This is a genomic window from Actinoplanes sp. CA-030573 (assembly GCF_050951115.1).
In the GTDB taxonomy this organism is placed as follows: domain Bacteria; phylum Actinomycetota; class Actinomycetes; order Mycobacteriales; family Micromonosporaceae; genus Actinoplanes.
In genome coordinates this window covers 6,038,892-6,150,907 of the sequence record NZ_CP192038.1, presented here as the reverse complement: position 1 = coordinate 6,150,907, position 112,016 = coordinate 6,038,892, and the positions used below count along the sequence as shown (strand labels likewise).

The window sequence follows — 112,016 nt, the reverse complement described above, 5'->3', positions numbered from 1 at the left end:
CGGCCCGATCGGCCTGACGCTGATCCAGCTGGCCCGCCTGGCCGGCGCGACGAGGGTGCTGGCCGCCGACCCGCTGCCGCACCGGATGGAGGCCGCGCTGAAGCTGGGCGCCGCCCCGCTGAAGGGCGAGGCCGACCTGGTCTTCGAGGTCTCCGGCAGCGCGGACGCGGTGGAGGCCGCCCTGACGGCCGCAAAGCCCGGCGCCCGAGTGCTCCTGGTCGGCATCCCCGACGGCGACCAGACCACCTTCCGCGCGTCGATCGCCCGCCGCAAGGGCCTGACGCTGGTGATGTCCCGCCGGATGGGCGAGGTCTATCCCCGAGCGATCGACCTGGTGGCTAATCGCCTGGTCGACTTGTCATCGCTGGTGTCGGCCGCCTACCCGCTGACCGACATCACCGCGGCGATGGCAACGGCCGCGGCGCGCGAAGGACTCAAGGTTGTGGTTCACCCTCAGGGGTGACCTGCCGAGCGCCGCCTGGTTGCACCCCTGCACCTGCAGGCCCGCCGCGCCGGGTCCGCGGCCCTTCCGCTTCCGCCGTGCTGGCCGCTCTGCCGTGCTAGCCGTTCTGCCGTGCTGGCCGCTCTGCCGCTTTGGCCACTCTGCCGCGTTGGCCGCTCTGCCGCGTCGGCCACTCTGCCGCGTTGGCCGCTCTGCTGCGCCGGCCGCTCTGCTGCGCCGACACAGCGCACCGCCGCGCCGCCGTCTTGGTTCCCCACCCCGGCACTGGGTGGGGTCGAGTTAAGCAGTCGGCTCTGACACTTTCCGCCGGCTGTCCACAACGGCGCCCACCGTCTCGTCGCTGACCGGTCGTCGGCTCACCGGTCGTCGGCTCACCGGTCGTCGGCCACCGCCCGCGGATCCAAGCCCGCCAGCCCACCGCCCGCGGATCCAAGCCCGCCAGCTCACCGCCCGCCACCCGCGGATCCAAGCGCGCCGGCTCACCGTCCGGGGACCCGAGCTCGCGGACTCGAGCTCGCGGACCCCACCCCCGGACCTGAGCCCGCGGACCCGAGCCCCGCCGACCCCAGCCCGCTGTGCACACGCGCCAGCCCAACCCCAAACCCCAACCCCTCCAACCTAGCCTCCTAGGATGCCCAGCCCGCACGACCCCGATCACGGTCACCCAGCGTCACCACGCAACAGTCACGCTACGCAGTAGTAGCAAAGCTCTAGTGCAACAACCCATCGAAGTCTTAACATCTATGAAATCTTTTCGCGTTCGCGTGTTCCCGAAGGGAAACGTCCATGCGCCGACGCCGTCCAAGCATCAATGCCCTGGTGGTGGCCGTCCTCGCCGCCGCCGCCACGCTCTCGCCGACCCTCTCGAGCCCCGCCCACGCGGCCTACGCCGCCAACGACTACTGCCTGGGCGAGTGCTCCGACATCCTGCCGCCCGGTCAGAACGGGGACGCCGATCTCGTGCAGATCCTCGCCTCGCAGGCCTTCGGCACGAAGCCACCGCACTCCGACGATCAGCTGTCCAAGTACGCCAACCTCGCGTACAACTACACCGGCCTGACCGGCGACCAGATCAACACCTTCTTCAACGACAGCTCGTACGGTGTGGCCGCCGCCGACGTGGAGAGCACCAAGTCACCGCGCAGCGACGTCACGATCGTGCGGGACAAGAAGTTCGGCATCCCGCACGTCACCGGCACCACACGGGCCGGCCTCATGTACGGCGCCGGGTATGCGGGCGCCCAGGACCGGCTCTTCCTGATGGACCTGATGCGGCACGTGGCGCGCGGCAACCTCACCAGCTTCGCGGGCGGCGCGGCCGGCAACCGCGACCTCGAGCAGAGCGTCTGGCGCAACTCGCCGTACACCGAGGCCGACCTCCAGGCCCAGATCAACGCGCTGCAGGCGGGCAGCACGCGCGGCGCCCAGCTGTACAGCGACGTGCAGAGCTACATCGCCGGCATCAACAAGTACATCGCCGACTGCATGGCGGCCCGGGACTGCCCGGGCGAGTACGTGCTGACCGGCCACCTCGACGCCATCACCAACGCGGGCGGGCCGGTCCCGTTCACCATGACCGACCTGATCGCGATCGCCGGCGTCATCGGCGGCCTGTTCGGCGGGGGCGGCGGCACCGAGATGCAGTCGGCGCTGGTCCGCATCGCGGCGCGGGCCAAGTACGGCAACGCCGCGGGGGACGCCGTCTGGCAGCAGTTCCGCGAGCAGAACGATCCCGAGACGGTGCTGACACTGCACAACGGGCAATCCTTCCCGTACGGGCAGGGAGACCCGAATGCGGCGGGCGTCGCCATGCCGGACGCCGGGACCGCCACGCCGGAGCCGATCGTCTTCGACAAGACCGGGTCGGCGACGTCGGCGGCGACATCGGGCTCCAGCGCGCTGGCCGACTCGCTGAGCACGCTCACGATCGACAGCGCCAAGCGTGGCATGTCGAACGCCGCGATCGTCAGCGCCGCCCACTCGGCCACGGGGCATCCGGTCGCCGTCTTCGGGCCGCAGACCGGCTACTTCGCCCCGCAACTGCTCATGGCCCAGGAGCTGCAGGGCCCGGGGATCAGCAGCCGGGGCATCGCGTTCTCCGGGCTCAACCTCTACACCCTCATCGGCCGCGGCCCCGACTACGCGTGGAGCGCCACCTCGTCGATCCAGGACATCACCGACACGTACGCGGTGAAGCTCTGCAACGCCGACGGCAGCACGCCGAGCCTGGCCGCCACGAGCTACCTCTACCACGGGACCTGCACGCCGATGGAGGCGCTGACCCGGACCAACTCGTGGAAGCCGACCACCGCCGACTCCACCGCGGCCGGCTCCTACCGGCTGACCGTCCAGCGCACCAGGTACGGCCTGGTCACGTGGCGCGGCCTGGTCGGGGGCGCGCCGACCGCGTTCACCAGCCTGCGCTCGACCTACCGGCACGAGGCCGACTCGGCGATCGGCTTCCAGATGTTCAACGAGCCCGACCAGATGGGCACGCCGGCCGCCTTCATGAACTCGGCCTCGAACATCTCGTTCGCGTTCAACTGGTTCTACGTCAACTCGGCCGACTCGGCGATGTTCACCTCGGGCGCCGAGCCGCTGCGGGCCTCCGGCGCCGATCCCAACCTTCCCACCAAGGCCGAGCAGGCGTACGAGTGGCAGGGCTGGAACCCGTCGACGAACGTGGCCACGTACGTCCCCGCCGGCGCCCACCCGCAGGCGGTCAACCAGGACTACTTCGTCAGCTGGAACAACAAGCAGGCGGCCGGCTTCGGCGCCGCCGACGGCAACTTCAGCTTCGGCTCGGTGCACCGCGGCGACCTGCTCGACAAGCCCCTGAAGGCGGGGATCGCGGCCGGCGCCAGGTACGACCGGGCGTCCCTGGTCAAGGTCGTCGAGTCGGCGGCCACCACCGACCTGCGCGGCACCGACGTGCTGCCGGTGCTGCTGCGGGTCATCGACACCGCGACGGTCACCGACCCGGACCAGGCCACGGCGCTGGCCAAGCTGCGTACCTGGCTGGCCGCCGGCGCGCACCGGCAGGAGACGGCGGCGGGCAGCAAGGCGTACGCGAACGCCGATGCCATTCGGATCTTCGATGCCTGGTGGCCGAAGCTCGTGGAGGCCGCGTTCCGATCCGGGCTGGGCGACGGGCTGTTCCAGGCGCTGGTCGACGCCCTGCAGATCAACGAGTCGCCGTCGGGCGGGCAGACCGGCCCGACGTCCTCGCTGCCGACGAGTGCGAACGAGAACCAGGCGCACAAGGGCTCCTCGTTCCAGTACGGCTGGTGGGGTTACGTCGACAAGGACCTGCGCGCCACGCTCGGCGACAGCGTCCCCGGCTGGTCCACCAGGTACTGCGGCGGCGGCGTGCTGAGCACGTGCCGGAGCGCGCTGCTGACCAGCCTGTCCGCGGCGCTCGCCGAGCCGGCCACCACCACCTACCCCGGCGACGACCACTGCGCCGCCGGCGACCAGTGGTGCGCCGACGCCATCCTGCAGTCCCCGCTGGGCGGCATCGAGCACGACCTGATCGCCTGGCAGAACCGGCCCACTTACCAGCAAGTGGTCTCGTTCCCGGCCCGGCGTGGCGACGACATCAGCAATCTGGCCGCCGCCAGGACGGTCACCGCGTCGAGCGCGCAGCTGGGCTACCCGGCCCGGAACGCGGTGGACGGCAGCTTATCCAGCCGCTGGGCCAGCTCCTGGAACGACAACCAGTGGCTGCAAATCGACCTCGGTGCGGCCCGGCCGGTCGCCCGGGCGGTCGTGCGCTGGGAGGACGCCTACGCCACCGCGTACAAGCTGGAGACCTCGGCCGACGGCGGCAGCTGGACCCAGGTGGCCGCCGTGACCGGCGGGAACGGCGGTCTGGACACGCTCACCTTCCCGGTCACGACCGCGCGCTGCCTGCGCCTCACCGGCCAGACCCGGGCCACCTCCTACGGATTCTCGATCTACGAGCTGGAGGTGTACGCGCATTAGCTGTCCCAGGCGGCGGCCACCTCGGATGCCAACCGGCGTCCCTGGGCGGTCGCCGCCTCGATCGCCGGCTCCCACCGGGTCGTGTCGAACACGTTGGGGCCCAGCGCGGCCAGCGTCGCGTCGTCCGGCGCGACCAGGGCGACCTTGGCCCGGCGGCGCAGGGCCTCGATCTCGGCGGCGGGCGCGCCGTGCATGCGGACCGGGGCCAGCGGGGCCAGCACCACCACGCGGGCGCAGCCGGCGGCCAGGTCGGCGTTCGTGCCGGAGCGGACGCCGCCGTCGACGAACCGGCCCCCGCCGACGGTGACCGGCGGGAAGATGCAGGGAACGGCGCAGCTGGCGGCCACCGCGCGGTCGAGCGGGACGCCGGCGGCGCGGTCCCACACCACCGGGTCGCCAGTCGCCGCGTCGACCGCGTTGATCAGCAGCGGACGGTCCGGCCAGGCGTGCACCGGCAGGCGGCGGGCCAGCGAGGTCACGTACGAGTGCTCGTCGATGACGTTCGCCGCCAGCGCGAGCGCGCCGACCTCGGCCCGGATCGACGCCGGGTCGCGGGTCTCGTCGGTGAGGATCGCGAAGGCCTGCGAGCCGCGTTCCCAGTCCGGGCGGATCGGCGGGTCGCCGGCGCCGAGCCGGGCCTCCAGGCGCTGGGCGTCGACCGGGTCGACCCCGGCCGCGAGCAGGGTGCCGGTGACCGAGCCGGCCGAGGTGCCGACGATCAGGTCGGCGCCGGTGAGATCGACGCCCGCCTCGCGGAGCCCGGTGATGACCCCGAGTTGCCAGGCGATGCCGGTGATGCCCCCGGCGCCGAGGACGAGTGCGCTCTCCATCCGTCATTGCTAGCACGCCTCGGTGCCGGCCACCCGCCGGCGGCGGGTGGCGCGCGGCGCTAGTCGACCCCGCGGATCCGGGTGACCAGGACCGAGCCGAGGACGGTGACCGCGGCCGCTGCCAGGTAGAGCACCGGGTAGCCGCCGAGGTAGGAGACCAGCGGGAACGCGATGGCCGGGCCGAGGACCTGCGGCGCCGAGTTGGCGATGTTGATGACGCCGAGGTCGCGGGCGCGGTCCTCGGCGCCGGGAAGGACCTGGGTGATCAGCGCCTGGTCGACCGAGAGGTAGACGCCGAAGCCGAGGCCGAGGATAACGGCGGCGACGATCGCGCCGGTCCAGGTCGGCCAGAAGGCGAGGATCGCGGCGGCCACGGCCATCACGTAACCGGAGACGATCACCGAGGGCTTCCGCCTGCCGGTGCGGTCGGAGACGACGCCGCCGACCACGACGGTCAGCACGGTGGCGACCGTGTAGATGACGATCAGCACCGCCAGGCCGTCCTCGGCGTCGGCGTGGTGCACCTGGTCGCGCAGGAAGTAGAGCAGGTAGAGGGTGGCCATCGCGTTGCCGAGCTGCACCAGGAAGCGGGTGGCGAACGCCCAGGCGAAGTCGCGGTCGCGGAACGCCTCGAACCGGAAGGCCGAGAAGCGGGGCGCGACCGCGATCGGCGGGTCCGGGGTGGCGAGTACGAACGGAACGACCGTCAGCACCACGACCAGGGCGATCGCCGGGTAGCCGCCGCCGACGGCCGTCACCAGGAGCACGCCGGCGACCACGCCGACGGACTGGGTGAGGCCGACCCAGCCCGAGACCAGGCCGCGCTGGCCGACCGGGGTCTGGTCGGGCACGACCGCGGTGAGGCCGGCCTGCAGCGTGTTGAGGCCGGCCTGGGCCAGGCACCAGCCGGCGCCGACCCACACGAGGGTGTGCTGACCGTGCAGGAAGACCAGGGCGGCGCCGCCGACGAGGGCGCCGGCCACCACCCAGGTGTGCCGGCGGCCGGTACGCGCGGTGGTGACGTCGGAGAGGGCGCCGGCGAGGGGGCCGGCGACGACCGCGACCAGGGCGCCGATGGCGGTGATGACGCCGAGGGCGGTCTCCTTGCCGTCGCCGGCGATGTCCTCGATCTGGTTGGGCAGCAGCACCTGGAGCGGCCCGAAGTAGCCCATCCAGAGACCCAGGTTGGCCAGCGAGAGCAGGGCGATCCAGCGACCGCCGACGCGGGTGGTGACGGTCCCGGTGGTCATCCCCGCTCCCGCAGGGCGGCCTGCAGCCACCGGTAGGAGTCTCTCGGCGTACGGGCGAGGGTGTCGAAGTCGGTTCGCACCAGGCCGAAACGCTGGCGGTAGCCCTCGGCCCACTCGAAGTTGTCGAGCAGGGACCAGACGAAGTAGCCGCGCACGTCGACGCCGTCGGCGATGGCGCGCCTGACCGCGCCGAGGTGGCCGTCGAGGTAGTCGATGCGGAACTGGTCGTCGAGGCGGTCCTCGACCGAGCAGCCGTTCTCGGTGATGTAGACCGACGGCAGGTTCGGGTAGCGGTCCTTGAGGCCGACGAGCAGGTCGTGCAGCCCGGACGGGACCACCGGCCAGCCGAAGGCCGTGGTCGGGACGCCCTCGATCGGCCGGGTCTCGAACGGCAGGTCGCCCTCGGCCGCCGCCACCCGGGTCGGGTTGTAGTAGTTGACGCCGAGCGCGCCGCCGTCGGTGCGGATCGTCGCCATGTCCCCGTCGCGGACCACCTCCGCCAGCCCCGGCGCCAGGAACTCCGGATACTCGCCGAGGAAGAGCGGATCGTTGAACAACCGGTTGTGGAAGCCGTCGTAGACCATGGCCGCGACCCGGTCGGCCTCGTCGTCGGAGGCCGCCTGCACGGGCGTGCAGTTGTTGGTGATCATGACTTCCGGAGCGCCGCCGAGGGCCTGCACGGCGAGCCCGTGCCCCAGCAGCTGGTGGTGCGCGACCGGCAGGGCCCCGAGCATCAGCTCCCGCCCGGGCGCGTGCGTGCCGAACGCGTACCCCTGGGCCATGTGCACGATCGGCTCGTTCAGCGTGATCCACCGCGACACCCGGTCGCCGAGCCGATCGGCGACGTGCCCGGCGTACTCCCCGAAGCGCAGCGCGGTCTCCCGGCTCAGCCACCCACCCTGGTCCTCGAGGGCTTGCGGCAGGTCCCAGTGAAAGAGCGTCGGCGTGGGCGCGATGCCGCGCGCCAGCAGCGCGTCGACCAGCCGGTCGTAGAAACCGAGTCCGTCGGGGTGGGGCGCGCCGGTGCCGTCCGGCTGGATGCGCGGCCAGGCGATGCTGAACCGGTACGCGTCGACGCCGAGCGCGGCCATGAGCTCCACATCCTCGCCGAAGCGGTGGTAGTGGTCGCAGGCCACGTCGCCGGTGTCCCCGCCGAGCGTCTTGCCCGGCGTGTGCGCGAACGTGTCCCAGATGGACGCTCCGCGGCCGCCCTCGTGCACGGCCCCTTCGATCTGGTAGGACGCCGTGGAGACCCCCACGACGAACCCGTCGGGAAACCCGGACAGCACACCCACACGTACCTCCCGAGAAGGTGAATGCTGCTCAGGTTAGTGACCGGGACCACACCGCGGAAGGGCCCGGCCGGACCGGTCAGGCGCGACGGGCGGCCAGGACCATCCGGTGGCTGCCGGCGGTCAGCGGCCCGCCGTCCTCGCCGTGGCCGCGCACGTCGGTGAGGCCGGCGGTCTCGAACCAGTCGCGCAGCTCGGGGAAGGCGAACAGGCGCTTCACGAAGGTCAGCGTGCGGGCGCGGCCGTCGCGCAGGACGGTGCGGGTCACCGACAAGCGCATGGTCAGCGGGTCGAGGTCGTGCACGTCGACCAGCATGTCGCCGTTGGGGCGGCGGGCGGTCACCCGGGACGGGGTCAGCGCCGGGAGGTACGACGTCAGGTTGTCGAGGTCCATGGCCAGGCGGCCGCCGGGGCGCAGCACGCGGGCCATCTCGGCCAGGACGGCGCGGTTGACCGGGTCGTCGAAGTAGCCGAACGCCGTCGACCAGTTGACCACGCGGTCGAAGCGGGCGGTCCACGACGACGGCAGCTCGCGCATGTCGCCGAGAACGAAATCGACATCGGAGGAGGCGCGGGCCCGATCGAGGAAGACCGCCGACGAGTCCAGGCCGGTGACCTGGCAGCCCCGGGCGGCCAGGGCGTTGGCCAGGACGCCGTGACCGCAGCCGACGTCGAGAACGGTCATCCCGGGCTCCAGCGCGAGCAGGCGCCACACCAGGCCGGCGATCTCGGTGCCGTCCGCGTACGCCGTGCCGACCAGCGGGCCGTGCGTGGGCGCGGAGTCCGAAGCGGTGAAGAAGTACAGGTAGTCGTCGTCGTACATGGCGCCGGCGTCGAACAGATCGGTGGTCATCGGTTCAGTATCGATCGTCGGGGTCACAGGAGCCCGCGCTGGCGGGCCCGCACGACGGCCTCCCGGCGGCGGGCCGCGCCCAGCTTGCGGTAGATGGCGCGCATGTGGGCCTTGACCGTGTTCACCGAGATGCCGAGGCTGCCGGCGATCTCGCCGGCGGTCAGCACGGTCGGCAGGAAGCGCAGCACGTCGTGCTCCCGTTCGCTGAGCGCCTCGGCCAGGGCCGGCGGCTCGGCCGGGTGGGGCGCCTCCTCGACGACCTCGTGCAGCCAGCGCTGCCGGCCGGTGAGGACCTCGATGCGCGACGCGTCGAAGTGGCGGAACGGCCGGCGGATCCCGTTGCGGCGGGCCAGCTGACCGGCCCGGGACATCGCGTCGACCGAGCGGCTCACGTGGCCTCGCGCCTCGGCGACCAGGGCGAGCCCGATCCACGCCGTCACCGCCGCGATCATGTGCGGGCTGTTGCGGGCCTGACCGAGCAGCTCCTCGGCCTTGTCCAGCGAGCCGAGCGCGAGGTAGGCGCGGCCCAGGCAGACCTGCTCGGCGGGACGCAGCCGGCCGGTGGGCGGGTAGAGGCTGATCACCCGGTCCGGCTGGTGGAGGGCGAGCGCGACCTCGGCCGCGGTCAGCCGCAGCCAGCGGTCGAGGCGCGGGACGGCCAGCCTCGGCCCGCCCTCGTCGCGGGTCGTCTCCAGCAGCGCGCGGGCGGCGGCCGGGTCGTCGGCGGCGAGCAGCAGCTGCACCCGGACCAGCGAGGTCAGCACCGCGCTGACCGCCTCCGGCGGGTGCAGGCCGGTGTGCAGGGCCCGGCGCAGAGCCGACTGGGCCTCGGCGATCCGGTTGCGCTCGATCTCGATCAGGGCGACCACCAGGTGCGCCATCGCGGCCTGCGGCGCCGACTCCATGCCCACCGAGCGGGCGAGCTCCTCGGCGCCGCCCGCGTGGTCGGCGGCCTCACCGAGCGAGCCCTGCAGGTAGGCGACCAGCCCGAGGTGGCCGAGCGCGTTCACCTCGACCAGCTCCGCCCCGGCCGAGCGCGCCGCCGTCATGCCCGACCACAGGAACTGGTCGGCCTGGTCGAGCCGGCCCGTCCAGAGCAGGCCCACGCCCTTGTTGGTCAGCGCGAACGCCCGCAGCTGCGGCAGCGCGGGCACCTCCTCGATCGCGGCCGGGCGCAGCCGGTCGAGCAGCTCGGTGGTCGCCCGCACCAGGCCGGGCATGTCGCCGGCGACCCGGATCACCGTGCCCGCCTCCACCACGCCGAGCGCGGCGTCGAGCGCGAGGCGTTGGGACGGGCCGCGGGCGGCGGCCATCCGGCGGGCCTGCTCCACGCGGGCCGGGATCGCCGGGAGGTTCCCGTCGGCGTACATCAGCACGGCGGCGCACAGACTCAGCTCGGCGGTCGCGGCGAACTGCTCGGCGGGAATCCCGCGCATCGCGGCGAACAGGTCATCGCGGCGGCCGGAGACCAGCATCGCGATCGCCTGCTCGGCGACGAGCCTTCCCAGGTACGCCCAATCTCCCGCGAGCGTGGCGTGCCGCAGCGCCTCGGGCATCGACCGTTCCCGCGCGAACCACCGGGCGATCAAGCCGTGCAGCGCCGCGGTGGCCTCGGGCTCCTCGACCTCGAACTGCCGGCGCAGCGCGTCCCGGAGCTGGCCGTGGTAGCGGTACCAGCGCGGGTCGCCGGCCGGGCGGGTGACGAAGCCGGTGACCCGCTCGAGGTGGTCCAGGATCTGCCGGCCGTGCGTCTCGCCGGTCAGCGCGGCGGCCAGGTCGGCGCAGATCAGGTCGGGAAAGCAGGTGCGGAGCAGGAAGCGGCGTACGGGCGGGGGCTGCGCCGCCACCACCTCGCGCAACAGATAGTCGCGCGTCGCCTCGCCGGGATGTCTCGCCTCGGCCGCGAGGCGCAGTCCGAGCGGCCAGCCCTCGGCGCTCGCGGCGGTGAACCCGGCCGCCGACGCCTCGTCCGGGTCGAAGGCCAGCTCGGGCGGGCCGATCTCGGTGAGCTCGCCGGCCGCGCGCAGGCGGTGCAGCGGCAGGCGCGGCTCGGTGCGGCTGATCAGCACGACATGCAGCCAGTCGAGCCGGCGGTCGATGAGCTGAGCCAGTACGTCGGCGGCCGGCGCGCCGTCGAGCACCTGGAAGTCGTCGAGCACCAGCCAGACCGGCTCGGCCGCGTCCTCGGCGCAGTCGTCGACAACCACGACGCCGGCCGGCTCCAGGGCCGCGCCGACCGCCCGGACCACCGTCCGGGCGTCGCGGTGCTCGGGGCGCAGGTCGAGCCAGGCGACGTTGGTGCGGCGGGCTTCGGCCCAGGAACGGATCAGGGTGGTCTTGCCCCAGCCGGGGCCGGCCTGCACGAGCGTCACGCGCAGGCGCGCGCCGTCGTCGAGGAGCGTGAACAGGCGTGGTCGAGGGACGATTCCGGTCATTGCACCATCCCGTCCGCCAGTTCGGGACACCCCAATGGTCAGCGATCATAAACTGGCGTTGATAACGGGAGGGACTTTCGCGATCGGCGTGTCGGGTTGTCCAGTTCCGCTTGACGGCGTCCGGCGTACCGCATATAGACCCGCCGGCAGCGATCGACGCTGCCGGCGGACCCCCGATGAGTGATCAGTTGTTCTTGAGCGGGAACCCGGGAATGGCCTTGGTCTTGCCGCCGGTCGGGTTGATCGCGAACCATTTGCCGTTCACGCCCTGGCCGTTGATGTCGCCCGGCTTGGCGTCGGCGATGAAGTAGTAGACGGGCCAGCCGTTGATGGTCACCTGGCAGGTGTGGTCGGCGCGCTCGACGTACCCGATGATCTTGGGGTCGATGCCGTCCGGGAAGATCTTGCCGGGCGACTTGATCAGCAGCGGCGGCCAGGCCGTGGCGCACGAGCCGTTGCAGTTCGAGCGCGGCGGCTTGTTGGTGTCGTTGTCGAAGCGGTACAGGGTACGGCCGGCGCCGTCGGTGACGAACGTGCCGATCTGGTCGTTGTCGACCGCGTTGAGCTCGACCGTGTGGCTGCCCTTGGTCTTGTCGGCGTTGGGCTTGGTGTCCTTGTCGGACGGGCCGCTGAAGATCTTCACCCACTTCTGCGTCTTCGCGACCGTGGGCTTGGGGTTCGGGGCGTTTCCGCCGGAACCCTGACCGGTCGCGGACGCGGTGGGGGACGGTTCCGCGGCCGCGCCGGTCAGGTCGCCGGGGCCTTCGGCCGGCGGAGGAGCGTCGACCGTCTTCGTCTGCGCGATCGGCAGCGTCAGCCGGTCGAACGAGGGCGCCTGCTGGTCGCCACAGGCCACCAGGCCGGTCAGGCCGAGGCCGGCCACCGTGATCACGAGGATCGTCCTGTGGTTGCGCATCGCTTTCTCCTTCGCCACCCCGGCGGGAATCCGGGCATGCCCCCCACACGACGCCCGTCGATGGACGGTTCACCCCGGCGTGCCAAGTTCCCAAGATCTTTGATCCGGCCGGGCTACCTGCTCGTATCTCAGGTAGCCGCGGCGCAGTACGTTCATCGATGTCGCCTTCGGCGAGTCCGCCGCACCACGGACGGGTGGCGGACCCGTACCGAAACGGCACCGTTGCAGGTGCCGCGGGAAAGAGAGACGCGATGCCGTCACCGAGGACCAGACCGCGCCGGGAGGTGGCCGATGAAGCACTGGTCAGATCGCTGTTCAACGAACACGGCCGGGCCATGCTCGCGTACGCCACGCAGCTGACCAGGGACCGCGCGGCCGCCGAGGACGTCGTCCAGGAGGCGCTCGTGCGCGCCTGGCGGCACCCGGACAGCCTGGACAGCTCGAAGGGCTCGGTGCGCGGATGGCTGCTCACGGTCGTCCGCAACATCGTGCTCGACCAGATCCGCGCGCGGAACCGCCGGCCGCCCGAGGTGCGGGAGAGCCCGCCCGACGCGGCGGTCGAGGGCGATCACGCCGAGCGGGTGGTGAACTCGATGGTGGTGGTCGACGCGCTGAGCCGGCTCTCCGACGAGCACCGGCAGGTGCTCGAGCAGGTCTACCTCAAGGGCAACACGGTCACCGAGGCGGCCGAGGCGCTCGGCATTCCACCGGGAACGGTGAAGTCCCGGTCCTACTATGCGTTGCGGGCCCTACGCGAGGCCGGCAGAGAACGGTTGGCATCATGAGTACGCCGGAGAACCCGACACCGACCAACGACCACGTCGACATGGCCGGTTACCTGATGGAGATGCTCACGCCCGAGGAGAAGCAGCGGGCGGACGAGCACCTGGCGGGCTGTGCCGCGTGCCGCGACGAGATCGAGTCCCTGCAGGAGTGGTCGTCGGCCCTGCGCGAGATCCCCGACGAGATGCTGCTCGACGGCCCGCCGGAGGACGCCGACCTGCTGCTGCAGCGCACCATCCGGCAGGTGCGGCAGGAAGCCTCGGGCGGCCGCATGCGCCGCCTCGGCATGCTGGCGACGGCGGCGGCCGCGGTGATCGTGGTGGCCATCGGCGGCGGCGTGATCCTCGGCCGCAGCACGGCGCCGGAGGGCTCGACACCGCAGGCGCAGGGATCGTCCGCGGCCACCAGCGTGCCGCCCGGCACCCAGTTCGTGGCGGCCGCCGACCCGAACACGGGCGCGCACATCAACGCGACCATCACCCCGGCGGTCGGCTGGGTCCGGCTGAGCGCGACGGTGGGCGGCATCAAGGCCGGCGAGAGGTGCCGCATCGAGGTGGTCGGCAAGAACGGCGAGGCGGTGCTGGCCGGCAGCTGGCTGGTCTCCCCGGCCGGCGAGGCCAACGGGACGACCCTGAACGGAAGCGCCCTGATCGAGCCGTCCGAGGTGGCCGCGATCCGCGTGGTCAGCACCGAGGGCGAGCAGTACGTGAGCGTGAACGTCTGAGATCGGGTCAGAGCGACGCCGGATGGGCGGACTCGATGGAGTCCGCCTTCAGGTAGCGCAACAGGTCGCCCTGGTCAGTGGCACTCAGGTCGGCGAACGCTTCGTACGCGGCCCGCCGCGCCGAAGGCGTCTCGGCGGCCAGGAGTCCGATGATGGCCGCCCAGGCCAGCGAGACGAGGTGGAAGAGCCGATCGTCCCGGACGAAGTCGATCCGGGAGACGTGCGCCAACGCCGCCACGGCGCTCTCGTCCCCGGATGCCCGGGCGGCCAGTTCGAAAACGGCCTTGGCCCGGAAGACATCCCGTCCCTCGATCATCGTGCGCAACTCAGCCACGGTCATGTCGCGGACAGGCGGCTCGGGTGGCAATGGCGGAGGCGGCGGAATCGTCATGGTGCCCTGCCTGCGCAGCGGATCCGCATCACCGTGGTACAGGTGCGTGTCTCGGGTGAGGTTCGGGCCCTTCGGCGCGGGCGCTTTCCGAGTCGGAGCCGTTCACGGTCGCGGTGACCAGATGATCGACGTCGGCCGCGTCGACGGTCAGGCGGGCGACACGGTCGGAAAGCTCATGGGCCGCCGCCGCGCGCTCCGAGATCGAGCTCGACCACGAGCGGATCCAGTCCTCGGCGGCATCGGTCACCGCCACGACGATAGTCGATGCCGGTCAGACGTAGTCGCCCAGGACGTTGGCCAGGACGTCGGTCGCGTCCTGGATGCTCACCTCGGTCATCTGGAGCGGGCCGCCCGTCTCGGTCAGGTAGGCGGTGTCGGCGCGGCCGGTGAAGATCGGGGCGAAGCCCAGGTCGCGGATCAGCTTGGAGGCGGTCAGCCGGGCGTCGACCAGGTCGGTGCAGACGAACTCGGCCAGCAGCGGGTCGTGCCCGCGGCGGCGGGACAGCACGCTCGCCGGCAGCGTGTTGAACGCCTTCACCCAGTGCGCCTCCGGTGCCCAGCCCATCAAGGTCTCCAGGCCGCTGCGCCCGTCCGGCGTCGCCTCGGTGGGGTTGGTCGCGTCGATCACGACCTTGCCGTCCAGCGCGCCGGCGGTCAGGTCGATGGCCTGCCGGGCCGAGCTCCAGCTGGGGGCGAAAAGGACCGCGTCCGCGTACGCCGCCGTCTCCGCCACCGGCATCGCCGTGACGTGATCTCCCAGCCGGTCGACCAGGTTGCCCAGCCGCTCCGGATGCCGCGACGTGACCGCCACGTCGTGACCGCTCTCCGCGCACCACTCGGCCAGTGTCGCGCCGAGCTGTCCTGCCCCGATGACACCGATGTGCATGCCCTCAGGGTGCCATTTCCCGGGGCCTCAACACCCCAGCTTCCGGATTCCCGCGCTCGCTGCGACCACTCCCGGCACTGCCCACGAGGGCAACACGCCGGTACGCAGGGAGGGCGTCCAGCCGGCGCCGGCCGTCAGATCGGGGTCGTGGGCGGCGTTGTAGGCGGCCACCAGATCGACCGGCGTGGCCCGGTTGCCGACCTGGACGAGCGACCCGATCGCGGTGATCCGCGTGCCCTTCCAGTAGTGGATGACGTCGCCGGCCGGCACGTCCGCGCTGAGCTTGAAGTAATTGTTCTCGGCGTAGATGCTCGACTCGACGCCGACACCCAGCGAGTACTGGTAGCTGTCCTCGTCGGTGGCCACGTAGAGGTTGTTGTAGACGTCGACCTGCCCGTACCGCACCCGCGGCGCCCGCTGGATCACGTTGCCGAAGCGGTTGTGGTGCACTGTCACGCGCAGCTTGCCGACGTCGACGCCGGCGGTGTCGGTCGAGCCGATCAGCATCGTCTTGTCGTGGTCGTAGTAGTCGTTGTACGAGACCGTGACGTAGTCGGAGCCCTTGATGATGTCCGAGGCCCCGTCGTGCACCTGGTAGGGCCGGCCGAAGTAGAGCGGCTGGTCTCGGTCGTGGTTGTTGCCGTCGCTGAGCGTGTTGTGGTCGATCCACACGTTGGTCGCGCCGGAGAGCGAGATCAGGTCGTAGAGCGAGTTCCAGTTGCCGGCCGAGCCGTCGGTCGGGTCCCAGGCCGGGAAGCAGTCGGCCGCGTCGGTGACCTCGAGGTTCCGCACGATCACATTGCTGACGCCGGTCAGCGCCAGGCTGCCGTGCGTGATCCGGCCGCCGTTGATGCCGATGATCGTGGTGTTGCTGCCGACGTTGACCTTGATCTGGTCGCCCTGCCTCTTGGCCGAGCGCACGCGGGCGTCCTCGAGCGGCCCGCTGGGCTTGGTGGCGGTGCCCCAGACGGCCGGGTCGTAGGCGGCCAGGAACGCGTCGAGGGAGTAGCCCGGGTCCGCGTAGTCGGCGCAGGTCAGCGGGGTGCCGTCGGCGTCCCGGTTCAGGTCGATCGCGCCGCTCACGTAGACGATCTTCGGGGTGGCGTTCTGGCCGTTGGTGGCCGCGTCCCCGCCGAGCGCGGCGATCAGACCGGCCCGGTCGTGCACGACGGCGATGTGGGCGTCGTCGGCGGCCGAGCCGCCGGTGGTGCCGCTGCCGGCGGCGGCCCAGCCGTCGTTCGGAGGGAGCGTGGCGCGGCCGAGCTGGAGGGCTGTGGAGGTGATGCCCTTGGCTCGCTGGGTTGCGGTCACCCCGGCGGGCGCTGCGAGTGCGTGCGCCGGGGGAGCGGCGCCGGCCGCGGCGGCCGGCGGCGGGCCGGCGGTGAGAGCCGGAGGCGGGCCGGCCGCTGCGGCCGGCGGCCGGCCGGCCATGACGGCTGGCGGTGAGCCGGCCGTGAGAGCCGGCGGCGGGCCGGCCAACCCCGTCGCGGCGACAGCGAGGAGGGCGGCGGCGGTGGCTGCTGCAGGCATGGCAACTCCCTCGAACGGCCCGATGGGTGGCCGTCACACGGCGCGAGGAGCGCAGGAAAGCGCTTGCCTGGCTACGGTCACACGGGGGTCGACGGCAGTCAATGGCGAGAACGAAGCAGAAAATTTGCAGTCGCCGACGGGGGCGGGAGGGGCGGCGGGCGGTCGCGCGGGGGTCGGCCCGGCTGGTGGCAGTCCCTCGTCGGGAGCTTGCCAGCGCAGCGACGTGGGCGGGTCTTCTGCGGTGACCTGACCCGGGGCGGCGCGGCCGGTCACTCGGCGGTGGAGCGCGGCCCTCGAACGAGCGTGCCTACCTACCGGACTGCGGGCGCCAGCCGTCGGAGCCTCGCAGGAACGCGGCCATCGTCTGCCCGGCCGCCTCGGTGTCGGTCAGCTGGGGGCGGCCGGGTGAGGCAATCGCGCCCGGGCCGCGGTTGTGGTACTCGGCCAGCCGCGCCTCCCGCCACGGCCACGTGCCGAAGTCGCTCCACGCGGCCGGCCCGATGTGCGCGCCGATCCAGGAGTCGCGGATCATCGTCTGCCCGATCGCGTCCGGGTCGTTGCCCGGGTGCCACGGCCGCCCCAGGAACACCGTGCCGGCCGGGGCGTCCGAGGTGAGCATGCAGCGGTGCAGCAGATAGCCGTACGGGATGGTGATGTCCTGGCTCGGCGCGGTCACGTACCCGTTGGGGCTGCTGTTGCGGTTGAGCGAATGGATCCGGCACCGGTCGAAGACCGCCGTGCCGCGCCCGAAGATGAAGTCGACGTCGCCCTCGATGTAGCACTCGCGGAAGTAGGCCCGGTTCGCCACCCCGGCCGCGCTGCTGTTGACGTAGAGCGTGTCCTGGTTGCCGAGGAAGCGCACCCGGTCGAACTCCATCCGGTCCGCCCGGGTCAGCACCGCTACCGCCTGCCTCGAGGTGATCTCGGGATGGGCGGCCTCGTCGAACAGGTTGGCGAAGGTGAGATTGCGCGCCTTGAACCCGGCGCCGTCGACGGTGACCGACGCGCTGCCGGACGTGCCCCAGGGTGTCCCGTCCGGCTTGAGCGTCCCGTTCGCCCGGTCGTCCGCGATGATCACGGCCTCGGGCCCGGCGCCCGTCCCGATCAGCGTGACGAACGGCTTGCTCGACGGGATGATCACCTGTCCGAGGTACGCGCCCGGCCGCACCGCGATAAACCGGGGCTCGGTGTTGCCGGCCGGTACCGCGTCGACGGCGGCCTGGACGGTCGTGAAGTCACCGCTGCCGTCGGCGGCCACGACGGCGAACGGTGGCTCGTGCCGGGCGGGGGAGCGGCGCCCGGCGCGGGCCGGATAGGCGGCCTCGGCCGGGGTGACGACGGCCGCGGTCAGGGCCGTGCCGGCCAGGCCGCCGCCGGTTAGCTCGAGGAATCTACGTCTGCGCATCGAGGGAACCTCCTGAGGAAAGGCCTTTCCTGCGGAAGTTAGAACCATCGATGCGCCTCGTCAATACTGAATGCCGCCATCGCGCACAACGCCGGTCGAGGTGCGGGCCGGCCAAGGCGAGCGGGCCGGCCGCAACGGCGGCGTCCTATGTGTCGCCTCGGGGCGGCCGCGCAACGTACCGGCCTCAGAGAGCCCAAGTACTCTCGCGCGCCACCAGCTCCGCCGGAATCGTCTCCACCCGCGGCCCCTCGCCGGCCGCGCCCAGCGCGAGCCGCATTGCCCGCTCGCCCATCTCGGTCAGCGGCAGCCGCACCGACGTCAGCGACGGCGTCACGTCCCGCGCGATCGGCATGTCGTCGAAGCCGATCACCGCCACCCGCCGATCGCCCGTCGCCCGCAGCGCGGCCAGCGCGCCGACCGCCATCGAGTCGTTCAGCGCGACGATCCCGGTGACGTCCGGGAAGGCGGCCAGCACCCGTTCGGCCGCCGCGAACCCGCCATCGCGGGTGAAGTCGGAATGGACGATGCGGTCCTTCGGCAACTTGTGCCGAAATTTCCGGACGGCCCGTCGCACGCCCGCCAGCCGGTCGAACGTGGTCGTCAAAGCGGGCGGCCCGGCGATCACCGCGATCGAGGAGTGGCCGAGCGAGTAGAGGTGCGACGCGGCCAGGAACCCGCCCTCCTCGTTGTCCGGCACGATCGCGTCGCCGGTGTGCTCGTGCCGGCCGATCACCGCGATCCGCCCGCCGGTCGCCTCGAACGCGCGCAGCCGGTCGTCGATCCGCCCCGCCGTCGCCGCGTCCAGGTAGCCCGAGCCCGCGATCACGATCGCCGCCACCTGGTGGGCGTGCAGCAGGTCGATGTACTCCAGCTCGCGGTCGGGCTGCCGGTAGCTGTTGCAGATGATCGCCAGCCGCCCGTCGGCCTCGGCCACCCGCTGCAGGCCGCGGGTGATCTCGGCGAAGTAGGGGTCGGAGACATCGTGCACGATCACGCCGACGGCGCTGCGGTGGGAGCGGGCCAGCATCTGGGCGTGCGCGTTCGGCACGTACTTCAGCTCGGCCACCGCCGCCAGCACGCGCTCACGGAGGGTGTCGGCGACCGGCTTCGGGCTGCCGTTGATGATGCGGGACGCGGTCGCGGTGGACACGCCCGCGTGCCGTGCGACGTCCGCCAAGGTGGCCATGACCCGGGAGGATACCTGCGCCGGTCTTGCCCGTACGGCAGCGCGCCCGTTACCGTCTAGGAAAGCGCTTACCCAGGCGCGCAGGCCGACAACGGAGGACCAGCGGCATGGCCCGGACGACCATCGGAATCGTGCTCAACGGCGTCACCGGACGGATGGGGCTGCGGCAACATCTGCTCCGCTCGGTGCTCGCCATCCGCGAGGACGGCGGCCTGCCGCTGCGGGACGGGTCGGTGCTCTGGCCCGAGCCGGTGCTGGTCGGCCGCAGCGAGGCCAAGCTGCGCGACATCGCCGGGCGCCACGGCCTGACCGACTGGACGACCGACCTGCCGGCCGCCCTGGCCCGCCCCGACGTGCAGGTCTACTTCGACGCGCAGGTCACCTCGGCCCGGGTCAAGGCCCTGCAGATGGCGATCGAGGCCGGCAAGCACGTCTACACCGAGAAGCCGGTCGCCGAGACCCTCGAGCAGGCGGTCGAGCTGGCCCGCCTGGCCGACGCGGCCGGCGTCAAGCACGGCGTGGTGCAGGACAAGCTGTACCTGCCCGGTCTGCGCAAGCTGGCCCGGCTGGTCGAGGGCGGTTTCTTCGGCCGGGTGCTGAGCGTACGAGGCGAGTTCGGCTACTGGGTCTTCGAGGGCGACTGGCAGGCGGCGCAGCGCCCGTCCTGGAACTACCGGGCGGCCGACGGCGGCGGCATCGTGCTCGACATGTTCCCGCACTGGCACTACGTGCTCGAGCAGCTCTTCGGCCCGGTTCGCGCGGTCACGGCCCGGGCGGTCACCCACATCGACCGGCGGTGGGACTCCGACGGCGCGGCCTACGACGCGACCGCCGACGACGCGGCCTACGGGATCTTCGAGGTGGACGGCGGCATCGTCGCCCAGATCAACTCCTCGTGGGCGGTCCGGGTCAACCGCGACGAGCTGGTCGAGTTCCAGGTCGACGGCACGCACGGCAGCGCGGTCGCGGGCCTGCACCACTGCCGCATCCAGCCGCGCGCCGCGACGCCGAAGCCGGCCTGGGATCCGGACGTCCCGACCGCGCAGCGGTTCCGCGAGCAGTGGCAGGAGGTTCCCGACAACGACGTCTTCCCCAACGGCTTCCGGGCGCAGTGGGAGGAGTTCCTGCGGTACGTCGCCGAGGACGCTCCCTACGCCGGCGACCTCTGGGCCGGGGCCCGCGGCGTGCAGGTGGCCGAGCTGGGCCTGCGGTCCTCGCGCGAGGGCCGCCGCATCGAGATCCCGGACCTGGCCGGATGAGCGCGCTGCTGGTCCTCGTCGCCGCGCGCGTCGCCCTGCTCGGCGCCGCCGCCCACGTCCTGGAGCCCTCCCGATGATCACCTTCAGCGGCCGCGGCCGTGAGTTCACCGCACCCCGAACCCCCTTCCACACCCGCATCGCGTACGCCGCGGCGCCCGTCACCGCCGATCAGCATGCCGAGAACATCCCGGGCGCCCCCGCCACCCTGGACTGGGACGCCACCCTGCGCTTCCGCCACCACCTCTGGTCGTACGGCTTCGGGGTGGCGGAGGCGATGGACACCGCCCAGCGCGGCGCCGGTCTCGACTACCCGGCGACCCGCGAGCTGATCCGGCGCAGCGCCGCCGAGGCGCGGGCGGCCGGGGGAGCGATCGTGGCCGGCGTCGGCACCGACCAGCTCCCGGCCGGCCCGGCGACGATCGACGACATCCGGAAGGCGTACGCGGAACAGCTCGCCGATGTGCAGGAAGCCGGCGCCCAGCCGGTCCTCATGTGTTCCCGGCACCTCGCCGCCGCCGCCACCGGCCCCGACGACTACCGCCGCGTCTACGGCGAGCTGCTGGCCGAGGCCGATGGCAAGGTCCTGCTGCACTGGCTGGGGGAGGCGTTCGACCCCGCGCTGGCCGGCTACTGGGGTGGCGACGAGGTCGTGCTGTCGCTGATCGAGGAGCACGCCGGCAAGGTCGAGGGCATCAAGCTGTCCCTGCTGGACGCCGACCGCGAGATCGCCATGCGCCGGAGCCTCCCGGCCGGGGTCCGCATGTACACCGGCGACGACTTCCACTATCCCGCCCTGATCCGCGGGGATTCGTCCGGCCATTCCGAGGCGCTGCTGGGCGTGCTGGCCGTGATCGCCCCGCCGGCGGCGGCCGCGTTCCGGGCGCTCGATGTCTCCGACACGGCGCTCTATGACCGCATCATGGACGCCACGCTCCCGCTCGCCCGCCACCTCTTCGCCAGCCCGACCTATCACTACAAGACCGGCATCGTCTTTCTCCACTGGCTCGCCGGCCACCAGGATCACCTGACCATGGTCGGCGGCGCGCAGGCCGGCCGTTCCCCGAGTCACCTGCTCGAGCTCATGCGCCTGGCCGACCAGGCCGGAATCCTCCCCGACGCCGACCTGGCCTCCGCCCGGGCCCGGGCCTGGCTCACCACGGTAGGACTCGACCGATGACGCTCAGCCGTTTCTCGCTCAATCAGGCCACCACCAAGCGCTGGCCCCTCGACGAGCTGATCGCCGGGTGCACCGCCGCCGGCGTCGCCGCGGTCGGCCTGTGGCGGGAGGAGGTCGCCGGCTACGGCCTCGACAAGGCGGCCGCCCTGCTCCGGGACGCCGGGATCACGGTGTCCTCATTGTGCCGCGGCGGCTTCTTCCACGAGCAGGACTGGTACGACGACAACCGCCGCGCGATCGACGAGGCGGCGGCGCTCGGCACCGACACGCTGGTCCTGGTCAGCGGCGGCCTTCCCGGCCGGTCCCGCGATCTCGACGGCGCCCGCCGCCACGTCGGTGACGCGATCGGCGCGCTGGTGCCCGACGCGCGCGCCGCCGGCGTACGGCTCGCCATCGAGCCCCTGCACCCGATGTTCTGCTCCGACCGCTGCGTGGTGGCCACCCTCGGCCAGGCCCTCGCGCTGGCCGAGCCCTACCCGCCGGACGTGGTCGGCGTGTGCGTCGACACCTATCACCTGTGGTGGGACGACCGGGTCTGGGACGACATCCGTGAGGCCGGCCGCCAGGGCCGGATCGCCGCGTTCCAGCTCGCGGACTGGATCACCCCGCTGCCCGAGGGCGTCCTGCTCGGCCGCGGCCTGCCCGGCACCGGCTGCATCGACATGCGCCGCTTCGCCGCCGCCGTCCGCGAGGCCGGCTACCACGGCTGGACCGAGGTCGAGGTCTTCCACGAGGACGTCTGGTCCCGCCCCGGCGCCGAGGTCCTGGCCGAGGCCTACGCCGGCTACCGGGCGGCCACCGCATGACCGGCACGCTGCGCGTCGCCGGCACCGTCGTGGCCACCTACGAGCTTCCCGACCTGGACATCCGGCTCGCCCCGCGCCCCTATCTCCACCCCGTGCGCACACTCTCCGGGGTGCCGGTCACCGACGCGCTGTGTCACGACCACCCCTGGCACATGGGCGCCTCGGTGACCATCGCCGACGTCAACGAGCTCAACTTCTGGGGCGGCCGGACCTACGTGCGGGACGGCGGCTACGTCTGGCTCGACGACCACGGCCGGATCGTCCCGGTCACCCACAGCGAGCTCCCCGACGGCTTCACGTCCGACCTGGAGTGGCGGTCCGCCTCCGGCGAGGTCATCCTGCGCGAGCACCGCACGGTCCGGGCCACCACCGCGCCGCGGGGCTGGGAGCTCTTCTTCCGGTACGCCCTGAGCACCCCCACCGAGGCCGAGGTGACCCTGGGCAGCCCCACCACCCACGGCCGTCCCGGCCAGGCCGGCTACGGCGGCTTCTTCTGGCGTGCCACCGCCGGCCCCGCCACCCCCGGCCCCGCCACCCCCGGCCCCGCCACTCCCGGCCCCGCCACCGCCTTCTCCGCGACGTCGGACAGCCCGCACGGCAGCGCCGACCCGTGGCTGGCGGTCGTGGTCGCCGACCGCTACACCCTGGTCTTCCGGGGCCTGGCCGACGCCGACCGCTGGTTCGTGCGCACCGAGGAGTACGTGGGTGTCTGCGCCGCCCTGGCCTTCACCGACCCGCTCGCGATAAAGCCCGGAACGCCGCTGACCCGAACGATCCGAGTCCTGGTCGCCGACGGCGCCCTGACCCGCCCCGAGATAGCGGAAGCCCTCGCCTGAGCCGTCCGCCGCCGCGCCGCTCTTCAGAAGGCGGAATCCCCGGCCGCCTGTTCGAGCACCGCCAGCAGCAACACCGCCACCAGCGCCGCCGCCAGCCCGAACAGCGCCGCCTGCCCGCCCAGCGACGCCGACGACCGCGCGTTCCGCGCCCCGGCCACCACCCACAGCCCCGCCACCACCAGGCACCCCGGCAGGAAGACGCCACCCCACACCAGGCTGCCCTCGACCGCCGTCCGCAGCCCGTCGCCGACCCCGCTGCCGGCCGCCGCGAAGGCCACGATCCCGCCCGCCAGCCCGGCCAAGATCCAGGCCGCGGCGACGGCGAAGGCGCGCATCCGGCTCACCACGGCGGGCAGACTACTCCTTCGATCCATGCCCGTCGATCACCGAATCCGCTCCCTCGCGGCCGAAGCGGACGTCAGGTCACCGGCAGCCGCTGGGTGAACGGCGCCGCCGCCCACGGGACGCCCATCTCCGAGGGCAGCGCCATCGTCTCGACCACCTTGCGCAGCAGGTCGTTGACGCCGGGGATGGTCCGCTTCGGGCCCTCGACCAGCACCGCCGCGTCGTCGAGCAGGTGCGGCGCCGGCACGCCGGGCAGGGTCAGCGCCTCGAGCACGGCGGTGAAGTCGGCCGTCGCCTGCAGCGGCACGAGCAGCGGCGTGCCTGCGGTCCGGTGCTCGACCAGGTTCGTCAGCAGGTCGGCGCGCCCCGCGACCGTCCGCATCTCGTCGTCACCGGGCAGCAGCACGCGGTCGGTCGGATACTCCAGCACGGCCCGCCCCGCGGTCCCGCGCGCCGCGATCTCACCCGCGACGAAGTCCTCGCCGGCCAGCGTCACCGCGACGACCAGGTGCAGCCCACTGTCGAACGTGATCCGCGCGAACGCCGTGTCCTCCACCTCGATCGGCCGCACCCGGTAACGCTCCGCCACGAGCTGCCGCGGACGGCCGGCGCCCGCAGCCCGTGCGCCGGCCAGGGCTTGCATGACGGCGTGGGCGAGCGGATTGATCAGCGCGCCGTCGATCACCGGCCGTCCCGCCACGCTGCGCCGTCCGGCCCACGGCGACCGTGCGTAATAGACGTCGTCCCGCTGCCAGGACGCCGTCGCGGTGATCCCGCCGAGTGCGCCGAGCGTGGGCAGCGCGTCCCGGAACTGCCGCCAGGCCGCGGACCCGAGCGCCTGGAAGCCGACCTGGCAGACGCGCCCGGCCGCGGTCAGCGATGCGGTGAGCGTGTGGTGCGCGGCGAGCGAGGCCACCGGCGGCTTCTCCAGCAGCAGGTCACACCCGGCGGCGATGGCGTCGAGCGCGATCGGCAGGTGGGTGTGCGGCGGCGTGCAGATCACCACCACGTCGGGGCCGGTCCGGGCGAGCAACTCACGGTGATCGGAGAAGACCGGGACCCCGGCCGGTACGGGTGGGTCCGTCTCGAGAGGCCGGACATCCGCGAGACCGGCCAGCCGTACGCCCCCGGCCGCCTCGATCTCGGCGATCCGCCGCCGATGCCACCGCCCATGTCCGTTCGCCCCGATGAGCGCCACCGTCGTGGTCGTCATGCCGTCACGCCGCCGAGGCCAGGGTGGCCGCGACGCCATGCCGGTCGAAGTCGGTCAGCCAGTCCACCAGCAGCTGCCGCACCACCTCGTCGCCGGCCAGCTCCGGCGCGAAGACCGAGTCCAGGCCGAGCAGCGCGTCCACCAAGCCCGGCGGCGTGTCCGGCGCCTTCTCGAGCCGCGCCCGGATGACGCCGGCCAGCGGATCGTCGAGGGGGAGCGGACTTCCGTCGTCGGCCACTCCGCGCACGAAACGCATCCAGGCCGCCACCACCAGCGCGCCCCAGCGTGGCGTGGCCCCCGCCGCCCGCCGGTCGCGGACCGCGTGCAGCACCCGCTGCGGCAGCTTCTGCGAGCCGTCCATGGCGACCTGCACGGTCCGGTGTCCCATCGCCGGGTTGTCGAACCGGCGCAGCACTTCTTCGCCGTACTCGACCGTGTCCACCCCGTCCGGTGCCGTGAAGCTGGGCGCGATGTCCTCGGCGATGAACCGCCGCATGGTGGCGGCCATCCCCGGCAGCGTCAGCGCGTCGGCGATCGTCTTCCGCCCGGCCAGCGCCCCGAGGTACGCGACGGCCGAGTGCACCCCGTTGAGCGACCGCAGCTTGAGCCGCTCCCACGGCCGCGGGTCGCCGGTGAGCACGGCCCCCGCCCGTTCCCAGGCCGGCCGCCCGGCGGGGAAGTCGTCCTCGATGATCCACGCCCGGTAGGGCTCGCCCCACAGCGCCGCCTCGTCCCGCACGCCCAGCTCGCCGCGGGCCACCGCCAGCGTCTCGGCGGTGCTGGCCGGGACGATCCGGTCGACCATCGTCCCCGGGCAGGTCACGTTCTCCCGCACCCAGCCGGAGAGCGCCGTCGCCTCCGCCAGGTGGTCGACCAGACCCCGCAGCAGATGCCCGTTGGCCGGCAGGTTGTCGCAGCTGACCAGGGCGATCGGCCCGCCGTCGGCCTGCCGTCGGGCCGCGAGCCCACGGATCAGCAGGCCCGGCACCGTGCGCGGCGGGCGGTCGGTCTCCAGGTCGCCACGCAGGTCGTCGTCGAGCAGCAGCCGCCCGGTGGCCGGGTCGAGGCGGTAGGCCTTCTCGGTCACGGTCAGCGTGACCATCCGGATCGCCGGGTCGGCGATCAGCGCCACCACCGCGCCCGGGTCGCTCGCCGCGTGCCGCAGCCCGGCCAGCGATCCGATGACCCGGGCCGACCGTCCCCCGGCGGCGAGCGTCGTGACGCTGTAGAGGTTGTCCTGCGCCCGCAGTGCCTCGAGCACGGTGACCGAGCGGGGCGCGACCCCGACGATGCCCCAGTCGCCGCCGGCGGCCGCCATCGCGTCCTCGGTGAAGACCGCCTGGTGCGCGCGGAAGAACGCGCCCAATCCGAGGTGGACGATGCCGGCCCCGGCCTCGCCCGGGGTGATCCGGGGACGGGACGCGGCGGGAACCCGGCTCAGGGTGGACAGTCGCAGACGGTCGCTCATCGCCAGGCCCGCCCTTCGGGGAACCGGAACTCGGCGATCGACTCCGGCCGGATGTCGGAGCTGTAGCCGGGCCGCTCGGGCACCAGGTAACGGCCGTCGCGCGTACGCACCGGATCCTGGAAATGCTCGTGCAGGTGATCGACGTACTCGACCATCCGCCCGTCCAGCGACGTGCCCACCCGCAGATAGTCGAAGATCGCGAGGTGCTGCACCAGCTCGCAGAGGCCGACGCCGCCGGCGTGCGGGCAGACCGGCACCCCGAACTTCGCCGCCAGCAGCAGCTCGGCCAGCACCTCGGGCACGCCCGCAACCCGGCAGGCGTCGATCTGCATGACCCGGATCGCGTCCGCCTGCAGCAGCTGCTTGAAGATCACCCGGTTGGCGGCGACCTCGCCGGTGGCGACCCGGACCGGCGCCACCGCCCGCTGGATCCGGGCATGCCCGAGCACGTCGTCCGGATGGGTGGGCTCCTCGATCCAGTACGGGCCGGTCTCGGCCAGCCGGGCCATGTTCGCGATCGCCTCGTCGACGCCCCACACCTGGTTGGCGTCCATCATCAGCAGCGCGTCCGGCCCGATCTCCGCCCGGATGATCCGCGCCCGCCGGACGTCGTCCTCGATCGGGCCGCCGACCTTCATCTTCATGGCCCGCCACCCCTGTCCGTACGCCTCCCGGGTCAGCGCTCGCACCTTGTCGTCCGGATAACCCAGCCAACCCACACTCGTCGTGTACGACGGGAAGCCCTCCCGCCGCAGCTGGGCGAGCCGGTCCTCGAGCCCCACGCGGCCCTTGTCGAGGATGGCCGCCGCCTCCTCGGGGGTGAGCGCGTCGTCGATGTGCCGGAAGTCGACGCAGGCCACCAGCTCGGCGGTGGGCATCTCGGCGAGCAGCTGCCACATCGGCTTGCCCTCGGCCTTGGCCCGCAGGTCCCACACGGCGTTGACGATCGCGCCGGTGGCCATGTGCAGCGCGCCCTTCTCGGGCCCGAGCCACCGCAGCTGCACGTCGGCGGTCAGCGACCGGAGGAAGGCCAGCGGCTCGGCGAACAGGCCGCCGAGCGTACGCCCCTCGACGTGGTGGGCGAGCGCGCGCACCGCCGCGCAGGTGATCTCGTTGCCCCGCCCGTTGGTGAAGGTGAAGCCGGCCCCGGTGACGCCGGCGTCGGTGGCGAGCTCGACATAGGTGGCCGAGTAGTCGCCCCGGTTGATCGCGTCCGACCCGTCGCCGGCCGCGGCTGTCGGGAAGCGGACGTCGTGGACGGTGAGCCCGGTGATCGTGGTCATGCTGCCTTCCCGTTCGCGCTCCCGTTCAGGCGGAAGATCCGCTTCGGCAGGTGGTAGGAGAGGTCGGCCATCGTCTCGGCCGCCTCGTCGAGCGGAAGCCGGTCCTGCACCACGAGCGAGGCCAGGTACGCGGCGTCGGAGCGGCGGGAGATGTCGTGCCGCACCGGGATCGAGCAGAAGGCGCGGGTGTCGTCGACGAACCCGGCCGTGTTGTAGAAGCCGGCCGAGTCGGTCACGGCCTCGCGGAACCGGCGCATCGCGTCCGGCGTGTCCAGGAACCACCACGGCGCGCCGATGAAGAGCGCCGGGTAACCGCCCGCGAGCGGGGCCAGCTCGCGGCTGAACGTGTACTCGTCGAGGGTGTAGACGACCAACCTCAACCGCGGATCCATCCCGTACGCGTCGAGCAGCGGCCGAAGGGCGTTGACGTAGTCGGTGGCCTGCGGGATGTCGCCGCCGACGTCCTTGCCGTGGGCCGCGTGGAGCCGGCGGTTGTGGTCGCGGACGGCGCCCGGGTGCAGCTGCATGACCAGGCCGTCGTCGAGCGACATGCGCGCGAACTCGAGCAGCATGTGGGCCCGGAACGTCTCGGCGTCCGCGGCCGACGCCTCCCCGCGCAGCCCCCGCTCGTAGATCCCCCGGGCCTCGGCCTCGGACAGGACCGTGGTGCGGGCCGTCGGGTGCCCGTGGTCGGAGGACGTGGCGCCGGCCGCGATGAACGCCTGCCGCCGGCCGCGCAGGGCCGCCAGGTAGCCCGCGTACGTCCCGGTGTCCTCGCCGGCCAGCTCGCCGAGCCGGCCGATGTCGTCGCGCCAGTCCTCGCGGTCGAGGTCGACGACGTTGTCCGGCCGGAAGGTCGTGATCACCCGGCCGCCCGGCCCGCCCCAGCCGTCCGCCGCCAGCTTGGCGTGCTGCCCGAGGTCGTCGGTCGGCGACTCGGTGGTGGCCAGCACCTCGATGCCGAACCGCTCGAACAGCGCCCGCGGCCGGAATCCGGGCTCGGCCAGCCGGGCGGCGATCGCGTCGTACACGTCGTCGGCAGTGTCCCGGCTCAGCGGTGTCTCGACCCCGAAGACGGTCGCGAAGGTGCGCTCCAGCCAGAGCCGCGACGGGGTGCCGCGGAACAGGTGCCAGTTCGCGGCGAGCAGCCGCCAGATGACCCGCCCGTCGGTCTCGACCGGCCCGCCGTCGCGTCGCGGCACCCCCAGCCGGTCCGGCGGGACTCCCTGGCTGAGCAGCATGCGCGTGACGTAGTGGTCGGGCACGACGAGCAGCCGCGCCGGATCTCCAAAGGGCTCGTCGTCGGCGAGCAGGCGCGGGTCGACGTGACCGTGCGGGCAGAGCAGCGGCAGGTCACGCGCGGTGGCGTAGAGCTCGCGCGCGACCTGCGCGTGGCGCGGGTCGATGGCGAACGTCGGGTCGGACACGGTCACCTCTTCGCTAGGTCGAGCAGGTCGGAGACCCGGACCCGCTCGCTCGTCTGCAGGGAACGGTTGGCGGCGAGGCCGGTGAGCAGCGCGAGGGCGCCGTCGCGCGCGGTCGCCGAGCGGTGCATCGGGTCGGTCCGCGCCCCGAACAGCACAGCGGTCATCCGGCTGTCGGCGCCGCCGTGCCCCTCCCGGCGGTGCGGTTGCAGCTTGACCTGGTAGGGCGGCGCCCAGTACGGCCGGATGGTCAGCGTGACGCCGCCGAGCTCGGGCGCCTCGCTCACCCCGTGGACGGCCGCGCCCTTGAGCTCGCCGGCCGCACCGGGGCTGACGTGGTCGTTCTCGACGACCTCCAGCTCGAGCCGCCCCTTGCTGCCGTTGACCATGAGCCGGTAGCCCTCCCATGGCGCATACGCGGTGAGGTGGTACGTCATGGTCGCCCCGGTGTCGTACCGCACCACCACGGCCAGGTCGTCCTCGATCGTCACGCCGGGGGCGAACACGTTCTGGTCGCGGTGGTAGCCGTCCTCGGCCTCGGCGTCGAGGTACAACTCGCGCAGCCGCGGGTTGGCGGCCAGGTCGAGGGCGAACGGGTCGTCCTGTGCCGCCGGGCTGCCGTGCGCGCGGTCGTAGTCGCGGGCGTACCCGTGCCGCCGGCCCGCCTGGCCGTAGAAGAAGAGCCGCCCCGACGCGTACACCTCGGCCGGCGCGGCGCCGAGCCACCAGTTCACCAGGTCGAAGTGGTGGCCGGACTTGTGCACCAGCAGGCCGCCGGAGTTGGCCTTGTCACGGTGCCAGCGGCGGAAGTAGTCGGCGCCGTGCCGCACGTCGAGCAGCCACTCGAAGTGCACCGACCCGATCTCCCCGATCTCGCCCGCGGCCAGCAGCGTGCGGACCATCTCGTGCACCGGGTTGAACCGGTAGTTGAACGCGACCGACACCCGGTGGCCGGTGCGGTCCTGCGCGTCGAGGATGCGGCGGCAGCTCTCGGCGTCGACGGTCATCGGCTTCTCGGTGATCACGTCGCACCCGGCCTCGAGGGCGGTGACGATGTGCCCGGCGTGGGTGCGGTCCATGCTCGTCACGATCAGCTCGTCGACGCGCTCGCGGGCGAGCATGGCGGCCAGGTCGGCGGCCGCGTACGTCGGCACCGGCTCGTGCCCGGCGGCCTTGAGCCAGCGGTTGTGCGCGTCCATCCGCGACTGGTTCACATCGGCGAGCGCGACCAGCTCGGCGGTTGCGGCGTGGTCCCCGGTGACGGCGCGGACGAACATCTCGGCGCGGGCCCCGGCACCGACGAGCGCGTACCGGCGGCGGCCTTCTCGTGGCATGTGTCCTCCAAGCCGTAGGCGGCCGGTGGCTGCAAAGGTTTGCAGCGAAGTTAGGCCGATCGATGAGCCGAGTCAATGACTCGGTCGATTATTGTCCGGTTTTGTCCGGAGGAAAGCGCGTACCTCTCGTCGTTCTGCAATCTTTATGCAACACAAGCACATTGACACCCGTGCAACCGCTTGCATTAATTGTGGGCACCAGTGACCGCCGCCACAGCGCCGACGAGGAGGTCAGAGCGTGTCCGTCACCATTCGCGATGTCGCTCGGGCGTCCGGCGTGCACATCTCCACGGTGTCGCGCACGTTCTCGGCGCCGCACCTGGTCAATCCGAACACCCGCAGCCGGGTGCTGGCCTGCGCCGAGGAGCTGGGCTACCGGCCCAACCGCGCGGCCCGCGCCCTGATCACCGGCCGCACCTACAACATCGGCCTGATCGTGGCCGACATCGCGAACCCGTTCTTCCCCCCGCTCATCAAGGCCGCCGAGAGCCAGGCCCGTAAGCACGACCACCACATCTTCGTGGCCGACACGAACGAGGACCCGGCCGTCGAGGAAGAGGTGGTGCGGGCGCTGGCCAAGCAGGTGGACGGCGTCCTGCTCTGCAGCCCGCGCATGAACAACGCGCTGATCGAGCAGCTCAGCCGCGAGGTCGCCCTGGTCGTCGTCAACCGCCAGATCACCGGCATCCCCGCCGTCGTGATGGACGTCGCTCAGGGCGCCCGGCTCGCCGTCGAGCACCTCGTCGCCCGCGGTCACCGCAAGCTCGCCCTGCTCACCGGCCCGCGCGGTTCCTGGACCAGCCGGGAGATCCGGCGTTCCGCGACCTCCACGGCCCGGGCCGGGCACGCCGAGCTCACCGTCATCGGACCCAACCCGCCGACCGAGGTCGGCGGTCTCGGCGTCGCCGAGGACGTGCTGCAGGCCGGCGCCACCGCGGTGCTCGCCTACAACGACCTGATGGCGATCGGCCTCATCGAGGGGCTGCTGTCCGCGGGGGCACGGGTGCCCGAGGACGTCAGCGTCGTCGGAATAGACGACATCATGCTCAGCCGGCTCACCCGTCCGAAGCTGACCACGGTGGCGACACCCACCGCCGCCGCGGGTCGGGCGGCCGTCGACATGCTGCTCGCGCATGGCGACGACCGTCGTTCCGCCGCACATCTCCATCTGCCGACCGAACTGGTCATTCGCGACTCGACGGGGCCGGGCCCGGGTCCGCACAGCCCTGCGGACCCGGGCAACGTGACCGTCCCCGGAGGGGTCGCCTCCCTAAAAGGAGCCAACCGTCATGGAATCCCTCTCGAGGAGCGCCACGCCTGATCAACGTACCCCGGCGTTCCGCCGGACGCGCCGCCGGCTGCTCGCCGCCGCTCTCGCCGTGCCCCTGGTCCTGGGGGCGGCGGCGTGCGGCGATGACGGCGACTCCGGCGGCGGGTCGGGCGACAAGGTCGAGCTCTCCATCTTCTGGTGGGGTGCGGACGCCCGGGCCGAGCTGACCGACAAGGCGCTCGCGCTATACACCCAGAAACACCCGAACGTCACGTTCAAGAAGACCTGGCAGGCCAACCAGGGCTACTACGACAAGCTCGCCACGCTCACCGCCGGCGGCAACGCGCCGGACATCTTCCAGATCGACGACAACGCGATCTCCGAGTACGCGCAGCGGGGCGTGACGCTCGACCTCACGCCGTACGCCTCGAACGGCAAGCTCGACGTCAGCAAGTTCTCCAAGGGCCTCAAGGAGTACGGCGAGGTCGACGGCAAGCTGGTCGGCGTCGCCATGGGCGAGAACACCCAGGGCCTGGTGTACGACAAGACCCTGCTCGACAAGAACAAGCTGCCCGCGCCCACCACCGGCATGAGCTGGCCGGACTTCATCAAGTGGGCGGCCAACGTCTCCAAGGTCGCCAAGATCCCGGGCACCCAGGACGCGAGCGCCGTCTACCAGGCACTCTGGGTCTACCTACGGCAGAACGGCAAGGATCTCTACAAGGGCAACCAGATCGCCTTCGACGAGACCGACCTCACGAACTGGTTCCAGATGTGGAAGGACGCGGGCGCCCAGGGAGCCACCCCGACGCCGGACGTCATCCACGAGGGCAACGACTCGAGCGTGAGCAAGCAGCTGGTCGTCACCGGCAAGGCCGACACGTCGTGGGTCTGGACCAACCAGATGCCGGAGCTGAAGAAGAACACCAAGAGCGACCTCGGCCTGATGGCGTACCCGGGCGACCCGAGCGCCCAGTGGGCCCGCGCCTCGCTCTACTTCTCGCTCTTCCGCGGCAGCCCGCACAAGGACGCCGCGATCGACGTGGTGAACTTCCTGGCCAACGACCCCGAGGCCGGCATGATCCTCGGCACCGACCGCGGCCTGCCGCCGAACCTCGACGTCCGCAAGCAGGTCGAGGCCTCGGTCACCGACCCGAACATGAAGCAGACCATCGCGGTGCAGAGCGAGCTCGCCACCAAGTTCGGGCCGACCTCGCCGACCGTCCCGCCGAAGGGCCACAGCAAGGTCAAGACCGAGCTGGTCCGGATCGCCGAGGGTGTCACCTACGGACGGGCGACGCCGGCGCAGGGAGCCAAGGACTTCGTCACCGCCGCCAAGGCGGCCATCGGGCAGAGCTAGGACCGACCCCGTGACCATGGCTCAGATGCCGGTCCGTCCGACCGAGCCCGTGCCCCCGGCTCCCGCCGCTCAGCGGCGGGGCCGGGTGGCCCGCCGGCGCCGTCGCCAGGACCTGGCCGGCTACCTCTTCCTCTCACCGTGGCTGCTCGGCCTGGTGGGTATCACCGCGATCCCGATGCTGCTCTCGCTGTACCTCAGCTTCACCGACTACAGCCCACTGATCCCGGTGACCGAGTCGCAGTGGATCGGGCTCGACAACTACCGGAAGATGTTCACCGCCGACCCGTCCTACTGGCACGCGGTGCGGGTCACGGTCACCTTCGCCCTGGTGGCCGTGCCGCTCAAGCTCGCGGCCGCACTCGGCGTCGCGATGCTGCTGAACAAGGCCATGCGCGGCATCGCGCTGTTCCGCGGCCTCTTCTACCTGCCGTCGCTGCTCGGCGGCAGCGTGGCGCTGGCCATCGTCTGGCGTGGCATGTTCTCCGGCGACGGCGCCTTCAACGCGTTCCTGTCGTTCTTCGGCATCGAGGGCAAGGCCTGGGTCAACGACCCCACCTGGGCGCTGCCCACCCTGATGCTGCTGGCCATCTGGCAGTTCGGCGCCCCCATGGTCATCTTCCTGGCCGGGCTCAAGCAGGTGCCGGTCGAGCTCTACGAGGCGTCCTCGGTGGACGGCGCCGGGGCTTGGCGCAAGTTCTTCCACATCACGCTGCCGCTGCTGTCCCCGGTCATCTTCTTCAACCTGGTGCTGGAGACGATCCACGGCTTCCAGGGCTTCACGTCGGCGTTCGTGCTCAGCAACGGCACCGGCGGCCCGGTCGACTCGACCCTGATGTACACCCTGCACCTCTACAAGGCCGGCTTCGTCGACCTGAACATGGGCTACGCGTCCGCGATGGCGTGGGTGTTCCTGCTGGTGGTCGGCGCGATCACCGTGATCCTGTTCAACACGGGCCGGTTCTGGGTGCACTACTCCGACTCCGAGGAGCGGTGATGCGCTCGAGACTGCTCCGCCTGCTGGCCCTGCTCGTCATCCTGGCGATCGTGCTGTACCCGCTCTTCTGGATGATCGGCACGTCCTTCAAGTCGCCCGAGGAGATCGCCAGCAACATCGGCCTGATCCCGAACGACTTCACGCCGGGCAACTTCCAGGAAGGCTGGAACAAGTTCGACGTGGCCTTCGGCCGCTTCTTCCTCAACAGCGCCATGGTGGCCACGCTGACCGTGGCCGGCAACACGATCTCCTGCCTGCTGGCGGCGTACGCGCTGGGCCGGCTCCGGTTCCGGCTGCGCGGCTTCTGGTTCGCCCTCATGATCGGCACCCTGCTGCTGCCCGGGCACGTGCTGATCATTCCTCAGTACATCCTCTTCCGGACGCTGGGCCTGGTCGGCGGCGACTTCCCGTACCTGCCGCTGCTCGTGCCGCACTTCCTGGCGACCGAGGCGTTCTTCGTGTTCCTGATGGTCCAGTTCATGCGCGGCATCCCGCGCGAGCTGGACGAGGCCGCCGTGATCGACGGCGCCTCGGCGTTCGGCGTCTTCCGCCACGTCGTGCTGCCGCTGAGCCGACCGGCCCTGGTCACCACGGCGATCTTCTCGTTCATCTGGACGTGGAACGACTTCTTCCGGCAGCTGGTGTACCTCTCCCAGCTCAAGGACTACACCGCCCCGGTGGCGCTGACCCTGTTCATCGACTCGACCAGCGAGAGCTCGGTCGGCCCGATGTTCGCCATGTCGCTTCTCTCGCTGATTCCGGTGTTCCTCTTCTTCGTGGCCTTCCAGAGGCTGCTGGTCGAGGGCATCAACACCAGCGGCCTGAAGGGCTGAGCGCATGCCCCACGACTGGCGCGAATCCCTGCGGCTGGCCGCCGACCTCGCCCTGCTCGGCATCGTCGTGACGCTGCTGTCGCTTCCGCTACTGACGGCGGGGGCGGCGGTGGCGACCGGCAGCCACGCCATCCGTCACCTCATCGCCCACGGCCGGTGGCCCTCGCTCGCCGACTGCTGGGCGGTGTTCCGCCGGCGGCTGGTGCCCGGCCTGATCGCCGGCCCGGCCGTGGCCCTCGGGTCCGCGCTTCTGCTCATCGACATCGCGGCCCTGCGCCGGGGCGCCGTCCCGGGCGGCGGCCCGGTGCTGACGCTCGTGCTCGCCATCGGCGCGCTGGCGGCCGGCTACGTCGCCCTGGTGGCCGTGGAAGCCGGAACCCTCCCGCCCGGCACGCGCCGGCCGGGCGCCGCTCGGTCGGCCTTCGCCCTGGCCTGGGCGCGGCCGGTCGTCCCGCTGGCCGCCGCCGGCGTGCTGGCGGTGGTGGCCGTCCTGGCGCTGCTGGTCCACCCCGCCCTGGTGCCGGTCCTCGCCGGCTACGCCCTCTTCGCGCTGCACGTGGTGACCCCGAAGGTGGCCGGCCCCCGGCTCACCCGGGCGGCGTAGCCGACCAAAGCTCGGCCAGCAGCGCGTTCACCAGGTCGGGCCGCTCACGCTGCGGCTCGTGCCCGGCGCCCGGCACCGTCACCAGCCGGCCGCCGATGCGGTCGGCCACCCGCGCGCAGACGGCCCGCATCACGTCGGCCATGCCCGGCCGGTACCCGGGCGGCACCGATTCCCACCCACCGACGATCACCAGCTTGGGGAAGCCGGCGTCGCGCAACGGCTCGGTCGCCAGGTCGGCGAGCCAGCACGGACGCTCGCGGAGCGCCGTGCCCGCGGCCCGGAGCAGCCACGACCCCGGCTCCGGCCGCGGCCCGTCCCCGAAAGCGGCTCGCACGTACTCCTCGGGCGTCCCACGCCGTGCGCCCGCCATGTACCGGCGCCCGTCCTCGATTGCCCGTGCCACCACCGGGTCGTCCGCCGCCACGCCATGGGCGCACGGCTCGATCAGCGTCAACGACCGCACCAGGCCGGGATGAGCCGCCGCGGCCAGCATCGCGACGGTCCCGCCGTACGAGTGGCCGACGAGGTGCGCCCCGCCGCCCAGCAACGCGCCGACGTCCTCGGCATCGACCGCGTAGTCGCTGGTGATCGCGTCGTCGCGGTCCTCGTGGTCGCCGTGGCCTTCGCGGGGACCGCCGGGACGGAGGTCGGGGCTCGCGCCGAAGCCCCGCCGGTCCGGCAGCAGGATGCGCCGCTCCCGGGCGAGCGGCCGCTGATGCTCGAAGGCGAGGGCGGCCCAAGCGAACGTCCCGTGGACGAGGATCGCCGGCTCCGCCGAAGCCGGCCCGTCCCACACCGAGACGTGGATCGGCGGTCGCATGACCGGACCCTACCGAAACACCACTGTGGAGTTGTCAAGGAACGCCCGGACGCCCCCGGTCAGACGCCGGCCGCCCGGGCCGCGGCCAGCAGGTTGTCGGCGGCCTGCCGCAGGCCCTCGATCTGGTCGAGCTCGGTGTCCTCGTGCTCGATGTTCACCGCCATGTCGGGGTCGACCGCGTGCAGCGCCCGCAGGAACGGCGCCCAGAACTCCTCGATGCCGTGCCCGCGGCCGACGGCCACGAACTGCCACGAGGGCCGCGACGGCCATTGGTTGAGTGTGTTGCGGCCGCCCAGGTTGAGCGGGTTGCGATCGGCGGGCGTACGGGTGAACCGGTCGTCCAGCACCCCGAACAGCCGCACGTTCGCCTCGTTGATCCGGGTGTCCTTGGCCGCGGCGTGGAAGACGAGGTCGCCCAGGTGCTCGACCGCCGCCACCGGGTCGATGCCCTGCCAGAAGAGGTGGCTCGGGTCCATCTCGGCGCCCACGTGGGTGGCGTTCGTCTGCTCCACCAGCCGCTGCAGGGTCGGCGGGTTGAAGACGAGATTGTGCGGGTGCATCTCGATGCAGATCTTGACGTCGGCGTCGGCAGCCCGGGCCTGGATGTCGCGCCAGAACGGGACGGCGACCTCGTTCCACTGGTGATCGAGCACGTCGAGCCATTGGCTGTCCCACGGGTTGACCACCCAGTTGGCGGTCGAGGCGCCGGGGTGGCCGCCGGGCAGGCCGGACATGGTGACCACCCGCTTGACGCCCAGCAGCGCGGCGACCTCGATCGTGCGGCGCAGGTCGGCGGCGTGGCGGGGACCGACCAGCGGATCGGGGTTGAGCGGGTTGCCGTTGACGTTGAGCCCGGTGAGCGTGATGCCGGCCTGGGCGAACCGGCCCAGATAGTCCTCGCGGGCGGCGCTGCTGGCCAGGATGTCGTCGATCGGGATGTGCGGCGCACCGATGAAGCCACCGGTGTTGATCTCGGCGCTGGTCAGGCCCAGCTCTCCGAGGATCTTGAGGGTCTCGTCGAGGGAACGGTCATGGAGGCAGGCGGTGTACGCGCCGAGTTTCATCGGTGGTCTCCTCAGAGCTGGACGGGCTTGTCGGTGGCGGACACGACCGCGTCGAGCACGCGCAGGTTGTGCAGGCCGTGAGCCATGTCGGGGCACGGCGGCAGGGTGGCCGCCCCGGCGATCTGGTCGAGGAACGCGCGGGCCTGGTAGATGAAGAAGTCGTTCTGCCCGTGGCCGACGGTGGGGAAGTCCATCGGAAGGCCGCCGGCGACGTACGGGTGCCAGGGGCCGATGAAGACCGTCCGCACCCCGTTGACCTCGGTCGCCGGGCCCCCGTCGGCGATGGTGAACTCGGCCGGCCGGGTCAGGTCGAACGAGGCCGTGCCGTTCTCACAGAACAGGTCGATGCGCAACGTGTTCGCATGGCCGAAGGCGACCCGGGACAGCGAGAAGGTGCCGACCGCGCCGGACTCGTAGGCGGTGGTGAAGGTGCAGACGTCCTCGTTCTCCACCGGGACGCGCTCGTCGCTGACCCGCACGCCGCCGGCGTGACCGACCGCGACGCCGAGCGGGCGCGGCCGGTCCTTCACCAGCGTGGTCATGGTGGTGCCCTGGACGGCGGTGGTCGGGCCGCAGAAGAACTCGGCGAGGTCGACCATGTGGCTGCCGATGTCGGCCAGCACGCCGCTGCCCGCGCCGCCGAGATAGCGCCAGCTCATCGGGCGCTGCGGGTCGTAGCCGTAGTCGCACCAGTAGTTGCCGACGAAGTGTCGCACCGGGCCGAGTGAGCCCTCGACCTGCTGCTTGATCGCATTGATCGCGGGGGAGCGGCGGAAGGTGAAGCCCACCGCGTCGACCAGCTCGGGCGCGGCGGCGGCCGCCTCCACCATGGCCTGGGCGTCGGCGATCCCGGGCGCCAGCGGCTTCTCGCAGAGCACGTGCTTGCCGGCGGCCAGCGCGGCCTCGGTGATCTCGCGGTGCAGGCTGTTGGCGACGGCCACGCTGACCGCGTCGACGTCGGGGGCGTCGACGACCGCGCGCCAGTCGGTCTCGGCCCGGGCGAAGCCGTACCGCGCCGCGGTGTCGGCGGCGAACGGCTCGTGCACGTCGGCGATGGCGACGAGGCGGGGCGCGGGCAGGTCGAGGCCGAAGACGGTGGCGGCGCTGCGATAGGCGTTCGCATGGGCGCGGCCGACCATGCCGGCTCCGATCACCGCTACGCCGATCGAGGGCGGGCGAGGGGACATGGAGGGACCTCCTGAAGGCGCGATCTTTAAAGCGCTTTAAATCCCCTGTACTATCTGAGTCGATCTCGATGCGTGTCAAGTGCTGCACGGGGAGTGAATTAGTGGATCAGCGACCGCGTCTCGCCGACGTCGCCGCCCGCGCCGGTGTCTCGACCGCATCGGTGTCGCTCGTTCTCCGCGGCGCGCCCGGGCCGAGCGCCGACACGCGCGACCGGGTGATGGCCGCCGCCGCCGAGCTGTCCTACCGCGCCGATCGCACGGCCAGCCTGCTCGCGCGCCGCCGCCGGCATCTGCTGGGCGTGCTGCTCGACGTGCGCAACCCGTTCCACGCCGAGCTGGTGGAGGAGCTGCACTGCGAGGCCGACAAGGCGGGCTACGAGGTGGTCCTCTCCACGCTCACCCGCGACCGTGACGAGGACCGGGCGATCGAGACGCTGCTCGACTTCCGCTGCGAGGCCCTGATCCTGCTCGGTCCCGACGCGTCCGACGACGCGCTCGATCGGCTGGCCGGGCAGGTGCCCTGCGTGGTGGTCGGCCGCACGGTGGCCGAGGCCGACGTCGACGTGGTGCGCTCGGCCGACGACGTGGGCGTCGACGCGGCCCTGTTTCATCTGATCTCTTTCGGACACTCGCGCATCACCTTCGTGGACGGCGGTCGCGGCGCGGTGGCCGCGACCCGCCGCCGCGGCTATCGCCGGGCGATGCGGAGAGCGGGCCTGGTCGCGGAGGTTGTGCCCGGCGATCACACCGAGGAGGGCGGCGTACGCGCGGGGCGCCGCATCGCCGCCGAGCACGTGCTCCCGACGGCGGTCGTCGCCTCCAACGACCGTCTCGCGGTCGGCGTGATGGACGCCTTCGTCCGGGCCGGCATCGACGTCCCCGGCCAGGTCTCGGTGGTCGGCTACGACGACAGCACGCTGGCCCGTCTCGCGCACATCGACCTGACCTCGGTCAACCAGAACGCGCCCGCCCAGGCCCGCGAGGCCGTGCAGGCCGCCGTCTCCCGCCTCGACGCCGGCCGCGTCCAGCGCCTGGAGATGGTCCAGGTCCCGCACCTGGTCGTGCGCGGCAGCACGGCCGCACCGCCCGCCGGCTGAGGCCCCTGCCGATGCAGGAAACAGTGCGGCGCCGGGCAAAACGGGACGGCGGCGGGGCCGCGGAGGCGGTGTCGTGGCGGAAGGGCGGCGGCTAGCAGCGCAGCAGGCCGGCGCGCGCCTTGGCCTGCAGGACGTGCCGGGCCGCGTCGGTGACGCGGGCGCGGAAGGCGGCGTCGTGGGCGGCCCGCTCGATCAGGGCGTCGGCCATCGGGGCCGCGTCGGTCGGGCGGATCGTGAGCACCATGTCGCCGCCGGCCGCGACGAAGCGGACCGCCCGCTGGCCCACCGGCACCGGGTCGAGCGCCACCGCCGCGCCCAGGTCGTCGGACATCACCAGCCCGCGGAAGCCCAGCCGTTCGCGCAGCAGCCCGGTGACGATCGGCCGCGAGAACGCCGCGATTGCCGAGCCGTCCAGCTTCGGGTAGCGGGCCGACGAGATCATCACGGCCGCCGAGCCGGCCGCTATACCGGCCTGGAACGGGCCCAGGTACGGATCATTTACGGTCGCCGTGGCGTCGACCGCCTTGGTCGACAGGTCGGTGTTGAACCGGACCCGCCCCAGACCCGGGAAGTGCTTGAGCACGCTCAGCACGCCGGCGCCCTGGCCGGCCGGGACGACCGTGCGGATGTCGGCGGCCACCCGCGCCGGGTCCGACCCGAACTGCCGGTGCCAGTAGCCGATGGGCGGGTTGTCCTCGCCGATCGACGCCGGCACGGTGTCGGCGACCGGCGCCAGGTTCACCGTCACGCCGATGCCGGCCAGGCGCCGGGCGCTGTCCCGGGTCGTGTCGCGCAGCGCCGCCTGCGATCCGGCGCCCAGCTTCTCGGCCGAGGGCAGCAGGGGGAAATCCGCGCCCTTGAGCGTCTGGACGTTGCCACCCTCCTGGTCGAGGGAGATCAGCAGCGGTAGCGCGGACCGCTTCTGCAGCCCGGCGATGTCGCCGCGCAGCTGCCCGGCGCTGTGCGTGCTCCGCCCGTGCAGGAAGACACCGCCCAGGTGGTAGCGGCGCACGGTGTCGCCGAGCCCGCTCGGCGCGTTCACCGAGATGCCCACCATCAGCAGCTGGCCGGCCTGCTCGGCCGGCGACAGCTTCCCGAGCGTACGCGTGACGCAGTCGGCGCTGACCGACGGCGACGGAGACGGTGGCGGCGGGACCGCCATCGACGGCACCGAGGGCGGCGGTACCGACGGCGACGGCAGGGAGGGCGAGGCCGGGACGGCGGCCGACGGTGAGGCGGCCACGGTGGACGGCGGCGTGGAGCCGCAACCCGCCAGGGCCAGCGCCGCGGCAAGGCCGATCATGACTCGGGTGCGCATCGGCGCCCACGCTAGCCGGTCTGCGCACCACCTCGAAGGTCGACGATGCGCCGCATCTTGCCCATCGATCTCTCCACCCCGTCCGGCTCGATGACCTCCACCCGTACGCTCACGCCGATGTTGTTCTTGATCGCGATGGCCAGATCGTTGCCCGCCTGCGTGACCACCTCCGGATCGGTGCCGGCGCGGCGCTCGACCTTGACCGTGAGCGCGTCGAGGCGGCCGTCTCGCGTGAGCACGCACTGGAAATGGGGTGCGAGCGCGGGCGTACGGAGGATGAGCTCTTCGATCTGGGTGGGGAAAAGGTTCACGCCGCGCAGGATGATCATGTCGTCGGTGCGGCCGGTGATCTTCTCCATGCGCCGCATCGGGCGCGCCGTGCCGGGCAGCAACCGGGTGAGGTCGCGGGTGCGGTAGCGGATCACCGGCATCGCCTGTTTGCTCAGCGAGGTGAAGACCAGCTCGCCGACCTCGCCGTCGGGCAGCACCTCGCCGGTGACCGGGTCGATGATCTCGGGGTAGAAGTGGTCCTCCCAGATGTGCGGGCCGTCCTTGGTCTCGATGCACTCGTTGGCCACGCCCGGGCCCATCACCTCGGACAGGCCGTAGATGTCGAGCGCGTGCATGTCGAGCCGCTCCTCGATCTCGCGGCGCAGATCCTGGGTCCACGGCTCGGCGCCGAAGATGCCGACCTGCAGCGAGGTGGCGCGCGGATCGACGCCCTGCCGCTCCATCTCGTCGACGATGGCCAGCAGGTAGCTCGGCGTGACCATGATGATCTCGGGTTCGAAGTCCTGGATGAGGCGGACCTGACGCTCGGTCATGCCGCCGGAGACCGGGATGACGGTGCAGCCCAGCTCCTCGGCGCCGTAGTGCGCGCCGAGGCCGCCGGTGAACAGCCCGTACCCGTACGCGACATGCACGCGATCGCCGGGCCGGCCCCCCGAGGCGCGGATCGATCGCGCCATGAGCTTGGCCCACGTGTCCAGATCCTCCCGGGTGTAGCCGACGACGGTCGGCCGGCCGGTCGTGCCGGAGGAGGCGTGGATGCGCGAGATCTGCTCGCGCGGCACGGCGAACATGCCGAACGGGTAGTTGGCGCGCAGGGTGGCCTTGTCGGTGAACGGGAACTTGGCCAGGTCGGTGAGATCACGCAGGTCACCCGGGCGCACCTGGCGCTCGTCGAACATCTTGCGGTACTGCGGGACGTTGTCGTACGCGTGCCGCAGCGACCATCGCAGCCGGTCGAGCTGGAGCGCGCGCAGCTCGTCGACCGAGGCGCGCTCGATCGGGTCGAGATCTTCGGGGCGGGGGATCCGGTCCTGCACGGTGACCTCCTATATGCGCAGTCCCTCGAAGGCGATCGTGGTGACGGCGTCGGCGATCGCGCCGGCGCCGCCGGGACGGGGCTTGTACCACTCGGTGAGCGAGTTGACCATGCCGAGGAGCAGGCGCGCGGCGGTCGCGGGATCGACATCGGGCCGGACGTCTCCCTCGGCCTGGGCCTGTTTGACCAGGTCGGTCACAACCGCGTCGAGCTCCCGGCGGCGGGCCAGGGCATGCTGCTCCACTTCGGTGTTGCCACGCACTCTCAGCAGGACCGTCACGTACTCGAAGCGATCGGCGAGCACGAGCACGCTACGCCGGATCAGCTGCTCGAGACGGTCGAGCGCGGGCACGTCGAGACTACGCACCTCGGCCGCCACCTCGAAGAGCCCGTCGAGGGCCCGATCCATCGCCATTTGCAGCAACTGCTCCTTGCCGCTGATGTGGTGATAGACGCTCGATTTGGTGATGCCCAGCGACTCGGCGATGTCGAACATGCTGGTGGCGTCGTAGCCGCGCTCGTTGAACAGGCGCACGGCGGCGGCGAGCACCGCGTCCAGGTCATGGCCGGGGCGTCCGCGGCGCCGGGGTGCGGTCATGCCGGCGCTCCCGGGCTGATCACGCGGCTGCGGCCGCGGAACTCGGCGACCACGTCGCCCTCGCAGGTCACGGTGACGTCGTAGATCCCGCTGCGACCGCGGGTCACTCTCTCTTTCCCGTACGCGACGAGCACGTCACCGGGCCCGGTCGGCCGCAGGAACGAGATGTCGGCGCCGGCCGCGACCGTGACCGGGCCATGACTGTTGCACGCGCACGCGAAGGCCGTGTCGGCGAGCATGAAGATGTAGCCGCCGTGGGTCATCGCGTGCCCGTTGACCATGTCGGCGGTGACCGTCATCCGCACCGTGGCCTGCCCGCCCCCGGCGTCGAGCAGCTCGATGCCGAGCGCCTTGGACGCGGTGTCGCGGTCGAACATGTCGTGCGCCGAGCTCCGTGCCACGTTCACCCCCGGGGGCTTGATAACGATCTCCGGCTCGTCGTAAATTACCAACCGAGCGTTCGGTAGAGAAATAGCCAACCGCAATGGAGCGCAGATGACAACCCCCACCGAGTTGTACGAGACGCATCGCGAGCTGCTCGACCGGGCGATCAAGGCCGCCCGCGAGCGCGACTACTGGTCCGCCTTCCCGGAGTCGCCGAGCAAGTCCGTCTACGGTGAGGAGGCGGCGCCCGCCGGTGAGCGGGCGTTCACCGCGCTGCTCGGCACCACGTTCCCGATCGACGTGCCCGGCGCCACCGGCACGGTCTCGACCGAGCGCTCGCCCTACGGCATCGAGCTCGGCGTCAGCTACCCCAAGGCCGACCCGCTGGCCCTGGTCGCGGCCGCCCGCGCCGCCACCCCCGCCTGGCGCGCCGCCGGTCCCGAGGGCCGCGCCGGCGTGGCCGCCGAGATCATCAAACGGATCAACGCGCGCAGCTTCGAGCTGGCCCACGCCGTGCAGCACACCACCGGCCAGGCCTTCGTCATGGCGTTCCAGGCCGGTGGCCCGCACGCGCAGGACCGCGCGCTCGAGGCGGTGGCCTACGCGCTGGCCGCCTCCACCCGCATGCCGGCCGACGCGGGCTGGGCCAAGCCGCAGCGCGGCGCCGACCCGCTGCGCCTGGAGAAGACCACCACTGTGGTCGGCCGCGGCGTCGCGCTGGTGATCGGCTGCACCACCTTCCCGACCTGGAACAGCTACCCCGCCCTGTTCGCGAGCTTGGTCACCGGCAACCCGGTGATCGTCAAGCCGCACCCGGGCGCCGTGCTGCCGCTCGCCATCACCGTGCAGATCTGCCGCGAGGTGCTGGCCGAGGCCGGGCAGAGCCCCGACCTGGTCACCCTGGCCGTGGAGGAGCCCGGCGATGGCATCGCCGCGACCCTGGCCACCCATCCCGACGTGCGGATCGTCGACTTCACCGGCTCCAGCGAGTTCGGCAACTGGCTGGAGGCCAACGCCAGCCAGGCCGTGGTCTACACGGAGAAGTCCGGCCTCAACACGGTGATCGTCGACTCGACCGACGACTACAAGGGCATGCTGCGCAACCTGTCCTTCTCCCTCTCGCTCTACAGCGGCCAGATGTGCACCACCCCGCAGAACATCATGGTGTCGCGCGACGGCATCGAGACCGACGCCGGGCACAAGAGCTTCGACGAGTTCGCCGCCGACCTGTCCGGCGCGCTCGACAAGCTGCTCGGCGACCCGAAACGGGCGGCCGGCACGCTCGGCGCGATCGTCAACGACGGCGTCCTCGGCCGGCTGACCGAGGCCGGTGCGTCGCCGTCGGTCGTGCACCCGTCGGCCGAGGTCGCCGACGAGCAGTATCCGAACGCCACGATCCGCACCCCCGTGGTGGCCAAGCTCGACGCCGGAGACGACAAGGTCTACACCCGCGAGTGGTTCGGGCCGGTGTCCTTCCTGATCGCGACCGACTCGACGGCGCGCAGCCTGGAGCTGTTCGTGGAGACGGTCCGGGCGCACGGCGCGCTCACCGCGTCGGTGTATTCGACCTCGCCCGACGTGCTCGAGGCCGCCCGCGAGGCCGCGCTCGACGCCGGCGTGCACCTGTCGGAAAACCTGACCGGCGGCGTCTTCGTCAATCAGACGGCGGCGTTCAGCGACCTGCACGGCACCGGCGCCAACCCGGCCGCCACCGCGTCGCTGACCGACGACTACTACGTGACCGGCCGCTTCTTCGCGCTCCAGTCCCGCCACCACGTACCGGCCGCCGAGACCGCGGAGGCCGCGAATGCCTGAGGTGTTCCTGGTCGGCGGCGTCCGCACCCCGCAGGGCAAGTACGGCGGCGCGCTCGCCGGCGTGCGGCCCGACGACCTCGCGGGCCTGGTCGTCCGCGAGGCGGTGGCACGCGCCGGGGTGCCGGGCGAGGCGATCGACGAGGTCGTGCTCGGCGCCGCCAACCAGGCCGGCGAGGACAACCGGAACGTCGCGCGCATGGCCGTCCTGCTGGCCGGCCTGCCCGACACCGTCGCCGGCTACACGGTCAACCGCCTCTGCGCGAGCGGGCTCACCGCGATCGTCTCGGCGGCGAACACGATCCGCGCCGGCGAGGCCGACCTGATCGTGGCCGGCGGCGTCGAGTCGATGACCCGCGCGCCTTGGGTCATGCAGAAACCGGGTACCCCGTGGGCGCGGCCCGGCGAGGTGGCCGACACGTCGCTCGGCTGGCGCTTCACCAACCCGGCCTTCACCGAGCACGACCGCTCGGCCGGCGCCGGGCCCGAGGACCGCCGCATCACGCTCACGATGGGCGAGACCGCCGAGGAGGTGGCCGCCCTCGACGGCGTAACCCGCGCCGACAGCGACGCGTTCGCGCTGCGCAGCCACGAGCGGGCGATCGCCGCGATCGACGCCGGCCGGTTCGCGGCCGAGATCGTGCCGGTCGGCGACGTGACCACCGACGAGATCCCGCGCCGCGGCTCCACCCTGGAGAAGCTCGGCGGCCTGAAGCCGGTCTTCCGGGCCGGCGGCGTGGTCACGGCGGGGTCGTCCTCGCCGCTCTCCGACGGCGCGGCGGCCGTGATGGTGGCGAGCGAGGCGGCGGTCGAGCGGTACGGCCTGGTGCCGCGCGCCCGCATCGTGACCGGCGCGAGCACGGGCGTCGCACCGCAGTTGATGGGGCTCGGGCCGGTCCCCGCCACCGAGAAGGCGCTGGCCCGGGCCGGCTGGGGCGCCGGCGACCTCGACGCGGTCGAGCTGAACGAGGCGTTCGCGGTCCAGTCGCTGGGCGTGATCCGGCGGCTCAAGCTCGACGAGGATCGGGTCAACGCCGACGGCGGAGCGATCGCGCTGGGCCACCCGCTGGGCTGCTCTGGCGCGCGCATCACGGTGACCCTGCTCGGCCGGATGGAGCGGGAGGGCGCCCGGCGCGGGCTGGCCACCCTCTGCGTCGGCGTCGGACAGGGCGTGGCGATGCTGGTGGAGCGGCCGTGACCACGCTGACCGTCGAGCGGCTCGACGACCGGGTCGTGGTGACCCTGTCGCGGCCCGAGGCGCGCAACGCGATCAACGCGGCCATGGTGCGCGAGCTGCACGCCGTCTGCGACGAGCTGGAGGAGCGGCCCCGGCTGTTGCTGCTCACCGGGGCAGGCGGCACGTTCGCGGCCGGCGCCGACATCGGGGAGCTGCGGGAACGCGGGCGCGACCAGGCGCTGCAGGGCATCAACAGCCGGGTCTTCGACCGGATCGCCCGGCTGCCGATGCCGACGGTCGCCGCCGTCGATGGGTGGGCCCTGGGCGGTGGGGCCGAGCTGGCGTACGCGTGCGACATCCGCCTCGCCTCGCCGGCCGCCGTCTTCGGCAATCCCGAGCCCGGCCTCGGCATCCTCGCCGCGGCCGGCGCCTGCTGGCGGCTGCGCGACCTGGTCGGCGCCTCGGTGGCGAAGCAGGTGCTGCTGGCCGGCCGGCGGCTGGACGCGGACGACGCGTACCGGCTCGGTCTGGTCGCCGAGATCGTCCCGGCCGGCGACCTGCTCAAGCGGGCGCACGCGCTGCTGGACCGGATGGCCCGGTCGGGCCCGCTCGCGCTGCGGCTCACCAAGCTCGTCGCCGACGCGCCCGGCGGTCACCCGATCACCGACGACCTGGCCCAGGCCATCCTCTTCGAGTCGGCCGACAAGCGCGACCGCATGCACGCGTTCCTCACGAAAAGCGGGGGAGATCGCTCATGACCAGCTCTCAGCCGCCCGCTGTGCCCGCGGTGCCCGAGGTCGTCGGGGTGATCGGCGGTGGGCGGATGGGCGCGGGCATCGCGCAGGTCTTCGCCGTGGCCGGGGCGACCGTCTGCCTGGCCGAGCGTGACCCGGCCGCCGCCGTCGCCTCCCGCGACCGGGTCGCCATGGGTCTGTTGCGCGCCGCGGAGAAGGGCAAGCTCGCCGAGTCGGCCGACGCCGTGCTGGAGCGGCTCGTGCTGGTCGACGACGTCGCCGCGCTGCCGTCCGGCACCGCCCTGGTGGTCGAGGCCGTCCCCGAGGACGCCGTTCTCAAGGTCCAGGTGCTGGCCGCGGCGGAGAAGGCGGTCGGCGAGCAGGCCGTGCTGGCCAGCAACACCAGCTCGCTCTCGATCGCGGGCATCGCCGAGGGCCTGCGCCGGCCGGAGCGGTTCCTGGGCCTGCACTTCTTCAACCCCGTGCCGGCCAGCAGCCTGGTCGAGGTCGTGATCGGCCCGGCCACCGGCGACGACACCGCCGTCGCGGCGCGATCCTGGGTGGCCGGTCTGGGCAAGACCGAGGTGGTGGTGCGCGACTCGCCCGGGTTCGCCACCAGCCGGCTCGGCGTGCTGCTCGGCCTCGAGGCGATCCGCATGCTGTCCGAGGGCGTGGCCGACGCGGCCTCGATCGACCGGGCCATGGAGCTGGGCTACCGGCACCCGATGGGCCCGCTGCGCTCGACCGACCTGGTCGGGCTCGACGTGCGGCTCGCCATTGCCGAGCATCTGCACCGCGAGCTGGGGGAGCGGTTCGCCCCGCCCGCGCTGCTGCGCGACAAGGTGGCCCGCGGCGAGCTGGGCCGTAAGACCGGGCAGGGCTTCTTCACCTGGGAGGCATCATGAGCGACCTCGCCACCAACGCCGTCGATCAGGCGGCCGGTGAGCGCGTCTTCACCGAGACCATCGAGAAGGACCAGCGGGTCGAGCCGCGCGACTGGATGCCGGACGGCTATCGCAAGACGATGATCCGGCAGATCGCGCAGCACGCGCACTCCGAGATCATCGGCATGCAGCCCGAGGGCGCGTGGATCACCCGGGCCCCGTCGTTGCGCCGCAAGGCGATCCTGCTGGCCAAGGTGCAGGACGAGGCCGGGCACGGGCTTTACCTGTACTCGGCGGCGGAGACGCTCGGCGCCGACCGCGGCGACCTGACCCGGCGGCTCATCGAGGGCCGGCAGAAGTACTCGTCGATCTTCAACTACCCGACGCTGAGCTTCGCCGACGTCGGCGTGATCGGCTGGCTGGTCGACGGCGCCGCCATCTGCAACCAGGTGCCGCTGTGCCGCAGCTCGTTCGGGCCGTACGCGCGAGCCATGATTCGCATCTGCAAGGAGGAGTCCTTCCACCAGCGGCAGGGCTACGAGCTGCTGATGACCATGATGCGCGGTACCGCCGACCAGCGGGCGATGGTGCAGGACGCGGTCGACCGCTGGTGGTGGCCGTCGCTGATGATGTTCGGGCCGCCCGACGCCGACTCGCCCAACAGCGCCCAGTCGATGGCCTGGAAGATCAAGCGGCACAGCAACGACGAGCTGCGGCAGCGGTTCGTCGACATGACCGTCCCGCAGGCGGAGGCGCTCGGTGTCACGCTGCCCGACCCGGCGCTGCGGTGGAACGAGGAGCGGCAGCACCACGACTTCGGCGAGATCGACTGGGCCGAGTTCAAGCGCGTCATCTCCGGCGACGGTCCGATGAACGCCGAGCGCATCGCGCACCGGCGGCGCGCCGACGAGGAGGGCGCCTGGGTGCGCGAGGCCGCGGCGGCGCACGCCGCGAAGCTGCAGAGGGCCGGGAACCGATCGGAGGCACGGGCGTGAGCGAGGAGATCCGGCACGAGTGGCCGCTGTTCGAGGTGTTCGTGCGGGCCAAGCGCGGCCTCAACCACGTGCACGTCGGTTCCCTGCGGGCGGCCGACCACGAGATGGCGCTGCACCACGCGCGCGACCTCTACACCCGGCGCAACGAGGGCGTGAGCATCTGGGTGGTCCGGTCCGACGACGTCGTCTCCTCCGGGCCCGGCGACAAGGACGCGTTCTTCGCGCCCAGTGGCGACAAGATGTACCGCCACCCGACGTACTACTCGATTCCCGACTCCGTTCCGCACATCTGAGGCCGCCATGTCCTTCGACGACGACGCGTACGGCGCGCTCACCGATCACGACGACGACTCCCGCTGGGCGTACGGGACCGGGTTCGCCGACCCGCTGGCCGGCGTGCCCACGGCGGTCCCGGACGGAATCGACCGGGCCGACCTGGTCGCGTACTGCCTGATGCTCGGCGACGACGCCCTGGTGATGTCGCATCGGCTCCAGCAGTGGGTGACCCGGGCGCCCGAGCTGGAGGACGAGCTGGCGATCGCCAACATCGGGCTCGACCTGCTCGGGCAGGCGCGGCTGCTGCTGAGCCGGGCGGCCGAGGTGGAGGGCGAGGGCCGCGACGAGGACGGGCTGGCCTACCTGCGGGGTCCGCACGAGTTCCGCAACGTCCGGCTGGCCGAGCGGGCCGACGAGGACTTCGCGCACCTGGTGGCGCGGTTGCTGATCTTCGCGGCCTGGCGGCTGCCGTTGCTCGACCGGCTTTCCGGCTCGCGCGACCCGGTGCTGGCCGCGATCGGCGCGAAGGGCGTCAAGGAGGTCACCTACCACCGGGAGTACGCGGCACAGTGGGTGGTCCGGCTCGGCGACGGCACCGAGCTCTCCCACCGGCGCATGCAGGCGGCCGTCGACGCGATCCTCCCGCCGGCCGGCGAGCTGTTCGTCCCGCACGAGGTGGAGTCCCGCCTCGCCGCGGCCGGCGTCGCCGCCGATCCGGCGTCGCTGCGGGAGGAGTTCGAGGCGGCCCTCAACCAGGTGCTCACTGCCGCGACGCTCACCGACCCACGGCCGCTTGCGGCGAACGGGTCGGACCCCGGAGAAGGGATGGCGCCGGTCGACGACGCGAGGGCGAACTCGGAGCGCGAGGCGACGGGAAGCTCGAAGCGCGACGGGACCGGCGGAGGCGGACGCTACGGCGACCACGGGCCCGAGCTGAAGGCGATCCTCGACGAGATGCAGGAGCTGGCCCGCGCGCTGCCCGGCGGTGTCTGGTGACCACGACGACGGCGACGGCCGCCGAGATCGTCGCGACCGTCACCGATCCGGAGCTGCCGATGGTGACGCTCGCCGAGCTCGGCATCGTGCGCGGGGTCGAGGAGGGCTCCGGCGGCGTGCGGGTGACGATCACGCCGACGTACTCGGGATGCCCGGCCATGGAGGCGATCCGCGACGACATCGTGCATGCCTTGCGCGCTGCGGGATTCGGGCGCGCGGAGGTGCGTACGGTGTTGTCGCCCGCGTGGTCGACCGACTGGATCAGCGAGACCGGCAAGGCCAAGCTCGCCGCCGCCGGGATCGCGCCCCCGGGCCCGGCGCCGCGCCGGGCGGCCGGACCGGTGCCGCTGATGCTGGGCGTGCGCCGGGAGCCGGTGGCCTGCCCCCATTGCGGGCACGACGAGACCGAGCGGATCGCGGCGTTCAGTGCGACCGCCTGCCGTGAGCTGCGGCGCTGCCCGGCGTGCCGCGAGCCGTTCGAGCACATGAAGGAGATCTGACGTGGTGGTCCGCGAGTTCCACCCGCTGCGCGTCGCCGGGATCGAGCGGCTGTGCGAGGACGCCGTGGCGGTCACCTTCGACGTGCCGGGGGAACTGGCCGAGCTCTACGCGTTCCGGGCCGGGCAGTCGCTGACCGTCCGGCGGCCGCAGGACCCCGCCGACGAGCGGCGCAGCTACTCGATCTGCGCGCCGGTGGGTGCGCGGCCCCGCATCGGGGTGCGCGAGGTCCCGGGCGGGCTGGTCTCGTCGTGGCTGGTGCACGACCTGCGGGTCGGTGACGCCGTCGAGGTGGCGCCGCCGACCGGCACGTTCACGCCGGACATCGAGGCGGGCGGCCGGCACGTCATGATCGCCGCCGGCTCCGGGATCACGCCGGTGCTGTCGATCGCGACGTCGCTGCTGCGACGGCCGGGAGCGCAGGTGAGCATCCTGTACGGCAATCGCCGCGCCGACACGGTGATGTTCGCCGAGGAGCTGGCCGACCTGAAGGACAGCCACCCGTCCCGGCTCGAGCTCGTGCACCTGCTGTCCCGTGAGGCGCGCGAGGTCGAGTTGCTGAGCGGCCGTCTCGACGCGGCCAAGTTGCGGGCGCTGCTCCCGGTGCTGATCGACGTGCCGGCCGTGGACCACTGGTGGCTGTGCGGGCCGTTCGGCATGGTCACCGACGCGATGGAGGTGCTCGGCGAGGCGGGCGTGCCGGCCGCCCGGATCCACCGCGAGCTGTTCTGGGTGGACGAGCTGCCGCCCGAGCCGCGGCGCGAGGAGCCGGGCGTCGAGGGCCCGAGCAGCGAGGTCACGGTGGTGCTCGACGGCCGGTCGACGACGGTCACGGTCGCCGAGGGCGACACCGTGCTGGAGGGAGCGCAGCGGGCGCGGCCCGACCTGCCCTTCGCCTGCAAGGGCGGGGTCTGCGGGACGTGCCGGGCGCGGGTGACCGAGGGCGAGGTGACGATGCGGCGGAACTTCGCGCTGGAGGAGGCCGAGGTGGCGGCCGGGTTCGTGTTGACGTGCCAGTCGCATCCGGCGACGCCGAAGTTGGAGGTGACCTTCGACGACTGAGGACGAGAGGGGCAACCGCTGGGGCGCCCCAACAACGCCCCAGCGGCGCCGATCAGGCCGGGCGCCGGGCCGCGGTGGAGCGGCCGTGCGCCGGGACAGTGATCACCGTCTTGATGGTGAAGACCTTACGGGCATGATCTTCTTGGAGCGCTCCCAGGTCGGATTCCGGATAGCGGGCCGGATGGCGGGCCGAGCCAGAGGGGACGCCTTGAGCGGCACGCTACCGGCAAAATATGTTGATCTCCACCGGACGATCGGTCGTCAGTGGACTGCCGAACGGTGACGTTCCTGATTGCGGAGCCGGCTCAGGCGAAGACCTTGGTCACCCGCTCGGCGGCCACCCGCTCGGCGAGCCGGGACCGGTCGAGATCGGCACACAACACGATCGACGCCCCGGCGGCGAGGGGTCCCAGAAGCCAGAGGACGGGCTGCTCCGTACGGGAAGCCTCGATGAGCACCCGATCGCCGCGGGTGATCCCCTGCGATGCGGCGGCGCCGCGGGCGACGGCCTCGTACTCGCCGAAGGTCACCCCGGCGGCGGCCAGATCGTGCGCCCCGACCGGCGTCGACGGGCGCGCGGCGCCGAGATGGGGGCGTACCGCGGAGAGATAGTCGCGGTAACCGCCGGGCGGCGGCTCCGCGGCGCCGAGACCGAGAACGAACTGATGCCGCCCGGCCGGAACGTCGTCGAGCCAGCTGCCGACCCGCCGCGCCTCCACGAACGTGGCACCGAGCGAGTCACCGGCTGCGGGGAACGGGCCCGTGGCCGCGCCGCCGAGCGAGTCACCGGCTGCGGTGAACGCGCCCCTGGCCGCGCCGCCGGAGGACGGCGAATCATCCGCGGCCGGGAGTCCCGCGGTGGCCCAGCCGCGGAAGGAGACCTCGAGGCCCGCCGACCAGGCGCCCAGCAGCACCGCGGCGGTCTGCCAGTGCGGCGGCAGGAGCACCGCGACCCGGTCACCTGGTGTCAGGCCGCACTCCGCGGTGAGCAGCGCCGCCGTGGCCGCCGCCCAACCGCCGAGCTCGCTCGCGGTCAGCCCGGTGCGCTCGCCGGTGGCGTCGTCGAAATAGGTGATCAGCTCGGCGACGGGAGCAGCGGAAGCACCGGAAGCAGCGGAAGCACTGGCAGCATCGCGAGCGGCGGGAGCGACGGAAGCGGCGTGATCGGCGGGATCGGGGACGGCGCTCGTCATGCCCGGCACCCTACCGGCCCGGCGTCAGGCGGCCATGCCGAGGCGAAGCTCCCGGATCTCCTTGGCGTAGCGGGCAAGTAGGTGCGTGGTGCGCGGCCCGGCGACCCCGTCGGCGTCGAGGCCGGTGCGGCGCTGGAACGCGCGCACGGCCTCGGCGAGCTCCTCCTCGGTCGCGCCGGCCGGGATGCCGACCTCGGCGAGCAGCGAACGCACGATCACCGGATCGGCCGGCGGCGGCGTCTCGGACCAGCCGATCAAGCCACCCACCGCGGTGCCGACGACGCTCAGCATTCCCCGTGCGGACATCGTTGCCTCCTCGACGAAAGGCCCCGGGGTGGGGCTTCCTCAAGGTTCCGCGGGAAGGCTGTGCCGCACATCGGACCAGCGTCTACGGTCGCTGTGCCACGACTGCGACTTTCGGCCGACCCGCGGGGCCAAGGGAATGGCGGCGGTTCCGAAGGGCGGGCCGTGCCGGTGCTAGCGGCAGGCGGTCTCGTGGGCCAACGCGACCAGCTTCTGCGCGTCGGCGGAGGTGACGCCCTGGTCGCTGATCTCCGCGGCCACGGTGGCCGGCTTCTGCCCGGCGGCGAGTTCCGAGCAAGCCTGCTGCCCCAGCTCCTCGACCTCCTCGTCACGGCGGTCGAGGGCGACCGCCGGCAGCTGCTCCTGCACCGCGGCCACGAATCGATCAAGGCCGGCGTCACCGCTTCCCGCGCCCGGCGTGTCCGTCGTGGTTCGCGTCGGGCGCGGCGCCGGCCCGGTGCGGCGCGGCGTGGGCGGGGCGGGCGCGGGCTTCGTCGTCGACATCGCCGGTACGGGATTCCGCACCGCCTCCGCCGAAGCAACGGGCACCCCGGCCGGCGCCGCCACCGGGTGCGGAGATCCGGAACAGCCCGCCAGCCCGACCGCCAGCACGCCGAGCGTGGCAAGCACCCGAACGCCGCGCACAGCTCGGCGACCCGAGGCCAGCACGGCGGGGCGACGCGAGCTCACGGGCACAGCGGGATGCGCGGCGGGGCGGCGGAGCAACAGCGTCGATACCATGGGAAAACGGGCGAAAGACACCCGGTGACGGTAGGGCTTGACGCCGGCGGGGCGGGCCGCCGCGCCCACCGGGGGGTGGTGACGCGACCCGGACGGGTGATCCACCGCATACAGGCAACCCACAGACGGCTCACTGCTGGGGAACAAGCTGCCGGGCAACTGTTGACGCACCAGCCAATCGAAGCGAGGCGCGCGATGACCGATCTGATGACCCGGCCCCCGTATCACCGCAACGACGACGCGTACCCGGGCGACCAGGACGAGCACATCGCGCCGCCACCGCCGCCGTCTCCGCCGTACGGTGTGCCGCCCTCCTCCGGCGATCGGCGCTGGCCGCGTCGCCTGGCCGGTGGGGCCGCCCTGCTCGCGCTGGTCGCCGGGGGTGGCACCGCGGGTGGCGTGCTTGCCGACCACTACCTGATCGACCACCCGGCCGCGACCGCCACGACCAGCGGCACCACGACCGCCGCGGCCGCCACCGTGACCGACGGTGACCTGGCCTCGGTGGTCAAGGCGGTCCAGCCCAGCGTCGTCACGGTCATGGTCGACGGCGCGCGCTCGTCGGCGATCGGCTCGGGCGTCGTGATCGGCTCGGACGGCCTCATCCTGACCAACAACCACGTGATCGCGCAGGACGGTACGGTCAGCGTCCGGCTCTCGTCCGGCAAGACGGTCCCGGCCAAGGTCGTCGCCACCGACACGGCGCACGACCTCGCGCTGGTGCAGGCGACCGGGCTCTCCGGCCTGACCCCGGTCACGTTCGCCACCGACTCGAGCGTGGTCGTCGGGGACACCGTGCTGGCCTTCGGCGCGCCGCTCGGCCTCGAGAACACGGTGACCTCGGGCATCGTCTCGGCCCTCGACCGCAGCGTCGACACCGGCACCGAGAAGCTGTCCGGCCTGATCCAGACCGACGCCGCCATCAACCAGGGCAACTCGGGCGGTGCGCTGGTCGACACCTCCGGGCACGTGATCGGGATCAACGTCGCGATCGCCACCGCGAGCGAGAGCGACAGCGGCAGCATCGGCGTCGGGTTCGCGATCCCGGCCGGCACGGTCACCAGCGTGATCAAGCAACTGGAGAGCCAGATCAGCTGACCCGCACGTGGCCGCCGCCTTTCCGGCGGGCGGCGACCACGTCATTCCGGGAAACGGTCAGCGCGGTTCGCCGAACCATTTCCGCAGGGCGGTCCGCAAGCTTTCCGGATCCGGCGCCGGCTTGTCCGAGGCCCACGCCACATAACAATCCGGCCGTACGAGGAGAGCTTTCGCCCCGTCGACGGGAGCGGTCACCGAATCGACCCGGTCGAGCCATGGCCCGGCCGCCTCGGCGAGCGTTCCGGTATTGTCGACCAGCAATGGCCGTCCCGAGCGCGTGGCCGGCCCGAGATCCGGCACAAATGCGCCGGCCAGCGGCGAGTCGGCGCTTTCGCCGTACCGGATGTCGGCTCCGGAAATGAGGTCCGCGATGCGCCGGAGCACCGCCGGCTCGCGCAGAAGCTCGCCGAAGAGCGTGCGCAGTGCGGTCACGTCCGGGCCGGGCCCGATCAGCACCGACTGCGCCTGCGTGTGCATGGTGACCCGCTCGCCGGCCGGCCGCCGTTCCGCCTCGTAGGTGTCGAGCAGCCCGTCCGGCGCCCACCCGCGAATCGTGGCGGCGAGCTTCCAGCCGAGGTTCACCGCGTCCTGGAGCCCGAGGTTGAGACCGGGCCCGCCGATCGCCGAGTGCACGTGCGCGGCGTCACCGACCAGCAGCACCCGGCCGTCCCGGTAGCGTTCGGCCAGGCGCGTGTTACCGCCGCTCAGCCGGCGCAGCATGTGCGGACCGTCGCCGGTGGGCGGCCCGAGCGGGACCTCGACGCCGAGGACGTGCTGCAACGCCTGCCGGAGCTCGTCGATCGTAAACGGCGCGTCACCCTCGGGCAGGTCGAAGGTGGTGACGCTCAGCAACGTCCGCCCGTCCGGGAACGGCGCGTAGGCGACCAGTCCGCGCTCGGTGCGATGGTGCAGGAACGGTGGGATCACCCCGTAACCGGGCACGCGGAGACCGCCGGTGACCGGGTCCTTCAGGCCGGCCGGCACCGTGACGTGCGCGCTGCGGGAGACGGTGCGGTCGTTGACGACACCCGGGAACCCGATGCCGGCGAGCTTGCGGGTGATGCTCCGGCCGCCGTCCGCCCCGACCAGATAGCGCGCCTCCAGCCGGTAGGGACCGTCCGGCCCGTCGACGTCGACGACCACCACGTCGTCGTTCTGGGTGAGCCCGGTGACCGCGTGACCGGCGCGCATCTCGACGCCGAGCTCCTCCGCGCGCTCGGCGAGCATGGCCTCGATCTTTTGTTGCGGCGCCAGCATCGTATAGACCGGGCTGTCCGCCAGCTCGTACAGCGGAAGCGGGAAAGCGGCGAACATGAACTGCGGCACCGGAACGGGTTTCTGCGTGTTTCCGGTGAGCCGCTCGTAAAGACCGCGCCGGTCGAGGAGGCGGACGACCTGCCCGACCAACCCATTGGCGCGCTGCTCCTCGGAGGGTGCGGTTCGCTTTTCGAGAACAATGGGTCGCACGCCGGCCAGCGCCAATTCGCAGGCGAGCATGAGGCCGTTGGGTCCGGCTCCGGAGATGACAACGTCGTACGGCATGGCAACCCCCTGTTTTTGGGCAGCGTCGAGCGATCGTCGAAATGGGGGAGAGGAAAAGAAGGCGTCAGGATCGGTGCGGCGGCGGCAGGCCCGCGGCGATCTGGCGCAGGGCATCCGTGATCAGCGGGCCGATGCCCTGCGTGGTGGCCAGGAACGATTGGCTCGCCACGTTGTGCGCGGCCAGCACGGTGGCGGCCACCAGGTTCGGATAGAGATCGGTCGCGGGGTCGGTGCCGGTGCGCTCGGCGACCGCGGCGGCGATCGCGGACTCCGCGTCCGCCCCGGCCCGGAGCGTCTCGGCCTGGATGGCCGGGACCTCCATCATGCGGCGCAGGCCGGCCACCCACGCCTCCCGGTCGGGAACCGGGTGGGCGGTGACCTCCGGCCCGGGCTTGAGCTGCTCGAGCACGGCGTGGGTGAGGGCGTCCCACAGAGGCTCGCCGGCCGGCCGCTGTCGCAGCGAGTCGGCCACGCGGACGACGCGGTCGAGATGCCGTGATGCCACGGCCTCGGCCTTGCTCCCGAAGTAGTTGTTGAACGTGCGCGGCGAGACACCGGCCTCCTTGGCGATGTCCTCCACCAGTACCCGGTCGTAGCCCCGCTCGACGATGAGCCGGATCGCGGCCCAGGCGAGCGCCGATCGGGTCGCCTGTTTCTTCTCTTCCCTCAACCCCACTTCGGCAACGGTATCAAAATCTGCGTGGCCCGCAAAGATGCGTGGCCCGCACTTTTCTCAGCGTCGGCTCAGCTTCGCCCGGGGGCCGGCGGCGCGTATGGGTTAGTAGAGCGATGGGCGCGCAGGGGTGAGCAGAGCGATGGGCGCGCGGGGGTGAGCACAGCGATGCGCGCGTATGGGTGAGCAGAGCGATGGGATCGTCAGCTCGAGCGGGCGATCGCGTCGGCGGCGGCGAGCATCTGCGCGGCTACCGGCTGGACTCCGGCGACGGTCAGGGTGAGGCCGGTGGCCACGCGATCGGCCAGGCCCCACTCCCAGATGGCCTGGGCGTCGGTGCCGGAGCGGTCGGCGAGCCGGCGGCATCGGTCCCAGGGGTCGCCCGCCAGGAGCTCGACCGGGTCCTCGCGCATGAGGACGCCGAGGTCGCACTCGGGCTCGGCGACCAGGCCGTCGGGGTCGACCAGCTTGAACGAGCCGGTGGTGGTGCGCAGCGCGTTCCACTGGTGGATGTCGCCGTGGGCGAGGCCGGCGCGGCCAGGATCCCAGGCGCGGCGGCGGCTCTCGGCGGCGGCGAGGGCCTGCTTCATCGCGGCCTCCGAGCACGGCTCGCCCAGCTCGTTCCACTTGGCACCGATATAACGGATAAATCGCTCGGCTCGGTCGACGGCAGTAGGGAAAACCGCAGTAGGGAAAACCGCAGTAGGGAAAACCCCAGGAGGGAAATCCGCTGCAGGGAAAGAGGCCGACTGAGTGAACGGGAAGGAAATCCGGCGGACGGCGGTGGCCAACGCGGCGAGGAGGACCAGGCGCTCGGGCTGCGGCAGGTTCAGGTCCGCCATCGCGGGGCCCAGACGTTCCAGCAGCAGTGCTCCCCGGGTGGCGTCGTGCTCGAGAAGACGGCTGCAACCGCGGCCGGCGGCCAGGTGGAGGAACTCGATCTCGTGGGCCGCCGCCGAAGCGGGGCGGGGGATCAGGAGCTTGAGCACCGCGGGGGTGCCGTCGAGGCGGGTGGTGCTCACGACGTACGCCTCGGTCGCGTCGGGGAAGGGGTCGCCCAGGCGTAAGCCCCAGTCCCGAGCGCAACCCTCGATCAAGGCCGGGAGGTCGTCGAGCCAGGCGGAGGCGCCGATGTCGAGGGCCTTGGCCCGCACGGCGGCCGGAATTTCTCGCACGGACGCCGATGGTGACATACGTGATATCCGGCGGCGACGTAATTGCGTTGAAGACCTTCCCGCTCCACCGGAGGATGAGAAGACCGCCGACCGATCCAGCAACGAGGTGTCTGATGCGTCTGCTTCGTGACCTATGGGCCACGTCCCGGAGCCGCACAGCGCTCGTGGCCTCCCTCATCGTCCTCGGCGCCGCCGGGCAGGCCGGGGCGCTCGCGCTCGCCGGCGCCGTGCTCGTCGATCGATCGATGCCGCTCTTCGCGCTGCTCGCGGCGGCGCTGGTCGCCTCGGTGCTCAGCGACGTGGCGGTCGGGCTGATCGCGGCCGGGCTGACCGCCGACTGGGCCGCGCGGGTGCGTCGCGGGCTCAACCGGGTGGCGTTCGGGCAGGATCTGCCGGCGCTGGAGAACACGCCGGTCGGCGAGCTGCTCGACCGGATCGACTCCGACGTCTACCAGGTCGGCTCCGAGCTGCGCGGCAGCGGCGTGCGCATCGCCCAGTCGGTGGCGGTGGCGACGCTCTCCATCGTCACGGCGTTCCTCGCCTGGTGGCCGGCCGGCGTCGGCATGGTGCTGGTGTCGATCCTGCTGTTCCTGACCATGAACAAGCCGATCCAGCGACTGTCCCCGCTGCGGATCTCCGAGGAGGAGTCCTGGTCGGATCTGGCCGCCGTGATGGAGGAGTCCATCCACGGTCAGGACGACGTCCGCACGAGCCTGGCCGCGCCGTACGTGCGCCGGTTGTATGCCCAGCGTGCCGCGGAGGTCCTGCGCCGCGGCCGGCTGGTGTGGCGCGCGAGCTCGCGGATCACCATGGGCGCCGGCACGATCACCCGGACCCTGATCGCGGTCCTGGTCGTGGTGGGCGCGTGGGCGCTGCTCACCGACCACATCAGCGGGGCCCGGCTGACCGCGGTCTGGCTGCTCGCGCTCGGCTTCGGCGGCACGCTGGAGCACGTCACCCGGATGGTGCCGGAGCTGCAGAACGCTCTCGGCGCGTGGAGCCGGGTGCAGCTGCTGGGCGACGTGCCGCAGGAGCCGGTGGGCGGTTCCGATCCGGTCGACGGCGATCTGGTCGTGCGTGATCTCACGTTCCGCTACGGCGAGTCGGACAGCGGGCGCCCGCCGGCGCTCAAGGACGTCACCCTCACCTTCGCGCGCGGGCGGTCGTACGCGTTGATCGGCCGCACCGGGTCGGGCAAGAGCACCCTGGCCAAGGTCCTCACCCGCGCCGTCGACGTGCCCCGGGGCACGGTCTTCCTCGGCGGCGTCGACCTGAACGACCTGGACGTGGAGGCGTTGCGCCGGTTCACCGCGATCGTGCCGCAGCGCACCGAGATCCTGGCCGGCACGCTCGCCGAGAACATCGCGCTCTTCGACCCCGAGCTGCTGCCGCTGGCCGGCCGGGCGCTCGACGAGCTGGGGCTGACCCCGTGGGCGGAGAGCCTGCCCGCGGGCATCGACACCAAGCTCGGCGAGGGCGGCTACAAGCTGTCGGCCGGGCAGGAGCAGCTGGTCGCGTTCGCCCGCATCCTGGTCCGCGACCCGCACGTGGTGATCCTCGACGAGGCCACCGCGCGGATGGACCCGGTGACCGAGACCTGGGTGCAGCGCGCCACCGATCGCCTGCTCGAGGGGCGGATCGGCGTGATCGTGGCGCACCGGCTCACCTCGGTGCAGCGCTGCGACGAGGTGGTCGTGCTGGCCGACGGCGTGGTCCTGGAGGCGGGGCCGCTGCGGTCGTCGCGCCGCTTCGCCGAGCTGATGGCGTCGAGCACCGTGGCCGCGCCGGCTTCGCGCCCGGGGACGGTTCTCGTCGAGGAGCGCGACTGGGACACGGCCGCGCGCGTCGAGCTCGGCGCCGAGGCGCTGGCGAACACGTTGCCGGCGGTCGATCCGCCGCCGCTGCCCGAGCCGCCGCCGGCCCGGACGATGCGGGAGATCGTGCGCCTGGCGACGAACGATCCGCGGTACGGGCTGGCCGCGGTCGCGCTCTTCGTCGTGCTGATCCTGCTCGGCCTGGACGGGGCGATCCTGCCCCTGCTGTGGTCGAGCGTGGTCGACGGGGTGGGCAACCCGCTGTTCCCGGCGATCGGCATCGCGGCCGGGCTCATCGTCGCGATCCCGACGCTCTACTACACCGGGGCCTGGTTCCCGGAGTGGTGGGTGCGGCAGATGCTGCGGATCAGCCTGCGCCTGGTGCACGGCCAGATCGGCCCGCGCCGGGTCAGCAAGCACACGCCGGCCGAGGTGGTGGCGCAGGGTGGCGACACCGAGCGGGTCGTCATGCTCGCCGACAACCTGATCGACAACGTGTGCAGCGTGGTGCTGATCGTGGCGATGACCGTCGCGTCGCAGTCGATCGTGCCCGGCCTGTTCTTCGTGGGCACGATGGTGCTCTCCGGACTGGCGGCCACGCTTTTCGGTCCCCGGCTGGAAAGAGCGGCCCGCCGTACGGTGGCCGCCCGCGCCGCCTTCGCGACGGCGCTGGTGTCGTCACTGTCGGCGGCGCGCACGGTGAAGCTGGCCGGCGCGACCGGGCCGGTGCTCGACCACCTCGCCCGGCTGGACGCGGTGCGCAGCGACCGGCAGCGGCGCGAGATCGCCATCCAGGTGTGGGCGCGCTCGACGCCGTCGATCGCGAGCGGGTTGCTGCCGATCGCGGCGTGGGCGCTGTACCTGGGCGGTCACCTCACGTCGGCGGCGACGCTGATCGCGGTGGCCACGCTGGGCGCGGCCCGCTGGTTCGCCTGGACCACCGCGTCGCTGGTCTCGCAGCTGCCGTCGGCCCGGGTCTGGACCAAGCGTACGGTCGCCATGTCCGGCATCGCCGAGTACACGGCGGACGTGCCCGGGGTCGACATCTCGGCCGGCACCGCCCCGGCGCCGCCGACCGCGCCCCGCAACCCGCTCGACCGTCTCGAGCTGCGCGGCTTCAGCGCGGTGCACGAGAACGGCACGGTCGGCGCGCAGGACGTGGACCTGGTGGTCGAGCGCGGCCAGCTGGTGCTCGTGGTCGGCCCGGTCGGCTCGGGCAAGTCGTCGCTGCTGCGGGCGCTGGCCGGGATCGTGCACCACACCGGCTCGCTGAACTGGAACGGCCGGCCGGTCGACGAGCCGGAGGTGTTCCTGCGGCCGAACCAGGTGGGCTACGTGGCGCAGCTGCCGCGGGTGCTTTCCGGAACGGTCGCCGAGAACATCCAGCTCGGGCACGAGCTGGACGCGGCCGACGCGGTGTCGACGGCCCAGCTGGAGCACGACCTGAAGGCCTCGGGTGGCGGCCTGCAGCTGCTGATCGGCCACAAGGGAACCCGCCTGTCGGGCGGCCAGCTGCAGCGGCTCGCGCTGGCCCGGGCGCTCGCGCCGCGGACCGAGCTGCTGATCGCCGACGACGTCTCCTCGGCGCTGGACGTGACGACGGAGCTGGAGCTGTGGCGGGCGTTGCGCGCCCACGGGGTGACGGTGGTGGGTTCGACGTCCAAGCGGGCGGCGCTCAACCAGGCCGACCGCGTGGTGGTCCTGATCGGCGGGCGCGTCGAGGACCAGGGCACGTGGCGCGAGCTGGAGGACCGCTGGGGGCACCTGGCGGGCTGAGCCGGCGGGGGCGGGCGGCGCCGGGGCTTTCGGGGCCTCGGCGCCGCTCGATCTCGCCGCTTGGTTACGCCGCTGCGCGTCCGCCCGGTGGCCTGCTCTCCCGCTCCGCTTGTGGCCTGCTTTCCCGCTCGGCTTGTGGCTTGCTTTCCCGCTCGGCTTGTGGCCTGCTTTCCCGCTCGGCTTGTGGCCTGCTCTCCCGCTCCGCTGTGGCCTGCACTTCCGCTCCGCTTGTGGCCTGCTCTTCCGCTCGGCGCGCTGTTCCCTTTCCGCTCCGCGTCCGGGCTGCATGGCCGCTTGGCGTCGCGCTCCAGCTCTCGGTCTGCGTCCAGCCCCGTTTCTTGCGCTATGTCCCACCGCTTCCTGCGCTACGCCCGGGCGGGTGAAGCGTCGGGCGCCGGTTAATCGTCGGGCACCGCGCTTCCCCTCGTGCCGCGATCTTGATGATTTCGCGTGCGACTTAGGCCGGAAGTCATCAGCTCTTGAGCATTTGCCCATCCGCACCGCGCCGCTTGCCGTGATGTTGATGAGTCGGCGCGCGACGGGTGCGGGAAGTCATCATCGTTCGAGCGTGGAGACGTCGCTCGGGGGAGGGGGCCCGTCTCGAACACGCAAGGTATGCGCTGTGATCGACACGGTCCGTTCGCATCTGGCCGAGGTTGTCGGCAGGCCGAGGCATTCGGGCTAGGTTCCTAGGATGCTCAACGCGGCGTGCCCGGAGCGACGGCCGGGGCCAGCGAAAAGGGGCGGGGCGAGCGAAGGGGCGGGCGAGCGAAAGGGGCGGGGCGAGCGAAAGGGGCGGGCCAGCGAAAGCGCGGGGTCAGCGAAAGCGGCGGGGCGACCGAAAGTGGCGGGGCGGCGGAAAGCGGTGGGGCGACCGAAAGTGGCGGGGCGGCGGAAAGCGGCGGGGCGACCGAAAGTGGCGGGGCGAGCGAAAGCGGCGGGGCGAGCGAAAGGGCGGGCCGCCAAGGGCGGGGCGGGCGCGGGCCGGGCGCAAGGCGGTGCGGTCAGGCGGTGCGCAAGGTCAGGAGCGTTATCTCGCTGGGGGCGAACACCCGGAACGGCGGCCCCCAGAAGCCGGTGCCTCGGCTGGTGTAGAGAAGGGTTCGGTCGCCGTGGTGGGAGAGGCCCTGCAGGACCGGCTGGTCGAGGCGCACCAGGTAGTGGAACGGCCACATCTGGCCGCCGTGGGTGTGGCCGCTTATCTGCAGATCTACGCCGTGGGCCACGGCGCCCTGGATCTGGGCGGGCTGGTGGGCCAGTAGCAGGATCGGCAGGGTGGGGTCGGCGCCCTCCAGGGCGGCCTCGTGGTCGGCGTGGTGGCCGGGGACGCCGGAGCCGGCGGCGGTGCGGTCGTCGACGCCGGCTATCACCAGCGAGGATGCGCCGCGGGTGACGACCAGGTGGCGGTTGTGCAGGGCCTCCCAGCCCAGCGACGCCATGTGCTCGACCCAGCGCTGGGCGCCGCTGAAGTACTCGTGGTTGCCGGTCACGTAGACGCGGGCCAGGGCGGCGCGGACGTCGGCGAGCGGGGCGGCCTGGTCGCGGCGCTCGGAGACCTCGCCGTCGGCTATGTCGCCGGTGTGGGCGACGATGTCGGGGTCGAGCCCGTTGATGACCTCGGTGACGCCGCGCGACCAGCGGGACCGCTCGATCGGGCCGTAGTGGGTGTCGGTGATCAGCACCAGACGCAGGCCGTCCAGGTCGCGGCCCAGCCGTGGCAGCCGCACATCGAGCCGGCGGACGCGAGGCACGCGCATCGCCTCGGCGTACCCCCACAGGAGCAGGACCAGCGCGATCAGGGTGACCACGACGGTGGCGATGCGGTAGCGAGCCGGATCGCCGACCCCGGCCAGCCAGAGCACGGCGGTGAGGAGCTGGCCGAGGATCGACCAGACGAAGAGGACCCACACCACGCCGAGGGTGGTGTCGGCGATCTTGGCCGGTACGTCGTGATGGTTGCGCCCGTGGCCGGCGAACATCAGGAACGGGAACGCCACGAACACGACGGCGACGACGATCGTGCCGGTCACCAGGACCGGCGTGGGCCAGTCGTTGCCGCCGGCGATCAGCGTCCACCAGGGCACGCCGAAGAGCAGGAGCAGCACCGCGACCAGGATCGACGTGAAGCGCAGGGCGCGGGACGCGCGACGGCGGGGACGGGCCTCCACCGGAGATTCACCCACTGACACGAGTGAAGCATGCCACCTAGGCGGGAGGACTGCCGACGCTGTGGATGAGCGACGGCGGAATGACCAGGTCGGCGCGTGATCGGGTGGCGGCGATCACGGCGGCGTTGCGCTCGTCGGTGCCGGTGGCCCAGGCGACCGCGGCGTTCTCCTGCTTGCCGAAGCGGATGTGCCGGGCGATCAGGCGGCCGAGCCGGGTGTCCTGGTCGAGGTCGGCGTACCAGACCTCGGAGAGCAGCGGGCGGACGGCGTCCCACAGCAGCAGGTAGTTGCCCTCGGTGACGATCAGGCGGGCGTCGCGCTCGATCGGGATGGCCCCGGCGATCGGCTGCTCGATGACCCGCTCGAAGCCGGGGGCGTAGATGATCTCGTCCTCGTCGGCGAGCAGGCGGCGGAGCAGGGCGGCGTAGCCGAGGGCGTCGAAGGTCTCCGGCGCGCCCTTGCGATCGCGCAGCCCGAGGCGCTCGAGCTCGACGTCGGCGAGGTGGAAGCCGTCCATCGGGACGTGCCGGATCCACCGGTCCGCGACCAGTCCGGCCGGCGGCGCCGGGGCGAGCGCGGCCACCAGCTCCTCGGCGATCGTGGTCTTGCCGGCGGCGGGCGGCCCGGCGATGCCGAGGACGGCCCGGCGCCCGTCGGCCACCAGCGCCCGGGCGCGACTCGCGAGGGCCGGGAACGTCAAGGTCATAGGGGGAAAGCTATAACCCGAGGCGCAAGCCGGCGACGCCGGCGGGGGAGAGCGGGCGGGCGGTGGCCCGGGTCAACTCGTCCCGTACGCCGGCCGGCAGCTCGTCGGCGAGCGTGCGCAACCGGGGATAAAGGTCGAGCACGTCCCGGTGTGTCAGCGCGCCGACCCCGATGAGCAGGCCGTTTATCGATCCCGGGTCCCGGGCGAGCTCGTGGCACAGCTCCAGCCGCCAGATCGGGTCGTGCACTCCGGTGGCGAACTCGCGGGCGATCCGGTTGCCGGCGGGCGAGGCCATCTCGAGGCGGGCGTGCCGGCCGGAGCGGGCGAGCACGGGCGCTAGCCGGCAGGCGATGCCGAGGAGCTGGGCGAGCTCGGGCACGGTCAGCACCTCGAGGCCGAGCGAGCAGGTGGCGCACAGCCGCTGGTAGGTGCGGGCGTGGATGACCGACGCCGGCCGCGGGCAGTCGCCGAGCGGGCCGCACAGGCGGTCGAGGATGATCTCGGCGAGCGTGCCCTCGTGGTCGAAGCGGCCGACGCCGAAGTAGGCGGCGGGCCGGCTGCGGTAGTGGGCGAGGGCCGTCCGCGCACTGACGTAGCCGTCGGACTCGACGCCGATCTGGGGAACACCGTTGTCGGTGGTGAGCTGGATCAAGCGGAACATCTTCGTCGCTCCCCGGTGGTTGAAGCGCCAACATGTTGCCCGGGGATACGGGGCCGGCGGGAAGACGGTTCACTCCTCACTGCGAGTGAAGGAGAAAATCCGCCGACGTCGTTGACCAGTAAGCCGGAAGCAGTCGAAGGTTACGGCGTGTAGCGCGTACACGCCAGAGGTGAGCATGAGCCAGACGGCCGCGAGCACCGCCACGAGCGACGTGTCGAGCACGTTCCACGCCGCCGGGAGCACCGCCGACCCGAGCGTGAGCGACGCCGCGGTGGCGGCCTCGGCGAGCCGGAAGGGATCGATCGACATGGCGGCCAGCCTGCCGGTAGCCGCGGCCGCCGCGCCTCTGCCCGCAGCCGGATGCGCGGCTATGACTTTCGGCCGAGGGACAAAACGGAAGAACCCCGCTAGGCGCGGTGCCGGCCGGCCTTGGCGGTGGGCTGGTCGGCCCAGTCGACGGTCGGGATCGGGGCGAGGTCGCGCATCGGAACGTACACCCGGGCGTCCACCGCCTCGCCCAGCAGCAGCGCGGCGACCAGGGCGGTGGGCCGCTCGCCCGGCTCCTTGGCCAGGCAGCGGGAGCAGAGGTCGATGACCTCGGGCGGCATCCCGTCGATCTCCGGCAGCGGGTCGGGGTCGTTGCTGCAGGCGGCCTCGACCAGCTGGGTCGGCGTCGCGGCCGCCCACGGCAGCCGGCCGGACAGGCACTGGTAGAGCAGGGTGCCGAGGGCGAACATGTCGGTCGCCGGGGTGGCCGGGCTGCCGGCGAACCGCTCGGGCGCCACGTAGGCGGGGGTGCCCATGACCGGTCCGTCCGGGTCGGGGTCGGCCGAGCCGACGGCGGCCGCGATGCCGAAGTCGAGGACCTTGGCGCCGGACGGGGTGAGCATGATGTTGCCGGGCTTGATGTCGCGGTGCACCACGTGCTCGGCGTGCGCGGCGGCGAGACCGGCGGCGACCTCGGCGCAGATCCGGGTCGCGATCCGCCAGTCGAGCGGGCCGGCGGCCAGGTGCTCGCCCAGGGTGCGGCCCTCGACCAGCTCCATCACGATGTACGGCTGCTCGGCCGAGGTGCCGAAGTCGTGGACGCCGGCCACGTTGGGGTGGGCCAGCCGTGCCGCGGAACGGGCTTCCGCGCGTACCAGATCGATGGGAATTTCCTGCCCGGGCGCCATGACCTTGACCGCCACCGGCCGGTCGAGCACCTCGTCGTGGCCGCGCCACACCTCGGACATGCCGCCCCGGCCGATCCGCCGGACCAGCTGGTACCGGCCGCCGAGGGTCCGTGTCGCCATGGGCCGCCGGTACCCGCCCGAGATCGGCGGCAAACGCTGTACTCCAATACTGTATGACGATACAGTCCGCTCGTGACCCGATACGGACCCATGTACGGCCCGGACTACACGTTCCTCGGCGTGCCCGCCTGCGACTGGCAGGAGCCCGCCACCTACGCCGATGCCGACGTCGTCATCGTCGGCGCGCCGTTCGACGGCGGCACCTCGCACCGGCCGGGCGCCCGGTTCGGCCCGCAGGTCATCCGGGGCACCGACTATCTGCCGCACGACGGCTCCCGGCCGCACATGGCGATGCGGGTCGACGCGCTGTCCACCGATCTGTCCGTCATGGACGCCGGCGACCTCGAGGTCTTCTCCGGCGAGATCCAGCGGAGCTGCCAGACCATCGAGGACGCCGTCGCCTTTATCGCGAAAAATGGGGCGATACCGCTGATCCTTGGTGGCGATCACACCGTGACCTGGCCCGACGTGACGGGCGTGGCGAAGAACTACGACAACATCTCCGTGATCCACTTCGACGCCCACGCCGACACCGGTGACATCGAGTTCGGCTCGCTGTACGGCCACGGCAGCCCATGCGCCGGCTGATCGAGTCGGGCGCGGTGCGCGGCGACCGGTTCCTGCAGGTCGGGCTGCGCGGCTACTGGCCCGGGCCGGACGTGCTCGACTGGATGGCCGACCAGGGCATGAACTCGTTCCACATGAGCGAGATCGTCGACCGCGGCCTCGACGCCGCCCTCGACCGCGCCTTCGAGATCGCGCTCGACGGCTGCGAGGGCGTCTTCCTGAGCGTCGACATCGACGTCTGCGACCCCGGCCACGCCCCCGGCACCGGCACCCCCGAGCCCGGCGGCCTGACCGCCCGGCAGTTGCTCGACGCCGTCTCGCGGATCTGCCACGAGCTGCCGGTGGTCGGCATGGACATCGTCGAGGTGTCGCCGCCGTTCGACCACGCCGAGATCACCGCGATGCTCGGCAACCGGGTCGTGCTCGAGGCGCTCTCCGGCATGGCGCGGCGCCGCAAGGACGGCGACGGCCCGCGCTGGAACCGCGCGACCCCGCTACTGCAGGGGCGCGGGACGCACGGCGACCAGCCGGCCTAGGGCGTCGGCCAGCAGGGACGGGGCGAACGAGGTGTCGCCGAGGGCGACCGGCAGCGCGAGCCCGTCGATCAGCGCCAGCGCCTGCCGCGCCACGTCCATCGGCTCGGCGTCGGTGCCGAAACGGCCGTCCGTCACACCGGCCTCGACGATCGAGGCGATCAGGACGTGCCAGCGGGTGTAGTCGCCGAGCACCTCCGCCCGCAGCTCGGCGTCGCGCAGCGCCCATCGCCAGGACTCGACCCAGAGCCGCCAGCCGGTGTCACTGCCGACCGCGCCGGTCAGGTGGGTGGCGATGGCCAGTAGCCGCTCCCACGGGTCGGCGAGCTGTGCGAGGCGGGCGCCCACCGCGTCGAAGTCGGCCTGCGCCGCGTACCGGAAGACGGCGATCAGCATGTCCTCGCGGCTGCCGAAGTAGTACTGCAGGGTGGACACCCCGACGCCGGTCGCGGCGGTGACGTCGGTGAAGCGGGTGGCGTCGGCGCCGCGTTCCGCGACGACCGAGCAGGCGGCGGCGAGCACGTCGGCGCGCTTGCGGGCCGCCCGTCGCCCGCCGATGCGGGTCACCTCACTCACCGCGCATGTCTATCACGACCAGGGTGTACGACCATTGCCTCATGACGCGATGGACCGATCGACTGGCCGACCTCGTCGCCATCCCCTCCACCGCCGACCGGCCGGCCGACCTGCGCCGGGCCCTCGACCTGGTGGTCACCGGCGTGGGCGACGGTTTCGCCGTGCGCCGGTTCGAGTCGAACGGCAAGCCGAGCGCGCTGCTGCACGCGCCCGGGGCGACCGGCCCGTTCCCGGTCGTCCTCAACGCGCACCTCGACGTCGTCCCCGCCCCGCCCGCTCAGTTCGTGCCGCGGCGGGACGGCGACCGGCTCTACGGCCGGGGCACGCACGACATGAAGGCGGCGGCGCTGGTGATGGCCGACGTGTTCCGGTCGGTGGCACGCGACCTTCCGATCGCGCTGCAGCTGGTCACCGACGAGGAGGTGGGTGGCGCCGACGGCACCGGGCATCAGCTCGCCGAGGGCGTCCGGGCCGGGTTCGTGGTGATCGGCGAGCAGAGCGGCCTGCGGGTGGTGACCGAGTCCAAGGGCATCTGCCACGCCCGGCTGACCACGACCGGCCGGGCCGCGCACGCCGCTTATCCGTGGCTGGGCGACAACGCGCTGGTGTCGCTGCTCGGGGCGCTCGACCGGCTGCTGGCCCGCTATCCGGTGCCGGCCGCCGAGGCGTGGGCGACGACGGTCAACGTGGCCCGCGTCGAGACCCCGAACGCAGCCTTCAACCAGGTGCCGGCGGCCGCCTCGGCCTGGGTCGACATCCGGTATCCGCCGGGGGACGGGGACTTCTCCGGGCGTACGGGATCGGAGGTCGCCGCCCACCTCCGCGCGGTCACCGGGGTCTCCGCGTCGGTCGACGCGCTCGGGCCGCCCCATCGCGCCGATCCCGGCAGCGCGGCGGTGACCGGCCTGCGGGAGGCGATCCGGAGCGTCGGCTACCCGGGCGACCTGCTGCGCAAGCACGGCGCCGCGGACGGGCGGTACTACCACGCGCTCGGCATCGACGCGGTGATCTTCGGGCCGGGCGGTGACGGTCAGCACGGCCCGGACGAGTACGTCGACCTGACCACCCTGGAGCCGTACCACGACGCGCTGCGCGCGTTCCTCAGTCGTTGGCCAGCAGCAGCCAGCGGACCCGGCGGATCAGCTCGGCCGGGCTGAACGGCTTCACCAGGTAGTCGTCGGCGCCGACGGTCAGCCCGAGGTCGATGTCGACCTGCCGGTCGCGGCCGGAGAGCATCAGCACCGGGATCTGCGCGGTGGCGGCCGACGAGTGCAGCTCGTAGCAGACGCTCAGGCCGTCCAGCCCCGGCATCGCCACGTCCAGGATCACCATGTCCGGCAGCTCCCGGCGCACCAGGTCCAGCGCCGACGCGCCGTCGGCGGCCAGGATCGGGCGGTACCCGGCCGCCCGCAGCTTGAAGGCGATGACCTCGCGGACCAGCTCGTCGTCGTCGGCGACCAGGATGGTCGGCTCGGCGACGTCGACCGCCCAGCCGGCGATCGGTACGGGCAGCGACAGCGACGGCATGGCGAGGGTGGTGACCACGATCTTCTCCTGACTTCGGCGACGGGTGGCACCATCGGCCGGGCCGGCGGGGGCGACAGGGAAATCCGTGTTGCACGACGGGTGCTATCGGGCGGCGGAAGAGGGCGAAAGAAAATGGCGGAGCCCCGTCCTTGTGAGACGGGCCCCGCCATCGACAGTGCGGCCGTTTACCGCGCACACCTTGCGTCGGCTCCGACGGTAGGACACCCACCTGGTGGCGATTTGCCCGCCCCCGTGGAGGGTGATCGCGCTCTCAAACCGGCCGTTGTTCAGACAGCCTCGCTGCGCAGGTTGTGGGCGCCGTCGGCACGGGTGGCCTCGTAGTAGATCCGGTCGCTCCCGTCCGGCATCGTCACCAGGCTCAGGTAGCGCAGCCCGTACGGCGGGTGCGGGCTGGCGACCGGATCGCCGTCGGAGGCCGTGAGCTCGCCGAACGTGCCGTCGGCCAGCCGCTTGCCGCGTGCGGTGCCGGTCCGCTCCTCCCAGTTCTCGCCGGCCGTGGCCCGCCCGTCGTAGGCGACCGTGATCTCGTCGCCGTCGACCCGCACCGAGGACACCCGCACGCCGCGCGCGTCCCACTCGCCGGTGCGGCCGGCCAGCGCCGTGCCGCGCCAGGTCCAGTGCACGCCGTCGGGGCTGGTCGCGTACTCGGTGGTCATCCGGTCGGCGTCGTCCCAGCTCTCCAGCGGGTGCACCGACGCCCACAGGTGCCAGCCGAACTCGTCGTGGTGCAGCACCGGGTCCTTGACCCCGACCGTCTCGTCGCCGGGCAGTACCGTGCGGGCCGGCGCGGTGGCCAGGCCCTCGGGGGTGGCCGACTCGATCAGGTCGACCCGCCAGTGCTTGGTGCCGGGGGTGGCGACGCTCACGTACAGCCGCCACCGGCCGTCGTGCGTGTGGACCAGCGCCGGCCGCTCCAGCGACTCGGCGCCGAACGTCTCCTTGCCCACCTCGGCGACCGGCTCGAAGGTCACGCCGTCGCGGGAGCGGGCCACCACGTTGGCGATCCCGCGACCCTCGCCGATCGGCAGCCGCAGCCGGTACGCCAGGTAGACCCACCCGTCGACGACGATCGAGCTGGGCGCGCCGGCCCAGGCGCCCGGCTCGTCGCCCGGCGGCTCGACGACCACGACGGACTCGTCCCAGCGAGGCAGCGGCAGCGTGGTGATTCCGGTGGACAAGGCGGCTCCTTGGGTTGGTAACTGAGGTGGTAACGAAACTCAGACCTGTACGTGCCGGTCGACCGACAACCAATCGTCATAGCGCTCGCCGGTCACCTGCTGCAACAGCGCGATGTCGGCGGTGAACGCCGGGAGCAGGGCGGCGCGCTCCTCGGGCGTGGTCACCGGCCGGTTGCCCCGCTTGCGGTGCAGCACGGTCAGCAGCGGACCGCGGGCGGCCAGCCGCAGCGGCACCGGGAAGCGGTGGCCGAAGCCGCCGCCCGCCCGCAGCAGCGCGCGCAGCACCCGGTTGACGGCGTTGTCCTCGACCACGTGCCGGTTCACGTTCTCCTTCGGGATCGCGGTCAGCACGCCGGTGGCGACGCCGAGGAAGGCGCAGACCCGGTCCAGCGTCGCCGCCGGGTCGTCCTTGAGCTCCCGGTAGCGCAGCAGCAGGACCTGCTCGCGCGGGAAGTGCCGGTAGAGGTGCTCGACCTGCTTCCCGTACAGGCCGAGGCCGGTGTAGTGCCAGAACTGCGCCCACCCGGCGGCGACCCGTTCCGGCTCGGCCCGGCAGGCGGCCAGGAAGTCGGCCTCCGGCTCGAGCCCGGCGTTCCACAGATGCGTCCAGTTGGAGTGGGCGCGGTCGACCGGGTCACGTAGCAGCACCACCAGCCGCGCCTGCGGGACGAGCGCCTTGATGCGGGCGTGCGAGTCGAGGTCGTGCAGGTAGAACGGCGTCGCCTCGCCGCGGACCGCGCCCTCCGGCGCGGCCGCGAACAGCGCCTCGTAGTCCTCGCGCCGCCACACGTGCTCCTGGTAGGTCTGGACGTCGCCGGGACCGCCGTGCCGCGGCGGCGGACCGTCGGAGAGGAAGAACTTGGGCTCCTTCACCGGCGACAGGTAGAGCTCGGGGTGGGGGACGAGCGCCGCGTGCAGGGCCGTCGTGCCGGCCTTGGGAACGCCGGCGATCAGGAAGTCAGGAAGTGGCACAGGGATCCCTCCCGTCGTCGCAGGCGGGCACGGCGGCGTGCCCGCACGCTCGAAGTGAGAGTTAGCCTACAGAGTTAGTAGGTTTTTGCGACCCGTCACCACGTGCTGGGATCGGTCACCGGGCGTCGACCAGCCGTCGCCACCAGCTCGCGCGCCGGAAGCGCGGGCACTGCTCGGGGCCGCACAGCGCACACTCGGTGCCCCGGCGGTGGTGCTCGTGCGCTCCGTGACCATGGCCGCAGACGCAGGGTGTCTTCTCTTCGCTCATCGCTTCACCAACGGTAGGGATGCCGGAAAGGATACCGTCCCGCACCCTCCCGTTGACGCTCCGTGATGTCGGCGTTCACGACCGGCCGCCGTCACAATTTTTCCGACATTTATTTTTTGTCGGATTCCCGACGTGCTCCGGGTCGCTGTCCGATTTGTCGAGCCTCGACGCCGGTCGCCCCGTCCACGACACCGTGTCCGTAACTGAACGTAACTCCGGTGACGATCGGTGACCAACGAGCCTGGTGGGAAAGCCGCTGGTGGTCCGGACGGCGACTCCGAAGAGTCACGACGCACGTCGACGTCGTTTGACGCTGCGTAATGAACGACCTACCTTGGTCTCAGCAGCGAGCGACCGGCGGAACTCCCCCGAAATCCGCCCACAAGGTCGCGTCGCCGAGCCCGGGAGGGACCGAAAATGCAGCCTTCGCCCCACGCCTCCACCACGCAGCGTGACGCCCGCACGTCACCGACCGTCAGTGTTGTGATCCCGGCGCTGAACGAGGAGCGCAACCTCCCGCACGTGTTCGCCAAGCTGCCGGCGATGGTCACCGAGGTGATCCTGGTCGACGGCGGCTCGGTCGACCGCACCGTCGCCGTCGCCCGCGAGCTGCGCCCGGACGTGGTCGTCGTGCAGCAGACCCGCAAGGGCAAGGGCAACGCGCTGGCTTGTGGCTTCGAGGCCTGCACCGGGGACATCATCGTCATGATCGACGCCGACGGCTCCACCGACCCGGCCGAGATCCCGCTCTTCGTCCAGCAGCTGCTCGACGGCGCCGACTTCGTCAAGGGCTCGCGGTTCTCCTCGGGCGGCGACAGCCACGACATCACCCCGCTCCGCAAGCTCGGCAACGACGGGCTCAACCTGGTGGTCAACGTGCTGTTCGGCACCCGCTTCACCGACCTCTGCTACGGCTACAACGCGTTCTGGCGCAGCGTCGTCCCGATGCTCGACCTGCCCGCCACCGCGCTCCCGCAGCCGGCCGGCGGCGGCAAGCTGTGGGGCGACGGCTTCGAGATCGAGACGCTGATCAACATCCGGGCGGCCGCCGACGGCCTCAAGGTCGGCGAGGTCGGCAGCATCGAGCACGAGCGCATCCACGGCGAGAGCAACCTCAACACCTTCCGCGACGGCTTCCGGGTGCTGCGGACCATCTTCAGCGAGTACGGCCGGATGCGTGCCCGCCGCAACCTCGGCCGGCCCGAGGGGGTCACCAGCCACCGTCGCGTCTCGGCCGAGTCCCGCGGCTACGGCCGCCTGGTCAACCGCCCGGCCGCCCGGCTCGCCACGGTCGCCGCCGAGCAGGCCCCGATGAACCGCGCCCGCCGGCAGAGCGCGACCGACCGCAAGCCGGTGCGCGTCGCCGTCGCCGCCCGGGACTGAGCAGTTGTGGAGCACGCCGTGAATCTCACCCCCCGCCCCGCCGTCACCGTCGTCATCGCGACCCAGGCCGGGGACAGCTGGAGCTCGCTGGTGCGGACCGTCGCCTCCGCCCGGTCGCAGACCCACCGCCCGGCCGAGGTGCTGGTCGTCGTCGACCACGACACCGACCACTACCGGCGGGTGCGGCGCGACCTGGCCGGGGTCACGGTGATCGAGAGCGACCACGCCCCGGGCCTGCCCGGCAGCCGGGACACCGGCGCGTTCCACGCCGGCACGTCGCTCATCGCGTTCCTCGGCGCCGACGTCATCGCCGACCCCGAGTGGCTGGCCCGGCTGGTCCGGCCGTTCGACGACCCGGCGGTGGTGGGGGCGGGCGCCGGCATCAGGCCGGAGTGGCAGGAGCGGCGCCCCCGGTGGATGCCCGACGAGCTGCTCTGGACGACCGGTGGGACGTACGACCGCAACCGCGGTGTCGCCGGCATGATGGTCCGCCGCGCCACCTTCCGCGAGGTCGGCGGCTTCGGCCTGCGCGACGCCGAGCTGCGCACCCGGATGAGCGCGCTGGGCGGCGGGCGCTGGCGGCTGGTGCCGGACGCGGTGATCCGCCACGAGGTGCCGGCCCGCGACGCCACGTTCGGCGCGTTCGTGCACCGCTGCTTCCAGGAGGGCCGGGCCGAGCGGGCCGTGCTGCGCTCGATGCCCGGCGCGGTCCTGCGCAACCTGAGCGCCGGCCACCCGTTGCGGGCGGCCGCCGTGCTGGCCGCCGCGGCCGCGGCCGCCTTCGGCGCCGTGGTCGCGTCCCGCCGCGCCGGCGAGCCGATTGCGGCCCGCCGCGCGTTCGAGCCGGCCCGCTGAGCCCGCCGCGCCGGCGAGCCGACTCCGGCCCGCCGCGCGTTCGAGGCCGCCCGCTGAGCCCGGCTAGCCGCTGCGTGGCACTACGATGACCGGACGCCGGGCCCGGCGGATCAGCCGGGCCGAGACGCCGCCGAGCAGCACCCGGCGGGCCGGGCCGTAGCCGCGCGAGCCGCAGAACAGCACGTCCACCTCGTCGAGCTCGGCCAGCGTGTCGACCACGTCACCGGGCACGATCCGCCAGTCGGTGTCACATTGCGGCACCGAGGCGGCCGCGGCCTCCAGCGAGCGCTCGTACGTCTCCCGGGCCGTCTCCAGGAAGGCCCGCTCGGCGTCCTGCCCGATCAGGAACGGCAGCGACGCGTCGCCCTGCGCCACCACCGTGTAGAGCCGCAACCGGGCGCCGGTGCGACCGGCCATCTTCGCCGCCTCGGCGAGCGCGGCCCGGCCGTCGGGCGTGTCGACGTAGGCCACGCCGATCACCCCCAGCGTGCCCGGCGGCGTGGCCAGCTCGGCCGGCGCCACCGCGACCGGGCAGACGCTGCCGGCCAGCAGCCGGTCGGCCGTGCTGCCCGGATAGAGCCGCTCGCGGGGCCCGTCCCGGCCCGACCCGACCACGATCAGCGACGCGCCGGTCTCCTCGGCCAGGTCGTGCAGGCCGTGCGCGGCCGACGACGAGGCCACCGCCCGATAGTCGGCGTCGGCGCCCTCGAGCGCCTTGCGGGCCTCGTCGAGGATCCGCTCGGCGGCCCGGTGCCGGTCGGCCACCCACTCGGCGTCGACCCGGCCCGAGCCGAGCGCGGCCGGCGCCGGGTGCACGACGGCGACCAGCAGCCGTACCCCGAGGGTCTCGGCCGCCCACCGGCCGAGCGTCAGCGCGCCGGGGCCGGGCGCGCCGGCGATCACCGGCCCGGCGGCGGGGGCGGTCACGGCTCGTCGCTCTCGGCCGGGCCGTGCTCGCGCGCCCAGCCGGGCCGCCCGGCCTGCTCGGTGCGCAGCCGCGAGTTGCGGTAGCCGTAGAAGGCGTAGATCAGCAGGCCGACCGCCAGCCAGACCACGAACCGCACCCAGGTCTCCCAGGGCAGGTCGGTCATCAGGTAGACGGCGAACGCCACGCCGATTATCGGAAGCACCGGCGACCACGGCACCCGGTACGGCCGCGGCATGTCCGGCCGGGTCCGGCGCAGGATGATCACACCGATGTTGACCAGCACGAACGCGAACAGCGTGCCGATGTTGACGAGCTCGACGATGGTGCCGAGCGGGACCAGCGCGGCCAGGATCGAGATCAGCACGCCGAGGCCGAGCGTCAGCATCGCCGGGGTGCCGTACCGCTGGTTGACCGTGGCCAGCTTCTGCGGCATCAGGCCGTCCCGGCACATGGCGAAGAAGATGCGGGTCTGGCCGTAGAAGATGACCAGGACCACGCTGGTGATGGCGATGACCGCGCCGAGCGCCAGGATGCCCGCCGCCCAGCTGATGCCGGCGCCCTGGTCGAGCGCGGCGGCCAGCGGCGCGTCGCTGTCCTTCATCTGGTCGGGGGAGGCGATGCCGAGCGCGCCGACCGCGGTGAGCACGTAGAACAGCGTGCAGATGCCGAGCGACCCGATGATGGCCAGCGGCAGGTCGCGCTCCGGCTTGCGGGCCTCCTCGCTGCCGGTGGACACCGCGTCGAACCCGATGTACGCGAAGAAGATGATCGCCGCCGCGCTGGTCACCCCGTCCACGCCGGCCGGGGCGAACGGCTTGAAGTTGTGGGTGCTGAAGTTGGCGAACGCCACCACGATGAAGAACAGCAGCACGGCCAGCTTGATCCCGACCATCACCAGGTTGACCCGGGCGCTCTCGGAGACACCCCGGATCAGCAGGAACGCGATGGCCATGACGACGAAGACGGCGGGCAGGTTGAACACGCCGCCCTCGGACGGCGACTTGGAGATCGCGTCGGGCAGGGTGAAGCCGAACGCGGCGTCGAAGAACGCGTTGAGGTTGCCGCCCCAGCCGACCGCGATGCCGGCCACCGAGACGCCGTACTCGAGGATCAGGTCCCACCCGATGATCCAGGCGACGACCTCGCCGAGGGTCGCGTAGGTGTACGTGTACGCGCTGCCGGAGACCGGGATCGACGACGCCAGCTCCGCGTAGGACAGCGCCGAGAACACGCAGGCCACCGCGGCCAGCACGAAGGAGAGGATGACCGCCGGACCGGCGATGCCGGCGCCCTTGCCGATAACCACGAAGATGCCGGTGCCGATGATGGCGCCCACGCCCATCGCGGTCAGCTGCGTCGCGCCGACCGCCTTCTTGAGCCCGTGCCCCTCCTCGGCGGTCTCGCTGATCAGCGACCTGACGTCGCGGACCGCGAAGACGCCCGGCCTGCCCGATGTCGTTGCCACAGCCCACCACCCTCACTGGATTGGCGACTACCGATCTCACCTTGTGCCTGTCCGGTGACGTACCGCAAGTCGAGAGAGGTACGCCTGCGCGCCCGCCCCGGGCCGTTGTACCGTTCAGCCATGGGCGAGGCGGTGATGACGACCCGGCGGCAGGCCGACGGCGCCATCGTCGTGGACGTGCGCGGCAGCCTCGACGCCGCCACCGTGGACGCGCTCCGGCAGTCGCTGCTCGGCACGCTGCAGCGGGAGCGCCCGGCCGTGCTCGTGGTCGACCTGACGTTCGTCGTCTTCATGGACTCCCTCGGCATCGGCGCGCTGGTCAGCGGCTACAACGCGGCCCGCGAGGTGGGCTGCCGGTTCGTGCTGCGCAACCCGAGCGAGTTCGTGCACCGGCAGCTGCGGGTGACCGGCCTGTCCGAGATGTTCGGGCTGCCGCCCTCGACCTCGCCGCAGACTTTCACGCCCTGAGCCGCGCTCGCCGCCGAAGGCGGCTAATGTGCGTTCATGGAGCGGGTGGCCGACGGTGAGATGCGCGCGATCCCGGTCTCCGCTCCCGGCATCACCGGCCGGATCTGGTCGCCGCCGGGCGCCGGCGAGCGGGCGCTGGTCGTCCACGACGGCCCCGAGTACGACCGCCGGGCCCACCTCGGGCGCTGGGCGGCGGAGGCGGTCGCGGCCGGCTCGGTCCCGCCGTTCCACCTGGTGCTGCTCGAGGCGGGGGAGCGCAACGAGGCGTATTCGGCCTCCGCGGCGTACGCCCGTGCCCTGACCGGGAAGGTCCTGCCCGGCCTCGGCTTCGGCGCGCCGGTGGTCGGCGCCGGCGCGAGCCTCGGCGCGCTCGCCATGCTGCACGCCCAGCGCCGCGAGCCGGAGCGGTTCGCCGCGCTGTTCCTGCAGTCCGGCAGCTTCTTCCAGCACCGGTTCGACAAGCAGGAGTCGGGCTTCGCCCGCTACCGGCGGATCCTGCGCTTCGTCTCGCAGGTGCGGCGCACGCCGGCCGGCCCCGGAGTGCCGGTGGTGATCACCTGCGGCGCCGACGAGGAGAACCTGGCCAACAACATCAGCATGGCGTCGTCGCTGCGCGCGCAGGGATACGACGTCACGTTCGCCGAGGTCCCGGGCGGGCACGACTGGGATGCCTGGCGCAACGCCTTCGATCCGTACCTCACCGCCCTGCTGCGGCGGGTCTGGTCCTGACCCTCACACCCCTCGGAGGACGACGTGGCCGACGTCGAGCACACCATCGGACTGTTGCTGGGCACCGAGGACGACTGGCCGCGGGCGTACGAGGCCCTGCTGCGGCGGCTCGGCGTGGTCACCGGCGCCGACGGCCGGACCCATCGCACGCGCTCGGTGCGGGTCACGATCGAGCCGTTCAACCTGCGCTACAAGCCGCAGCACGACCTGGTCATCGACCGCCTCGCCTACTGGTACTACCACCCGCGCGAGTGGCTCAAGAAGATCGCCCTGATGGACGACGTGTACCTGCTGAACAGCCCGTTCACGTTCCAGTCGATGGAGAAGCACGCGGCCTACTGCGCGATGATGCGGCTCGGGCTGAAGGTGCCGGAGACGGTGCTGGTGCCGTACAAGAACCCCTTGGACAACTCCCGGTACGCGTACACGGCCGCCCGCTACAACCAGGCCTTCGACCTCGACAAGACCGCCGAGCAGGTCGGCTACCCGATGTTCATGAAGCCCTACGACGGCGGCGCCTGGGTCGGCGTCTCCAAGATCCGCAATCCGGCCGAGCTGCACGCCGCCTACGACGCGTCCGGCGAGCGGCTCATGCACCTGCAGTCGGCGGTCGAGAACTACGACGTCTTCGCCCGCTCGCTGACCATCGGCCCCGAGACGATGGTGATGAAGTTCCGCCCTGAGCAGCCGATGCACTCCCGCTACGAGGTCGACCACGGCTTCCTGTCGGCCGAGGTGGGCCAGGAGGTGGTGACGATCTCCCGGCTGGTCAACGCCTTCTTCCGGTGGGAGTTCAACTCCTGCGAGTCGCTCGTGCGCGGCACCGACGTGCACCCGATCGACTACGCCAACGCCTGCCCCGACGTCGCGATCACCTCGCTGCACTACTACTTCCCGTGGGCGATGGCCGCGCTGCTGCGCTGGACGGTCTACTGCGTGGTCACCGACCGCCGCCCGCGCCTGGACACCGACACGTCCCGCTACTTCGCCATCGGGGACGATCCTTCGCTCTCGTACGCCGAGAAGCTCACCGAATACCGCCGGCTCGCCGACGAGTACTTCGAGACCGACCGTTACCGCGACTTCTGCGACACCCACCTCGCCCACGTCGACGAGGTCGTCCACGACTGGGTGGCGTCCGACGAGTTCCGCTCCCTGCTGCGCGAGACGGTCCGCGCCACGTACCCGGTCCACGAGCACGAGAAGTTCCTGGCCCACTTCGGCGGCCTGGTCGACGCCTGGGTCCGCGACAACTCCTAGCCCGCCGTCAGGCCCGCTCCGGCGGCGTCAGCAGGTTTCGGGCGTCGATGTGCCGTTGCCCCGCGTAGGTGATCTGCGCATGACCATCGGCGAGCCGGACCAGAGCCTTGGTCTGTAGCGTCGTCAGTGTCCGCCTCAGGTTTTTGACCATCGTCGCCGGGACCCACTGCGCCAGTTCACTGACGGCGACCGGAACCGGCGCGACGTGGTACAGCAGCAGCAGCACGTGGTCGCCGGCTCGCAGATCGGCCCGCAGCACCATGGGCACCCGGCCGAACTCCTGTATCACCGGGACCTCCCGGGTGACCAGGCCCTCGATCAGCCGCTGCGCCTCTTCTGGAGGGATCCGTCCGCTCAGCCGGATGAACTCGGCCAGCACCCAGTCGAGGACGGCGACCACGAGGGTCGCGTCCTGCAACCCGGGATCGATGCCGTCGCCCAGATGGGCGGCGTTCCGGCTGTTGCGGATGTCGTACACCACGCGGAGCGCTCTGGGGATGTACACGCGTACTGACTTCGGCTGATCCGCCCGAGGGATCCTGGCCAGCTCGGCGCTCAGGCGATCGCTGTCGAGTTGCTCACCGATCGCCGTGAACGCCTTACCGACGCGGAGCTGCAGAATGCGGTACGCCGCTTCGCAGAACCGGCCGCCCTCCACCTCGCTGAACCGATGCTTCCCGAGCCGGAAGTTGCGTTTCGCCTCGTCGTACGCGGTCAGCAGTTCCGCCGTCAGCCTGGGATGGTAGGCCTCGTCGAGAGCCGTACGGATGGGGTTCGTCATGACTCGTCGGAGGAGGCGGGCGGTTTTCGCGCGCCGTTGGACCGGCGCCGACGGAACTCGTACTGCTTCAGCGCGTCCTTCGCCGCCCCGCGATCGGGCAGCGCCTAGACGAGAGCATCCCCGCGGGACGTGATCTGTTTCAGGCCGCCCGCGCCGGCCGAGACCACGTATCCGCTGCTCGTCTCGGCGTTGTGAAGATCCCGCGAGGCATTTCCGAACTTGGCCAGCGCGGCTTCCGTATTGAGCGTGGTGATGTCGCCGACCTTGAAGTGCGGAAGGCCGCGCTGGTGCGTCAAGTAGTAGGCGAGGCAGGCGATGCGCTCCGCCGCGTTGGTCGGCTTCTTCCAGCTCATGAAGGCCTTCGGAGTTTCCAGCCTCGTCCCCGCGGAGGGATCGGCCGGACCGCTTCCGTTCGTCGGTACCGTCGCCGGAGCCAGACCGATCGGAAGCCCGAGACCAGTGATGAGCCACTCGACCGCTCGCTTCTGCACCTCCGGCGGAAGCGGCTCGAGGGTGTCGCGAAGGATCTCCATGGCCCGCAGCTCGGCCTTCCAATCGCCATCCTCGGGGTGATCGTGCTCGGACGGTGCCGATGTCGGATCACCTACCGGTGGATCCACGTTCTTGTGCTGTTCGTTCTCGAAGTCGTTCATCTGCGCTTCGCTCCATTCGGCATCGAGTTCCGTCGCTATTGACCTGACCTGGGCGCGCGGTACAACCTCACATCGGGAACGTCGCTCTTATGTCGCCGGCGCCGGGGTGTCCGCGATCGCCCGCCCAGCGTCTCCGCAGGTGAGCGCCGCGAAGATGGAACATGTGCCAACTTCGTAATGGCCGCCACTCCGGGCTACCGGCGCTGCGCGAGGAGGTGCCGGTGTCCGAGATGACCAGCCGGAAGACCGCGGCCGTAGCGGCGGTTCTGCGGGACCTGCTCGCCAACAATCCGCGCTATCGCCGGCAATGGCTGCGACACGCCGAACGCGATCGCGGCGGCATCAACGGAGCCGCGGTAGCGAAGGTGATCGAGGGATATCTGGTTGACGCCGGCGAGATCTCCGAGTGGGCTGGCTCGCATAGGCAAGGAAAGGATCGGGTCTCGCGCGCACTGAACGGAGACCGCTTCTCGCCGGCCACCATTCGGCTCTTTGCCGCGGCCTTCCGTATGGCGCCGGCCGACGTGGCCCGTCTCGACGAGGCGTTCGCCACGAGCCCAGCTCGCGGAGTGAGTGGGACGTTGCGCACGCGGCGGGAGCTGGTACGACCGCAGGACCACCGGACGATGAACATCGTGGAGCGCTACTGCGTGGGCGCCGACGGTCGGCTGGTGGGCCGCCGGACCCAGCAGACGATCCGCGCGACCGCAAACGACGTTGGCATCTACATGTTCAACCACGAGCCCAGCGCGACTGGCGTGGAGGTGCTGCACGGCGGACGCGTCGGCCGTCGCTACCGATATGGCGGCGGCCTTGCTGCGGTCGAGATCCTGCTCGACAACCCTCTGGCTCGCGACCAAGCCACGGCCTTCGAATACCGGACGGACTACGCGGACGGGCACGAGGTGTCGGAGGTCCGCCGGTCGGCCTTCCTCCGGACCGAACACGTGGACTTCGCGGTCGAGTTCGCCCCGGATCGGATTCCGCGCGCCGCGTGGTGGTGTGCCTGGGACGACCAACTCGGTGGACGGATCGTCTTTCAGGAGCCGGTGCCGATCGGCCCGGCGATCCGGAACTTCGTTCCGTTCGTGGAGCAGAGCGTCGTCGGCTTCCGGTGGATGTGGTGATCGGAACCCGCAGAGTGCGTCACGCGTAACTGTCATACCCGCGGCCTAGAGTCGATCCCGTGCGGATGCGGATCGAGGGGCGGGACCTGCCGGGTCGCGGGAGCGGCGCGGTGGCCGACGAGCTGCGCCTGCGGAACGTTCATGTCGGCATGCAGCGCAAGGCCGAGGTGGTCTCGCTGGTGCCGGCCGGCGCCGAGTCGGCCATCTGGGAGTTCGACGTCACCGTGCGCGAGGTCGACGGGCTGCTCGACGTCGGCGGGCCCTGGGTGCACGGCCGGCCGGGCGCCCGCTTCCTCTACCTGAGCTGGGGCAACGTCACCGGCGACGGGTTCGAGATGTTCCGGCGGGCCAAGCTGCTGTTCGGCGACATCCCGACCGCGATGTTGCGGGCCGCGTTCGAGGGCGGTGGCCTGCTGGTGGGTGAGCTCGGGCTGACCGATTCGCTCGGGGGGCCGAGGAGCGCCCGGGTGCGGCCGCCCGACATCGTGTGGACGCGGCGATGACCGACCTCGTCCTCGGCACGCGCGTGCTGCATGGCTTCGTCGGGGCGGCGGGGGAGCTGTGTCTCTGGGGCGAGTCGGCCGACCGGGCGGCGTTCGCGCTCCCGGCGTCGGCCCTGCCCGCCGGCGCGGCGTTCACCGCCTCGCTCGTGCTGCCCTCGACCAGCGCCGGGCCGCTGCCGTCGCCGCAGCTCGGGCTGCCGCCGCGGCGGGGGCGGCCGCGGCCGCGGAGCTGGGCGGTGCCGGCCGTGGTGGTGCCGTTCGCCGACGACGACCTGGTCGAGGAGTTCGACGGCCGGGCCGGGCACACCGTGCGCTGGCTGGTCGAGCTGTGCGCGTTCGCGGCCGACCTGGTGCGGCGCGGGCGGGTGCTGCCGTCGGTGCTGCCGTCCGGCCCGGTCGCGCGGTGGCGGCCGGTGCTCACCGGCTTCGACGCCGTGGCCCGCGACGACCTGCTGCGCCGCATGCCGGGCGCGTGCCGGGCCGCGACCGGCGCGCTGCCCGCGGCCGACGTGCTGGCCACGGCGCTCGGGCGGCTGGTCGACGGGCTGGTGCGCACCCGCCTGGCCGAGGCGGGCGTCGAGCTCGGCGACGGCTGGCTGGCCGCGCTGACCGGCGAGCCGGGCACCCCCGTCGACGCCCGCTGGCCGGACGGCAGCGCGTCCGCCGGCGGGCGGTGGCCGGACGGCCGTGCACCGGCCGCGGCGCCCGATGACGGGCGGTGGCCGGACGGCCGTGCGCCGTCCGTCGGCGGCCGGTGGCCGGGTGGGCGTCCGTTCACGGCGGCGCCGGCGCTTGCCGACGAGCTGGCTGAGCGGCTTGACGCGTGGCATGCGAGCGCCGCGTCGGGGGCGGCGGTGCGGCTCTGCTTCCGGCTCAGCCACGTGTCCGAGCTGGGGCCCGAGCCGGATGCGACCGACCCGCGGGCCGACGGGGCCGATCGGGAGGTGTGGCTGCTCGAGTTCCTGCTGCAGGCCGTCGACGAGCCGAGCGCGCTGGTCACCGCGGCCGACATCTGGCGCGACGAGTATGCGCCGCTGCGCCGGTGGACCCGCCATCCGCAGGAGCGGCTGCTCGGCGGTCTCGGCCGGGCGGCCCGGCTCTATCCCGATCTCGACGCCGCGCTGCGCGTGCCGCGGCCGACCGACATGGTGCTCGACACCGCCGAGGCGTACCGGTTCCTCACCCAGGCCGCCGTGCTCGAGGAGGCCGGCTACGGCGTGCTGCTGCCCCGGTGGTGGCGCGACAAGCAGAGCCTCGGACTCGCCCTCGAGCTACGCGGCCGCGACCCGATCCCAGCCGTGCTGCGCGACCAGGCCGCCGACCTCGCCCACCTGGTCGACTACCAGTGGGGGCTGGCGCTCGGCGGGCGGTCGCTGACCGAGGCCGAGCTGACCGACCTGGCCCGCGCCCAGGTGCCGCTGGTCAAGCTGCGCGGCCGGTGGGTCGCGCTCGACCCGGAGCACCTGGCCGCCGGGTTGAGGTTCCTGGAGCGCGGCGGTGGGTCGATGACGGCCGGCCACGCGCTGCGCATGATCAAGCTGCTGCCGCCGGAGGAGCTGCCGCTGCCGGTGACTGCGGTCGGCGGCAAGGGCTGGCTCGCCGACCTGCTCTCCGGCGAGCTCGAGCAGCGGCTGGAGCTGCTCGACCCGCCACCCGATCTGGCGGGGCAGCTCCGGCCGTACCAGCTGAGGGGTTTCAGTTGGCTGGCTTTCATGGACGCCCTCGATCTGGGCGCCTGCCTGGCCGACGACATGGGTCTCGGAAAGACGGTGCAGCTGCTGGCCCTGTTGCTGCATCGCCGGTCGGGGCCGGCCCTGCTGATCTGCCCGCTCTCGGTGCTCGGCAACTGGCAGCGCGAGGCCGCCCGGTTCGCGCCCTCGTTGACGGTCAAGGTGCTGCACGGCGCCGAGCGTCCGTCGGCCGCGTCGCTGACCGGCGCCGACATCGTGCTCACCACCTACGCCACCGCGGCCCGTGACGCCGACGATCTCGCCGCGATCGCCTGGGACCGGGTGGTGCTCGACGAGGCCCAGCACGTGAAGAACGCGGGAAGCGCGGTGGCCAAGGCCGTCCGGCGACTTCCGGCCCGGATGCGCATCGCCTTGACCGGTACGCCGGTGGAGAACCGCCTCGCGGAGCTGTGGTCGATTCTGGACTTCCTGAACCCGGGCGTCCTCGCCTCGGCCCACACGTTCCGGGCCCGGTTCGCGGTGCCGATCGAGCGCTACGGCGACGAGGACGCCGCCTCCCGGCTGCGGCACGCCACCCGCCCGTTCCTGCTGCGCCGGGTCAAGGCGGACCCGGCCGTGATCGACGACCTGCCCGACAAGCGCGGCCTGCGGCACCTGTGCGGGCTCACCACCGAGCAGGCCACGCTCTACCGGGCGGTGCTCGACGAGATGACCAGGCATCTGGCCGAGAGCAGCAACAAGTGGAACAAGGGCATCGTGCTGGCGGCCATGACCAAGCTCAAACAGGCGTGCGTGCACCCCGCGCTGCTGCTCGGCGACGGCTCGCCGCTGCCCGGCCGCTCCGGCAAGCTCGAGCGGCTGGAGGAGATCGTGGACGGCGCGCTCGCCGACCAGGAGAGCGTTCTGGTGTTCACCCAGTTCGCCAAGTTCGGCGCGATGCTGACCCCGCACCTGGCCGCCCGGTTCGGGGCGCCGGTGCGCTACCTGCACGGCGGCACCTCGCGCGCCGACCGCGACGCGCTGGTCGCCCAGTTCCAGAACGACGACCGGCCCGGCGTCTTCGTGCTGTCGCTCAAGGCCGGCGGGACCGGGCTCAACCTGACCGCGGCCAACCACGTGGTGCACGTCGACCGCTGGTGGAACCCGGCGACCGAGGCGCAGGCCACCGACCGGGCGTTCCGCATCGGACAGCGGCGCGACGTGCTCGTGCACACGCTGGTCTGCCTGGGCACCCTGGAGGAGCGGATCGACCGGCTGCTGGCCGACAAGGGCGTGCTGGCCGAGCGCGTCGTCGGCAACGGCGAGGGCTGGCTGACCGCCTTCGACACCGACGCGCTGCGCGAGCTGGTGCGACTGGCCCCGGAGGCGATCGTTGACTGAGTCGTCCTCGCTCTCGCTGGAGTTCCTGGGCACGTTCGAGTCGCTGCGGATGGGCCCGACGTTCGCCCGCGGCCGGCGCGACGAGCGTGCCGGGCACGTGCGGCAGCTGACCATCTCGGGCAGCCTCGTGGTGGCGCTGGTGCGCGGGCCGGACGACCCGGTGGCCTTCCGCGCGCGGATCGCGGTGCGATCCTTCGGCGCCTCCGAGTGGGCGCGGGTGGAGCAGGACATGGTGGCCGAGGCACGGTACGCGGCGGACCTGCTCGCCGGGCGGATGCCGGCCGGGATCACGTCGCTGTTCGCCGCGGCCGGGCTGACCCTGGTGCCGCTGTCGCTCGACGAGGTCGCGATGGACTGCAGCTGCGAGCGGTGGCCGATGCCGTGCGTGCACCTGGCCGCCGCCTGTTACGCGCTGGCCCGGTCCTTCACCGAGGATCCGTTCGGGGTCTTCGCCTGGCGCGGGCGGCATCGGGACGAGTTGCTGCTGCACCTGCGCGACCTGCGGGCGGCCTCGGTGTCCTCGCCCGGCTCCGCCGGCGCCCGGGTCGATGCGGCCTCGCCCGCTGCGGCGGCCCCGCGCGCCGCGGCGGTTCCGCCCGCTGCGGCGGCCACCCCGCCCGATGTTTCCGACATGCCGGACGTGGAGAAAGAGTCGTTCTGGGGCGGAGATGCCGTCGCCGCGCCGCCCGCCCTGGGTCGCCCGGGGGCCGTGACGAGACCGGACGCGCTGCTCGATCAGCTCGATCCGCCCCTGCTATCACACCAGGGCCGCCCGATAGTCGACGTGCTGCGTCCCGCGTACCTCGCGCTGCCCGAAAGCTAGCCGAGTCTGTTCTTCCACGATCGGGGTACACGTAGCGGTACCGTCTGGTAACAATCCGTGCACATGTTCTCCTTGTCGAGGCACAACTATTTGTCAAGAGAAGGTGTGACATGAACCGATTTACCCGGATTCTGATGATCACTGGCCTGGGGCTGGTTACGGGTGCCACGATCGGTGCCGGTCCGGCTCTCGCCGCATCGAGTGCCGACCAGGGGAAGGCCCAGTCGTCGTCGAGCGCCACCGTGCAGCAGCGTGGTGACCGCGTCGTCGGGACCTTCCCGAGCTACCGCAGCTGCGACAACGCCGGCGGATGGGGCGAGGACCGCGGCTGGTGGGACGACTACGACTGCTACCGCGTCGGCTTCCACCGCTACGCGCTGGTCGTCAGCTACGACGACTGGAACGGCTGGCCCGGTAACTGGGGTCACCACTGGGTCGGCCAGTGGTGGCCGGGCAACGGTGGCTTCCACGGCCACTTCCCGTGGCACCACGGCGGCATCTGGGACGACAACGGCATGGGCGACCACGGCGACCACGGCGACCACGGCGACCACGGCGACCACGGCGACCACGGCGACCACGGCGACCACGGCGACCATGGTGACCACGGCGACAATGGCGATCACGGCGATCACGGCGATCACGGCCACGGCCACTGACGTCCGCGTCGCGAGCGAGCCACATCCCGGGCGGGATGTGGCTCGTTTCGTCGTTGCTACCAGGCGACCGGCGCGTAGTCCTTGAGGAAGCAGCCGTACACGTCCTCGCCCTGCTCGCCGCGAACGATCGGGTCGTAGACCCGGGCCGCGCCGTCCACCAGGTCGAGCGGCGCGTGGAAGCCCTCGCCGGCCAGCCGCATCTTGGTCGGGTGCGGCCGCTCGTCGGTGATCCAGCCGGTGTCGACGCTGGTCATCAGGATGCCGTCGGCGAACATGTCGGCCGCGCTGGTGCGGGTCAGCATGTTGAGCGAGGCCTTGGCCATGTTCGTGTGCGGGTGGCCGGCGCCCTTGTAGCCCCGGGCGAAGATGCCCTCCATCGCCGAGACGTTCACCACGTACCGGCGCGGGAACTTCGATCGGGTCATCGCCCCACGCAAGCGGCTGACCAGCACGAACGGCGCCGTGACGTTGCACAGCTGGACCTCGAGCAGCTCGAGCGGGTCGACCTCGTGCACCCGGTCGCTCCAGCTGTTGGTCGGGGTCACGTCGGGCACCAGGCCGCCGGCGTCGATCTCGGCCGAGCGCGCGGTCAGCGCCAGCTCGGTCACCTGCCGCGGGGTGAGCGCGGGGCCGCCGGCGGTGAGCACGGCGGCGGGCGAGGCGCCGGCGCTGCCGAGATATTCCAGCTCGGGCAGCGGGCCGTCGGGGAGCGCTTCCTTCTCCGCGGCCGCGATCGCCGCATAGGCGCCGGGCGTACGCCGTACCGTCTGCGCCGCGTTGTTGATCAGAATGTCCAGCGGTCCCCGGGCCGCCACCGAGTCGGCGAGGGCGACCACCTGGGCCGGATCGCGCAGGTCGAGCCCGACGACCCGCAGCCGGTGCAGCCAGTCGCCGCTGTCGGGCATGGCCGCGTACCGCCGGACCGCGTCGTGCGGGAAGCGCGTGGTGATGGTGAGGTCGGCGCCGTCGCGCAGCAGCCGCAGCGCGATGTACATGCCGATCTTCGCCCGGCCGCCGGTGAGCAGCGCCCGGCGCCCGGTCAGGTCGGTGCGGGCCTCGCGCTTGGCGTGGTTGAGGGCCGCGCAGCCCGGGCAGAGCTGGTGATAGAACGCGTCGACCACGGTGAAGCGCTGCTTGCAGACGTAGCAGCCGCGGGCCTGGCGCAGGACGCCGGCGGTGCCGCCGGTGACGGTGGTGCGCAGCGGGATGCCGGCGGTCTCGTCGTCGATGCGGCCGGGCGCGCCGGTGGCGGTGGCCTCGGTGACCTCGCGGTCGGCGGCGAGGATCGCGTCCCGCCGATCACGCCGCCGCTGCAGCTTCACGGTCTTGAACAGGCCGGCGGTCGCGCGCCGGACGGCGACCGCGTCGGGGTGCTCGGGCGGGAGCTTCCCGGCCTCGGCCAGGACGGCCAGGCAGATCGCCAGCCGCTCGGGATCGAGCCCCATGGTGTCGGCGTCGCCCGCCATCTCCGCGTATCTCCCTAACCTCGCCGCTGCTTCCCGAAGAACTGTACTGAGCCCCTCAGATCGGCAGGTGAGGCCGGGTCCTTCGGGTTCAGCGGGCGGTGACCCGGCCGGCCGGGCGGTACATCACCCGGTTGCGGCTGTTGCGCCGGTTGTTCAGGCGCTTCGGGACGACCTCGATGCGGGGCTCGCGATCGGGGTCGAGCTGGGCCGCCGAGGAGACGACGATGACCCCGGCCAGCCCGTCCCGCAGCATCTGCAGGGCCGCCTCCCAGTCGCCGCAGACCAGCCCGGCGACCTCGTACCGCCGGGCCGCGCAGTAGTCGAGGCAGCGGGCCGCGTTCGCCTCGAACTTGTCCGGCTGTACGAAAATGACAGCGTTCGTCATAGTGACCATCTCCCTCACCGCAGGCCGTCGCGTGGTCGCCGAGCGCGAGCGAGACTCACCTAATCGTGTCCATCGTCACTTGCACATCGGCCGATTCGGACAAGTCATCTCCGCGAATCCCGTTCATCGACCCCCTTCAGTCGTATTTGGACCACCCGACCGGATAATTCCGCTGTACTGTCGGCTATCCGGTTGTCACCCTGGGGTTAGGGTGCGCATCCTGTCCCCGCTCGGCTCTGCCGGTGACCCGGCCCTTGACTCTCCCCTTGGGGGAGACACCAAGGTGGACCGCATGAGAGCCGCAAGCGTATTGACGAGTCTCGCTGCGTCCAGCAGTGTGAGGGCGTTCGCCCATCGTGGAGCTGCCCATGAAGGTCACGGTCGACACCGGTCTGTGCATCGGGTCGGGGACGTGTGCGATGACCGCGCCGGCCGTCTTCGGTCAGGACGAGGAGCAGGCGGTGGTGGTCGTGCTCGACCACGCGCCGCCCGAGACCGAGCGGGCGGCGGTGGAGCTCGCGGTGAAGAGCTGCCCCGCGGCGGTGATCCGGCTGACGGCCTGACGCTTTCCATCTGCGACAAATAAAACTACAGTCATCGATATCTCTTGGGAGCGCTCCCACGCCACCGTCCCCGAATCCCCTGGAGTACCGATGCGTCGACGTGCTGTCGGGTTCGGCGTCGCGGCCCTCGTGGCCGGCGCCGGCATGATCGTTGGACTGGCCACTGCCGCCACCGCGGCCGCGGCCTGCGCGGTGGACTACACCGCGAACTCGTGGGCCACCGGGTTCACGGCCGACGTCAAGGTCACCAACTACGGGGCCGCGGTCGGCTCGTGGACGGTCGGCTGGACGTACGCGGGCGATCAGAAGGTGACGAACGCCTGGAACGCCACCGTCACCCAGAGCGGCGCGTCCGTGCGAGCGAGCAATGTGGCCTGGAACGGCAGCCTGGCGAGCGGCGCGTCCACGTCGTTCGGGTTCCAGGGAACCTACTCCGGCACCAACGCCAAGCCCACCGCGTTCACGCTGAACGGGGTCGCCTGCGGGCCCGACGTCACGCCGACGCCCACTTCCGCCTCGCCCACGCCGTCCTCGCCGCCGACCAGCCCGACGACCCCGCCTACGAGCCCGACGACCCCGCCCACGAGCCCGACGACACCGCCCACGAGCCCGACGACACCGCCCACGAGCCCGACCACGCCGCCGACCAGTCCCTCGAACCCGCCCGCGAACTGCGTGCCCACCGCGGTCTGCGACGGCTTCGAGAACCAGGCCGGCACGACCCCCGGGGGTAACTGGGCGGCGACGTACCCGGACTGCTCGGGCGCCGGGACCGCCGCGATCGACCGGACCGTGGCCCACAGCGGTTCGACCTCGCTGCGGGTGAACGGGGCCGAGGGCTACTGCAACCACGTGTTCGTGCGCAACACGGCGATCCTCGGCACGACCAGCTCGGTCTGGTACGTGCGGTACTGGGTGCGGCACACCACCGCCCTGCCGGCCGCACACGTGGCCGCGGTCGCGATGCGGGACGCCAACGACGGCAACAAGGATCTGCGGTTCGGCGGGCAGAACGGCGCTCTGCAGTTCAACCGGGCCTCCGACGACGCGACCCTGCCCGAGCAGAGCCCGGCCGGGGTGGCGCTCTCCGCGCCGCTGCCGGTGAACACGTGGAACTGCGTCGAGTTCAAGGTCGACGGCGGCAACGGCACGATCGAGACCTGGCTCAACGGCGCGAGCGTGCCGGGGCTGCTCGAGGACGGCACGCCCACGCACGACATCGACAGCCAGTGGCTCAACCGCACCTGGCGTCCCAAGCTGACCGACCTGCGGCTGGGGTGGGAGAGCTACGGCTCGGGCGCCGACACCCTCTGGTACGACGACGTGGCGGTGAGCGCGATGCGCAACGGCTGCTGAGCCCGACGGGGCGGCGTCGCCACGGTGAGCGCGATGCGCAACGGCTGCTGAGTCCGGTTGCCCGGCCGGGCACGGGAAACCACGATGTAGGCATGCGGATCCTGCATCTCGGGCTCGGGAACTTCTTCCGGGCGCACCAGGCCTGGTACACGGCGGCCACCCCGGGCGCCGGGGATTGGCCGATCGCGGCGTTCACCGGGCGTTCCGCCGAGGCGGCCGTCCGGCTGAACGCGCAGCACGGGCGGTACACGCTGCTGGTGCGCGGGCCCGAGCGGGATCAGGCCGAGATCATCGGGGCGATCGACCACGCGTACCCGGCGAGCGACGACCAGGCTTGGCGGGAGCTGCTGGCGTCGTCGCGCACCGCCGTGCTGACGCTGACCGTGACCGAGGCGGCGTACCTGCGGGGCGCGGGCGGCGGCCTGGACGAGAGCCGGGCCGCCGCCGACGTGGCCGCCTGGCTGCGGGGCGACCCGGTGCGGACGGTGCCCGGCCGGCTCATGGCGGGACTGGCCGAGCGGCGCGTCTCGGGCGGCGGGCCGATCGCGATCGTGCCCTGTGACAACCTGCCGGCGAACGGTGAGGCGGCGGCGCGCGTGGTGCTCGACTTCACGTCGCTGGCCGAGCCCGCGCTGGTGCCCTGGATCCGGGACAACGTCTCGTTCGTGACGACCATGGTCGACCGGATCACGCCGCGGACCACCCCCGAGGACGTGCGCACGGCGGCCGAGCTGACCGGGTTCGACGACGCCGTGCCGGTGGTGACCGAGCCGTACTCGGAATGGGTCCTGAGCGGCGTCTTCCCGGCGGGCCGGCCGGAGTGGGAGGCGGCGGGCGCCCGGTTCGTCGCCGATGTCACGGCCCACGAGCAGCGGAAACTGCTGTTGCTCAACGGTGGGCACAGCCTGCTGGCGTACGCCGGAGGCCCCCGCGGCCATGAGACGGTGGCCGAGGCCGTCGCCGATCCCGAGTGCCGCGCCTGGCTCGACCAATGGTGGGACGAGGCCGGCCGCTACGTGCCGCTGCCGCCGGGCGAGCTGGCCGAGTACCGCGCGGCGCTGGTGACCCGCTTCTCCAACGCCCGCATCCGGCACAAGCTCGCCCAGATCGCCGCCGACGGGTCGCAGAAGGTGCCGATCCGTGTGCTGCCGGTGCTGCGGGGCGAGGTCCAGGCGGGCCGCATCCCGCCCGGGGCGGTGCGGATCCTGGCCGGGTGGATCGATCACCTGCGCGGCCTCGGCGTGCCGGTCGACGACGCGGGCGCCAAACCCTTTCAGGAGCGGGCTTCCGCCGTACGGGATGTGCTCGCCCTGCTTGTTCCTGATCTTGCAGACGACGATGCCCTGGTCGCGGCCGTGGAGAGGGCGACGCTCACGTCCGGCGGCGCGCCGCGATGACCGCTCGGCGCACGTGCTCGGGCTGACGCTGCGCGTTCCCGCCGTCACCGCATAAGCTCACCTGGCCTACGTCGGCCACTGGGGGAGCCATGCGGATCACTGTGCTGGGTGCGGGATCTTGGGGCACCACGGTTGCGTCCGTCCTCACCCGCCGCGACCACGAGTCGCTGATCTGGGCGCGCAACCCGGCCGCGGCGGAGGAGATCAACGCCAAGCACACCAACGAGCGCTATCTCGAGGGTTTCCCGCTGCCCGACCGGCTGCGTGCCACCGCGGATCTGGCCGAGGCGGCCTCCCACGCGGAGCTGCTCGTCGTCGGCGTGCCGACCGGGGCGTTCCGGGAGACCCTGGAGCAGGTCCGGCCGAGCCTGCATCCGTGGATCCCGATCGTCAGCCTCAGCAAGGGCCTGGAACGCGACTCCCTGTCGCGGATGACCGAAGTGATCAAGGACGTGCTGCCGGGGCACCCGGCCGCCGCGCTGACCGGCCCCAACATCGCCAAGGAGATCATGGCGGGCATGGCGGCGGCCACGGTGATCGCGACGGAGGACCTCACCGTCGCCGCCGAGATCCAGCGGGTGTTCCGCCGCGGCCTGCTGCGGGTCTACACCAACCACGACGTGATCGGCTGCGAGGTCGGCGGCGCGCTGAAGAACGTCGTGGCGATCGCCACCGGCATCGCCCAGGGCCTCGGCGTCGGCGACAACACCCGGGCCGGGGTGATCTCCCGCGGGCTGGCCGAGCTGACCCGGCTGGCGGTCGCGATGGGCGGCGAGCCGAGCACGCTCGCCGGGCTGGCCGGCATGGGCGACCTGGTCGCGACGTGCATCAGCCCGCACAGCCGCAACCGCTACGTCGGCGAGCAGCTCGGCCGCGGGCGCAGCCTGGACGACATCCTCGCCGAGATGGGCCAGGTGGCCGAGGGCGTGAAGACCGTGCACGCCGCGGTCCGGCTGGCCGACCGCTACGGGCTGGCGATGCCGATCGCCCGCACGATCCACCGCGTCATCACCGGCGACATCACCGCCGAGCGGGCCTATGACGGCCTGCTGCGCAGCCATCCGGCCGGCCACGAGTCGGAGCCCGGCTAGAGCCGGCCGCCCGCGATCACCCCTCCGCGGGCTGTCGAACCGCGTCGACCAGCGCCGGCGGCACCTGCGCCGGCGGCGCCTGCGCCGGCGGCGCCTGCGCCGGCGGGGCGCTCGTGGGCACCCGGCCGCGCCGGGCGGTGCCGGTCACGGCGTTCCGGAGCTCGGCCCACGACCGGTACCGCTGGAACGGCGCCTCGAACAGCTTGGCGAAGAGCCACGCGCCGGCCAGGGAGAGGCCGCCGGCGAGCAGCGTGGTGACCGTGAACGAGGTCATCCCGCGTCCGAGCCGCGGTATGGCCAGCTTCAGGGTGATCACGACGACGATCGGCAGGTGGATCAGGTAGAGGCTGTACGAGAACGATCCCAGCCGCTTCAGGGGCCGCGAGTCGAGCAACCGGATCAGGGCGGCGGGCCGGCCGCTCACGACCGCCAGCAGGAGCATGGTCATCGCCGGGGCGACGGCCAGGTCGACCCAGTAGTAGTGGTGGACCATCCAGCGCGAGCCCTGATGCAGCACCAGATATCCGACCGGCGCCGCGGCCAGCACCGCCAGCAACGCCCACGGCACCCGGTGGAAGCTGCGGCCGGCCGCGACCACCCCGGCCGCCACGACGCCGGCCGCGAAGACCGGCACGAGGTGCGGGGCCAGCCAGTTGTCGGCCTGCGGCGGCGATCCGTCGAAGACGGCGAACCCGACCACGACCACCGGCGCCGTCACGACGGCCAGCATCGCCGCCGGGCCGAACCGCCGGCACAGCAGCACGAGCAACGGCAGCAGGCCGTACAGCAGCGCCTCGACGCTGATCGACCAGAAGGCGCCGTTCGGCGTGGGCGCCGAGAACAGGTCCTGCAGCAGCAGCGTGTAGACCACCACGGACCCGGAGGTGGGCTCGGCCGAGTGCGGCTGGCGCACCACGGTCCAGGCGATGACCAGGCTGAACGCCAGCGCGGCCCAGTACGCCGGAAGGATCCGCCACGCCCGTCGCCGGGCGTACCGGCCGAGGCTGCCCAGGCGCCAGCCGTTCCCCGCGGCCGTCATCGCCAGCGAGAACCCGGACAGGATGAGGAACATGACGACCGCGAGCCGGCCGAACCCGAGCCAGCTCAGCCACGCCGGCCCCCGATAGCGGGGAAAGCCCAGGAACGTATACGCCCAGCAGTGGAACAACAGCACGTACAAGGCGCAGAGGCCGCGCAGGCCGTCCAGTCCCGCCACCCGTTTCCCCGTCACGTCAACGTTCACGTGCGGCGGCGGCGAATCGTTCGATAACCGGCCGCTGGAGACCGGTCCGGGCCCGGCCGTAGGGTGATGGACCATGCGGATCTCCATCTGGCCCGGGGCCGAGCAGACGTACGCCGAGGTGCTCGAAATGTCGCAGCACGCCGCCGCCACCGGGTGGGACGGCGTGTGGCTCGCCGACCACTTCATGCCCGACGCGGACGACGACCTGGCCACGCCGATGCTCGAGTGCGGCTCGCTGATCGCGGCCCTCGGCGCGGTGGTCCCGCGGGTGCGGATCGGCACCCTCGTCTACGGCAACACCTATCGGCACCCGGCCGTGGTGGCGAACATGGCGGCCACCGCCGACCACATCAGCGGCGGGCGCTTCGTGCTCGGCGTCGGCGCCGGATGGCAGAAGAACGAGCATCGGCGGTACGGGATCACCTTGCCGCCGACCCGGGAGCTGATCGATCGCTTCGAGGAGGCCGTCCAGGTCATGCTCGGCCTGCTGCGGACGCCGCGCACCACCGTGAACGGGACGTACTACCAGGTCGTGGACGCGGTGTGCGAGCCCAAGCCGGTGCAGGACCCGCTGCCGCTGCTGATCGGGGCCAAGGGCGAGAAGCGGATGCTCGGCATCGTCGCGAAGTACGCCGACGAGTGGAACGCGTGGGGTGTGCCCGCGACGATCGCGCACAAGTCCGCGGTGCTCGACGAGCACTGTGCCCGGCTCGGGCGCGACCCCAGGACGATCAAGCGCACCGCCCAGGCCCTGGTCGCGGTCGACGGCGGCCGGCCGGACGGCCCGGGCGGCCCGCCGGTGATCGGCGGTTCCCGGGACGCGCTGGCCGCCGCCGTCGACGAGTACCGCGCGCTCGGCCTCGACGAGCTGATCATCCCCGACGACCTGCTCGGCAAGGGCGCCGCCCGGCTGGCCGCGATGGACACGATCCTGGCGATCGTCAGGCGGTGAGCGCCCGGATCGCCGTCATCTCCGCCGCGGTCAGCGGCCCGCGTTCGGCGGCGGCGACACATTCGGCCAGCTCCGCCCGGTTCTTCACGCCGAGCACGACGGTCGCCACCCCGGGCACGCTCAGCGCGTAGCGGTGCGCCAGCGCGGCCGGGGTCTCGCCCAGCTCGGCCGCCAGCTTCCGGAACGGCTCGGCCCGGGCGAAGTCCCGCGCCGCCGGGTGGCCGTCCGGCAGCGGTCGGTCGACCGCCGAGGTCAGGGACCCGGCGGCCACCGCCCGGATGCCGACGACCGGGACACCGTTCCGATTCGCGGCGGTCAGGATCGCCTCGGTGGCCGGCGCCACGTCCTCGAAGAACCAGATGTCGCCGTTCATGTCCATCGCGTTGACCACGACCTGCACCGCGTCCGGCTTCGGCGCCTCGGCGAGGGCGTCGACCACGCTGTCCGGGTGACCGACCCCGGTGATGCCCCAGCCCCCGATCAGCCCCTCGGCCCGGAACCGCTCGAACTCACCGATCACCTCGTCGCGGTAGACCGGCCAGCCGATCAGTCCCGGTTCGTCCGACCGCCCGGACCGCGGCCGCAGCTGGGTGTGCAGCAGCACGAGGTCGACGTGGTCGCGGCCGATCCGCTCGAGGCTGTCGTGCAGGCTCCGGCGGGCTCTCGCCCGTACGTCACCCTCGTCGTCGGGAAGCGGAATCTTGGTGGTGATCATCAAATCGGCGGCGGCCCGCGACCGCAGCGCCTCGCCGGCCGCTCGCTCCGACTCGGAGTCGACGCCGTAGCCCGGCGCCAGGTCGAGCATGGTGATGCCCGCGTCCAGCGCCGCATGGATCGTTGCGACCGCTTCGGCCCGATCCGTGCTGCCCCAGACGCCGCCGATCCCACCGCCGCCGAGGGTGAGCGCGCTGATCCGCCCGAGCCGTCCAAACTCTCTGGTCTCCATGCCTCTCGACCGTAGGACCTGGAGCGCGCTCCAGCTCAAGTCCGCGGGAGGGGCGTTTTGATATGACCCGATTACATAGACGATCTTCTTTGTCTGGATAGAGTCGTCGGCACCCGATCCACGCAGGAGGCAACCATGCTTCGCCACCGATGGGCGACCGCCCTGATCGCCGTCCTCGCCATCGCCGGCATCCAGCTCGCCGGCGCCACCCCCGCGGCCGCCGCCACCCGCATCCTCTACTACGACGCCGGCCAGGCCCAGGAGTTCGTGGCCGTCGTCAACCAGGGCGCCCAGATCTGGAACGCCCGCGTGACGAACGTCCAGCTGCGGGCGCTGACCGCCGGCCACACCGCCAACATCCGCGTCTACGCCGACAACGGCTGGCCGCGCACGTACACGACGTCGCTCGGCAACGGCCGCTGGTACATGGGCCGGCAGGCGGTGAACCAGGGCTACTACCCGCCTCGCATCGCGGCCCACGAGTTCGGGCACATCCTCGGCCTCCCCGACCGGCGCACGGGCCTCTGCGCCGACCTGATGTCGGGGAGCAGCGCCCCGGTCTCGTGCACGAACGCGAACCCGAACAGCCAGGAGACGAGCGCGGTCGAGAGCAACTTCCGCTCCGCGCTGGTCAAGAGCCCGCGGTCGTACGTGTGGCAGGGTCCCGCCGTGCAGCCGGCGGCCTAGTTGTGCCCGCCCGGCGGCGGAACCCCGCGTCCCTCGGTCGCCTGGTTCGCCGCCCGCGGTGTCACCGTCAAGCGGGTGTTATCGGACAGCGGCCCACCCGACAAGTCGTATGCCTGGCGCCGCGCCTGCGCCGGTCCGTTCCGGCCCCACCCGTCACTGGGTGGGGCCAACTTAGCGACGGGCTACGACACTTCTGGGCCGCAATCCACAGTGCGGTTGTGATCCCGTGCCACTACAGCGTTCACCAAGTCGACGGACCCAAACTTATGGACGGAATGGTCGTCCGAAGGATCGATGTAGGTCTCCTCGTCCGGTCGTTTACTGGAAAGCCCCAAGTGCCCACGGATGGGAACAGCGCCGGATGCCCCGCACAAATCAAGATCAATTGACACTCGAAGGCCAGAAGGCGCGAGCCGACCGCAACGAAAGCCGCGTCAAGCTCTTGACGGCCCTGGTCACCTTGGTGGGCGCGGTGGCCACGGCGTTCGGCGTCATCTGGGGTGTCACGGCGAAGAGGGCCGACACGGCAACGGCGCAGGCCGACACGTCCGCTGTCGAGGTGCAAAAACTGAAACAAGAGAATGCGGACCTTCAGAATCGGCTGGCGGCCGCACAGAAAGATCTCGAGGCGCTCCGGGCGTCCGCTTCGTCGTCCGATCCGGGTGGCGGTAATCAGTCGTCAGATCAAGTGCAGACCTCGTTTCTTACGGATCTTCAATACGTTGACTATGACCATAAGGCGTCGACCGGTTACTATCGCGCAGATGGCCCGTACGAGGCCAACGGCAAAGACTATCCTCATGGAATCGCCATGAGCTCAGGCTGTCAGAACCGCGACGGCGGGGACTACTGGGTGGACTTCAATCTGGGGCGTTCTTACACCAGGCTGGTCGGCGACGTCGCTCTCGAGGACAGCAATACTGCCGGCGTGGAAATGAAGTACCAGCTGATGCTCGATGGCGTGTCAAAAGCCGGGAAGGCATTGACCGCGGGGAACACCAGCCCGATCGACGTCGATGTCACTGACGGCTTGCGGCTTCGGCTGCTTGTTCACGACCCCCGTCGCACCTCGTGTGGTGCCGAAGGCCACGCATACGTCATCTGGGGAGATCTGCGGCTCACCGGCAAGGTGTAGGTCGTCGGCAATCCGGCACTCTCGCTGTAACCCGGGCCGGCCGCCGCGCGTGTAACCGGTGAGCAGCCCGATCGCCGGGCGCAGCGGGGGAGGACGAGGGCACCGTGGCCGATGCGCGCCGTGAGCCGGACGCCGATCCGGGCCGGCCATCCGACCTGGACTTCGACGGGTTCTACGCCGCCCACTTCCGGTCCCTGACGGTCCAGCTCTACGCGTACACCGGTGACCTGCCCACCGCCCAGGACGCGGTGCAGGAGGCGTTCCTGCGCGCACTTGCCCGGTGGCCCCGGCTGGCGGGAGCCGGCGATCCGCTGGCCTGGGTGCGCCGGGTCGCCTGGAACCTGGCGATCAGTCACTGGCGCCGGGCCCGTACCGCCGCGCTGTTTCTGCGCCGGTATCGCGTGGAGCACGTGCCGGCTCCGGAGCCGGACCGGGTCGCCGTGGTCGGTGCGCTCGCCACCCTGCCGGACCGCCATCGCCGGGTGGTGGTGCTGCACTACCTCGCCGACCTTCCGGTGCGGGACATCGCCGAGCAGATCGGGGTGCCCGAGGGAACCGTGAAGGTGTGGCTGCACCGCGGCCGTACGGCGCTGGCCGCCCGGCTCGCCGACAAGGAGGACGAGACATGGCGCAGCTCGACCCGGACCCGCTGATCGCCGCGTTCGACGAGTTCCGCGGGCGGGCCACCTCCCTCGTGACGCCGGTCGGCGCCGGCCGTACCCGCGAACGCCTCCGTGCCCGGCGGCGCCACCGGATCGGCGCGATCGGCGTCCTGGTCGTCGCTATCCCGCTGCTGGTGACCGGGCTCCTGGCCGGCGAGCGGCACGGGCGGCCGGCCGTGCCGCCCGCGGTCTCCCCCTCAGCGAACTACTACGTCGGACCGGGCGAGACCACGCATCCGTCCACGCAGGCCCCGCCGGGCGGCATCACCGAGGCCGCGCTCTACGACGCCGTGCTCGACCTGCCCGCGTGGCCGGCCGCGCTCGGCGCCTGCGCGAGCGGCCCGGTCCGGTTCGAGGGCGGCGACACCGTCGCCAACGATCTCAACCTCTGGATCGCCGGGGTCGCCTACGCCGACGTGGACCGGGACGGCCGGGCCGAGACGTTCGCCCGCGTCTTCTGCACCGGCGGCGAACGGCCCGACGACGTGGGGTCGCAGGTGGTGGCCTTCACGCGGGGACCAGGCGGCGGGGTGCGCACGATCGGCCCGGTCCTGCGGCAGGGCGGCGACGCCGTGGCGATCTGCGGCGTGCGGTCCGGCCCGGGCGGCACGGTGCAGGTCCAGATCGCCGACTTCCCGGTGCCGTGGCGGTGCGCCGATCCCACCCTGGGCGACGAACGGTACATCACCCGGCAGTGGCTGACGTTCGCGTGGGACGGGTCGGCCTTCGCCCAGCGGGGCACGACGGCACGCACGACCAACCCATACGCGACGGACCTGGCCGCGACCGGCGGCGATCTCGTGCTCGTGCGGCAGGCGAACGGGCACTACCGGGGCTCGAAGACGGTGACCGTGCACAACACCGGCGCCTCGGCCATCCCGTACCGGACGCAGACGCTCCTCGCCGGCGGCATGCGGCTGGTCGAGCCGCCACCCGGGTGCGCCGTGGATCCGGCCCGGACAGGGGGCGGGATGGAGGTCGTCGTCTGCACCGCCGCCAAGCTCGCCGGGGGCGCGACCCGCACGGTGACGCTCGAGGTGGACGCGCCGCGGCGCGATCGGATCGCCTTCGACCCGGCCACCGACGTGATCCCGCTCGACGGCTACAACGACCCGAACCAGCCCAACGACCGGGCGGCGTTCACCATCGAGTTCCGCGACTGAACACGCGCGGGCGGAAGCGTGTCACTCTTGGTACATGTCTGAGCCAAGCTTCGCGCGGCAGCGCGGTGAGACCTTCGAGTACGCGGGCGCGACCGTCGAGCTGGTCGAGCCCGCGACCCTGCTGGCCGCGGCCCGGGTCAACGCGGTCGATCTGCTGAAGCGGGCCATGTGGCCCGACCCGGTGCGGCGGGTCGACATGTCGGTGGCCGGCGGCGACCGGCGGTCGGGGCCGGTGCATGTGTTCTCGGCGGCGATCTCGACCGCCGACGAGCCGCTGTCCAAGGAGCGCATCCGCAAGCTGGTGCTGGGCAACGACCCGGTCGGGGTGCTGCTGGCGAAGCGGATCGAGCAGGGTGACCCGATCGCCACCCGGATCGTCGACGGGGTCGGGGCCGCGGCCGCCGCGGCGTACAAGAAGCTCGGTCTCGATCGCACCGCCCGGCCGGCGGCGAACCGCGAGCCCGCCACCCTCGCCGACGCCGTCGTGGGCCTGCAGGCCTCGGTGACCTACGACGAGACCGGGACCATCGTGCGGCTGCACGCCGAGGTGCCGCGCGACGACGTGACCCCGGCCCACCTGCAGGCGTTCGTGGGGCTCACCCTGCAGACGGTGCTCGAGCTGGCCGGTCCGGACTCGCTGCGCGGACGCCGCTACGTGGTGAGCCGCGAGACGATGCCGCGGACCCCGGCCACCACCCAGACCGTCACGCTCGACATGGTGGGCGGCCTCGCCGACGTGGTGGCCGAGCTGCGGCAGATCGCGGTGTCGTTCCGCCATCCGGAGGCGATGGCGCGGTGGGGTGCGCGGCGGCCGCAGGGCATCCTGATGTACGGCCCGCCCGGCACCGGCAAGACGATGCTCTCCCGGGCGCTGGCCAACGAGATCGGGGCGGACTTCCGGGAGATCCGCACCCCGGAGATCCTGGACAAGTGGCTGGGCGGCTCGGAGCGCAACATCAAGCAGATCTTCCGCGACGCCCGTCGCTACCGGGTGCCGACGCTGATGCTGTTCGACGAGTTCGACTCGATCGTCAGCTACGCCGGGGCCGGCGGCGACGCGGCCAGCCAGGCGCTCAACGCGGTGGCCGGCATCTTCAAGCAGGAGATGAACGACCTGATCGAGGAGAACCCGAACGTGATCGTGGTGGCGACCACGAACTTCCCGCACCGGGTCGACGAGTCGCTGATCCGTTCCGGACGGTTCGACGTGAAGATCAGCGTGCCGAAGCCGGACGAGAAGAGCCGGGCCGAGATCTTCCGCAAGATGATCCAGGGACTGGTCTCGGCGCACGAGCAGCCGGGCTTCACGATGTTCGCCGACGACATCGACCTGGCCGCCCTCGCGCACGCCAGCCACGGCATGACCGGGGCGGACATCAAGGAGGTGCTGCGCCGGGTGCAGCTGACCAAGGCGATGCAGGACGCGCGGACGGGCGGCATCGTCGAGCCGATCTCGCAGGAGGAGCTGCTTTCTAGCGTACGGGAACTGCTTGCCGCTCGTTGATCTTCGAAGCCGCGCCCCAGGGCAGCAGGGCGGCGCTCGCGAGCACGATGATCCCGCAGATGAGCAGGGCGAACCGGACGCTCGTGACCGCGGCCAGCGCACCGCCGAGCAGGATGCCGATCGGCTGGGCGGTGCGCGAGCTGATGCCCCAGCAGGTGATCACCCGGGAGAGGTAGGCATCGTCGGTCTCGGTCATCCGGTAGGTGGCGAAGGACGGGTTGAAGACGCCGCTGGCGAAGAGCGAGACGAACTCGACGGCGATGACGACGACGATGCCGAGCGGTCCGGCCGGGGTCGCGGCCAGGAAGCACTGGAACGCCGCGCGCAGCACGCCGCTGGCGAGCAGGACCTTGCGGTCGCCGAAGCGGTTGGTGAGCGGCTTCAACGCCAGTGCGCCGAGGACGCCGCCGAGGCAGGGCAGTCCCCAGGCCAGCCCGTACTGCCAAGCGGGAAGTTTCAGCTGCTGGAGCATGAGGACGGCCAGCAGCGGGGCGGTGGCCATCAGGGCGCTGCCGAAGACCTGCGAGTTGAGGAAGAGCGCGCGCAGTCCGCGATGCCCGGCGATGTACCGCCAGCCTGCCGATATCTCCGCCGGCTTGCCGGCGCCGGTAGGGGATCGCGGTGGTGGCGGCGGCTCGGGAGACCGGATGCGGCGCACGCCGATCGCGGAGAGGACGAAGCTGGTCGCGTCGGCGGCGAGGGTCCAGCCGATGCCGAGGGCGCTGGTCAGCGCGCCGCCGAGGGGTGGGCCCGCGGAGTAGGCCGTCCAGAAGGTCGCCTCGAAACGGGCGTTGGCGGCGGTGCGGTCCTCGGCGGCGACCAGGGCCTTGAGGTGCGCGCCCGACGCGGACTTGAAGACGATCACGCCGGCCGCCTGGACCACGGCCACGGCGCACAGCTGGGCGTAGGTCAGGAACCCGGCGGCGGCCGCGATCGGGATGCTGAACAGGGCCGCGGCCTGAGCGAGGTCGGCGCTCATCATGACCGGCCGTTTCCGGCGGAACTCGATCCACGGGCCGGCCGGCAGCGCGAGCACGGCCGCGACCAGGCCGCCGAGGGCCGCCAGCAGCGACACCTGGAACTCGGGCACGTGCAGCACGAGGACCGCGACCAGGGGAAGGGCTCCGAAGCTCAGGCCGGTGCCGGTCTCGCTGATCGCGTACGCGGCCCACAGCCGCCGGAAGTCGGAGCCGAGAGCCACCGGGGCACCCTAGCGCCTCACGGCTCCGCCGCCGCGGAAGCCGGACCCGTGGCCCGGCAAGCTACCGGCGAGTAGATTGCGGGATGTGACGCACGAGGTCTTCAACCAGCCGCCGCCGCTGGTCGACTACGACGTGTCCGCCGACGCCGCGCTGCTGGCGGGGGTGGCGCGGGAGGGCGCGTCCTGGGCCGTCGGCGACCTGCACCGGCTGGGGAAGCTGGCCGGTACGGCCGAGCCGCAGCGGTGGGGCGACGAGGCCAACCGCTACGAGCCACGCCTGCTGACGCACGACCAGTACGGGCATCGGATCGACGAGGTCGAGTTCCATCCGTCCTGGCACAAGCTGATGGGCGTCGCGGTGGGCGAGGGCCTGGCCGGGGCGGCGTGGGCCGACGGACGGCCGGGTGCGCACGTCGCGCGGGCCGCCGGTCTGTTCGTGTGGTCGCAGGTGGAGGCGGGGCATTCCTGTCCGATCTCGATGACGTATGCGGTCGTTCCCGCCCTGCGCAACAATCCGGATCTGTCGGGCATGTTCGAGCCGCTGCTCACCAGCCGCTCCTACGATCCCGGGCTGCGCACGCCGGCCACGAAGAACGGCCTGCTCGCGGGCATGGGCATGACCGAGAAGCAGGGCGGTTCCGACGTACGCGCGAACACGACCACGGCCACACCGCAGGCCGACGGGACGTGGCGCCTGCGCGGTCACAAGTGGTTCACCAGCGCGCCGATGTGCGATCTGTTCCTCGTACTGGCGCAAAGCTCTTCGGGTTTGTCGTGCTTCCTGGTGCCGAGGGTGCTGCCCGACGGCACCCGCAACGTCTTCCGGATCCAGCGCCTCAAGGACAAGCTCGGCAACCGCAGCAACGCCAGCAGCGAGCCCGAGTTCGACGGCACCACGGCCTGGCTGGTCGGCGAGGAGGGACGCGGCGTCCGCACGATCATCGAGATGGTCGCGATGACCCGGCTCGACTGCGTCACCGGCTCCGCGTCCGGCATGCGCGCCGCGCTCAACCAGGCCATCCACCACACCAGGCACCGTTCCGCCTTCGGCCGGCTGCTCGTCGATCAGCCCGCCATGCGCAACGTCCTGGCCGACCTGGCGCTGGAGTCCGAGGCCGCCACCGTGCTGGCGATGCGCCTGGCCGGCGCCGTCGACCGCAACGAGCAGGCGTTCAAGCGGCTGGCCATCGCGGTCGGCAAGTACTGGGTCTGCAAGCGCCAGCCGGCCGTGGTCGGCGAGGCGCTCGAGTGCCTCGGCGGCAACGGCTACGTCGAGGATTCGGGGCTGCCGCGCCTGTACCGGGACGCCCCGCTCAACTCGATCTGGGAGGGCTCGGGCAACGTGCAGGCGCTCGACGTGCTGCGCACGCTGGGCCGCGACCCCGAGAGCCTGGACGCGCTGCTGGCCGAGGCCACGGCGGCGGCCGGGGCGGATCGGCGCCTGGACGCGGCGGTCGCGGCGCTGAAGCGGGCGGTGACCTCGGAGGACCAGGCCCGGCGGGTGGTCGAGCGGATGGCCCTGGTACTGCAGGGCGCATTGCTCGTGCGGCACGCGCCGGCGGAGGTGGCCGACGCGTTCTGCGCGAGCCGCCTGGGCGGCGACTGGGGTCACGCGTTCGGCACGCTCCCGGCCGGCGCCGACCTGGCCGCGATCGTGGATCGGGCCGCACCGGCGTAAGCGCGTCTTCCCGGCGCGGTCGCCGCCGGGCTCCGCACGCACCTCGCGGGGTGCCGTGCCGCGAGGTACGTGCGGAGGGTCTGTGGTGGCGGCATCAGGATCGTAGTGGTCCCGAGGGTCGCCGCCTACCGGCCGAACGGAGATAACGTCGCACATCGATGAGCCTTGGTGGCCGCGACCGGGTGTCGGAAATCCGTCCGGCGGGCGAGCCATCCGGAACGGGGATTGAACCGAATCCGCCATGCGCCCAAGCTGATCGTTCGCGGCCGTGCCAAGCGGTGGTGTCCGGCGTGGAGAATGGGCCGGTGAGACGGGAAGGGGGCGGAGCACGGTGGCAGCGGTGACCTCCACGGCCTCGCGGGCCGGGCGACCGGGCGGCGACGTGGCCGCCGGGCTGGCCGACGCCCGCGCCCTGGCCGAGGCCGCCCGCCGCGCCGATCTGGTCGCCCGGCTCGACCGAGCCGCCGAGCGCCTGCGGTCCGAAGAGGCCACCGTCGCCGTCGTCGGCGAGTTCAAGCAGGGCAAGAGCACCCTGGTCAACGCCCTGTTGCGGACCGACATCTGCCCGGTCGACGCCGACATCGTCACCGCGGTGCCGACCATGCTGCGGTTCGGCCGCCCACCCACCGCGCTCCTGCAGATGCAGGGCGAGGACGGCACGATCGAGCCGGTGCCCATCGACTTCGAGGACCTGCGGCGGCACATCACCGAGGGCGGCGGCGCCGGCGACCCGCAGACGCGCGGGGTCGAGGTGCGGCTCGACCGGCGGCTGCTCGGGGCCGGACTGTCGATCATCGACACGCCGGGGGTGGGCGGGCTCGACTCGGCGCAGGGCAACCTGACGCTGGGCGCGCTCTCGCTGGCCGGCGCCGCCCTGTTCGTGACCGACGCCGCGCAGGAGCTCACCGCGCCCGAGGTCGACTTCCTGCGGCGGGCGCTCGAGCGCTGCCCGCGGGCGTTCTGCGTGCTGACCAAGACCGACCTGTACGGCGAGTGGCGCCGGATCGCCGAGATCAACCAGGGGCACCTGGAACGGGCCGGCCTGGACGTCCCGATCGTCGCCGTCTCGTCGTTCCTGCGCATGCGCGCCCAGGCCCGCGACTCGACCCAGCTCAACGAGGAGTCCGGCTTCCCGCGCCTGGTCGACCTGCTGCGCCGGGACGTGCTCGGCGCGGCCGCCGCCACCCGGGTCGAGGCCGCCCGGGCCGAGCTCGCCTTCGTGGTGTCCCAGCTGCGGGAGCGGGTCGAGGCCGAGCAGATCGTGGCCGATACGCCGGCCAAGAGCCCCGAGGTCGCGCGCCGGTACGCGGAGAAGACGCGGCGCAGCGCCTGGCTGGCCGGCGGCTCCTGGCAGACCGTGCTCGGCGACGGCATCCAGGACCTCAGCTCCGACATCGAGCACGACCTGCGCGAGCGGCTGCGCCTGATGGTCCGCCGCGGCGAGGACCTGATCGACGAGTCCGATCCGAAGGAGACGTGGCGCGACTTCCAGGCGTGGGCCGCGCGCGAGGCGGCCGCGGCCGCGGTCGAGAACCTGATGCTCCTGGTCACCCGCACCGAGCAGCTCGCGCACGACGTCGCCGAGCGGTTCGGCCTGGAGTACGACAGCCTCGACGTCGATCTGCCGGCCCCCGAGCTCGCCCTGCGCAAGGTCGACGAGCTGGACGTGAGCTTCCAGAAGTCGGGCGTGCAGCAGTTCCTGGGCGCGTTCACGGCCGCCCGCGTCACGTACGGCGGCATCGCGATGGTCGGCGCCGTCGGCGCCTTCTTCAGCCTCGCGGTCGCGCCGCTCGGCCTGCTGGCCGGCATGACCCTGGGCCGCCGGATGATCAAGAGTGAACGGGAGCGCCAGGTGCAGCAGCGCCGGCTTCAGGCCAAGAGCGAGTTGCGGCGGTACGTCGATGACGTCGGATTCCACGTCGGGCGGGACTGCCGGGAGGCGGTTCGCCGGACACAGCGGTTCCTGCGCGACGAGTTCGCGACCCGCGCCCAGGCTCTCGAACGGTCGGCCGCCGCCACCGCCGCGGCCGTGCGGGAGGTCGCCGAGCTTCCCCCCGAGCAGCGGGAACGGCGGGCCGGCCAGCTCGCCGAACAGCGCCGCCGCCTGGACCGGCTGGCGGCGTGAGCGTGGCCATGAGCATCCTCGATCAGGTGCGGACGCTGCTCGACCGGGCCATCGCCGAGACCCGCGACCCGCGGCTGTACGAGGCCCGGCAGCGGGTCGACGAGCCGCTGCGGGTGGCCATCGCCGGCAAGGTGAAGGCCGGCAAGTCCACCCTGCTCAACGCCCTGGTCGGCGAGGAGCTGGCGGCCACCGACGCGGGCGAGTGCACCCGGATCGTCACCTGGTACGCCGACGGCCGCACCTATTCGGTCACCGCCTTCCTCACCGACGGCACGTCGGAGCCGCGGCCGTTCACCCGCCGGGACGGCGCCGTGCAGATCAACCTGGGCCGCCCGGCCGAGCAGGTCGACCACCTGGAGGTACGGGTGCCGAGCAGCCGCCTGCGCCGGCACACGTTGATCGACACTCCCGGGATCGCCTCGCTCTCGACCGACGTGTCGCTGCGGACCATGGCGTTCCTCGAGGCCGAGGGGGAACGGGCCGCCCAGACCGACGCCGTCATCTACCTGCTGCGCCACATGCACGGCAGCGACGTACGGTTCCTCGAGTCGTTCCACGGCGACGGGCTGTCCAGCGGCACCCCGGTCAACGCGGTCGGCGTCCTGTCGCGGGCGGACGAGATCGGCGGGTGCCGGCTCGACGCGATGAGCTCGGCGGCCCGGGTCGCCGCCCGCTACGCCACCGACGAGCGGCTGCGCCGGCTCTGCCCGGTGGTGGTGCCGGTGGCCGGGCTGCTCGGCGCGGCCGGGGCGACCCTGCGCGAGGAGGAGTACCGGGTGCTGGCCGCCGTCGCGGCCGAGCCGATGGACGACGTGGTCGAGCTGCTGCTGACCGCCGACCGGTTCGCGGCCTCGAGCGAGGCCCGGGCCCGGGTGCTGGACCGGCTCGGCCTGTTCGGCGTGCGGCTGTCGGTGCGGCTGATCCGCGAGGGCAGGGTCGCCGACTCGGGCGGGCTGGCCCGCGAGCTCACCGAGCACAGCGGCATCGACCGGCTGCGCGAGGTCTTCGCGGCCCAGTTCGTGGAGCGCAGTGAGGTGCTCAAGGCGCGGTCGGCGCTGGCCGTGCTCGACGAGTGCCTGCCGCCGGGGTCGGTGCTGGCCGGCGAGGCCGAGCGGATCCGGGCCAGCGCGCACGAGTTCGTCGAGCTGCGGTTGCTGCACCAGATCCGGTCGGGCCGGCTGCCCGGCAGCGACGACCAACTGGCCGAGATGGACCGGTTGCTCGGCGGGGCGGGCGGGGCCGCGTACACCCGGATGAACTTGCCCTCCGATGCCGCGCCGGAACGGATCGCGGCGGCGGCGCGCGAGACGCTGACCCGATGGCAGGGGATCGCCGAGCATCCGTTCTCGCCGCGCGAGCTCAAGATGGCCGCCCGCGCGGTGGCCCGCAGCTGCGAGGCGGTCCTGGCCGGTTAATACCAGCAGGGATCGGCCTCGCGGGCGCCGTTCTTGGTGAGCACCTGCTCGCCGGTGCCGTCCGGGTGCGCCACGACGATGGTGGGATGGGCGAACTCGCCGCGGGTGAAGGCGATCCACTTCCCGTCCGGCGACCAGGTCGGGTCGATCTCGCGGGCCGGGTTCGAGGTGACCTGGTGCGCGTTCGAGCCGTCCACGTTCATCATCCAGATGTCCGACGTCTCGGGGCTGGTCTCACGGATGAAGACGATCTGCTTGCCGTCGGGGGAGTAGGAGGGGTCGTTCGCCGGCCCGAGGTCGGTCCCGGTGATCTGGTGGCCCGGCTCCTTGAGGTCGGCCAGGTCGAGCTCGTAGATCTCCTTGGTGCCCTCGTGCCACACCCAGTAGAGGATCTTGCTGCCGTCCGGGGACCACATCGGGTCCTCCTTGACGCCCGGACCATGGGTGAGCCGCTTGACGTTCTTCGTGGCCAGGTCGACCACCATGAGCTGAGGCGTGACGCCGAGGACGCGGGTGAACGCGATCTTCTTGTCGTCGGCGGACCAGGCCGGCCGGCCGCCGCCGTCGGAGACCACGAGGTGGCGGTTGGAGCCGTCCTTGTCCATCACGTAGATCGAGCTCTTGCCGTCCTCGGTGATGTGCGTCAGCGCGATCTGCTCGCGGCTGTGCGACCACTTCGGCAGAAGGTCGCCGACCTGGGTGTTCGCCAGCAGCGTGCGGGCGTCGCTGCCGGGCTTGAACGAATAGATCCGCGGGTAGCGCAGCGGCCCCTTGTCGGCCGGCCCGGTGTCGACCCGGACCAGCATGGTGTCGGTCGGAAACGCGGCCGCCGGGTTGGCCGCGGCGGTGGAGGCCGGCGCCTTGGTCGGCGGCGTGGCTGCCGTCGTGTTGTTCTTCTTGTCGAGCAGCACGAGGGCGGCGGTGGTCCCGCCGGCGAGCAGCGCGACGGCGAGCGCGGCAAAGGCGACGATCCGGCCGACGTTGCGCTTCTCCCCGGCCGGCGTCGGCAGGGGCGGCGGAGGCCAGGGGATGTTTCCCGGTACGCCCGAAGCACCACCCGCCGGAGCCGGAGCCGGCGTGGTCCCGGGGATGGATGCGGCCCCGCGCGAGAACGAGACCGGCCCGGCGCCGCCGTATGCGGGTGCGCCGCTGGCCGGTGCGGTGTTGCCGTAACCGACGGTGCCGTAAGTGGGCGCGCCGCTCGCCGGAGCGCTGCTGATCGGGGCCGTGCCGCTCGTGGGTGCGATGTTTCCGTAGGCCCGATCGCCATAGGTCGGCGTCGGCGAGTAGGTGCCGGGCGCGTCGCCGTTGAACGCGGGTCCGCCAGCTGTGCGGCCCGCTGCCGCTTCGGCCGACCCGGCAGCGCCCATGCCCGCGGTGGGTCCCTCCGAGGCCCATGCCGCCGCGCCCGCCGCGCCCGCCGCCCCCGCCGCGCCCGCCGCGCCCGCCGCGCCCGCCGCGCCCGCCGCGCCCATCCCCGGGCCGCCCGTGCCCGGTGCGCTCAAGCCCGCGGCAGCCGCCGCGCCGGGGCGCTGCGGGGACGAAACCGGCGAATAGCCACCGGTCGGCGGGGCGTCGACCAGGGTGCGGTCGGGCTGATGCGTCTCACCCCGGGGTGGGGGGACGGCGCCGGAGAACGGGGACGCGCCGCCCAGGGTGGCGGCGGTCGAGACGGCGGCGCCCATGGCGATGCTGTGTTCCGGGTGCGGGTCGGCGATCACCGGGCGCTGGAACTCGGTCGACAGCAGCTCGGTCACCAGCGGGATCCGCGACGAGCCGCCGGCCAGCAGGATCGCGCTCAGCTGGTCCGGCACCACGCCGGCGCCGCGCAGGGCGCGCTGGGTCGCGGTGATCGTCTCCTCGAGGGAGGGAGTGATCATCGCCTCCAGCTCGGAGCGGTTCAGGCGCACGCGGGTGTGCAGGCCGGGCAGCGCCACCGGGATCATCGTCTCGGTGTCGAAGGACAGCGCCTCCTTGGCGTCCACGCAGTCGCGGCGCAGGCGGGACAGGGCGGCGACGGCCTCGGGGTCGGCCGGGTCGATGCCCTCGGCCATGCTGCCCAGCACGCCCAGCACGTGCCCGAAGACGGCCTCGTCGAAGTCGATGCCGCCCAGTGCCTCGACGCCCTCGGGCTCGCCGAGCAGCACGAAGCCCTCGCCCTCGCGGCGCAGCACCGCCACGTCGAACGTGCCGCCGCCCAGGTCGTAGACGGCCACCGTCTCACCGTTCGCGATCCGGCGGGCGGTCGCGTGCTGCAGGGCGGCGGCCTCGGGCTCGGTGCGCAGCGTGACCGCGCCGGCGTCGGCCAGCCGGATCGCCTGCTCCAGCTGCTCCTTCTTGTACGGTCCCCAGTTCGCCGGGTGGGTGACGGTGACGGCGGCGGGCGGGCCCTCCTGGTTCGTGGTGACCGTGTCGAGCACGTGCCGCAGCAGCTTGGCGGTCAGCGCGTGGGCCGAGAACGGCGAGCCGCCGACCAGGATCGGCACCGGGTCGCCCATGCGGCGCTTGAACTCGCGGGCCAGCCGGTTCGGCTCGGCCTGGCCGCGGCGCTCGGCCGCCTCGCCGATCAGCAGGCCGCCGTCGGGCTTGACGAAGACCAGCGACGGGATCTCGGCCCGGCGGCTGCCGAGGCGCACGACCTCGACCCGCCCGTCCACGCGAATCGCGGCCGCGGTCTGGGTGGTGCCGAGATCGACACCCAAGCCGTACTGCATCCATCACTCCTATGAGGTGACCCGGCACTTCGGCGCCACCGTCCGCCAATGCGCACAGTAGGCCTCGGCCTGCTCCGGACCGGCGAAGCCGTCCTGCAACAGCACGTAGAAGCCGCCGTTCTCGTCCGAGAGCACGTCGGAGGCGAGGCTGTCCACCAGCCGCACCGGCATGCCCTGCGCGGCGAGCTTCGCCTTCTCGTTCTCGGCGGCGGCCTTGCCCCCGTCGGCGCCCCGGTGGGGAAAGACATCGATCAGCGCGTACGGCCGGCCGACCGTCGCCGGGGTCACCGCGGCCGCCGTGGCGCCGTCCGCCTTGCCGCGCAACGAGAACAGCTTGTGCCGGCCGCCCCCGTTCAGCACGATCGCCGTGGTCGCGCCCAGCGCCAGCAGAACCACGATCGCCCCGGCCACCAGCGTCGGCACCAGCGGCTTGCGGGTGCCGTGCGCGACCTCGGTGAGGTAGGGCTCGCGGTCGGCGTCGTACGCGTCGGTGGCCTTGACGACCAGCGCGAAGGGCTTGGCCGAGCCGGTGAACGGCCGCGACGGCCGGGCCTTGACCGCGACGATCGACGTCATCCCCGGCTCGAGCAGCACCGCGTCCGGCTCCACGGCCACCGATCCGGACGGCGGGTCGAGCTGGGCGACGATCCGCAACGGCGCCGCATTGCCGGTGTCGTTCGACAGCATCAGGTCGTACGCGTGCCTGGTCCCGGATTTTTCATGAAGCTGACCGGTGACCGGGTTGGGCAGCGCCACCTTGAGCAACGCGGTCGCGAAACCGGCCGGCTCGCCGGTCGCCGCCTCCTCGGCGTGCACCGTGAACGGGACGAGCGAGGAGCTGGGCGGCTGCTCGGGCGGGGTGCGCAGGACGACCGCGACCTCGGTGCTCTCGCCCGGGCCGAGTGTGATCGCCGACGGCTCGACCGTGGCCCACGCGGCGGCCCGCCCGCGCGCCATGAAGATCCGCAGATCGAGCGGCTGCGCGTACGGGTTGCGCAGCCGCACCGGCACGCGGGCCGGCACGCCGGGCGCGAGCGCCACCGGCTCGTCGGGCAGGGTCAGCTCCACGTCCACGATGGTCGCATCAACCCGATCACTGGTGATCGGTGACGTCGGTAAGCTGACCGCCCGCCAGCGGGTCGGCGGGGTCGAGGCCGGGCTGCTGGCCCAGGACGCCCGGCTGGCCGTAGATGCCGGGGACCGAGGCCTGCCCGAACGCGGCCTGCTGACCGAACGGCGCCTGCTGTCCGAAAGCCGTCTGCTGTCCGAAAGCCGTCTGCTGGTCGAACGGCGCCTGCTGCCCGAACGGGGGCTGCTGGCCCAGCGGGCTCTGGGGCCCGAGCGGGTTCGCGGCGGCGCCCGGCTGGTGCAGCAGCGGGTTGTCGTTGGGGTCGAGCGGGTTCGAGCCCGAATGGTACTCCAGCGCGTCGCTGAACCCGTCGGCGTCGGAGTCGGCCAGTTGCGGGTTGAGGCCCAGC

General features: G+C 72.3%; 102 protein-coding genes and 2 pseudogenes (2 of these 104 cut by a window edge). 51 read left to right on the top strand and 53 right to left on the bottom strand.

What is annotated here, in order from left to right; genetic code table 11:
* Positions 1–463 carry the 3' end of a zinc-dependent alcohol dehydrogenase gene (locus ACQP2F_RS28460; RefSeq protein WP_433292611.1) on the top strand. Its footprint begins 500 nt before the window's first position, so 463 of the gene's 963 nt are visible here — the last part of the coding sequence; its start codon lies beyond the left edge, outside the window; its stop codon occupies positions 461–463.
* 786 nt (positions 464–1,249) lie between these two features.
* A complete protein-coding gene (locus tag ACQP2F_RS28455; RefSeq protein WP_433292609.1) occupies positions 1,250–4,447 on the top strand; it encodes a penicillin acylase family protein in 3,198 nt (1,065 codons plus the stop codon).
* Here the strand turns inward: ACQP2F_RS28455 and ACQP2F_RS28450 are convergent.
* The 6 genes from ACQP2F_RS28450 to ACQP2F_RS28425 form a co-directional block, all read right to left on the bottom strand.
* Positions 4,444–5,277 (bottom strand): patatin-like phospholipase family protein, encoded by an 834-nt coding sequence (locus ACQP2F_RS28450; RefSeq protein ID WP_433292607.1) that lies wholly within the window; start codon positions 5,275–5,277, stop codon positions 4,444–4,446. The genes ACQP2F_RS28455 and ACQP2F_RS28450 overlap by 4 nt on opposite strands.
* Before the next feature lie 59 nt (positions 5,278–5,336).
* The gene (locus ACQP2F_RS28445; RefSeq protein WP_433292605.1) at positions 5,337–6,527 is read right to left on the bottom strand and encodes an MFS transporter; all 1,191 of its coding nucleotides are present in this window, start codon (positions 6,525–6,527) and stop codon (positions 5,337–5,339) included.
* Positions 6,524–7,822 carry a GH1 family beta-glucosidase gene (locus ACQP2F_RS28440; RefSeq protein ID WP_433292603.1) on the bottom strand — a complete coding sequence of 433 codons (1,299 nt, stop codon included), beginning with the start codon at positions 7,820–7,822 and terminating at the stop codon, positions 6,524–6,526. Before ACQP2F_RS28440 ends, ACQP2F_RS28445 begins: the two co-directional genes overlap by 4 nt.
* Positions 7,823–7,898: 76 nt before the next feature.
* Complete coding sequence (locus tag ACQP2F_RS28435; protein WP_433292601.1) at positions 7,899–8,672, bottom strand: class I SAM-dependent methyltransferase; 774 nt, start codon at positions 8,670–8,672, stop codon at positions 7,899–7,901.
* A 23-nt stretch (positions 8,673–8,695) separates the two neighbouring features.
* Complete coding sequence (locus ACQP2F_RS28430) at positions 8,696–11,107, bottom strand: LuxR C-terminal-related transcriptional regulator (protein WP_433292599.1); 2,412 nt, start codon at positions 11,105–11,107, stop codon at positions 8,696–8,698.
* Positions 11,108–11,291: 184 nt separating this feature from the next.
* On the bottom strand, positions 11,292–12,023 hold the full coding sequence (locus ACQP2F_RS28425) for a hypothetical protein (protein WP_433292597.1): 732 nt from the start codon (positions 12,021–12,023) through the stop codon (positions 11,292–11,294).
* A 299-nt stretch (positions 12,024–12,322) separates the two neighbouring features.
* Here ACQP2F_RS28425 and ACQP2F_RS28420 point away from each other — a divergent pair, with 299 nt between their 5' ends.
* Positions 12,323–12,808 carry a sigma-70 family RNA polymerase sigma factor gene (locus ACQP2F_RS28420; protein ID WP_433307637.1) on the top strand — a complete coding sequence of 162 codons (486 nt, stop codon included), beginning with the start codon at positions 12,323–12,325 and terminating at the stop codon, positions 12,806–12,808.
* Entirely contained in the window at positions 12,805–13,530 is a 726-nt protein-coding gene (locus tag ACQP2F_RS28415) for an anti-sigma factor family protein (protein ID WP_433292595.1), read from the top strand. The genes ACQP2F_RS28420 and ACQP2F_RS28415 overlap by 4 nt, the downstream gene beginning before the upstream one ends.
* Positions 13,531–13,537: 7 nt before the next feature.
* Here the strand turns inward: ACQP2F_RS28415 and ACQP2F_RS28410 are convergent, their stop codons facing one another.
* From ACQP2F_RS28410 to ACQP2F_RS28385, 6 genes are all read right to left on the bottom strand, one after another.
* Complete coding sequence (locus ACQP2F_RS28410; protein ID WP_433292593.1) at positions 13,538–13,870, bottom strand: hypothetical protein; 333 nt, start codon at positions 13,868–13,870, stop codon at positions 13,538–13,540.
* Between the two features lie 79 nt (positions 13,871–13,949).
* Positions 13,950–14,168, bottom strand: coding sequence for a hypothetical protein (locus ACQP2F_RS28405; protein ID WP_433292591.1), 219 nt, complete (start codon positions 14,166–14,168; stop codon positions 13,950–13,952).
* A gap of 24 nt (positions 14,169–14,192) precedes the next feature.
* Entirely contained in the window at positions 14,193–14,807 is a 615-nt protein-coding gene (locus ACQP2F_RS28400) for an NADPH-dependent F420 reductase (RefSeq protein ID WP_433292589.1), read from the bottom strand.
* A gap of 27 nt (positions 14,808–14,834) precedes the next feature.
* Positions 14,835–16,337: a pectate lyase family protein gene (locus ACQP2F_RS28395; RefSeq protein ID WP_433292587.1), complete on the bottom strand. Its 1,503-nt coding sequence runs from the start codon at positions 16,335–16,337 to the stop codon at positions 14,835–14,837.
* A gap of 307 nt (positions 16,338–16,644) precedes the next feature.
* Complete coding sequence (locus tag ACQP2F_RS28390; RefSeq protein ID WP_433292585.1) at positions 16,645–17,742, bottom strand: pectinesterase family protein; 1,098 nt, start codon at positions 17,740–17,742, stop codon at positions 16,645–16,647.
* Between the two features lie 184 nt (positions 17,743–17,926).
* Positions 17,927–18,928 carry a LacI family DNA-binding transcriptional regulator gene (locus tag ACQP2F_RS28385; protein ID WP_433292583.1) on the bottom strand — a complete coding sequence of 334 codons (1,002 nt, stop codon included), beginning with the start codon at positions 18,926–18,928 and terminating at the stop codon, positions 17,927–17,929.
* 107 nt (positions 18,929–19,035) lie between these two features.
* On the opposite strand from ACQP2F_RS28385, the gene ACQP2F_RS28380 reads away from it, so the two are divergent.
* The 4 genes from ACQP2F_RS28380 to ACQP2F_RS28365 all read left to right on the top strand — a co-directional run bounded on the left by ACQP2F_RS28380 (position 19,036) and on the right by ACQP2F_RS28365 (position 23,006).
* Positions 19,036–20,187 carry a Gfo/Idh/MocA family protein gene (locus ACQP2F_RS28380; RefSeq protein WP_433292581.1) on the top strand — a complete coding sequence of 384 codons (1,152 nt, stop codon included), beginning with the start codon at positions 19,036–19,038 and terminating at the stop codon, positions 20,185–20,187.
* 73 nt (positions 20,188–20,260) lie between these two features.
* Positions 20,261–21,364 (top strand): DUF993 family protein, encoded by a 1,104-nt coding sequence (locus tag ACQP2F_RS28375; protein ID WP_433292579.1) that lies wholly within the window; start codon positions 20,261–20,263, stop codon positions 21,362–21,364.
* A complete protein-coding gene (locus tag ACQP2F_RS28370) occupies positions 21,361–22,170 on the top strand; it encodes a sugar phosphate isomerase/epimerase family protein (protein ID WP_433292577.1) in 810 nt (269 codons plus the stop codon). Before ACQP2F_RS28375 ends, ACQP2F_RS28370 begins: the two co-directional genes overlap by 4 nt.
* The gene (locus ACQP2F_RS28365; RefSeq protein WP_433292575.1) at positions 22,167–23,006 is read left to right on the top strand and encodes a PmoA family protein; all 840 of its coding nucleotides are present in this window, start codon (positions 22,167–22,169) and stop codon (positions 23,004–23,006) included. The genes ACQP2F_RS28370 and ACQP2F_RS28365 overlap by 4 nt, the downstream gene beginning before the upstream one ends.
* Before the next feature lie 23 nt (positions 23,007–23,029).
* On the opposite strand, the gene ACQP2F_RS28360 is transcribed toward ACQP2F_RS28365, so the two are convergent.
* From ACQP2F_RS28360 to ACQP2F_RS28335, 6 genes are all read right to left on the bottom strand, one after another.
* A complete protein-coding gene (locus tag ACQP2F_RS28360) occupies positions 23,030–23,341 on the bottom strand; it encodes a hypothetical protein (RefSeq protein WP_433292573.1) in 312 nt (103 codons plus the stop codon).
* 83 nt (positions 23,342–23,424) lie between these two features.
* A complete protein-coding gene (locus tag ACQP2F_RS28355; RefSeq protein ID WP_433292571.1) occupies positions 23,425–24,564 on the bottom strand; it encodes a Gfo/Idh/MocA family protein in 1,140 nt (379 codons plus the stop codon).
* Positions 24,565–24,568: 4 nt separating this feature from the next.
* Positions 24,569–26,032 (bottom strand): mannitol dehydrogenase family protein, encoded by a 1,464-nt coding sequence (locus ACQP2F_RS28350; protein WP_433292569.1) that lies wholly within the window; start codon positions 26,030–26,032, stop codon positions 24,569–24,571.
* Positions 26,029–27,315: an enolase C-terminal domain-like protein gene (locus ACQP2F_RS28345; RefSeq protein ID WP_433292567.1), complete on the bottom strand. Its 1,287-nt coding sequence runs from the start codon at positions 27,313–27,315 to the stop codon at positions 26,029–26,031. Before ACQP2F_RS28345 ends, ACQP2F_RS28350 begins: the two co-directional genes overlap by 4 nt.
* Positions 27,312–28,748 carry a glucuronate isomerase gene (gene uxaC, locus ACQP2F_RS28340; protein WP_433292565.1) on the bottom strand — a complete coding sequence of 479 codons (1,437 nt, stop codon included), beginning with the start codon at positions 28,746–28,748 and terminating at the stop codon, positions 27,312–27,314. The genes ACQP2F_RS28345 and uxaC overlap by 4 nt, the downstream gene beginning before the upstream one ends.
* Positions 28,745–30,073, bottom strand: coding sequence for a Gfo/Idh/MocA family protein (locus ACQP2F_RS28335; RefSeq protein WP_433292563.1), 1,329 nt, complete (start codon positions 30,071–30,073; stop codon positions 28,745–28,747). The genes uxaC and ACQP2F_RS28335 overlap by 4 nt, the downstream gene beginning before the upstream one ends.
* Positions 30,074–30,311: 238 nt before the next feature.
* Here ACQP2F_RS28335 and ACQP2F_RS28330 point away from each other — a divergent pair, with 238 nt between their 5' ends.
* From ACQP2F_RS28330 to ACQP2F_RS28310, 5 genes are read left to right on the top strand one after another with little or no spacing between them, the layout of a single operon-like run.
* Positions 30,312–31,394: a LacI family DNA-binding transcriptional regulator gene (locus ACQP2F_RS28330; protein ID WP_433292561.1), complete on the top strand. Its 1,083-nt coding sequence runs from the start codon at positions 30,312–30,314 to the stop codon at positions 31,392–31,394.
* Positions 31,363–32,703, top strand: coding sequence for an ABC transporter substrate-binding protein (locus ACQP2F_RS28325; protein WP_433292559.1), 1,341 nt, complete (start codon positions 31,363–31,365; stop codon positions 32,701–32,703). The genes ACQP2F_RS28330 and ACQP2F_RS28325 overlap by 32 nt, the downstream gene beginning before the upstream one ends.
* 25 nt (positions 32,704–32,728) lie before the next feature.
* Positions 32,729–33,697, top strand: a complete 969-nt coding sequence (locus ACQP2F_RS28320; RefSeq protein WP_433292557.1) for a carbohydrate ABC transporter permease — start codon at positions 32,729–32,731, stop codon at positions 33,695–33,697.
* Positions 33,697–34,530 carry a carbohydrate ABC transporter permease gene (locus tag ACQP2F_RS28315; protein WP_433292555.1) on the top strand — a complete coding sequence of 278 codons (834 nt, stop codon included), beginning with the start codon at positions 33,697–33,699 and terminating at the stop codon, positions 34,528–34,530. The genes ACQP2F_RS28320 and ACQP2F_RS28315 overlap by 1 nt, the downstream gene beginning before the upstream one ends.
* Before the next feature lie 4 nt (positions 34,531–34,534).
* Entirely contained in the window at positions 34,535–35,134 is a 600-nt protein-coding gene (locus ACQP2F_RS28310; RefSeq protein ID WP_433292553.1) for a hypothetical protein, read from the top strand.
* Here ACQP2F_RS28310 and ACQP2F_RS28305 read toward each other — a convergent pair.
* The 3 genes from ACQP2F_RS28305 to ACQP2F_RS28295 are packed head-to-tail and all read right to left on the bottom strand — an operon-like array spanning position 35,118 to position 38,205.
* Positions 35,118–35,954: an alpha/beta fold hydrolase gene (locus tag ACQP2F_RS28305; RefSeq protein ID WP_433292551.1), complete on the bottom strand. Its 837-nt coding sequence runs from the start codon at positions 35,952–35,954 to the stop codon at positions 35,118–35,120. The two genes, ACQP2F_RS28310 and ACQP2F_RS28305, sit on opposite strands and share 17 nt — an antisense overlap.
* Positions 35,955–36,013: 59 nt before the next feature.
* The gene (locus ACQP2F_RS28300) at positions 36,014–37,018 is read right to left on the bottom strand and encodes a sugar phosphate isomerase/epimerase family protein (protein ID WP_433292549.1); all 1,005 of its coding nucleotides are present in this window, start codon (positions 37,016–37,018) and stop codon (positions 36,014–36,016) included.
* A gap of 11 nt (positions 37,019–37,029) precedes the next feature.
* The gene (locus ACQP2F_RS28295) at positions 37,030–38,205 is read right to left on the bottom strand and encodes a Gfo/Idh/MocA family protein (protein ID WP_433292547.1); all 1,176 of its coding nucleotides are present in this window, start codon (positions 38,203–38,205) and stop codon (positions 37,030–37,032) included.
* 101 nt (positions 38,206–38,306) lie between these two features.
* Between ACQP2F_RS28295 and ACQP2F_RS28290 the strand changes: the two genes are divergently transcribed.
* The gene (locus ACQP2F_RS28290) at positions 38,307–39,302 is read left to right on the top strand and encodes a LacI family DNA-binding transcriptional regulator (RefSeq protein WP_433292545.1); all 996 of its coding nucleotides are present in this window, start codon (positions 38,307–38,309) and stop codon (positions 39,300–39,302) included.
* A 91-nt stretch (positions 39,303–39,393) separates the two neighbouring features.
* Here the strand turns inward: ACQP2F_RS28290 and ACQP2F_RS28285 are convergent, their stop codons facing one another.
* The 4 genes from ACQP2F_RS28285 to paaI are packed head-to-tail and all read right to left on the bottom strand — an operon-like array spanning position 39,394 to position 42,922.
* Complete coding sequence (locus tag ACQP2F_RS28285) at positions 39,394–40,620, bottom strand: glycoside hydrolase family 3 N-terminal domain-containing protein (RefSeq protein ID WP_433292543.1); 1,227 nt, start codon at positions 40,618–40,620, stop codon at positions 39,394–39,396.
* 11 nt (positions 40,621–40,631) lie between these two features.
* Positions 40,632–41,948 carry a phenylacetate--CoA ligase PaaK gene (gene paaK, locus ACQP2F_RS28280; RefSeq protein WP_433292541.1) on the bottom strand — a complete coding sequence of 439 codons (1,317 nt, stop codon included), beginning with the start codon at positions 41,946–41,948 and terminating at the stop codon, positions 40,632–40,634.
* 9 nt (positions 41,949–41,957) lie between these two features.
* The gene (locus tag ACQP2F_RS28275; protein WP_433292539.1) at positions 41,958–42,545 is read right to left on the bottom strand and encodes a TetR/AcrR family transcriptional regulator; all 588 of its coding nucleotides are present in this window, start codon (positions 42,543–42,545) and stop codon (positions 41,958–41,960) included.
* On the bottom strand, positions 42,542–42,922 hold the full coding sequence (paaI, locus tag ACQP2F_RS28270; protein WP_433307635.1) for a hydroxyphenylacetyl-CoA thioesterase PaaI: 381 nt from the start codon (positions 42,920–42,922) through the stop codon (positions 42,542–42,544). The genes ACQP2F_RS28275 and paaI overlap by 4 nt, the downstream gene beginning before the upstream one ends.
* Before the next feature lie 118 nt (positions 42,923–43,040).
* Between paaI and paaN the strand changes: the two genes are divergently transcribed.
* The 9 genes from paaN to paaE are packed head-to-tail and all read left to right on the top strand — an operon-like array spanning position 43,041 to position 51,363.
* On the top strand, positions 43,041–44,744 hold the full coding sequence (paaN, locus tag ACQP2F_RS28265; RefSeq protein ID WP_433292537.1) for a phenylacetic acid degradation protein PaaN: 1,704 nt from the start codon (positions 43,041–43,043) through the stop codon (positions 44,742–44,744).
* A complete protein-coding gene (locus ACQP2F_RS28260; RefSeq protein WP_433292535.1) occupies positions 44,737–45,939 on the top strand; it encodes a thiolase family protein in 1,203 nt (400 codons plus the stop codon). The genes paaN and ACQP2F_RS28260 overlap by 8 nt, the downstream gene beginning before the upstream one ends.
* Positions 45,936–46,676, top strand: coding sequence for an enoyl-CoA hydratase/isomerase family protein (locus tag ACQP2F_RS28255; RefSeq protein WP_433292533.1), 741 nt, complete (start codon positions 45,936–45,938; stop codon positions 46,674–46,676). Before ACQP2F_RS28260 ends, ACQP2F_RS28255 begins: the two co-directional genes overlap by 4 nt.
* Positions 46,673–47,557 carry a 3-hydroxyacyl-CoA dehydrogenase family protein gene (locus tag ACQP2F_RS28250; RefSeq protein WP_433292531.1) on the top strand — a complete coding sequence of 295 codons (885 nt, stop codon included), beginning with the start codon at positions 46,673–46,675 and terminating at the stop codon, positions 47,555–47,557. The genes ACQP2F_RS28255 and ACQP2F_RS28250 overlap by 4 nt, the downstream gene beginning before the upstream one ends.
* Positions 47,554–48,531: a 1,2-phenylacetyl-CoA epoxidase subunit PaaA gene (gene paaA / locus ACQP2F_RS28245; RefSeq protein ID WP_433292529.1), complete on the top strand. Its 978-nt coding sequence runs from the start codon at positions 47,554–47,556 to the stop codon at positions 48,529–48,531. Before ACQP2F_RS28250 ends, paaA begins: the two co-directional genes overlap by 4 nt.
* Complete coding sequence (gene paaB / locus ACQP2F_RS28240; RefSeq protein ID WP_433292527.1) at positions 48,528–48,824, top strand: 1,2-phenylacetyl-CoA epoxidase subunit PaaB; 297 nt, start codon at positions 48,528–48,530, stop codon at positions 48,822–48,824. Before paaA ends, paaB begins: the two co-directional genes overlap by 4 nt.
* A gap of 7 nt (positions 48,825–48,831) precedes the next feature.
* A complete protein-coding gene (paaC, locus tag ACQP2F_RS28235) occupies positions 48,832–49,803 on the top strand; it encodes a 1,2-phenylacetyl-CoA epoxidase subunit PaaC (protein WP_433292525.1) in 972 nt (323 codons plus the stop codon).
* Positions 49,800–50,303, top strand: a complete 504-nt coding sequence (paaD, locus tag ACQP2F_RS28230) for a 1,2-phenylacetyl-CoA epoxidase subunit PaaD (RefSeq protein WP_433292523.1) — start codon at positions 49,800–49,802, stop codon at positions 50,301–50,303. Before paaC ends, paaD begins: the two co-directional genes overlap by 4 nt.
* Position 50,304: 1 nt before the next feature.
* On the top strand, positions 50,305–51,363 hold the full coding sequence (gene paaE / locus ACQP2F_RS28225) for a 1,2-phenylacetyl-CoA epoxidase subunit PaaE (protein ID WP_433292521.1): 1,059 nt from the start codon (positions 50,305–50,307) through the stop codon (positions 51,361–51,363).
* Between the two features lie 305 nt (positions 51,364–51,668).
* On the opposite strand, the gene ACQP2F_RS28220 is transcribed toward paaE, so the two are convergent.
* From ACQP2F_RS28220 to ACQP2F_RS28210, 3 genes are all read right to left on the bottom strand, one after another.
* On the bottom strand, positions 51,669–52,556 hold the full coding sequence (locus ACQP2F_RS28220; RefSeq protein WP_433292519.1) for a TIGR03089 family protein: 888 nt from the start codon (positions 52,554–52,556) through the stop codon (positions 51,669–51,671).
* Between the two features lie 24 nt (positions 52,557–52,580).
* Positions 52,581–52,862 carry a peptidoglycan-binding protein gene (locus ACQP2F_RS28215; protein ID WP_433292517.1) on the bottom strand — a complete coding sequence of 94 codons (282 nt, stop codon included), beginning with the start codon at positions 52,860–52,862 and terminating at the stop codon, positions 52,581–52,583.
* Positions 52,863–53,033: 171 nt separating this feature from the next.
* Positions 53,034–53,549: a DUF732 domain-containing protein gene (locus ACQP2F_RS28210; RefSeq protein WP_433292515.1), complete on the bottom strand. Its 516-nt coding sequence runs from the start codon at positions 53,547–53,549 to the stop codon at positions 53,034–53,036.
* Positions 53,550–53,795: 246 nt separating this feature from the next.
* Here ACQP2F_RS28210 and ACQP2F_RS28205 point away from each other — a divergent pair, with 246 nt between their 5' ends.
* Positions 53,796–54,698 (top strand): S1C family serine protease, encoded by a 903-nt coding sequence (locus tag ACQP2F_RS28205; RefSeq protein WP_433292513.1) that lies wholly within the window; start codon positions 53,796–53,798, stop codon positions 54,696–54,698.
* Between the two features lie 57 nt (positions 54,699–54,755).
* Here ACQP2F_RS28205 and ACQP2F_RS28200 read toward each other — a convergent pair whose 3' ends face one another.
* The 3 genes from ACQP2F_RS28200 to ACQP2F_RS28190 all read right to left on the bottom strand — a co-directional run bounded on the left by ACQP2F_RS28200 (position 54,756) and on the right by ACQP2F_RS28190 (position 58,088).
* The gene (locus tag ACQP2F_RS28200) at positions 54,756–56,240 is read right to left on the bottom strand and encodes an FAD-dependent monooxygenase (RefSeq protein ID WP_433292511.1); all 1,485 of its coding nucleotides are present in this window, start codon (positions 56,238–56,240) and stop codon (positions 54,756–54,758) included.
* Between the two features lie 64 nt (positions 56,241–56,304).
* Positions 56,305–56,916 carry a TetR/AcrR family transcriptional regulator gene (locus tag ACQP2F_RS28195; protein ID WP_433292509.1) on the bottom strand — a complete coding sequence of 204 codons (612 nt, stop codon included), beginning with the start codon at positions 56,914–56,916 and terminating at the stop codon, positions 56,305–56,307.
* Between the two features lie 200 nt (positions 56,917–57,116).
* The gene (locus ACQP2F_RS28190; protein WP_433292507.1) at positions 57,117–58,088 is read right to left on the bottom strand and encodes an aminoglycoside phosphotransferase family protein; all 972 of its coding nucleotides are present in this window, start codon (positions 58,086–58,088) and stop codon (positions 57,117–57,119) included.
* 113 nt (positions 58,089–58,201) lie between these two features.
* On the opposite strand from ACQP2F_RS28190, the gene ACQP2F_RS28185 reads away from it, so the two are divergent.
* Entirely contained in the window at positions 58,202–61,678 is a 3,477-nt protein-coding gene (locus ACQP2F_RS28185; RefSeq protein WP_433292505.1) for an ATP-binding cassette domain-containing protein, read from the top strand.
* A 1,004-nt stretch (positions 61,679–62,682) separates the two neighbouring features.
* Here ACQP2F_RS28185 and ACQP2F_RS28180 read toward each other — a convergent pair.
* From ACQP2F_RS28180 to ACQP2F_RS28160, 5 genes are all read right to left on the bottom strand, one after another.
* A complete protein-coding gene (locus ACQP2F_RS28180; protein ID WP_433292503.1) occupies positions 62,683–63,867 on the bottom strand; it encodes a metallophosphoesterase in 1,185 nt (394 codons plus the stop codon).
* Positions 63,868–63,883: 16 nt separating this feature from the next.
* Positions 63,884–64,552, bottom strand: coding sequence for a nucleoside/nucleotide kinase family protein (locus tag ACQP2F_RS28175; protein WP_433292501.1), 669 nt, complete (start codon positions 64,550–64,552; stop codon positions 63,884–63,886).
* A 10-nt stretch (positions 64,553–64,562) separates the two neighbouring features.
* Positions 64,563–65,213: a hypothetical protein gene (locus ACQP2F_RS28170; protein ID WP_433292499.1), complete on the bottom strand. Its 651-nt coding sequence runs from the start codon at positions 65,211–65,213 to the stop codon at positions 64,563–64,565.
* A 69-nt stretch (positions 65,214–65,282) separates the two neighbouring features.
* Positions 65,283–65,522 (bottom strand): hypothetical protein, encoded by a 240-nt coding sequence (locus tag ACQP2F_RS28165; protein ID WP_433292497.1) that lies wholly within the window; start codon positions 65,520–65,522, stop codon positions 65,283–65,285.
* Between the two features lie 98 nt (positions 65,523–65,620).
* Positions 65,621–66,508, bottom strand: coding sequence for a serine/threonine-protein kinase (locus ACQP2F_RS28160; RefSeq protein WP_433292495.1), 888 nt, complete (start codon positions 66,506–66,508; stop codon positions 65,621–65,623).
* A gap of 90 nt (positions 66,509–66,598) precedes the next feature.
* Between ACQP2F_RS28160 and speB the strand changes: the two are divergent.
* Positions 66,599–67,611, top strand: a pseudogene (speB, locus tag ACQP2F_RS28155) (agmatinase).
* On the opposite strand, the gene ACQP2F_RS28150 reads toward speB, so the two are convergent.
* A complete protein-coding gene (locus ACQP2F_RS28150; protein WP_433292493.1) occupies positions 67,570–68,184 on the bottom strand; it encodes a TetR/AcrR family transcriptional regulator in 615 nt (204 codons plus the stop codon). The pseudogene speB and the gene ACQP2F_RS28150 overlap by 42 nt on opposite strands.
* A 41-nt stretch (positions 68,185–68,225) precedes the next feature.
* Between ACQP2F_RS28150 and ACQP2F_RS28145 the strand changes: the two genes are divergently transcribed.
* A complete protein-coding gene (locus ACQP2F_RS28145) occupies positions 68,226–69,341 on the top strand; it encodes a M20 family metallopeptidase (protein WP_433292491.1) in 1,116 nt (371 codons plus the stop codon).
* On the opposite strand, the gene ACQP2F_RS28140 is transcribed toward ACQP2F_RS28145, so the two are convergent.
* The 4 genes from ACQP2F_RS28140 to ACQP2F_RS28125 form a co-directional block, all read right to left on the bottom strand.
* Positions 69,286–69,729, bottom strand: coding sequence for a response regulator transcription factor (locus tag ACQP2F_RS28140; RefSeq protein WP_433292489.1), 444 nt, complete (start codon positions 69,727–69,729; stop codon positions 69,286–69,288). The two genes, ACQP2F_RS28145 and ACQP2F_RS28140, sit on opposite strands and share 56 nt — an antisense overlap.
* A gap of 269 nt (positions 69,730–69,998) precedes the next feature.
* Positions 69,999–70,910, bottom strand: coding sequence for a hypothetical protein (locus ACQP2F_RS28135; RefSeq protein WP_433292487.1), 912 nt, complete (start codon positions 70,908–70,910; stop codon positions 69,999–70,001).
* A gap of 39 nt (positions 70,911–70,949) precedes the next feature.
* Positions 70,950–71,882, bottom strand: coding sequence for a sulfotransferase family protein (locus tag ACQP2F_RS28130; protein ID WP_433292485.1), 933 nt, complete (start codon positions 71,880–71,882; stop codon positions 70,950–70,952).
* A gap of 115 nt (positions 71,883–71,997) precedes the next feature.
* The gene (locus tag ACQP2F_RS28125) at positions 71,998–72,150 is read right to left on the bottom strand and encodes a hypothetical protein (RefSeq protein ID WP_433292483.1); all 153 of its coding nucleotides are present in this window, start codon (positions 72,148–72,150) and stop codon (positions 71,998–72,000) included.
* Between the two features lie 417 nt (positions 72,151–72,567).
* Between ACQP2F_RS28125 and ACQP2F_RS28120 the strand changes: the two genes are divergently transcribed.
* Positions 72,568–73,533 (top strand): glycosyltransferase family 2 protein, encoded by a 966-nt coding sequence (locus ACQP2F_RS28120; RefSeq protein WP_433292481.1) that lies wholly within the window; start codon positions 72,568–72,570, stop codon positions 73,531–73,533.
* A gap of 18 nt (positions 73,534–73,551) precedes the next feature.
* Positions 73,552–74,388: a glycosyltransferase gene (locus ACQP2F_RS28115; RefSeq protein WP_433292479.1), complete on the top strand. Its 837-nt coding sequence runs from the start codon at positions 73,552–73,554 to the stop codon at positions 74,386–74,388.
* Between the two features lie 63 nt (positions 74,389–74,451).
* Here ACQP2F_RS28115 and ACQP2F_RS28110 read toward each other — a convergent pair whose 3' ends face one another.
* The gene (locus ACQP2F_RS28110; RefSeq protein ID WP_433292477.1) at positions 74,452–75,315 is read right to left on the bottom strand and encodes a universal stress protein; all 864 of its coding nucleotides are present in this window, start codon (positions 75,313–75,315) and stop codon (positions 74,452–74,454) included.
* Entirely contained in the window at positions 75,312–76,781 is a 1,470-nt protein-coding gene (locus tag ACQP2F_RS28105) for an amino acid permease (RefSeq protein ID WP_433292475.1), read from the bottom strand. Before ACQP2F_RS28105 ends, ACQP2F_RS28110 begins: the two co-directional genes overlap by 4 nt.
* A 120-nt stretch (positions 76,782–76,901) precedes the next feature.
* On the opposite strand from ACQP2F_RS28105, the gene ACQP2F_RS28100 reads away from it, so the two are divergent.
* Genes ACQP2F_RS28100 through ACQP2F_RS28090 form a run of 3 tightly spaced genes read left to right on the top strand, consistent with a single transcriptional unit; the run spans position 76,902 to position 79,238 of the window.
* Complete coding sequence (locus ACQP2F_RS28100) at positions 76,902–77,249, top strand: STAS domain-containing protein (RefSeq protein ID WP_433292473.1); 348 nt, start codon at positions 76,902–76,904, stop codon at positions 77,247–77,249.
* Between the two features lie 36 nt (positions 77,250–77,285).
* Positions 77,286–77,978, top strand: a complete 693-nt coding sequence (locus ACQP2F_RS28095) for an alpha/beta hydrolase (protein ID WP_433292471.1) — start codon at positions 77,286–77,288, stop codon at positions 77,976–77,978.
* Between the two features lie 24 nt (positions 77,979–78,002).
* A complete protein-coding gene (locus ACQP2F_RS28090; protein WP_433292469.1) occupies positions 78,003–79,238 on the top strand; it encodes an ATP-grasp domain-containing protein in 1,236 nt (411 codons plus the stop codon).
* A 7-nt stretch (positions 79,239–79,245) separates the two neighbouring features.
* Here the strand turns inward: ACQP2F_RS28090 and ACQP2F_RS28085 are convergent, their stop codons facing one another.
* Entirely contained in the window at positions 79,246–80,019 is a 774-nt protein-coding gene (locus tag ACQP2F_RS28085) for a hypothetical protein (protein ID WP_433292467.1), read from the bottom strand.
* Positions 80,020–80,123: 104 nt separating this feature from the next.
* The gene (locus tag ACQP2F_RS28080; RefSeq protein ID WP_433292465.1) at positions 80,124–80,672 is read right to left on the bottom strand and encodes a hypothetical protein; all 549 of its coding nucleotides are present in this window, start codon (positions 80,670–80,672) and stop codon (positions 80,124–80,126) included.
* Between the two features lie 221 nt (positions 80,673–80,893).
* On the opposite strand from ACQP2F_RS28080, the gene ACQP2F_RS28075 reads away from it, so the two are divergent.
* The 5 genes from ACQP2F_RS28075 (at position 80,894) to ACQP2F_RS28055 (ending at position 86,855) form a co-directional block, all read left to right on the top strand.
* Positions 80,894–81,799 carry a hypothetical protein gene (locus tag ACQP2F_RS28075; protein ID WP_433292464.1) on the top strand — a complete coding sequence of 302 codons (906 nt, stop codon included), beginning with the start codon at positions 80,894–80,896 and terminating at the stop codon, positions 81,797–81,799.
* A 65-nt stretch (positions 81,800–81,864) separates the two neighbouring features.
* A complete protein-coding gene (locus ACQP2F_RS28070) occupies positions 81,865–82,302 on the top strand; it encodes a DUF5990 family protein (protein WP_433307633.1) in 438 nt (145 codons plus the stop codon).
* Positions 82,299–85,373: an SNF2-related protein gene (locus ACQP2F_RS28065; RefSeq protein WP_433292462.1), complete on the top strand. Its 3,075-nt coding sequence runs from the start codon at positions 82,299–82,301 to the stop codon at positions 85,371–85,373. The genes ACQP2F_RS28070 and ACQP2F_RS28065 overlap by 4 nt, the downstream gene beginning before the upstream one ends.
* On the top strand, positions 85,366–86,196 hold the full coding sequence (locus tag ACQP2F_RS28060; protein ID WP_433292460.1) for a hypothetical protein: 831 nt from the start codon (positions 85,366–85,368) through the stop codon (positions 86,194–86,196). The genes ACQP2F_RS28065 and ACQP2F_RS28060 overlap by 8 nt, the downstream gene beginning before the upstream one ends.
* 134 nt (positions 86,197–86,330) lie before the next feature.
* Entirely contained in the window at positions 86,331–86,855 is a 525-nt protein-coding gene (locus ACQP2F_RS28055; RefSeq protein WP_433292458.1) for a hypothetical protein, read from the top strand.
* A gap of 56 nt (positions 86,856–86,911) precedes the next feature.
* On the opposite strand, the gene ACQP2F_RS28050 is transcribed toward ACQP2F_RS28055, so the two are convergent.
* Both ACQP2F_RS28050 and ACQP2F_RS28045 read right to left on the bottom strand, forming a co-directional pair.
* Positions 86,912–88,321: an SDR family NAD(P)-dependent oxidoreductase gene (locus ACQP2F_RS28050; RefSeq protein ID WP_433292456.1), complete on the bottom strand. Its 1,410-nt coding sequence runs from the start codon at positions 88,319–88,321 to the stop codon at positions 86,912–86,914.
* 88 nt (positions 88,322–88,409) lie between these two features.
* A complete protein-coding gene (locus tag ACQP2F_RS28045; RefSeq protein ID WP_433292454.1) occupies positions 88,410–88,706 on the bottom strand; it encodes a hypothetical protein in 297 nt (98 codons plus the stop codon).
* Between the two features lie 368 nt (positions 88,707–89,074).
* On the opposite strand from ACQP2F_RS28045, the gene ACQP2F_RS28040 reads away from it, so the two are divergent.
* The 4 genes from ACQP2F_RS28040 to ACQP2F_RS28025 all read left to right on the top strand — a co-directional run bounded on the left by ACQP2F_RS28040 (position 89,075) and on the right by ACQP2F_RS28025 (position 93,113).
* Entirely contained in the window at positions 89,075–89,269 is a 195-nt protein-coding gene (locus tag ACQP2F_RS28040; RefSeq protein WP_433292452.1) for a ferredoxin, read from the top strand.
* Positions 89,270–89,359: 90 nt separating this feature from the next.
* Positions 89,360–90,625, top strand: a complete 1,266-nt coding sequence (locus tag ACQP2F_RS28035) for a cellulose-binding domain-containing protein (RefSeq protein WP_433292450.1) — start codon at positions 89,360–89,362, stop codon at positions 90,623–90,625.
* 92 nt (positions 90,626–90,717) lie between these two features.
* Positions 90,718–92,022, top strand: coding sequence for a mannitol dehydrogenase family protein (locus tag ACQP2F_RS28030; protein ID WP_433292448.1), 1,305 nt, complete (start codon positions 90,718–90,720; stop codon positions 92,020–92,022).
* A gap of 89 nt (positions 92,023–92,111) precedes the next feature.
* Entirely contained in the window at positions 92,112–93,113 is a 1,002-nt protein-coding gene (locus ACQP2F_RS28025; protein ID WP_433292446.1) for an NAD(P)H-dependent glycerol-3-phosphate dehydrogenase, read from the top strand.
* A 16-nt stretch (positions 93,114–93,129) separates the two neighbouring features.
* Here the strand turns inward: ACQP2F_RS28025 and ACQP2F_RS28020 are convergent, their stop codons facing one another.
* On the bottom strand, positions 93,130–94,344 hold the full coding sequence (locus ACQP2F_RS28020) for an acyltransferase family protein (protein WP_433292444.1): 1,215 nt from the start codon (positions 94,342–94,344) through the stop codon (positions 93,130–93,132).
* Positions 94,345–94,429: 85 nt separating this feature from the next.
* Here ACQP2F_RS28020 and ACQP2F_RS28015 point away from each other — a divergent pair, with 85 nt between their 5' ends.
* Positions 94,430–95,308: an LLM class flavin-dependent oxidoreductase gene (locus ACQP2F_RS28015; RefSeq protein WP_433292442.1), complete on the top strand. Its 879-nt coding sequence runs from the start codon at positions 94,430–94,432 to the stop codon at positions 95,306–95,308.
* Here the strand turns inward: ACQP2F_RS28015 and ACQP2F_RS28010 are convergent.
* On the bottom strand, positions 95,298–96,254 hold the full coding sequence (locus ACQP2F_RS28010) for an aldo/keto reductase (protein WP_433292440.1): 957 nt from the start codon (positions 96,252–96,254) through the stop codon (positions 95,298–95,300). The genes ACQP2F_RS28015 and ACQP2F_RS28010 overlap by 11 nt on opposite strands.
* Before the next feature lie 135 nt (positions 96,255–96,389).
* Here ACQP2F_RS28010 and ACQP2F_RS28005 point away from each other — a divergent pair, with 135 nt between their 5' ends.
* From ACQP2F_RS28005 to ACQP2F_RS27980, 6 genes and pseudogenes are all read left to right on the top strand, one after another.
* Positions 96,390–96,941, top strand: coding sequence for a snapalysin family zinc-dependent metalloprotease (locus ACQP2F_RS28005; protein WP_433292438.1), 552 nt, complete (start codon positions 96,390–96,392; stop codon positions 96,939–96,941).
* Between the two features lie 33 nt (positions 96,942–96,974).
* A pseudogene (locus tag ACQP2F_RS28000) lies at positions 96,975–97,070 on the top strand (IS481 family transposase); the annotation flags it as partial.
* Positions 97,071–97,326: 256 nt separating this feature from the next.
* Positions 97,327–98,076 carry an NPCBM/NEW2 domain-containing protein gene (locus ACQP2F_RS27995; protein ID WP_433292436.1) on the top strand — a complete coding sequence of 250 codons (750 nt, stop codon included), beginning with the start codon at positions 97,327–97,329 and terminating at the stop codon, positions 98,074–98,076.
* A gap of 104 nt (positions 98,077–98,180) precedes the next feature.
* A complete protein-coding gene (locus tag ACQP2F_RS27990) occupies positions 98,181–98,729 on the top strand; it encodes an RNA polymerase sigma factor (protein WP_433292434.1) in 549 nt (182 codons plus the stop codon).
* On the top strand, positions 98,702–99,901 hold the full coding sequence (locus ACQP2F_RS27985) for a hypothetical protein (RefSeq protein WP_433292432.1): 1,200 nt from the start codon (positions 98,702–98,704) through the stop codon (positions 99,899–99,901). Before ACQP2F_RS27990 ends, ACQP2F_RS27985 begins: the two co-directional genes overlap by 28 nt.
* Positions 99,902–99,935: 34 nt before the next feature.
* Positions 99,936–101,405, top strand: coding sequence for an ATP-binding protein (locus ACQP2F_RS27980; protein WP_433292430.1), 1,470 nt, complete (start codon positions 99,936–99,938; stop codon positions 101,403–101,405).
* Here the strand turns inward: ACQP2F_RS27980 and ACQP2F_RS27975 are convergent.
* Positions 101,374–102,606 (bottom strand): MFS transporter, encoded by a 1,233-nt coding sequence (locus ACQP2F_RS27975; protein ID WP_433292428.1) that lies wholly within the window; start codon positions 102,604–102,606, stop codon positions 101,374–101,376. The genes ACQP2F_RS27980 and ACQP2F_RS27975 overlap by 32 nt on opposite strands.
* 85 nt (positions 102,607–102,691) lie before the next feature.
* Here ACQP2F_RS27975 and ACQP2F_RS27970 point away from each other — a divergent pair, with 85 nt between their 5' ends.
* The 3 genes from ACQP2F_RS27970 to ACQP2F_RS27960 all read left to right on the top strand — a co-directional run bounded on the left by ACQP2F_RS27970 (position 102,692) and on the right by ACQP2F_RS27960 (position 107,824).
* Positions 102,692–104,284, top strand: a complete 1,593-nt coding sequence (locus ACQP2F_RS27970) for an acyl-CoA dehydrogenase family protein (protein ID WP_433292426.1) — start codon at positions 102,692–102,694, stop codon at positions 104,282–104,284.
* A 340-nt stretch (positions 104,285–104,624) separates the two neighbouring features.
* Positions 104,625–106,409, top strand: coding sequence for a dynamin family protein (locus ACQP2F_RS27965; RefSeq protein WP_433292424.1), 1,785 nt, complete (start codon positions 104,625–104,627; stop codon positions 106,407–106,409).
* Between the two features lie 8 nt (positions 106,410–106,417).
* Positions 106,418–107,824: a dynamin family protein gene (locus ACQP2F_RS27960; RefSeq protein ID WP_433292422.1), complete on the top strand. Its 1,407-nt coding sequence runs from the start codon at positions 106,418–106,420 to the stop codon at positions 107,822–107,824.
* Here ACQP2F_RS27960 and ACQP2F_RS27955 read toward each other — a convergent pair.
* The 3 genes in view from ACQP2F_RS27955 to ACQP2F_RS27945 are tightly spaced (at most 25 nt apart) and all read right to left on the bottom strand, a layout consistent with a single transcriptional unit that may run on beyond the window.
* Entirely contained in the window at positions 107,821–110,538 is a 2,718-nt protein-coding gene (locus tag ACQP2F_RS27955; protein ID WP_433292420.1) for an Hsp70 family protein, read from the bottom strand. The two genes, ACQP2F_RS27960 and ACQP2F_RS27955, sit on opposite strands and share 4 nt — an antisense overlap.
* A gap of 9 nt (positions 110,539–110,547) precedes the next feature.
* On the bottom strand, positions 110,548–111,606 hold the full coding sequence (locus tag ACQP2F_RS27950; protein ID WP_433292418.1) for a COG1470 family protein: 1,059 nt from the start codon (positions 111,604–111,606) through the stop codon (positions 110,548–110,550).
* Positions 111,607–111,631: 25 nt separating this feature from the next.
* On the bottom strand, positions 111,632–112,016 hold the 3' end of the coding sequence (locus ACQP2F_RS27945) for a transglycosylase SLT domain-containing protein (protein WP_433292416.1). It continues 1,349 nt past the right edge of the window; the window shows 385 of its 1,734 coding nt (coding positions 1,350–1,734); the start codon falls outside the window, past its right edge; it ends in the stop codon at positions 111,632–111,634.

Bases quoted from the DNA above. Each gene is read 5' to 3' on its own strand.
- ACQP2F_RS28320 (WP_433292557.1), top strand. From the start codon at position 32,729: ATGCCGGTCCGTCCGACCGAGCCCGTGCCCCCGGCTCCCGCCGCTCAG.
- ACQP2F_RS28200 (WP_433292511.1), bottom strand. From the start codon at position 56,240: ATGCCGTACGACGTTGTCATCTCCGGAGCCGGACCCAACGGCCTCATG.
- ACQP2F_RS28315 (WP_433292555.1), top strand. From the start codon at position 33,697: ATGCGCTCGAGACTGCTCCGCCTGCTGGCCCTGCTCGTCATCCTGGCG.
- ACQP2F_RS28455 (WP_433292609.1), top strand. From the start codon at position 1,250: ATGCGCCGACGCCGTCCAAGCATCAATGCCCTGGTGGTGGCCGTCCTC.
- ACQP2F_RS28160 (WP_433292495.1), bottom strand. From the start codon at position 66,508: ATGGCGACACGGACCCTCGGCGGCCGGTACCAGCTGGTCCGGCGGATC.
- ACQP2F_RS28295 (WP_433292547.1), bottom strand. From the start codon at position 38,205: ATGTCCCCTCGCCCGCCCTCGATCGGCGTAGCGGTGATCGGAGCCGGC.
- ACQP2F_RS28395 (WP_433292587.1), bottom strand. From the start codon at position 16,337: ATGCCTGCAGCAGCCACCGCCGCCGCCCTCCTCGCTGTCGCCGCGACG.
- ACQP2F_RS28185 (WP_433292505.1), top strand. From the start codon at position 58,202: ATGCGTCTGCTTCGTGACCTATGGGCCACGTCCCGGAGCCGCACAGCG.
- ACQP2F_RS28005 (WP_433292438.1), top strand. From the start codon at position 96,390: ATGCTTCGCCACCGATGGGCGACCGCCCTGATCGCCGTCCTCGCCATC.
- ACQP2F_RS28275 (WP_433292539.1), bottom strand. From the start codon at position 42,545: ATGACCGCACCCCGGCGCCGCGGACGCCCCGGCCATGACCTGGACGCG.
- ACQP2F_RS28030 (WP_433292448.1), top strand. From the start codon at position 90,718: ATGCGGATCCTGCATCTCGGGCTCGGGAACTTCTTCCGGGCGCACCAG.
- ACQP2F_RS28415 (WP_433292595.1), top strand. From the start codon at position 12,805: ATGAGTACGCCGGAGAACCCGACACCGACCAACGACCACGTCGACATG.
- ACQP2F_RS27960 (WP_433292422.1), top strand. From the start codon at position 106,418: ATGAGCATCCTCGATCAGGTGCGGACGCTGCTCGACCGGGCCATCGCC.
- ACQP2F_RS28250 (WP_433292531.1), top strand. From the start codon at position 46,673: ATGACCAGCTCTCAGCCGCCCGCTGTGCCCGCGGTGCCCGAGGTCGTC.
- ACQP2F_RS28145 (WP_433292491.1), top strand. From the start codon at position 68,226: ATGACGCGATGGACCGATCGACTGGCCGACCTCGTCGCCATCCCCTCC.
- ACQP2F_RS28305 (WP_433292551.1), bottom strand. From the start codon at position 35,954: ATGCGACCGCCGATCCACGTCTCGGTGTGGGACGGGCCGGCTTCGGCG.
- ACQP2F_RS28310 (WP_433292553.1), top strand. From the start codon at position 34,535: ATGCCCCACGACTGGCGCGAATCCCTGCGGCTGGCCGCCGACCTCGCC.
- ACQP2F_RS28085 (WP_433292467.1), bottom strand. From the start codon at position 80,019: ATGACGAACCCCATCCGTACGGCTCTCGACGAGGCCTACCATCCCAGG.
- ACQP2F_RS28100 (WP_433292473.1), top strand. From the start codon at position 76,902: ATGGGCGAGGCGGTGATGACGACCCGGCGGCAGGCCGACGGCGCCATC.
- ACQP2F_RS28050 (WP_433292456.1), bottom strand. From the start codon at position 88,321: ATGGCGGGCGACGCCGACACCATGGGGCTCGATCCCGAGCGGCTGGCG.
- ACQP2F_RS28345 (WP_433292567.1), bottom strand. From the start codon at position 27,315: ATGACCACGATCACCGGGCTCACCGTCCACGACGTCCGCTTCCCGACA.
- ACQP2F_RS28390 (WP_433292585.1), bottom strand. From the start codon at position 17,742: ATGCGCAGACGTAGATTCCTCGAGCTAACCGGCGGCGGCCTGGCCGGC.
- ACQP2F_RS28335 (WP_433292563.1), bottom strand. From the start codon at position 30,073: ATGCCACGAGAAGGCCGCCGCCGGTACGCGCTCGTCGGTGCCGGGGCC.
- ACQP2F_RS28175 (WP_433292501.1), bottom strand. From the start codon at position 64,552: ATGACCTTGACGTTCCCGGCCCTCGCGAGTCGCGCCCGGGCGCTGGTG.
- ACQP2F_RS28365 (WP_433292575.1), top strand. From the start codon at position 22,167: ATGACCGGCACGCTGCGCGTCGCCGGCACCGTCGTGGCCACCTACGAG.
- ACQP2F_RS28410 (WP_433292593.1), bottom strand. From the start codon at position 13,870: ATGACCGTGGCTGAGTTGCGCACGATGATCGAGGGACGGGATGTCTTC.
- paaN (WP_433292537.1), top strand. From the start codon at position 43,041: ATGACAACCCCCACCGAGTTGTACGAGACGCATCGCGAGCTGCTCGAC.
- ACQP2F_RS28095 (WP_433292471.1), top strand. From the start codon at position 77,286: ATGGAGCGGGTGGCCGACGGTGAGATGCGCGCGATCCCGGTCTCCGCT.
- ACQP2F_RS28360 (WP_433292573.1), bottom strand. From the start codon at position 23,341: ATGCGCGCCTTCGCCGTCGCCGCGGCCTGGATCTTGGCCGGGCTGGCG.
- paaC (WP_433292525.1), top strand. From the start codon at position 48,832: ATGTCCTTCGACGACGACGCGTACGGCGCGCTCACCGATCACGACGAC.
- ACQP2F_RS28055 (WP_433292458.1), top strand. From the start codon at position 86,331: ATGATCACTGGCCTGGGGCTGGTTACGGGTGCCACGATCGGTGCCGGT.
- ACQP2F_RS28260 (WP_433292535.1), top strand. From the start codon at position 44,737: ATGCCTGAGGTGTTCCTGGTCGGCGGCGTCCGCACCCCGCAGGGCAAG.
- ACQP2F_RS28375 (WP_433292579.1), top strand. From the start codon at position 20,261: ATGATCACCTTCAGCGGCCGCGGCCGTGAGTTCACCGCACCCCGAACC.
- ACQP2F_RS28205 (WP_433292513.1), top strand. From the start codon at position 53,796: ATGACCGATCTGATGACCCGGCCCCCGTATCACCGCAACGACGACGCG.
- ACQP2F_RS28220 (WP_433292519.1), bottom strand. From the start codon at position 52,556: ATGACGAGCGCCGTCCCCGATCCCGCCGATCACGCCGCTTCCGTCGCT.
- ACQP2F_RS28070 (WP_433307633.1), top strand. From the start codon at position 81,865: ATGCGGATCGAGGGGCGGGACCTGCCGGGTCGCGGGAGCGGCGCGGTG.
- ACQP2F_RS28040 (WP_433292452.1), top strand. From the start codon at position 89,075: ATGAAGGTCACGGTCGACACCGGTCTGTGCATCGGGTCGGGGACGTGT.
- ACQP2F_RS28165 (WP_433292497.1), bottom strand. From the start codon at position 65,522: ATGTCGATCGATCCCTTCCGGCTCGCCGAGGCCGCCACCGCGGCGTCG.
- ACQP2F_RS28430 (WP_433292599.1), bottom strand. From the start codon at position 11,107: ATGACCGGAATCGTCCCTCGACCACGCCTGTTCACGCTCCTCGACGAC.
- ACQP2F_RS28325 (WP_433292559.1), top strand. From the start codon at position 31,363: ATGGAATCCCTCTCGAGGAGCGCCACGCCTGATCAACGTACCCCGGCG.
- ACQP2F_RS28120 (WP_433292481.1), top strand. From the start codon at position 72,568: ATGCAGCCTTCGCCCCACGCCTCCACCACGCAGCGTGACGCCCGCACG.
- ACQP2F_RS28445 (WP_433292605.1), bottom strand. From the start codon at position 6,527: ATGACCACCGGGACCGTCACCACCCGCGTCGGCGGTCGCTGGATCGCC.
- ACQP2F_RS28425 (WP_433292597.1), bottom strand. From the start codon at position 12,023: ATGCGCAACCACAGGACGATCCTCGTGATCACGGTGGCCGGCCTCGGC.
- paaI (WP_433307635.1), bottom strand. From the start codon at position 42,922: ATGTTCGACCGCGACACCGCGTCCAAGGCGCTCGGCATCGAGCTGCTC.
- ACQP2F_RS28015 (WP_433292442.1), top strand. From the start codon at position 94,430: ATGCGGATCTCCATCTGGCCCGGGGCCGAGCAGACGTACGCCGAGGTG.
- ACQP2F_RS28380 (WP_433292581.1), top strand. From the start codon at position 19,036: ATGGCCCGGACGACCATCGGAATCGTGCTCAACGGCGTCACCGGACGG.
- ACQP2F_RS28125 (WP_433292483.1), bottom strand. From the start codon at position 72,150: ATGAGCGAAGAGAAGACACCCTGCGTCTGCGGCCATGGTCACGGAGCG.
- paaA (WP_433292529.1), top strand. From the start codon at position 47,554: ATGAGCGACCTCGCCACCAACGCCGTCGATCAGGCGGCCGGTGAGCGC.
- ACQP2F_RS28080 (WP_433292465.1), bottom strand. From the start codon at position 80,672: ATGAACGACTTCGAGAACGAACAGCACAAGAACGTGGATCCACCGGTA.
- ACQP2F_RS28215 (WP_433292517.1), bottom strand. From the start codon at position 52,862: ATGTCCGCACGGGGAATGCTGAGCGTCGTCGGCACCGCGGTGGGTGGC.
- ACQP2F_RS28170 (WP_433292499.1), bottom strand. From the start codon at position 65,213: ATGTTCCGCTTGATCCAGCTCACCACCGACAACGGTGTTCCCCAGATC.
- ACQP2F_RS28285 (WP_433292543.1), bottom strand. From the start codon at position 40,620: ATGCGCACCCGAGTCATGATCGGCCTTGCCGCGGCGCTGGCCCTGGCG.
- ACQP2F_RS27955 (WP_433292420.1), bottom strand. From the start codon at position 110,538: ATGCAGTACGGCTTGGGTGTCGATCTCGGCACCACCCAGACCGCGGCC.
- ACQP2F_RS28350 (WP_433292569.1), bottom strand. From the start codon at position 26,032: ATGAGCGACCGTCTGCGACTGTCCACCCTGAGCCGGGTTCCCGCCGCG.
- ACQP2F_RS28045 (WP_433292454.1), bottom strand. From the start codon at position 88,706: ATGACGAACGCTGTCATTTTCGTACAGCCGGACAAGTTCGAGGCGAAC.
- ACQP2F_RS28435 (WP_433292601.1), bottom strand. From the start codon at position 8,672: ATGACCACCGATCTGTTCGACGCCGGCGCCATGTACGACGACGACTAC.
- ACQP2F_RS28355 (WP_433292571.1), bottom strand. From the start codon at position 24,564: ATGACGACCACGACGGTGGCGCTCATCGGGGCGAACGGACATGGGCGG.
- ACQP2F_RS28025 (WP_433292446.1), top strand. From the start codon at position 92,112: ATGCGGATCACTGTGCTGGGTGCGGGATCTTGGGGCACCACGGTTGCG.
- ACQP2F_RS28010 (WP_433292440.1), bottom strand. From the start codon at position 96,254: ATGGAGACCAGAGAGTTTGGACGGCTCGGGCGGATCAGCGCGCTCACC.
- ACQP2F_RS28370 (WP_433292577.1), top strand. From the start codon at position 21,361: ATGACGCTCAGCCGTTTCTCGCTCAATCAGGCCACCACCAAGCGCTGG.
- ACQP2F_RS28300 (WP_433292549.1), bottom strand. From the start codon at position 37,018: ATGAAACTCGGCGCGTACACCGCCTGCCTCCATGACCGTTCCCTCGAC.
- ACQP2F_RS28400 (WP_433292589.1), bottom strand. From the start codon at position 14,807: ATGCACATCGGTGTCATCGGGGCAGGACAGCTCGGCGCGACACTGGCC.
- ACQP2F_RS28065 (WP_433292462.1), top strand. From the start codon at position 82,299: ATGACCGACCTCGTCCTCGGCACGCGCGTGCTGCATGGCTTCGTCGGG.
- ACQP2F_RS27980 (WP_433292430.1), top strand. From the start codon at position 99,936: ATGTCTGAGCCAAGCTTCGCGCGGCAGCGCGGTGAGACCTTCGAGTAC.
- ACQP2F_RS28385 (WP_433292583.1), bottom strand. From the start codon at position 18,928: ATGGCCACCTTGGCGGACGTCGCACGGCACGCGGGCGTGTCCACCGCG.
- ACQP2F_RS28450 (WP_433292607.1), bottom strand. From the start codon at position 5,277: ATGGAGAGCGCACTCGTCCTCGGCGCCGGGGGCATCACCGGCATCGCC.
- ACQP2F_RS27985 (WP_433292432.1), top strand. From the start codon at position 98,702: ATGGCGCAGCTCGACCCGGACCCGCTGATCGCCGCGTTCGACGAGTTC.
- ACQP2F_RS28035 (WP_433292450.1), top strand. From the start codon at position 89,360: ATGCGTCGACGTGCTGTCGGGTTCGGCGTCGCGGCCCTCGTGGCCGGC.